This window comes from Novosphingobium cyanobacteriorum, from assembly GCF_029436685.1.
Classification (GTDB): domain Bacteria; phylum Pseudomonadota; class Alphaproteobacteria; order Sphingomonadales; family Sphingomonadaceae; genus Novosphingobium; species Novosphingobium cyanobacteriorum.
Window position 1 is genome coordinate 226,488 of record NZ_JAROCY010000002.1, and the last position, 100,104, is coordinate 326,591.

The following is a 100,104-nucleotide window of genomic DNA, read 5'->3' on the forward strand; positions in this document are numbered from 1 at the left end:
CGTCAGGAATCGCCTGCTGATTACGGACCGGGCAATGTCGCCGGTCAGGCCCGCGCGCCGCATCAATTCGGCCCCGCCAATCACCCGGCTGTATCCTTCGCCGAACAGCGACCAATAGGCGCTTGCGCCGCCGGGGGGCAGGCGCAGTGTGGTGGCCCAGCACTGGAACGAAGGATAGCCCGTCACCCACGGCAGGGTCTGGTCCTGCGATTTGGGCCTGCGCAGTCGCGCAGGCGTGGAAAGCGCCGATGACGGTATCCGTCCCCCCACGGCGGTGGCGGGGTAATCCGGATCGGCGATGGTCAGGTCGCCCTCGCCGGTCAGCGTCAGCGTCAGCACCCCCGCCGCCTGGTCCATCTTCCAGCTGGCCTGCTCGGCATCCACCCATGGCTCCTCGCCATGCCAGTAATCCTTGATCGCGCGCTGGGCCTGGTCCGCCGGCACGGACGAGAGCCAGGTGGCCAGCTGGATGGCGTCGTCGCCCCGCAGGATGCGCCGTGCAGTCACCCGCGTGGGTTCGGCAAGCCCGGCCCGCGCGTCGATATCCAGCACGTTGATGCCCTGCGGCCACGGCGGCACCGGCATCGCCAGCTTTTCGAGCTTGCCCCCCTGTGCCGTCAACGGCAGGCCAAAGCGCCACGGCGTTGGGGGCAATTGCGCCAGTGACCGGTCACCCAATCGCGTTCCATCCAGCAGCACCAACCTGCCGTTCACGCTGGCGCGGGCGACCACGTGATCGAACAGGCCCGGGTTGGGCAGGCGTTGATCCATGCCGTCACCACCGCGCGAATTGACCAGCAGCGGATCGGCGGTGATGCCCAACTCGCGCAGCAGGGCGATCAGCAGCACGGTCTTGCCCTTGCAGTCGCCGAACCGGCGCTGCCAGGTCTCGTCCGCGTCCGCAGGCGTCATGTTGCCGCCATCCATCCCGACGTAGACATAGCGGATGCGGTCTTCCACCAGTTGCAGCGCTGCTTCGGTGCGCTTGATCGGGTCGGTCGTCGATGCGGCAATCTTGGCGGCCTCGGCGCGCACCGGTGAATCCGGCTTGAGCTGTGCGGCTTTATCGTAAAGCGGCCGCACCCGGCGCGAAAGCTCGGCCCAGTCGGCGAAGTCACTGAATTCGATCAGGCGGGAAAGGCTGAACCGGCCCGGTGAGCCCATGGCCGCTTCGGGCGGCGCGCCCGGGTCGGTCATTTCAAAGCTCACGGTCTGCAGCTTGCCCACTTTGGCTGCCGCCGGGCGCATCACATCGGGCGTGGCCTGCCAGCGCAGTTTCGCGCCTTCGGGCCAGAGCAGGCGGGTGCGGAATGCGCCTGGCATCCCGCCCTGCGGCAACAGGGCGATGCCCGAACGGTGCTCGCGCAGGGTCGGGTCAAACGATGTCGCCGTCGCCGCCCATTCCAGCTCGTCGCCAACCTGCAGGTCGGGCACCTGGTAGAACGCGGTCAACCTGCCATCAAGCATGGCCAGTTCCAGCCCGCTTTCCCGGCGCACCACGGTGAACTTGGCGGTTCGTGTCAGGTCGATGGTCTTGCCCTGGCGGATCACGCGCAGCCAGTGCAGCGTCATGCCGCCCGCGCCGGGTGTCCATGACAGCGTCAGGTTGCCAAACTGCAGCGCTTCGGGTTTCAGCAACCGCACCCGGATGGCGGTGTAGGTTTCCAGTGAATTCGGTCCGGCAAGCGCCTGGTTGTCGCTATAGATGAAGCGTACTGATGCGTTCTCGGGGGCAGGGGTGCCGGTGTCTGCCGGTGGTGGGCGGGTCCAGTCGGGCGCAGGGGCAATCGGCACTTCAGCGATCTGTGCGGGCCCTGCTGCCGCTCCCGTTCCCGCACCTGGTGCGCCGTCGGCTTTCTGCGGGCTGTCTGCTCTGGCTTCGCCCTGTACTGGCGCAATCACGCTAAGGCCGATCGCCAGCGCAGCCCAGGAAGCCCACCCGTTCCGTTTGATCAATCGCGCCCCCCGTTTACGGCAATTGCGGCCGCGCTGCACATGGACGGGAGCCTAAGCGGCTGATCTGCCTTCGCCAAGCCGTTGCCGCACCCTTTCTCCAAACCGGGTGCAATTGGCGCGGCCGATCGCGCGCAGGATCAGATGCCGCCCGCCACCGGCTCGCGGCCCAGCGCGGCCAGGCCCTCGGACAGGGTCGTGGCGCATTCGGCCAGTTCGCTCTCGCTGGTGGATCGGATCACGAAGTTTGCGCCCACGCGTCCCTCGCGGAAGAACGGGTAGCTGCCGATCTGCACGCCGGCATAGGCCTTCTCGGTCTCGCGCAGCAGGTCGGCGATCTCGCTTTCGCCAACCCAGCAGCCGATCGTGGTGGATACCAGCGGCAGTCCGCCTTCCAGTGTTCCGGTCAGCGCATCGAGCATCTGCGCGGTGATGTGCGGCACCCCCGCCATCAGAAACACGTTCTCCACGTGGATGCCCGGTGCCCCGGAAATGCGGTTCTCGATCAGGCTGGCGCCATCGGGCACGCGCGCCATGCGCAGGCGCGCTTCGTTCACCCCGCCTCGCGTCGCGTAATAGTTCTCCAGGATCGCGCGTGCCGCCGGGTGGATCACCACGTCCACGCCCAGTGCCGCCGCCACCGCATCCACCGTGATGTCGTCATGCGTCGGGCCGATCCCGCCGGTGGTGAACAGGTAATCGTTGCGGGCGCGCAGCGTGTTCACCGCCTCCACGATCGCTTCCATCACGTCGGGCACCACCCGCACTTCGCGCAGGCGGATGCCCTGCACGCCCAGCCAGGTCGCCACCTGGGCGATGTTCTTGTCCTGCGTCCGGCCGGACAGGATTTCATCACCCACCACGATCAGCGCGGCAGTCCAGATGCGGGATTCGTCGGTCATGCCGGCAGCGATAGCGCAAAGCCGGGCATGCGCAAGCGCCTGCATGGGCGCTTGCGCATGCTTTGCCAGGCTGGGCCTATTCCGCCGCCTCGCGCTGTTCCACCCCGGGCGCGCGGTCGAACTTCAGCACGCCGTCCTCCACCGGGTCGCTGGCCATCCACGCCTTGTCGGCCAGGTAATCCTGGTTCAGCCGCCAGCGCATGTCGGTCGCGCTCTTTGGCAATTCGCTCATCGCGCGCTGGATGTAACCGCTGGAAAAGTCATAGATGTTGTCTTCCACCAGCTTGTGGTCCGCCGCCAGGACAGGCACCGCCACGTCCGCGCTCCGGGCCTGCATGGTGTTCAGCACCCTGCACACATATTCGGCGTCCATATCCGCGCGCAGGGTCCACGATGCGTTCAGGTACCCGAACACCACCGAAAGGTTGGGCACGTTCGAGAACATGCAGCCCTTGTAATAGAAGTGCTCGGCAAAGTTCACCGGCATCCCGTCAAGGCTCACCGCGATCTTGCCCGCCATCGCCATTTTCAGGCCGGTGGCGGTCACGATCACGTCGGCATCCAGATGCTGGCCCGATTGCAGCTGCACGCCCGTGGCGTCGATCCGCGCAATGCGGTCGGTCACCACGCTGGCCTTGCCCGCCTTGATCGCCTCGAACAGGTCGTCGTCGGGCACCAGGCACAGCCGCTGGTCCCACGGGTCATAGGGCGGGGTAAAGGCCTTGGCGTCGTACTTGTCGCCCAGGATCTTCTTCAGCCGCTTGGTCAGGTATGTCTTCACGCCTTCCGGCTTGTTGCGCGCGCGCTTGAACAGCAGGTTCTGCAGCCACACGTTCTTGAACCGGGTTACGGCATAGGCCGTGCGCTCGGGCAGGATCTTGCGCAGCAGGTTGGCAAGGCCGTCCTTGGCCGGGCGGGTGATGTACCAGGTGGGCGTGCGTTGCAGCATGGTCACGTGCGAGGCCCGGGCGGTCATGCTCGGCACCAGCGTCACCGCGGTCGCGCCCGATCCGATCACCACCACGCGCTTGCCGGTATAGTCATAGTCCTCCGGCCAGAACTGCGGATGGACCAGGTCGCCCGTGAAGTCCTCCTTGCCCTCGATCGGCGCTTCATAGGGGCTGTCATAGTCGTAATAGCCCGATCCCAGATAGAGCCAGCGCGCCGTGGTCACGCTGCGCCTGCCGCTGTCGTCGGCGGTGGTCAGGCGCCACATCCCCGTGGCGCTGTCCCAGTCCGCGCCCAGCACCTTGGTGCCAAAGCGGATGTGCGGGCGGATGCCGCGCTGGTCGGCAATGCGGTTCAGGTATTCCAGAATCGAGTCGCCGTCCGCGATCGCCTTTTCATGCACCCATGGTTCGAAGCTGAAGCCCAGCGTGTGCATGTCACTGTCCGAACGCACCCCCGGGTATCGGAACAGGTCCCATGTCCCGCCGATCCGCTCGCGGCGCTCGATGATCGTGTAGCTGCGGCCCGGACAGTGCATCGCCATGTGCGCCGCCATGCCGATGCCGCTGATCCCGGCTCCCACGATGGCCACGTCGACGTCGGGCACGCTGCTCGCCTTCGCCTCGATGCGCGATTCGGCTCCCATCGGCTCTCTCCCATGCTTCTTGCTGACATCCATGTTAACTGATCGGTTGAAATTTGCCAGCCCGATTGCGCGGACCGCGTCTTGCCCGCTAACACCCCGTGTCATGACCATCGTCGCCGCCCGCCGCTATGCCAATGGCAAGGTCCATGATCTCCCCATCGTGCTCGATGGCACACCGCATTCCGGGCCGGGAGGTCTGTTCTCGGGCAACGCGTTCGACTGGATCGGCCTGTGTGAACCCTCGGCGGCAGAGATGGACCTGATCCGCCGGCAATACGGGCTCCACCCGCTTGCGGTGGAGGACGCGCTCAATCCGCGCCAGCTGCCCAAGGTGGATGTCTATGGCAAGCAGCTCTTCGTCGTCGCCCGCACCGCCGCGCTGGGGCAGGGGGAAGAGATCGTCTATGGCCAGACCGCGTTCTTCCTCGGCAAGGACTTCATCATCTCGGTCCGCTTCGGCTCCAACCGCGCGCACACCGATCTGCGGCGCGATCTGGAAGCCGATGCCGAGCGCCTGTCCGAAGGGCCGGACTACGTGCTCCACGCCGTGCTCGATTTCATCGTCGATGGCTACCTGCCCATTGCCGACGCGCTGGAAGATGTTGCCCAGGCGATCGAGGAATCCGCGATCGATGCCTTTCCCGAACCGGACACCATCCGCCGCATCTTCCGCCTGCGCCGCCAGCTGCGCCGCTATGAACGGGTGATCGGGCCGATGGAGGAGATGGTCGAACGGCTGGCGCAGGCGGACCTGCCCACCATCGATCCCTCAGCCCGCATCTGGTTCCGCGATGTGCTCGATCATGTGCGCCGTGCCATGGCGCGCATGCGCGGCCTTAAGGAAACGCTGGCCGCCATCGTCGAAACCGCCAGCCTGCTGGAACAGCACCGCCAGGGCGAGATGACCCGCCAGCTTGCCGCCTGGGCCGCCATCCTTGCCGTGCCCACCGCCATCGCCGGCATCTATGGCATGAACTTCGATTACATCCCCGAGCTCAAGTGGCACTATGGCTACTTCTTCGTATGGATGCTGATCCTCGGCGTCTGCGGTGGCCTTTTCCTGCGCTTTCGCCGAATCGGCTGGTTGTGAAAAAGCGTTAACGCCATCTTCCCGGCTGCATGCGAAGCGCTCGTATTTCCTTCGTACAGTGGAATTAACGCCCTGCTGGCAATGGGTTACCTATGGATCGCCCGGGCTCGCCCGGTAAAAACAGAGGTTTAACCCATGGCTGTGCTCGCCAATGTCAGGATCAAGACGCTTTCCATCGCCGCCAATCTTCTCTTGGCGGCAGTAGCGGTCGGCGGATCCCTGACAGCCTACATCGGCGCCACCAACGTGGTGTCCAAGCTCGACATGGTGGCCAACAACACCGTGCCTTCGCTCGCCGATCTCTCCAATCTCGGCACCAGTGCGCTCGAAGCCCGGGTGCTGATGGCCAAGCAGATCCTTGCCACCGACCCGACCGAGGCGATGACCATCGACGACGAGCTTGCCGCCAAGGAGCAGGCGGTCGACAAGATGATCGCCGACTATCGCCCGCTGGTCTACAACGCGGAAGAGCAGAAGCTGCTCGATGCGATCGACGGTGCGTGGAAGGACTGGAAGGCCGGGGCCGAACCGATCCGCGCGCTCACCCTGCAGACCGAAACCGCCGCGGCGACCCAGGCCTTCAATACGGATCTCAACCCCAAGGGCGTGGCTCTGGCCGAATCGATCACCGCCATCCGCGATTTCAACGAAAAGCTGGGCAAGGAAGCGGGCAATGCCGGCCTCGCCAGCGGCAAGGCCGAACAGAAGACCGCGCTGATCATTGCCGGCCTGTCCGGGATCATCGCGCTGCTCGTCATCGCATTCACGTTCACCCGCGTCGCCCGCCCGCTCGCCGGCATGACCGCCGCGATGGAAGACATGGCCGCCGGAAACCTCGATCGCACCGTGCCCTATCTCGATAATGGCGACGAGATCGGCGGCATCGGCCGCGCGCTCCAGGCGATCAAGGAAGCCATCGCCCGCCGCTCGCGTGACGAGGCCGAAGCACGGCTGGAAGTGCAGCAGCGCATGGTCGGCGGTCTCGCCACCGGCCTGGCAGACCTCCGCGATGGCAAGCTCGACTGCCGCATCGAACATGCCTTCCCGCCCGAATACGAAGGCCTGCGCCATGATTTCAACCAGACGGTCGAGGCGCTTGCCGGCGTGATCGCCGAAGTGGTGCAGGGCGCGCAGAACGTGCGTACCGCGGCCAGCGAAATCGCCAGCGCGGCGTCCGACCTTTCCGGCCGCACCGAAAGCCAGGCCGCCGCGCTCGAGGAATCCGCCGCCGCCGTGCGCCAGCTCACCGAATCCGTGCGCGATACCGCCCGCACCGCTGGCGAAGCGCGCCTCGTTGCCGGCGATGCCAGCAAGGATGCGGGGCAGAGCGGCGAGATGATGATTCGCGCCGTTTCCGCGATCGAGGAGATCGCCCGGTCCAGCGCCCGCATGGGTGAAATCGTCTCGCTGATCGAAGGCATCGCCTTCCAGACCAACCTGCTCGCGCTCAACGCCGGGGTAGAGGCCGCCCGTGCCGGCGAATCCGGCAAGGGCTTCGCCGTCGTCGCCAATGAAGTGCGCGCGCTGGCGCAGCGCAGCGCCGATGCCGCGGCCGAAATCACCGGCATCATCAAGACCAGCGAACAGGAAGTGGCCGATGGCGTGCAGTTGATCGGCCAGACCCAGTCCGCGCTCCAGGGCATCGTGCAGCACACCGCCCGCCTGTCCGACATGATCGGCGCCATCGCCGCATCCACCGGCGAACAGTCCAGCGCGATCAACCAGGTCAACACCGTGGTGGGCGAAATGGACCGCATCACCCAGCAGAACGCCGCACTGGTGGAGGAATCGACCGCAGCTTCACAGCATCTGTCCGCCGCCGCGGTCAACCTGCTGCAGATGGTCCAGCGCTTCGATCTCGGCCGGGGCCAAGCCAGCAGCCAGGGCCAGCCGCCACGGCGCCTCGCCGCTTAAGGTCTCTTCCCGGAGCAGAAAGGGGCGTGCCACCCGGCGTGCCCCTTTCTCGCGTCTTGGGCCTCGATCGCGATAGCCAACCCCGGCTCTCATGCGTTACGCCCCAAACCAGCATTCGGGGGCAAGCGAAACCAATGGCCGGCGGTTCCACCAAAACGATTCTCATCGCGCTCGGCGCCAACGTCGGCATCGCCGCGGCCAAGTTCGTTGCCGCCGCCTTCACCGGCTCGTCGGCCATGCTCACCGAAGGCGTCCACAGTCTCGTCGATTCCACCAACCAGCTGCTGCTGCTCTATGGCCGCGCCCGCTCGAAAAAGCCGGCCGATGCCGCCCACCCCTTCGGCTATGGGCGTGAACTCTATTTCTGGTCCTTCATCGTTGCGATCCTCGTCTTCGCGCTGGGCGCGGGCGTCTCGGTCTATGAAGGCGTGCTGCACATGCTTGAGCCAGAGCCCGCCACCAGCCCGCTGATCGCCTTCACCGTGCTCGGCATCGCCTTTGCGCTCGAAGGCTGGTCCACGATCGCCGCGCTCAAGGATTTCAACGCTGCCCGCCGCGGCACCATCTGGCAGGAAATTCGCGGAACAAAGGATGCGGCCACGCTCGTCATCCTGCTGGAAAACTCGGGCGCGCTTGTGGGCCTCGTCGTCGCGGCACTCGGCCTCGCGCTCAGCCTGCTCACCGGCAACCCGCTGTGGGATGGGCTTGCCTCGGTGGTCATCGGCCTCGTCCTCGGCGTCCTCGCGGTCGTCCTGCTCTATGAAGCGAAAGGCCTGCTGATCGGTGAAAGCGCCGATCCCGCGCTGGTCACCGCCATCCAGGAATGCGCCGCCGCCCACACCGGCATCGTCCGCGTCCACGAAGTGCTCACCCTGCACAGCGCGCCGACGATGGTCACCGCCATCATCAGCGCCGATTTCGAAGACAGCATGTCCGCGCGCGACGTGGAACGCATCGTCCTCGCCATCGAACGCGACGTGGCAACCCGCTATCCCATCCTCTCCCGCGTCTACGTCCGCCCGCGTGACAGCAGCGCGAAGTAGCGCAGGGCGCTATTGCGCGGGCGGCCGGTTGGCTGGCCCGTTCAGGTTGAACACCCGCGCCACCAGCGATTCCAGCGCCTGGAACACGCCCTCCACGCCGAACCCGGCCACGAAGCACAGGGCCGATGTGCTCAGGAACACCCCCTGCAAAAGGCCGTCCGGCGCGCCGGGGCTGGCCGTGTCGTGCGAAACGAACAGGCCGATCACCGCCCCGGTCAGCGCACCCAGCACCAGCTGGATCAGCGCCATCCGCAGATGGCGGGGGCTCAGCAGGTAATCGCGCATCGCGGCGGCAAGGTTGCGCATCACCGCCGCGCCCGCGCCCAGCACGCCATAAAGGATCGGCAGGATGTTGTTGGCCATCACCGTCAGCAGCACGGTCGCCCATTGCACGTTGACCTTGCCGGGGTCGGATTGGGGCGGCGTGTTGCGCGGCCTTGGTCCGCTCTGTGTCGCGGCAATGTCGTTTTTCGGATTGCCCAGCCGCGCCAGGTTCTGCACCAGCCCATTCTGCAGCCACCAGTCCAGGTTCAGCCGCGCCACTGCCAGTTGGCGTGCATTGTCCGTCCATTTGGTCTGGAACGCCTGCATCTCGATCGATGGCGGTGCCGGTTCGGCCCCTTGCGCCTCTGTTGCGGTCCTCTGCTGGATGATCTCCTTGGCCCGCTGCTCTTCCATCCCCTTGCCGATGTCTGCCCGCTCCGCAGTCAGCGTGTCGATCCGCGTCAGCAGTGCCGCCCCCGTCGCTGCGCTCCATGAAAGGAACGTGGTGAAGGCCAGCACCGAAATCAGGAAGATCAGCAGCCAGTTGGTGAACAGGCGAAGCTGGCGGGCCGGGCGCACGAACGCCGGAAAGGCAAGGCCCGCCAGCTTGTCGCGTGAAAGGCGGTTGCGCAGGAACTGCTCCCACATCTGCCCATCCTCAACCTGCTCGTCCAGCAGCTGCGCCGTGCGGTTGAACATGCGCCGCAGGCCTGCGGGCACGATGCCGGGCAGCCATCCGGTCTCATCCCGCTCGGCATCGATGCGGTTCGATGTGCGCTGGTCCCCGGCATACAGCAGGCTGAAGGCAATCGTCGCGCTTGTCGCCGGCGCTGCCGCCAGGTTCAGCGCATCACGCACTCGGTACAGTTCGGCCGCCTGTTCCGCCAACGGGCGCTTCGGTCGGTCCTGCGGGGGATAATGGATCTCGCTGATACGCTGGATCCAGTCCTCATGGTCCTTGCCCTCAGGTGCGGCAAACACCGCCGCGTCGATCCGCTCGGGCAGCTTCTTTTCCTTGGTGGCCGATACGTTGTCCAGCAGCAGGTAGACCTCGGCCAGCTGATGGAAGAAGAACGAATCCCGGATCAGGTCGGCATCGCCCGGTTGCGATGAAGATACATCGGCGGCCCTCTGCGAAGCCGCCGGGTCGGGTGTCTGTGTCGTCTGCCCCTCAACCGTCTGCGTTCGGTCGGCGGAGGTATCCGCCTCAGCCGCCGTGGTGTCTGCGCCGGTTTCAACTTCACCCGCCATGGCCAACCTCCCGAATCCCGATTTCCCCGCAGTTACGTTACGTCATCCGTGCCATTTCCCAAGCGCAATTGTGGTCAAAACGGGCTGCCTTTCGGCTGCTTTGCAATTCGCTGCATCGGGTCCATGCTGTTCGCTCCATCCGTCCAAGGGAGTGCCCCCGAATGCGCGTCATGGTTTTCGTCAAGGCCACCGAACCCAGCGAGGCTGAAGTCATGCCCACGCAGGATGCGTTCGACGCGATGGGCCGCTTCAATGATGAACTCGAAGCCGCCGGGGTCTTCGTCATGGCCGATGGCCTGCGCCCCAGCCGCGATGGCGTGCGCGTTGGCTTCGATGGCGATGCCCGCACGGTTGAACCCGGCCCCTTCACCCCTGCGCATGAACTCGTCGCCGGCTTCTGGATCTGGGAAGTCGCCTCGATGGCCGAAGCGATCGAATGGGCCAAACGCTGCCCCAACCCCATGCCCGTCCCCAGCAAACTCGAAATCCGCCCGTTCTACGGACCGTTGGATATCGGGTGAGAGACAAGGGCGTGATCGAGACAGGACAGCCACCTTTTGCAGTGGTCACGCGCGTGCCAATTCGGCACGCGAAGGCCGATAGATAACAGACGCGTCTGTTATCTATAAATCGCTTTCCTACATGTCGCGAATATGCACAATGACGGGCAGATCGCGCTCTTTCTCATCCGTCAATCTCACAGCAAGTCATTGATATTACGTTGTGGTGGCGTCGCACCGCAGCCACCCTGCCCGGGCGCAGCCACGCCGCTCGCCTTCGGTTCGGGCAGTTCCGCATTTTACGCATTATACAGTGTCAACTGTGTCAACCTCGTGCGGGCCAGATCGGTTAACTCGCGATCACGCCGAACAGGTCGTGGGCGTCGGCTTCCTCGATCTCCACGTCCACGAAGTCACCCGGCTTAAGGCTTTCGGGTACGTTGCGCAGATATACCGCGCCGTCGATCTCGGGCGCGTCGGCCTGGCTGCGGCCGGTGGCGCCCACGTCGCCGTCCTCGTCGGGTTCGCCCACCTCGTCGATGATCACGCGGATCGTACGGCCGACCTTGGCCGCCAGTTTCGCCGCGCTGATCGCCTCGGTCTTTTCCATGATCCGGGCATAGCGCTCTTCCTTCACCGCCTCGGGCACCGGGTCGAGCAAGTCGTTTGCCGCCGCGCCCGCCACCGGCTCGAAGCGGAACGCGCCGACGCGGTCCAGCTGCGCCTCGTCCAGCCAGTCGAGCAGGTACTGGAAATCGGCCTCGGTCTCTCCCGGAAAGCCGACCACGAAGCTGGACCGGATGGCGAGGTCGGGGCAGATCTCCCGCCAGGCGCGGATGCGCTCCAGCACCTTGGCCTCGTTCGCCGGGCGCTTCATCGCACGCAGCACGTTGGGGCTGGCGTGCTGGAACGGGATGTCGAGATAGGGCGTCACCAGCCCCTCAGCCATCAGCGGGATCACGGCGTCAACATGGGGGTAGGGGTAGACATAGTGCAGCCGCACCCACGGCGTGTGCCCGTCCGGCGTCTTCAGCTGGCCCAGCTCGCGCGCCAGGTCGGTCATGTGGGTGCGCACCTCGCGCCCCTTCCAGGTCCGCGTCTCGTGGCGCACGTCGACGCCATAGGCCGATGTGTCCTGGCTGATCACCAGCAGCTCGCGCGTGCCTGCCGCCACCAGCTTTTCCGCCTCGCGCAGCACCGCATCGATCCGTCGGCTGGCCAGCTTGCCACGCAGCGAAGGGATGATGCAGAACGCGCAGGCGTGGTTGCAGCCTTCGGAAATCTTCAGGTAGCTGTAGTGCCGCGGGGTCAGCTTCACGTCGCCCGGCTCGGCCTGCGGGATCAGGTCGATGTAGGGGCCCATGCTCGGCGGCGCGGCTTCGTGCACCGCTTCCACCACCGCCTCATACTGGTGCGCGCCGGTCACCGCCAGCACCTGGGGGAAGCGGGCGCGGATCGCCTCGGCCTCGTTGCCCATGCACCCGGTCACGATCACGCGGCCGTTCTCGGCCATCGCCTCGCCGATCGCGGCCAGGCTCTCCTCCTTCGCGCTGTCAAGGAAGCCGCAGGTGTTGACCAGCACCACGTCCGCCCCGGCATAGTCCGCGCTCATGGCATAGCCATCGGCGCGCAGCCGGGTGAGAATGCGCTCGCTGTCGACCAGCGCCTTGGGGCAGCCCAGGCTGACCATGCCCACCTTGGGCGCTTCGGGAAGGGTGATCGGGGTATCGGTAGTTGCCATCTTGGCCGCGCCCCTACACGGATTCGGCGGAACAGTCACCCACGTGCGCCCTTGCCGCCATTTGCCATTCCGTGGCCGCAGGGGTAAGGCCGCGGCGGGGCACCACGGAAAGGTGATCGATGGGTCCTGTGAACTGGCTTGCAGTGGTGATGGCGGCGCTGGCCGCGCTGGTGGCGTCGGGCGTATGGTACGGCCCGCTGTTCGGCCGCGCGCGGCTTGCGGAAGTGGGGCCGGGCGGCCTGGGTGTGCGCAACGCGCCGGGGCGGACGATCCTGCTGTCGGTGGCGCTGCTGCTGATCACCGCATCGATGATGGGCCACATGTTCGCCCGCGTGGGGCAGGCGACGCTGGCGGTGAAGCCTTGGCTCTACTTCATGATGTCGGGCGGGCTTGCCATCGCCTTCGTCATCCCCTCGCTGTGGATCAGCTACACCCATCAGCGCATCTCCACCCGGCTGGCGCTGATCGACGCGGGATACTGGCTCTTTGCCTATCTCGCGATGGGCCTCACCTTCTGGTTCTTCAAAGCCTGACCGGCAGGTAGGGCGCGGGGTCGCGGGGCACGTTGCCCTTGCGCAGCTCGAAGTGCAGCAGCGGCCGACGCGCCTCGCCGCTCTGGCCGATGCGGGCGATGACCTGACGGGCCTTGACCAGTTGTCCCTCTGCCACCCCAACCTTGCCGAGATAGGCATAGGCGGTGACCCAGCCGCCACCATGATCGATCAGGATCAGCTGGCCGAAGCGTTCGGGTTCGTTGCCGGCATAGATCACGCGCCCGGCGGCGGCGGCCTGCACCGTCATGCCGGCGTGGGCGGCAAGATCGATGCCGTTGGCAGGCAGGCCGCGCACGGTGGCGCCGAAGCGGGTTACCACTGCGCCCGATGTCGGCCAGCCAAGGCTGGGTGCGCCGGGTTCACGGCGACGGCTGACGGGCGCTTCGGGCAGGGGGCGGGGCGGCGGGGCCGGTCGCACGATGGGAGCGGGACGGGGCGCGGCCCTGGCCTTTGTCGCTCCGGCGGGATCGGGGCGCTTGATCATCTGTCCGGCACGGACCGCGTAGGGCGCAGGAATGCCGTTGGCGGCGGCGAGGTCTTCAAGCCGCACCCCCATGCGCCGGGCGATGGCGGCAAGGGTATCGCCATCGGCCACCACATATTGCCACGCAATGATGGGCCCCGGCGGAGCGGCGAGCGCCGGGACCGGGGCGGCCATCAACAGGCCAACCGGCAGCAGAAGCGCCGCCAGCCGCCGCATCAGCCGAGCGGGACCAGCCGGGTCAGCCCGCCCATGTAGGGGTGCAGGACTTCCGGCACATCGACCGTGCCGTTTTCCTGCTGGTAGTTTTCCAGCACCGCCACCAGCGTGCGGCCCACGGCGAGGCCCGAGCCGTTGAGGGTGTGGACGAATTCAGTGCCTTTCCCGCCTTCGGGCCGATAGCGCGCGTTCATGCGCCGCGCCTGGAAATCGCCGCAGTTGGAGCAGGACGAGATCTCGCGGTAAGCCTGCTGGCCGGGCAGCCAGACCTCGAGGTCATAGGTCTTGCGCGCGGTGAAGCCCATGTCGCCAGCGCAAAGCAGCACCTTGCGATAGGGCAGGCCCAGCGCCTGCAGGATCGATTCGGCGGCGGCCGTCATGCGCTCGTGCTCGGCTTCGGAATCCTCTGGCCGCGCGATCGAGACCAGTTCCACCTTTTCAAACTGGTGCTGGCGGATGAAGCCGCGCGTATCGCGCCCGGCTGCGCCCGCTTCGCTGCGGAAGCAGGGGGTCAGCGCGGTCATGCGCAGGGGCAGGGCCGATTCGGACAGGATCTGGCCCTGCACCGCGTTGGTCAGGCTGACTTCGGCAGTGGGGATCATCCAGCGCCCGTCGGTGGTCCTGAACAGGTCTTCGGCAAACTTGGGCAGCTGGCCGGTGCCGAACACCGCCTCGTCCTTCACCAGCAGCGGCGGGATGCATTCCATGTAGCCGTTCTCGCCGGTCTGGCGATCGAGCATGAACTGCGCCAGCGCGCGGTGCAGGCGGGCCATGCCGCCTTTCAGGAAGGTGAAGCGCGCGCCGGAGATCAGCGCGCCGGTTTCGAAATCGAGGCCGAGCGCGGGGCCGAGATCGGCGTGCTCGCTGGGCGTGAAGGCGAAATTGCGCGGGGTGCCCCAGCGGCTGACTTCGACGTTCTGGCTCTCGTCCTCGCCATCAGGCACTTCGGCGTCGGGGGCATTGGGCCAGGCGGCGAGCGCGGCGTTGGCCTCTGCGGTCAGGCGCCGCTCTTCCTCTTCCAGCGCGGGAAGTTCGGTCTTGAGCGCGGCGACTTCAGCCTTGAGCGCCTCGGCGGTGTCCTTGTCGCCCTTGCCCATGGCGGCGCCAATGGCCTTGGACGCTTCGTTGCGGCGGGCCTGCACTTCCTGCATCCGCGTCGCTACGTCGCGCCGCGCGGTGTCGAGTGCAAGGATGGCGGCGGATTGCGGCGCCACGCCACGGCGGACAAGGGCGGCATCGAAGGCTTCCGGGTTCTCGCGGATCAGGCGGATATCGTGCATGGCTGCGCGCTATGCCGCCTGAACCGCACCGGGGCAAGCGTCAGGCGTGCGCTGCAGCCTTCGGCGCCATCGTGGTGCGGATGCCCAGCACCGAATAGAGCGGGCACAGGCCGACCACGCCGGTGACCAGCGGCACCACGCCGATCAGCCCCCAGGTCTGGTGATAGAGCAGCGCCAGCGCAAAGAGGATGGCCGCAGCCAGCACACGCACCACGGCATCACCGCCGCCGATATTCCGCTTGAACATTGGGATCGTCCTTTTCCGTCCTAACCCTGCTGACCAAGCACTGCGCGCAGTGCGCGGCATTGACCGGAATCAAAGGGGAGGGTGGACAGGGCAATCGGGCGAAGGCGGGGTGGCCCGGCTTATGGCGGTCAGAACAGGCCGTCGTCTTCGTCGTCGTCGTCCGTGGCGACGGCCACAGGGCTGGCGGTGGCGATGCCGGAGATCCCGGCGGGGAGCAGGCGGTTATGAAGTTCGCGCTCTTCGGCCATGGTATAGCTGCGGGCGATCTGGTCGAACACCGGCTGGAGCGCGGATGGCTCTGCCGGGCTGCCGCTGGCGGCGGCCTGCGCCAGGCCGGCGGCAAGGGTCATGATCTGCGGGCCCTGTCCCGATGCCTCATCAAGCGCGATCGAGGCGGTGGACAACGTGTGGTGCATTTCGCCCGCGCGCGTGTTGACGGTTTCCATCGCCGCATCGGTGCGGTTGCCGCATTCGCGGATCAGATCGATGAAATGGCCGAGCTGGCTTCCCGAAGCGCTTTGTGCGGCGGTGGATTGTTCCTTCATGCGCAGGCTGGGATCGACAAGTCCCTGCTTTGCCCCGAGAATCGCCTCGATCACGCCATCCAGCTTGTTGGAATGGGTGCGGATCTCGTTGGCGATGACCATGACCGGACGCCCGACGCGCTCCGCCGTGCGGCAACTGAGCCCGATGTTGATCGCCATGTGCTGCACGTCGAGCCGCAGGTCGGTGATCGCTTCGGCCTGGGCGGAAACCTCGTCAACGGTGCGCAGGATCAGGTCCAGCGTGGCCAGACCTTCGCTGTCGGTGCGATCAAGCTGGGCGATCATGCCGTGGGCTTCTGCCGCACCGCTTTCAAGACGGGACAGGAAGGCCTGGCCTTCGTCATTGCTGCCTTCGTTGCGCGTGCGCAGGCCGACCAACTGTTCTGCGTTGTCCTGCAAGCGGGCGAGGGCGATGATCACGGCATCGAGATCGCGCGCATATTCCCGCCCGGCTTCGTCCGCCAGGCCGGCGAGGAGGGCGTGGACAGGGGCCGCAGATGCCCCGAGGCCTTCGGCAAGGACAAGCCCGGCGGCAACATGTTCAAGCCGCTGGCGCACACGGTCACCCACCTGAATCGCTCCGATGGCGGCGAAGAGTTCGGTCTGGATCGACTGGGCGAGTGTGGAGACGGACTTGGCCAACCGGGCGAGCCCGGCATGGTGCGCGCGAAGTGCTTCGGCTTCCTCCACCAGCATGTTCGGCACTTGTGGCAGGACCTTGCGGCATTCGTTGAGCAGCAGCTGGTCACTTTCCCGCATCTGGCGCAGACCGGCATCGAGCATGGCGAGCTTTGCATCGAGCCCACGAACCTGATCATCGCCTTCGTGCAGCTTGGCCCGCATGCCGTCGGCAAAGTCCATGAAGTGGGGCAGGCCGGCGGCCGTGATCTTCACGTTCATGCCATAGACGTCGAGCACCTGGATACAGCGCATGACGTTCGAGGCGGCCTCGCGCAGCGCCTTGGTGGCCTGTTCGATGGTGGCAATCTCGGCAGAGCGCTGGTCGACATGATCGCGCACCGCGAGCAGCGCCGTGGCGGCGCGGGTCAGGTCGCTGACCGCCGATGCGCCGACGCCCCCTTCGAACACGCCCGCCGCTTCACCCAGCGCAGCGACGATGCCACCGATCGCGTCGACTGAGCTGGCAAGGGCGGTGCTGGCCTTGTCAAACTGCGTATCGATGGAGGACAGGACCGCGCCAAGCTCACCACGCAGGTCCGACAGGCCGGAAGCGGGGCCGAGGCCGCCGGGCGGGGCGGGGAGCGGGAGCGCAGCCATGGTCAGCGGGCCGTCGAGCGCAGGACTTCGCCGGCGATCGCGCCGAGCGGGATCACGCGGTCTGCCGCACCGCGGGCGATGGCTTCCTTGGGCATACCGAAGACCACCGAGGTCACCTCGTCCTGGGCAAAGGTGCGGGCGCCGGCCTCCTTCATCTCGAGAAGGCCCTTGGCGCCATCGTCGCCCATCCCGGTCATGATCACGCCGACCGCGTTCGATCCGGCGCAGCGCGCGGCGGAGCGGAACAGCACGTCGACCGAGGGGCGGTGGCGCGAAACCAGCGGGCCATCGCGGACCGAGACGAGATAGCGCGCGCCCTGCCGTTCAAGCAGGGTGTGCTTGCCGCCCGGTGCGATCAGCACGTGGCCGCGCATCACGGTGTCGCCGTCCTCGGCCTCCTTCACCGTGACTTCGCACAGCGAATCAAGCCGGGTGGCGAAGGCGCGGGTGAACCGTTCGGGCATGTGCTGCACCACCACGATGCCGGGCGAATTGGCGGGCAGCGCCTCAAGCACCTCGCGCAGGGCTTCGGTGCCGCCGGTAGAGGCGCCGATGCACACGACCATCTCGGTGGTGCGGCTCATGGCGCGGCCGCTGGGCGGCGGCAGCACGGCGTCTGCGGTCAGCTTCTGCTGCGGGGCGATGCTGCGGGGCGCGGCCTTGCGCGGCTGCACCCGCGCCCGGGCGGCGCCTTTCACCACTTCGCGGATGGTTTCACGCGCTTCCTTCAGGTGATCGGCCACGCCGAGGCGGGGCTTGAGGATCACGTCGACGGCGCCGGCCTCCAGCGCTTCCATCAGGGTCTGCGAGCCTTCCTCGGTGAGCGAGGAGCACATGACGACAGGGACCGGGCACTGGGCCATCAGCTTGCGCAGGAAGGTGATGCCGTCCATGCGCGGCATCTCGACATCAAGCGTGATGACATCGGGCACCTGGGTCTGGATGATGCGCGCGGCGGCAAAGGGATCGGCCGCGGTGCCTATGACCTCGATCGTCGGGTCTTCCTCCAGCACTTCCTTCATCGTCTGGCGCACGCTGGCGCTGTCATCGACGACGAGGACACGGGTGCGGGGGTGGCGATGCTGCATCTATAGCTTCCTGAACACGGTGCCGGCCACCTGGGTCAGGCTGTGGCGGAAGCCTGTGATCGATTCGGAATGGCCGAGGAACAGGTAGCCCCCCGGCATGAGCCGGTCGCAGAGGCGGCCGACCACTTGTTCCTGCGTTGCCTTGTCAAAATAGATCAACACGTTGCGGCACATGATGATGTGCATCTGCTCATCCAGTGCATAGCCGCTGTCCATCAGGTTCAGCCGTCCGAAGGCGACCTTGCGCCGCAGTTCTGGCGCGATGCGGACGTCGTGGCGCTTCGGGTCGCGCGCTTCGAGGACATACCTGCGGCGCAGCGCGGGCGGCACGGGATCAACCATCTCGCGCGGGTAGATGCCCTTGACCGCCGTGGCGAGCACCTCGGTATCGAGATCGGTGGCGAGGATGCGGTAATCGAACCCGCGATTGCGTGCGGCGAAATCATCGAGCAGCATGGCGAGGGTATAGGGCTCGGCCCCCGTGGAGCAGGCGGCGCTCCAGCAGCGGATCATGCGGCAATGATCGCTGGCGTATTCGGGCAGCACGGTATCGACCAGGTAGTCGAAATGCGCCGGTTCCCGGAAGAAGTCGGTCTTGTTGGTGGTGACCGCGTTGATCAGGTGCTCGATCTCGGCCGGATCAACCGAATGGCCCAGCACCATGTCGCAGTATTCGCGCACGCTGGACAGGCCGGCCGCGCGCGAGCGACGGCGCAGGCGGCCTTCCAGCATGGTCTGCTTGCTGGCCTTGATGTTGATCCCGGTTTCCGCCTGGATCAGCGCGGCCAGCGCCTTGAACTGGCCGGGCAGAATGCGGTCCTGCTCGTCCGGAAGGGCGAAGGCGGTGTGGCTGAGATCGTTCATGGTTTCACCCGGCGCTTCATGCCGCGCGGCCAAAGTCACCGTCTTCGGTGTCGGCGCCGCCGTTGGTCAGGTCCAGCGCGAAGCCGCTGAGCCGTTCCTGCTGGTGCGCGAGCGAATTGGGGCGCACCGTGGTGCGTGCGGGTTCCCTGCGCTTGGCCGGGCGCGGCGGCGCAGCACGCTGTGGCACTGCGGCGCGTGCTTCGTCGATCTGGAAGAACGCCAGCGAGCTTTGCAGCTCGTCAGCGCGCGAGGCGAGCGATTCCGACGTGGAGGAAATCTGTTCGGAAGCGTTGGCGTTCTGCTGCGTCACCTTGTCGAGCTGCTGGATCGCCTCATTGATCTGCGAGGCGCCGATATCCTGTTCACGGCAGGCGGCGCTGATTTCGGAAACGAGCTCTGCGGTGCGGCGGATATCGGGCACCAGCTTGCCCAGCATCTCGCCGGCATCGGTGGCGGCATGGACCGTGTCGGCGGAAACGGAAGCGATCTCCGCCGCGGCGGTCTGGCTGCGTTCGGCCAGCTTGCGCACTTCGGACGCGACGACGGCGAAGCCCTTGCCGTGTTCACCGGCACGGGCGGCCTCGACTGCGGCGTTGAGCGCGAGCAGGTCGGTCTGGCGGGCGATTTCCTGGACGATGCCGATCTTGTCGGCAATGGTGCGCATGGCGCTCACGGCCTTTTCGACCGCCTGGCCCGACGCCTCGGCGTCCTTGGACGACTGGCGGGCGATCTTCTCGGTCTGGGCGGCGTTGTCGGCGTTCTGTTTGATGTTGGCGGCCATCTGCTCCATCGAGGCGGAGGCTTCCTCGGCCGAGGCGGCCTGTTCGGTGGCGCCCTGCGACAGCTGCTGCGAGCTGCTGGCCAGCGTGTTGCTGCCGTCGGCAACTTCGGATGCGGCGACACCGACATTGCCGGCGAAAGCGCGCAGGTTGTCCACAAGGGTGTTGATCGAATCGCGCATCAGGCGGTGATCGCCCTTGCAGTCGATCTCCACGCGTTCGCGCAGGTCACCCCCGCTCAGCTTGCCCAGGATGCGATTGCCTTCCTCGATGGGCAGGAGCGTGGCGTCGAGCATGCCGTTTATGCCGCTGATCAGGCGCTCGAAATCGCCGACGAAGCGGCGCGCATCGCCGCGTTCGCCCAGCTTGCCATCGGTTGCCGCGACGATGAGCGCCTGGATCTCGGACACGATCGCGCGCAGGTTGGTGCGCAGCGTCTCGATGGTATCGTTGATGAAGGCCTTCTTGCCGGGGAATCGTTCGAGCGGGGCGTCGAAGTTGCCCTCGCCAAATTCCTTGACGCAGGCCATCGCCTTTTTCTTCACGGCGATGTGCCCGGCGACCATGTCGTTGATGCCGCGCGCCACGCAGGCGAAATCGCCCTGGAACTTGCGATCATCGATCATCACGTCGATCTCGCCGCGGTCATGCTCGGCAGACATGTGGTTCATCTCGGCGATCAGGCCGACGAGGTTCTGGCGCAGCGTTTCGATGGTATCGTTGATGAAGGCCTTCTTGCCCGGGAACTGTTCCAGCAGGGCCTTGAAGTTGCCTTCAGCCAATTCCTTGACGCAGGCCATCGCCTTCTTCTTCACGACAATGTGCGAGCCGACGAGATCGTTGATGTTGCGGGCCATGAGCGCAAGATCGCCACGGAAGCTTTCGGGCGGTACGACCACGTCGATCTCGCCGCGATCGTGTTCGGCGGTCATCGTGCGGATGGCCTGGCCCAGATCGGTCACCGGCTGCAGCGAACGGTCAAGCAGGCGATTGATGGCTTCCACCATCTCGCGCGTCTGCGGGTTTCCATCGGCGTGGAGCCGGTCGGCAAGGTTGCCGGCGGCGTGCGCGGATTCGACCCGGGCGATTTCCTGCAGCACGAGGCGAGAGGAAACTCCGGCAAAGGGATTGAGCGACATGTGGTTCCCGTCCTTCCTTCGATCGCCGGAGAGCTGGAGTGAGACCCGTCAGCTGCGGCGTGTTTTCCCGTTCAGGCGTTGACGAGCCGATCCTGCCCGCCAGCCATGACTGCATCTTCCGTGGTGAATATCCGCGCCGCATCGACGATCACGACAAAGCCGCTCTCGCGCCGCACGACGCCGGTGATGTATTGCGAATTCCAGCGCACCCCGATGTCGGGCGCCGCCTCGATCGTGGCCGTGTCATAGCTGCTGACGCTGAGGACCCGATCGATCACCACGCCAAGGGTGAGAACCCGGTCAGCCAGCGGCACATCGAGAATGAGGATGCGGGTGGCCAGCGTGGGTTCCGCCTGGGGGAGCCCGATGCGCTTGCGGAAATCGACCGTGGGCACGCCCTGCCCGCGCACATCGGTCAACCCGACAAAGTGCGCGGGACCATTGGGCACATAGGCCGGCGGCGCATAATCCAGAATCTCGCGGACCATCGCCACCGGGACGGCGAACACTTCGCTGCCCAGTCCGAATTCGACGACCTGGAGTTCGCCCGCGCCGGTCATGCCGCACGTCCGAAGTCGGCATCGTCGGCATCGGCGCCGCCGTCGGTGAGGTTCAGGGCGAAGCCGGCAAGGCGTTCCTTCTGGTCTGCCACGGAATTGCGCCGGGGGGCCCTGGCTGCCGGCTTTGCAGAGGGTTTCGGCGCAGCGGCGCGTGCTGGGGCAGGCGTGCGGCGGACGGGCGCGCTGGCGTGGCGTTCCTGGCCGATGCGGAAGAAGGAGATCGAGTGCTGCAGGTCTTCTGCCTGCGAGGCCAGTTCCTCGGAGGTGGATGAGATCTGGTCCGACGCAGCGGCGTTCATCTGGGTCACCTTGTCGAGCTGCTGGATCGCCTCGTTGATCTGCGATGCGCCGATGTCCTGTTCGCGGCAGGCAGCGCTGATTTCCGTGACCAGTTCGGCGGTGCGGCGGATGTCTGGGACCAGGCGGGCAAGCATTTCACCCGCGTCGGTCGCCACCTTGACCGTCTCGGACGAGACCGAGACAATCTCTGCCGCAGCGGTCTGGCTGCGTTCGGCCAGCTTGCGCACTTCCGAAGCGACGACGGCGAAGCCCTTGCCGTGTTCGCCAGCGCGAGCGGCCTCGACTGCCGCGTTCAGGGCCAGCAGGTCGGTCTGGCGGGCGATTTCCTGCACGATGCCGATCTTTTCGGCGATGGTGCGCATGGCGTTGACGGCTTTCTCGACCGCCTGGCCGGACGCCTCGGCATCGCGCGAGGACTGGCGGGCGATCTTCTCGGTCTGGGCGGCGTTGTCTGCGTTCTGTTTGATGTTCGCAGCCATCTGCTCCATCGAGGCGGAGGCTTCCTCGGCAGAGGCGGCCTGTTCGGTGGCACCCTGCGAGACCTGTTCGGAGCTGGCGGCAAGCTGACGACTGCCGGTGGACACGTTTTCTGCAGCAACAGACGTGCTGCCCACCACGGTGCGGAGGCGCTCGAGCATGGCGACCAGCGCCAGGCCGAGCTGGTCATCGGCGGAGAGGGCCTGATGCTGGACGGTAAGGTCCCCTTCCGCAATGCGGTCAGCCACGGCAGCAGTCAGCCGCAGGTTTTCCACCAGGCGGTTGATCGCGTCACGCATCTGCTGGTGATCGCCGTGGCAGTCGATGGTCACCAGTTCCTGCAGGTTGCCGCCGCTGACCACGTCGAGCACGCGGTTCCCTTCCTCGATGGGCAGGATGATGGCATCGAGCATGCCGTTGATGCCCGCGATCAGCCTGGCGAAATCGCCCACGAAGCGGTTCGCCTCGCCCCGTTCGTTAAGCCGGCCAGCAGTGGCGGCAACGATCAGGCGCTGGATCTCCGCGGTGATCTCGCGCAGGTTCATGCGCAGCGTTTCCACGGTATCGTTGATGAATGCCTTCTTGCCGGGGAACTGCTCCAGCGCGGCGTCGAAGTTGCCTTCGCCGAATTCGCGGATGCAGGCCATGGCCTTCTTCTTCACGGCGATGTGCCCGGCGACCATTTCGTTGATGCCGCGCGCCACGGCGGCGAAATCGCCCAGGAACTTGCCGTCGTCGATCATCACGTCGATCTCGCCGCGATCGTGCTCGGCAGACATGTGGTTCATCTCGGTGATCAGGCCGATCAGGTTCTGGCGCAGCGTCTCGACGGTCTGGTTGATGAAGGCCTTCTTGCCGGGGAACTGTTCCAGCGGAGCCTTGAAGTTGCCTTCAGCCAATTCCTTGACGCAGGCCATCGCCTTCTTCTTCACGTCGATATGCCCGGCGACCATGGAATTGATGCCACGTGCGACCAAGCCGAAGTCACCCTGGAACTTGCCGTCGTCGATCATCACGTCGATGTCGCCCCGGTCATGCTCGGCAGACATGTGGTTCATCTCGGCAATCAGGCCAGATAGGTTGCCGCGCAGGCCTTCGATGATTTCGTTGATGAAGGCCTTCTTGCCCGGAAGCTGCGGCATCGGCGCCTTGAAGTTGCCCAGCCCGAATTCGCGCACGCAGGCCATGGCCTGCTTCTTCACGCTGATGTGCGCATCGACGAGGTCATTGATGTCGCGCGCCATCGCGCCGAACTGGCCGGGCAGGCGGTTTGCATCGATCTTCACGTCAATGTCGCCCGCAGCGTGTTCGGCAATGACATGGCCAATCTGCGAGGAAAGCTGTTCGACCGGGGCAGCCATGCCATCAAGCAGGCGGTTGAAGGCTGCCAGCACGGCCTGGGTCCGGGCGTTGGCGGCTGGCGCTTCCAGACGCTGCGACAGGTCGCCCCGAGCCAACGCGCCTTCGACCCGCGCGATTTCCGCCAGGATCAGATCTGACGAGATTGGCGAGAAGATTGTCATGGGAGGCAGGCCTTTCTCTCTGTGGGAGCAGTGGAGGGCGTGGAACGGAGCAGGCGCATCAGGCGGCTTCTGCAAGGGTTGAAAAGATCGTCGGCAAGTTGGGGATAACGATCACATGCTGCGGGTTGCGCACCAGTTCGCGCACGAATTCGCGCCGCCAGCGCATGCCCAGCACCGGGGGCTCGCAGCTGTCTGCACGATCGAGGATCGCCACTTCGTGCACCTTGTCGGCGCGCAGGCCGATCTGCAGCGGTTCGCCGTCCAGTTCGGTCTCGATCACCACGATGCGGTGGTCGGTCTGGACGGCGGCGTCGCTGTCGGTGGGCATGCCGAAGGCGACGCGCAGGTCTGCGATCGGGATGATCTTGCCACGGAAGTTGACCACGCTGGCCACCAGGGGCGGCGCGCCTGGCACCCATGTTTCGGGCAGGAGATCAAGGATCTCGCGGATGTTCACCGCTTCGATGGCGAGCCGTTCGTCACCGATGTCGAAGGTCAGCACTTCAAGCTGGCCGTTTTCGTCCCATGGGGTTGTGCTGGCGTGCTGCATGCTGTCACCCGGCGGCGCGAAGCCGCTCCTCCTGCTGCTGGCCCAGCGCGACGAGCTGGACGACATCGAGAATCAGCGCCACGCCGCCATCGCCAAGGATGGTCGCGCCCGAGAAGCTGGGCACCGCGCGATGCAGGCTGGACATCGACTTGATCACCGTCTGGTGGCTGCCGATGATCTGATCGACCACCAGGCCTACGCGTTCGCCGCCCGTGGCGATGACCACGATCTTCTGGAAGGGATCGGGCCGGGTTCCGGTGGCGAAGACCTCGCGCAGGCGCAGGAACGGCACCAGCCGTTCGCGCAGCTGGATCATGCTGCGCCCCCGCGAACGGATATCGTCTTCCAGGCTGAGTTCGAGGCATTCCTCGACAGCGGCGAGCGGGATCACGTAGTTGCCGTTGCCCACGCGCACCAGCAGGCCTTCGATGATGGCAAGGGTCAGCGGGATGCGCAGGGTGATGACCGAGCCCTTGCCGGGCTCGCTCGCCATGTCGATATGGCCGCGCAGGCCCTCGATGGTGCGCTTGACCACGTCCATGCCCACGCCCCGGCCAGACAGGTTGGTGACCTGCGCTGCGGTGGAGAAGCCGGGCTGGAAGATCGCCTGCAGCAGTTCGCTGTCGCTCACCACCTGGCCCGGCTGGATCAGCCCGTTCGCCTCGGCCTTGGCGCGGATCCGCTCGCGGTTGAGGCCGCGGCCGTCGTCGTGGATGGTGATCAGCACTTCGCCGCCGGCCTGCTGCGCTGAAAGGCGGATGGTGCCGGTGGCGGGCTTGCCCGCGGCAATGCGCTCTTCCTCGGTCTCCAGCCCATGGTCGCAGGCGTTGCGGATCAGATGGACGATGGGATCGGCCAGCCGTTCCGACACGGTCTTGTCGATCTCGGTGCTCTCGCCATCGGTGACGAGATCGATGGACTTGCCGGTTTCGCGCGCCAGATCGTGGACCAGCCGGCGGAACCGGCCGAACAGGGTGGCGATGGGCACCATGCGCAGGACCATCATGGTGTCGCGCAGTTCGTTCGCCAGTCGCTCGACCTCTTCGGAGATCGAGCGCAGGGCCAGTTCGCCGGCCGGGCCGGAAACGCCATTGTTGGTCAACTGGGCAAGGCGGCTCTGCACGATGACCAGTTCGCCAACGCGGTCCATCAGCAGGTCTAGCCGCTCGGCCGGCACCCGCACGCTTTCGCTTGGCGGGCGGGCGGCGCGCTGGCCGGACGAATCCGTTCCGGCTTCGACGGCAGGCGCTTCATCGATGTCGCCCGCGTCCGCTGCCGTCGCCGCTGGCGCATCACCGGCCGGATCGGACGCGGCGGAGATCTCCTCGATCTCCAGCGTCATGTCATCCATCACGAAAAGGAAAACATCCTCGATATCCTCGCGGCTGATCGCGCCCTGCAGTTCAACCTCCCATCCGATCAGGCACTGGGCGGGGTCGAGCGACTTCAGGGGCGGAAGCGCATCGGTCAACGCGGTGACGCTGGCACTGCCAAGATCGCGCAGTTCGTCCAGCAGGATCAGCGGGTTGGTGCCATTGGCCATGGCTTCCGGGGGCAGGCGGAATCTCACGCGCCAATGGTGCGTGGCCTGTCCCGCAGGCTGTTCTGGCGCAGGCCCATTCTCTGCCAGTGCAATGGCGGCGTGCAGTTCCTGCAGGATCGCGGCACTTGCTGCGTCAAGACCCTCACCATCGCCGTGGAGCAGCGCGCGCATGTGGTCCATGGCGGAAAGGGTGACGGCGACAAGCTGCGCGGTCGCGGGGGCCAGGCCCTTGCGCACGCGATCGAAGGCCGTCTCGCAATGGTGGGTGAAGCCGGCCAGCGCATCGAAGCCGAACATCGCGCCCGAGCCCTTGAGCGTGTGCATGCCGCGGAACACGGCATCGACAAGCGGACGACTTTCAAGATCGTGGCTGAGATCGAGCAGCGCCTGCTCGGTGGTGTCGAGCAGTTCGCCCGCCTCCACGCGGAAGGCCTCGGCCGGATCCTGCGCGCTCACCGGCCAAGCACCTTGCGCGTGACCTTGAGCAGGTTGTCGGCCACGAACGGCTTGACCAGCCATCCGGTCGCCCCGGCCGCCTTGGCCTCCTGCTTCATGCCTTCATCGGATTCGGTGGTCAGGAAGATGATCGGCGTGCCGGCCTGGATCGGCAGCTTGCGGATCTCGCGGATCATCTCCAGCCCGTTCATGTTGGGCATGTTGAGATCGGTGATGATCATGTCGTACTTGGCGGTGCGCGCCTTGGCGAGACCTTCGGCGCCATCGGCGGCTTCGGCCACGATATGGCCCGCACCGGACAGCGCGATGCGGATGGCCATGCGCACGCTCATCGAATCATCGACGGTCAGGATGCTGGTCACCGGCCGACCTCCGCAACTGAGACGAGATCGTGCAGGCCAGCGCGCTCTGCGAGCGAAGCCAGCACGGGCGGAACGGGCGCAACGATCCGGACGGAACGGCCTTCGATTTCCGCCTGTTTGTGGGCCGATGCCAGGACCTGTACGAACGTCAGATCGGCGTCTTCCAATGCCGAAGCGTCAATCTCGACTTCGCTACCCGCATCGAATGCCTCGATGATCGCATCGCGGATGCTTTCGATGGTGCCAATACTGGCCAATTTGCCGACAACGACAGTCATGCCCATGTTCCCGATCGGGTTGCAGTTGTCCCGAATGGTACGGCACTTGTGTGACTTATCGCTTCGCCAAAACTAGCGGTTTCTACGGTTCAGATTGGAATAGGAAAAATAGTCATCATAGTGCCTGAGTTCAGACGATCTTTATGCAGGGAATGCAAAGTCACCGTAGGGTCAAGTGGAGGAAATTAACCAGGTTTCGGCCCGATCTTTACGGGCATCGAGTTTCGGCAGAAGACAGACAGATGAAATTGTTGCGTCTCGTCAGATTCTTACGGGCCGCTAGGCGGGCTGTCTTGTGACATGGCCAATTTGGAACAATAAATGCCTCTCGGGGCGCCGCACAGCAAACTCCGCCATTCTACCTGCCGCGGAGACGGGGCGCACTTGGTTAAGGAAAGATACGGTTTGAAAAGGCCGCAGCCCGATCCGCCAGATCGCTGCGTCGACGATGGCCGTATTCCACAAACACAAAGGCCCGCAGTTTCCCGCGGGCCTTGGTGGTGGGCGCGACAGGGATTGAACCTGTGACCCCACCCGTGTGAAGGGTGTGCTCTACCGCTGAGCTACGCGCCCGTCCATCAGGACGTCTGCCCGGCAGCACCGGGGCAGGGGCGCGCCTCTACGATGGCGCGGCGCGATTGACAAGTGGGGTCGGCAAGATATTTGCGTGGCCCATGACCGAACAAACCCCCGCACCCGAAACCGCCCCCACCACCTCGGGCGCGGATGTTCCGCCCGATCGCCTGGCGATCAACCCGCGCAGCCCCTTCTTCGATGCCGACAAGCTGCGTCGCGGCATCGGCATCCGCTTCAAAGGCACGGTGCGCACCAACGTGGAAGAATACTGCATCTCCGAAGGGTGGGTGCGCGTGCAGGCCGGAAAAACCATGGACCGCAAGGGCAACCCGCTGACGCTGAAGCTGAGCGGGCCGGTGGAAGCGTGGTACGAGGACCTGGGCGAAGGGGCGCCGGTCGCGTCCTTGTAAGGCAAGCAAAGCCCATCAGGGCTTTGTTTGGCGGTACCGTGCCGCAACCCTTGGGGGCTGATCCTGCGCTGATTCAGCGTGGCATCAGCCTGCCGCGTTCGCGGGCGACCAGTGCGGTCAGCCAGTCCTTGAAGGCGCGCACGCGGGCCAGGTTGTGCGTGTCCTTGTGCGTGACCAGCCAGAAACTGCGCACGATGCGCTTTTCCGGCAGCACGGGCACCAGCCACTTGTCCGCATCGCCGATGAAGCAGGGCAGCACGCCGATTCCCGCCCCCGCGCCGACGAGGCGGTGCTGGGCGATGATCGAGTTGGACCGGACGGTGGCGGTGAGGCCCGGCTCCCATTCATCGAGATAGCGCAGTTCGGGCGCATAGAGCAGATCGGGCACATAGCCGACCAGCCTGTGCCCCTGTGCAAGGTCTGCCGGAGCGGCAGGGTTGCCGTGGCGGGCGAGGTAGCCGCGCGTGGCGTAGAGCCGCAGGGCATAGTCGGAAAGCTTGCCCGCGATCACCGGACCGGCGCGGGGGCGTGACAGCATCACGGCAAGGTCCGCCTCGCGCTTCGACGGGCTGAGATAGCCCGACGAGGCCACCAGATCGACCACCAGACGGGGCTGCAGGTCGGAGAACGAGGGCAGGGCGGGCGCGACGATGGCGTTGCCGAGGCCCTCGGTCAGGCTCACGCGCAACTGCCCGGCAAGGCCGCTGCCGGCGGCGTGTTCGGCAATGCGGCTGGCGGCCTGCTCCATCGCCTCGACTTCGGCCAGCATCGCCTCGCCCGCCTCGGTCAGCACCTGTCCTTCACGCGTCTGTTCGAACAAGGTGGCGCCGACGCGCGCCTCCAGCCGGCGCAGGCGACGGCCGATGGTGGTGGCGTCCATGCCCATCGTGGCGGCGGCGCGCGCCATCTGCCCCGCGCGGGCGACGGCGAGAAAGGCCTGATAGTCGTTCCAGTCTGGCACCTGCATAATTGCAGGTGGCCATCGCATTTTCACCTGTTGCTTGCAATCGTTCAGGAGCGCAGGGAGCGGCATCGGTTTTTCACGAGAGGAAACATCCATGCGCCTCATCGACCATTTCATCGCCGGCGGCACCGGTGGCCTTGCCACCGATCGCAAGGGCGACGTTTTCGATCCCAACAATGGCGGCGTGCAGGCGCAGGTCGTGCTCGGCGATGCCGAGACGCTGGAGCGCGCCGTGCAGGCGGCGCTGAAGGCGCAGCCGGCCTGGGCCGCCACCAATCCGCAGCGCCGCGCCCGCGTCATGTTCCGCTTCAAGGAACTGGTAGAGGCGAACATGGAAGAGCTGGCGCGCATGCTGAGCGCCGAGCACGGCAAGGTGATTGCCGACGCCAAGGGCGACGTGCAGCGCGGTCTGGAAGTGGTCGAGTTCGCCTGCGGCCTGCCGCACGTGATCAAGGGTGAATACACGCAGGGCGCGGGCCCGGGGATCGACGTCTATTCGATGCGCCAGCCGATCGGCATCGGGGCGGGCATCACCCCGTTCAACTTCCCCGGCATGATCCCCCTGTGGATGAGCGCCATCGCCATTGCCACGGGCAACGCCTTCATCATCAAGCCTTCGGAACGCGATCCCTCGGTGCCGGTGCGGCTGGCCGAACTGTTCATCGAAGCCGGCCTGCCCGAAGGCATCTGCCAGGTTGTGCATGGTGACAAGGTGATGGTCGATGCGATCCTCGATCACCCGGCGATCGGGGCGATCAGCTTCGTCGGATCGTCCGACATCGCGCATTATGTCTACAACCGTGGCGTGGCCGCCGGAAAGCGCGTGCAGGCCATGGGCGGCGCGAAGAACCACGGCATCGTGATGCCCGACGCGGACCTCGACCAGGTGGTGAACGACCTGTGCGGCGCGGCCTTCGGTTCGGCGGGCGAACGTTGCATGGCGCTGCCGGTGGTGGTGCCGGTGGGCGAGGATACGGCCGAGAAGCTGCGCGCCAAGCTGATCCCCGCGATCAACGCGCTGCGCGTGGGCGTGTCCACCGATCCCGAGGCGCACTATGGCCCGGTGGTAACCCAGGCGCACAAGGAGAAGGTCGAAGGCTGGATCGGCAAGTGCGTGGAAGAAGGCGGCGAACTGGTGATCGATGGCCGCGGCTTCACGCTGCAGGGCCACGAGAACGGCTATTTCGTCGGCCCGACGCTGATCGACCATGTCACACCGGACATGGACAGCTATCACAACGAGATCTTCGGCCCGGTGCTGCAGATCGTGCGCGCCAAGTCCTTTGAAGAGGCGGTCGAGCTGCCGAGCAAGCACCAGTATGGCAACGGCGTGGCGATCTTCACCCGCAATGGCCATGCCGCGCGCGAATTTGCGGCGCGCGTGAACGTGGGCATGGTGGGCATCAACGTGCCGATCCCGGTTCCGGTGGCCTATCACACCTTCGGGGGGTGGAAGCGGTCCGCATTTGGTGACACCAACCAGCACGGCATGGAAGGCGTTAAGTTCTGGACCAAGGTGAAGACCGTGACCCAGCGCTGGCCCGACGGTTCGCCGGATGGCGGCAATGCCTTTGTCATCCCGACGATGGGGTGATGGGAGAACGGGCCGGGCGCTCAGGCTGCCCGGCCTTTTTCCCGTTTGGGTCGATAGGGACGAGGACATGAACGATCAGTTCGCACTAACCGAGGATCAGCTTGCCATCCAGGAGATGGCGCAGCGTTTCACCGCCGATGCGATCACGCCGTTTGCCGCGCAGTGGGACGAGGATCACGCCTTTCCCCGCGATACGGTGAAGGCCGCGGCCGAGCTGGGCTTTGGCGCGATCTATGTCAGCGAGGAATCGGGCGGCATCGGGCTAGGCCGGCTGGAAGCGGCGCTGATCATGGAAGCCATGGCCTATGGCTGCCCCACCACCAGCGCGTTCATTTCCATCCACAACATGGCCGCGTGGATGATCGACTGCTTCGGCGGCGATGATGTGAAGGGGCGCTACCTGCCCGATCTGGTGACCATGGACCGCATGGCCAGCTATTGCCTGACCGAGCCGGGCAGCGGGTCTGACGCGGCGGCGCTGAAGACCACGGCGCGCCGTGACGGCGATGATTACGTCGTGAACGGCACCAAGCAGTTCATCTCGGGCGGCGGGGTGAATGACGTTTACGTGGTGATGGTGCGCACCGGCGAAGACGGGCCGAAGGGCATCAGCTGCCTGGTGGTGGACAAGGACACCCCCGGCGTCAGCTTTGGCGCGCCGGAAAGGAAGCTTGGCTGGAACGCCAGCCCGACCGCGCAGGTGATCTTCGAAGACGCGCGCGTGCCGGTGGCCAACCGCGTGGGCGAGGAAGGCGACGGCTTCAGGTTCGCGATGGCCGGGCTGGACGGCGGGCGGCTCAACATCGGCGCCTGCTCGCTGGGCGGGGCGCAGCGTTGCCTGGACGAGGCGGTGCAGTATGTGAAGGATCGCAAGCAGTTCAACCGCGCGATTGCCGAGTTCCAGAACACCCAGTTCACGCTGGCCGACATGGCGACCGAGCTGGAGGCGGCGCGCCTGCTGCTCTACGCTGCTGCCGCCAAGGTCAGCGCTGGCGCGCCGGACAAGACCCGCTTTTCGGCGATGGCCAAGCGGCTCGCCACCGACACCGGATCGAGCGTGGTCGACCGGGCGCTCCAGATGTTCGGCGGCTATGGCTATCTGCGTGACTATCCGATCGAGCGGTTCTGGCGCGACCTGCGCGTGCATCGCATCCTGGAAGGCACCAACGAGATCATGCGCATGATCGTGGGAAGGGACCTGCTGAAGTGACTGAAGAGGTGATCTTGCGCACGTGGGGGCAGGTGGGGGTGATCTCGCTCAACCGGCCCAAGGCGATCCACGCCCTGACCCTGCCGATGGTGCAGGCGATGACAGAGGCGCTGCTGAGGTGGCGCGGGGACGATGCCGTGCAGGCGGTGCTGATCGACCATTCCGAGGGGCGCGGCTTCTGCGCAGGCGGCGACATCGCCTTCCTGCGGAATTCGGCGCTGAACGATGGCGGGGTTTCCGGTCGCCAGTTCTTCCACGACGAATACCAGCTGAACCACCTGATCATGACCTATGGCAAGCCTGTGGTCGCTTTCATGGATGGCATCACCATGGGCGGCGGCGTGGGCCTTGCCGGGCCTTCCACCTATCGCGTGGCGACAGAGAACACCCGGCTGGCCATGCCCGAAACCGGCATCGGCCTGTTTCCTGACGTGGGCGGCGGCTGGTTCCTTTCACGGCTGAAGGGGCGGCTGGGGCAATACCTCGCGCTCACGGGCGCGCGGCTCGACGGCGCGGAATGCGTCTGGGCCGGGCTCGCCACGCATTACCTGCCGTGCGAGGCGCTGGCCGAGGCCAAGGCACGCATCGCCGGCGACCCTGCATCGATCCCCACCATCCTGCGCGAACTCTCAGCCGTGCCGCCCGAGCCGAAGATCGCCGCCCATGCGGACGACATCGCCCGGCTCTTTGCGTCCGACCGCTATGAGGACATCCTCGACGCGCTGGCGGCCGACACGTCGGACTTCGCCAAGACCACGCTCACCACGCTCGGCACCAAGAGCCCGCAGACCTGCAAGGTGGCGCTGCGTCAGCTCGCCACCAGCCTGACCCTGCCGGACTTTGCCGCCAACATGGCGATGGAATACCGCATCGGCAGCCGGGTGCTCGTCCTTCCGGACTTTGCCGAGGGCGTGCGCGCCGTGATAGTTGACAAGGACAACGCGCCGAAGTGGGACCCGGCCACGCCGCAGGGCGTGACCGACGCGCTTCTCGACCAGATCTTCGCGCCGCTGGGCGCTGCCGATGAATGGAAACCGCTATGAGCCCCGAACACACTTACGAGACCATCCTCGTCGAACAGAAGGGTGCCGTCACCCTCATCACGATCAATCGCCCGCAGGCGCTGAACGCCCTGAATTCGCAGGTTCTGGCCGACCTGATCGACGCCTTCGCCGCGTTCGAAGCCGACGAAACGCAGGGCTGCGCCGTGCTGACCGGCGCGGGCGAGAAGGCCTTTGCCGCGGGCGCCGACATCAAGGAAATGGCGGACAAGCCGGCGTCCGACTTCTTCAATGAGGACTTTTTCTCGAAGTGGACCAGCCACGTGGTGAAGACCACGCGCAAGCCGTGGATCGCGGCGGTCAACGGCTTTGCGCTGGGCGGCGGGTGCGAACTGGCGATGATGGCGGACTTCATCATTGCGTCGGAAAACGCCAAGTTCGGCCAGCCCGAGATCAAGCTGGGCGTTGCCCCCGGCATGGGTGGTTCGCAGCGGCTGACCCGCGCGGTGGGCAAGGCCAAGGCGATGGATATGTGCCTGACCGGCCGCATGATGGACGCCGCCGAGGCGGAGCGTTCGGGCCTCGTTACCCGGGTGGTGCCGCTGGCCGATCTGCTCACCGACGCGTTGAAGACCGCCGAGACCATTGCCGCGATGCCGCCGATGGCCGCCAAGGTGAACAAGGAAATGGTCAACGCCGCCTACGAAACCACGCTGGACCAGGGCCTGCTTTTCGAACGCCGGGCATTCCAGATCCTGACCGCCAGCGATGACAAGGCCGAAGGCATGAAGGCCTTCATCGAAAAGCGCCCCGGCGTGTGGAAGGGTAAGTAAGGCTTCTTAGTCCCCCTCCCGCTTGCTGGAGGGGTTAGGGGTGGGTTGTTTCCGCCCAGCACATCGGGAGAAGGCCTACCCCCGGCCCCTCCCGCAAGCGGGAGGGGCGTTTGTTATGAAGATCGCATTTATCGGCCTTGGCAACATGGGCGGCGGCATGGCCGCGAACCTGGTGAAGGCCGGGCACGAGGTTCAAGCCTTCGACCTTTCGGCAGACGCGCTGGCCAGGGCGGGCGAGAATGGCTGCAAGACCTTCACCACCGTGCCCGAAGCGGTGGCGGGGGCCGATGCAGTCGTCACCATGCTGCCCAACGGCGCCATCGTGAAGAGAGTCTACACCGCCGACGTGATCGGCAAGGCGCCGAAGGGCGCGCTGTTCCTCGATTGCTCGACCATCGATGTCGCCACCGCGCGCGAGGTTGCCGCGCTGGCTGTGGCGGCGGGCCATGACATGGTCGATGCGCCGGTTTCGGGCGGCATCGCCGCGGCCAACGGCGGTACGCTCACGTTCATGGTCGGCGGTTCCGCCGCGACGTTCGAACGCGCCAAGGCGGTGCTGGAGCCGATGGCCAAGGCTGTGATCCACGCGGGCGAGATCGGCGCGGGGCAGGTTGCCAAGATGTGCAACAACATGCTGCTGGCGATCCACATGATCGGCACGTGCGAGGCGCTGGCGCTGGCCGAAAAGGCGGGGCTCGATCCGCAGAAGTTCTATGAGATCTCGTCGAAGTCGACCGGCTACTGCTGGTCCCTCAACGACTATACCCCGGCTCCGGGCGTGGGCGCCACCAGCCCGGCAGACAACGGCTATGCCGGCGGCTTCGCTGCGGCGCTGATGCTCAAGGACCTGAAGCTCGCCATGGAAGGCGCAGCCTCTGCAGGCGCGAACGTGCCGATGGGCGAGCACGCCAAGGCGATCTATGAAGCCTTTGTCGAGGCTGGCGGCGGCGGCAAGGATTTCGGCGCGATCTACGAGACACTGTGATTGGTGCGCCCTGGGCATCTGCCCAAGGATTGCGGCACCGGCCCGCTCCCCCGGCCCGGCCACCCAAATCCCACTCCGTAGGGATGCCCGGTCCGGGGGAGTGGGCCGGTGCCGCGGTCGGTCAGCGCATCCGGCTGGCGATGATGCGGCCGATGGGGTCGTTGCGGAAGGCACCGCCATTGGGTTCCTTCGTCACCCGCGCTGATTCATAGGCGATGTCCATGCGCGCCGCCTTGCGCGGCGTGCCCGCCTTCACCTCGGGCACGATGCCGTCAAGGAAGTCCGCGCCGATGCGCGATGGCGCAGGCTTTGCCGCCAGCTTCACTGCCGGCGGCGTTGCGGGCTTCTGGGCCGATGCCGGCACGCTCAGCCGCTCGTTGCGTTCGGCCGGGCGGTTGTAGATGAAGCCGTTGACCGGCCAGTGCGTGGTGCCAAGGCCGCCCAGCGGCGCATACCACACGCGCACTTCGCTCCAGTCGTTGGCGGGGGAAACATCCACCGCCCGCACGTCGTTCTCGATCTGCCCGCGCCGCCCGTCGATGGGTGACCAGTTGGCGTGGCGCAGCAGCACGGTGCGCGAATCGATCACCCGGCTCACTGCCGCCACATGCCCCAGTTCCATCCGGCCATAGGGGCGGAAGCTCATCACAGCGCCCACGCGCGGGCGGCTGCCACGGGCATAGCGGCCCTCGGCCTTGTCCCACCAGGTCAGCGCGTCACCATAAAGCTGGATGCCGCTCACCTGCCGGGCATAGGGCACGCATTGCAGGTAGGGCAGGCCGTCGTCGCCGGCCGAAATCCCCTGCGAGAGGTCCGCTGCGTCCAGAACTGTCGGCCGCGCCCAGCCGCCCGACGGGGCCAGCAGCCCCGTGGCGCACAGGCCCAGCCCGATAAGATTGAGGGTCCACCTCCGCATGCAGCGGACATGCCCGATGGATGGTTAAGGAGCGGGAATGCACCATAGTTAATAGCGCGTAATGGATTTGCCGGAGTTTGGGATTGGCAGCAAAGCTTGCGTTTCGGCCCGCAAAGCGCCACGGCTTCCGCCATGTCCGCCAATCTTCCGCAAGTGATCATCATCGGCCGCCCCAACGTGGGCAAATCCACCCTGTTCAACCGGCTGGTGGGAAAGAAGCTGGCGCTGGTGGACGATCAGCCCGGCGTCACGCGTGATCGCCGCTTTGGCGATGCCAGCCTGCTGGGGCTGGACTTCACCATCGTTGATACCGCCGGCTGGGAAGATCTTGATCCCGATACGCTGCCAGGCCGCATGCGCCAGCAGACCGAGGCATCGCTGATCGGCGCGGACGTGGCGCTGTTCGTGATCGATGCGCGCGCCGGGGTGACCCCGCTGGACGAGGAAATCGCCCGCTACCTGCGCCAGAGCCGCGTACCGATCGTGCTGATGGCCAACAAGGCCGAAGGGCGGCAGGGCGATCCCGGCATCTACGACGCCTTCGCGCTCGGCTTCGGCGAACCGGTCGCCTTCTCGGCCGAACACGGGCAGGGCTTGGCCGACCTGTTCGAGGCGCTGCGCCCGCACATCGAATCCGCGCAGGGCGAGGACGAGGACGAAGCCGAGCCCGCAGGTGACGAGGAAGAGTTCGATCCCGAATCGATCCTCAAGCTCGCCATCGTCGGCCGCCCCAACGCGGGCAAGTCCACCCTGATCAACAAGCTGCTGGGCGAAAACCGTCTGCTCACCGGGCCGGAGGCAGGCATCACCCGCGATTCCATCGCCATCGACTGGCAGTGGTTCGATCCGACCCGCGAAGGCTATCGTCCCGTGCGCCTGATCGACACGGCGGGCATGCGCAAGAAAGCGCAGGTGGTCGACAAGCTTGAGAAGCTCTCTGTCGCCGACGCCCGCCATGCCATCGATTTCGCAGAAGTCGTGGTGCTGGTGCTGGATGCCACGCGCGGGCTGGAGCACCAGGATCTCAAGATCGCGTCGATGGTGCTTGAGGAAGGCCGCGCCCTGATGATCGCGATCAACAAGTGGGATGTGGCCGAGGATCCCTCAGGCCTGTTTCAGGGCGTGCGCCGCGCGCTCGACGATGGACTGGCGCAGGTGCGCGGCGTGCCGCTGATCGCCATCTCGGGCCGCACCGGCAAGGGGCTGGACGATCTGCTGAAGGCCGCGTTCGAACTGCGTGAGGCGTGGAGCAAGCGCGTGCCCACCTCGGGCCTCAACCGCTGGTTCGATGATGCGCTGGCCGCCAACCCGCCGCCGGCGCCGGGCGGCAAGCGGATCAAGCTGCGCTACATCACCCAGGCGCGCAGCCGCCCGCCCACGTTCGTGCTGTTCGGCACGCGGCTTGAACTGCTGCCGGAAAGCTACCGCCGGTACCTGATCAACGGCATCCGTCGCGAACTGGGTTTCGATGCGGTGCCGATCCGCCTGAACCTGCGCAGCGCGAAGAACCCCTTCGCCAAGGATTGATCGAGGTACTTCCGGCCATGCCCGACAGCGCCATTCCCATCGCCCCCACCGCGCTGCCGCACTCGCTGGGCGCGGCATTGTGGCGCGGGGTGCGGGGGCAGTGCCCGCGCTGCGGCGGCACCCACCTGTTCGCGCGCTTTCTCAAGCCGGTGGAGCGCTGCCGGATGTGCGGCCAGAACTGGACACTGCACAGTGCCGACGATTTCCCGCCCTATGTCTCCATCCTGCTGACCGGCCACATCATGGCCCCGGTCATCATCGCGCTTGGCCTGCATGAAGCGCTGCCGATGTGGGCGATGATGCTGGTCGTGGCGGCAATGGCGCTGGTGCTGCTGATCGCGCTGCTGCAACCGGCCAAGGGCGCCATCATCGGCCTGCAATGGTGGCTGGGCCTCCACGGCTTTGCCGGCCATGCCGGGAAGAAGGAAGCGGGCGTTTCCTAAAGGAAGTTGTTCGGCCAGATCATCGTGCGCCACATGTGCGACGCAGGGCTGTCGTCAAAGCCCAGGCCCTCTTCCGGCTCGCGGAAATTGCGGGCGATCACGTCCTCGAACACCGCCGGGTCCACCTCGGGGAAATCATCGAAGAAATAGGTGTCGTACAGCGTCACCTGCCGCGCGGTCATGTACCACTTGTGCCCCCTGGCGTACTCCGCATCGCGCAGCAGGTAATCCGGCACCTGGTAATCCGGGCCGAAGAACTTGTGGTAGCTGTCGGGATAGGCATAGCCCACGCTTTCGTCCGCCACATAGCGCAGCGCCTGGTGGTACTTGATCGCGAAGGCCACTTCCTCGCTGACATAGGGCGCCACCAGCTGCGCACTCCAGTATCCGTGGTCGCAGCGCACCAGGCACCCGTTGGAAAGATCGTGCAGCAGGCAGGCCATGACCACCGCCTCCGGCAGGCCATCGTCCAGCGCGCGCTTGCCGCTCACCAGCAGGTGCCGCACGGTCAGATCGCCAAAGCGGCAGCGGAAGAAATCGAGCAGGCGCGGGCGTTCCGGCATCCGGGGCAGGGCGGGATTGTCGCCCATCATGAACACGGTTTTCGGGTTCAGCCGCGCCAGCAGTTCGTGCTCGTTGTCGACGAAGTCCGTCCCCTTCCACCCCACGGGTGAAGGATAGATCAGCCGCTCGCGCCCTTCCTGGGGAAAGGGGCGTTCATCGGTGCTCCGGCCAATCGTCTCGGTCATGCTCACCTTCTACCCCCCGCCGCTGCGCGAGGCCAGTCTCAAGCGCGGCGCGATTGTTACGGAGATGGGCAGGGACGTTAAACACCGTCGCGAAGCTGTCCCCTGCGTCGCGTAAGGCTCCGCCATCCGGCAGCCTGACCTAGGCCATTGGAGGGACCAGCCATGTTCACCCCGCAGATCTTCAAGTTTGACCTGACCACCAATCCCATCCGCATGTTCCTGGTGAAGGACGGCGAACAGGAAGAGCATATCCTGCTGAAGAACCAGACGCTGGGCTATGACGCCACCACGGGTGAAGTGGTGCTGACCACCACGTTCGCCAGCTATGTCAAGGAACGCGCCTTCCTGCCGACGGCAAGCACCAGCGACGATCCATCGTTCTACAACTTCGATCACGTCACTTTCACCACGCTGGACGGCAAGGTCATCAACGACCCCACCAGCGAAGGCAACGATGACGGCCCGGATGACCAGGACGGTGACGGCTCGCCCGATGACAGCATCTATGGCACCGGCGGCAAGGACGTGCTGAACGGCAGCGGCGGCGACGATCACCTGTCCGGCCTCGCCAGCGGTGACATTCTCCACGGAGGATCGGGCAGCGACAACCTGTTCGGTGGCGCGGGTGGCGACGTGCTGGACGGCGGCGCGGACGATGACGTGCTGGTCGGCGACGATGGTGACGATGTCCTCGATGGCGGCACCGGCGACGATATCCTTGATGGCGGCAACGGCGGAGACAAGCTGTTCGGCGGCGATGGCAACGACGATCTCAACGGCCTTGCCGGGGCGGACAAGCTCGATGGCGGCGCGGGCGACGACGTGCTCTATGGCGCGGCCGGATCGGACAAGATCAACGGCGGCGATGGTGCCGACGAACTGCATGGCGGGATTGACGGCGATGGCCTGTCCGGCGGCGCGGGCAATGACGACCTGTCCGGCGATGCCGGCAACGACACGCTCAAGGGCGAGGCCGGTGACGACAGCCTCGCCGGCGGTGACGGCAGCGACAAGCTCGCTGGTGGGGATGGCGTCGACACGCTGGACGGCGGCGCCGGTGGCGACAAGCTTGACGGCGGCGTCGGGAATGACACCCTGCTGGGCGGTGCAGGCAACGACGAGGTGAAGGGCGGCAAGGGCGATGACCTGCTGCTCGCCGGCCTCGATGGCGGCGACGACAAGCTCGGCGGGGGCGACGGCATCGACACGGTGGATTACTCCGCTGCTGCCGCGGGCCTGCGCATCGATCTCAAGGTCGGGCTTGCCTATGCCATCTCCGGCAATTCGGGCACGGGCGTGGACAAGATCGCCAATGTCGAGACCGTGATCGGCTCGGCCTTTGCCGACGAGATCTTCGGCGGTCCCAAGGCGCAGACCCTGATCGGCGGTGGCGGCAACGACGTGATCCGCGGCGGCGCGGGTGGCGATACGCTGACCGGCGGCGCCGGGGCTGATACGTTCCGCTACTTCAGCGAAAAGGCCTCGCAACCGGGCAAGGCCGATCACATCACCGACTTCACCATTGGCGAGGACAAGATCGACCTGTCGGGCATCGATCCCAGCAAGGCGCCGGGTGACAACGCCTTCACCTGGAGCGACAGCGCGCCTGCCGCCGGGGCCGGGCAAGGCGTGGTGTGGTTCGATGCCGCATCACACACCCTCTTCGCTAGCATCGATGCGGATGCCGATGCGGAATACGCTGTGGTGCTTGATGGCGTGAACGCGCTCGGCGCGGCTGATCTGGTCCTTTGACCGGGCGATGATCGGGAAGGGCTCCGGCGCAGATCACGCCGGAGCCCTATCTTTTCAGAACACCTCGAACAGCCCGGCCGCGCCCATGCCGCCGCCGACGCACATCGTCACCACCACATGCTTCGCCCCACGGCGCTTGCCTTCGATCAGGGCATGGGCGGTGCAGCGCGCGCCGGTCATGCCATAGGGGTGGCCGATCGAGATCGAGCCGCCGTTCACGTTGAGCAGGTCATTGGGGATACCCAGCCTGTCCCGGCAATAGAGCACCTGCACGGCAAAGGCCTCGTTCAGCTCCCACAGGCCGATGTCATCCATCTTCAGGCCAAAGCGCTGCAGCAGCTTGGGAATGGCGAAAACCGGGCCGATGCCCATCTCGTCGGGCTCGGTGCCGGCCACCGCCATGCCCACATAGCGGCCCAGCGGGGCCAGGCCCCGCTTGGCGGCAAGGCCCGCCTCCATCACCACCACCGCTGCCGATCCGTCGGAAAGCTGGCTGGCGTTGCCGGCGGTCACGATGCCACCTTCGATCACCGGCTTCAATGCCTGGAGGTTCTCGATGGTGGTCGAAGGGCGGTTGCCCTCGTCCTTGGCCAGGTGAACCTCCTGGAATGAAATCTCGCCGGTTTCCTTGTTCTGCACGCCCATCGTGGCGTCGCAGGGCACGATCTCGTCATCGAACTTGCCCGCGGCCTGCGCGGCGGCGGTGCGCTGCTGCGATTGCAGGGCATATTCGTCGCAGGCTTCGCGGCCGATGCCATAGCGCTGGCCGACGATCTCGGCCGTCTGCAGCATCGGCATGTAGATCGCCTGGTGCATCGCCATCAGGCTCTTGTCGGGCATCACCCGCATTTCTTTGGTCTGGACCAGGCTGATCGATTCCTGTCCCCCTGCGGCCACCACGTCCATGCGGTCGATGCTCACCTGCTTGGATGCGGTGGCGATGGTCATCAGGCCGGATGAACACTGCCGGTCCATGCTCATGCCCGATGTCGTCACCGGCAGGCCCGCGCGCAGCGCCACCTGCCGTGCGATGTTGCCCGCCTGTGCCCCCTGCTGCAACGCCGCGCCCCACAGCACGTCGTCCACTTCGCCAGGATCGATCCCGGCGCGCTCCACCGCCGTCTTCAACGACAGGGCGCCCAGCGTGGCGCCGGGCGTGGCATTGAATGCGCCCTTGTAGGCCCGCCCGATCGGGGTCCGGGCAACCGAAACGATTACGGCATCACGCATCTGCTCTCTCCTCGCCGGGTATTCCCCTGCGTCTGCTGCTTCAGTTGAAGGTCTCGCCCGCCTCGGCCTTGCGGCGCAGCAGCGGGGCCACGGGCAGCCCGTGCCGCTCCAGGCCTTCCACCACGGTGTTCAGCCCGATATGGTCGGCCCAGAACATCGGCCCGCCGGTCCATGCCGGCCAGCCATAGCCGTTCAGCCACACCGTATCGATATCACCCGCGCGCTGGGCGATCCCTTCGTCCAGGATCAGCGCGCCTTCGTTGATCATCGGATAGAGCAGCCGTTCGCGCAGCTCGTCCTTGGTGAAGCTGCGCTGCGGCTTGCCTTCCTGTGCCGCCCATTTGGCGATCAGCGCCTTGGTTTCCTCTGCCGGGGTCCGCTGGCGGTTCTCGTCATAATCGTAGAAGCCCTTCCTGGTCTTCTGCCCCCAGCGGCCCACCGCGCACAGATCGTCGCGCAGCGTCTCGATCCGTGCCGGATCGCGGTGCCAGCCGATGTCCACCCCGGCCAGGTCCGCCATCTGGAACGGCCCCATGGGAAAGCCGAACTCCAGCAGTGCCTCGTCCACTTCCCAGTAGTTCGCACCTTCCATGATCAGCGCGTTGGCCTGCACTTGGCGCGGGTTGAGCATGCGGTTTCCGATGAAGCCGAAGCACACGCCCGAAACCACCGGAACCTTGCCGATCTTGCCTGCCAGCGCCATCACCGTGGCCAGTTCGCTGGCCCCGGTGGCCTTGCCGCGCACCACTTCCAGCAGCTTCATCACGTTGGCCGGGCTGAAAAAGTGCGTGCCCAGCACCGCCTGCGGCCGCCCGGTCACGCTGGCGATCTCGTCCACGTCGAGATAGCTGGTGTTGCTGGCCAGGATCGCGCCCTGCTTCACGATGCCGTCCAGCCGGCGGAACACGTCCTTTTTCACGTCCATGCTCTCGTACACGGCCTCGATCACCATGTCGCAATCGGCCAGCGCGTTGAACTCCAGCGTCGGGTTCAGCCGCGCCATCGCCGCCTCGGCCAGCGCAGCATCCATCTTCCCGCGCTTGACCGTGTTCTCGTAATTCTTCGCGATCGTCGCCACGCCCCGGTCCAGCGCTTCCTGCGTCATCTCCACGATCGTCACCGGAATCCCTGCGGTCAGGAAGTTCATGGTGATGCCGCCGCCCATCGTGCCCGCGCCGATCGTGCCCACCTTGTTGATGGGGATCAGCGGGGCGTCTGCCGGAATGTCGTCGATCTTCGCGGCCAGCGCGCGCGCGGCGTCGATATGTTCCTTTGCGCCGGGAATGGGGTCGGACATCTCTCTCTCCTCTTGGTTCGTTATCGGCCGCGGCTCTCGGCCAGCGCGCCATAGACAAGCGTTTTCAGCAGGGGGCGGATCGGGAAGTTCAGCGATGGGAATGCCTGCGTCATGAACACCATGTGCAGGCCCTCCACCGGGTCCACCAGGAACTGGGTGGAAAAGATCCCGCTCCAGAAGAACTCGCCCCGGCTGCCCGGCACCAGCGTCTTCGCGGGATCGAGCGTGACGGCAAAGCCAAGGCCAAAGCCTGTGCCCGCATTCTCCGCATCGCCGAACAGCCCGCTCGATGCCTGCGTCAGGTCCGCCCCTCCGGGCAGGTGGTTGCTGGTCATCAGCCGCAGCGTCGCCGGGCTCACCAGCCGTACCCCGTCCACGCCGCCACCGCCCGCCAGCATGCGGCAGAAGCGGTGATAGTCCTCGATTGTGGACAGCAGCCCGCCGCCGCCACTCTCGAAGCGCGGGGCGCGCAGACTGCCCGATTTCGTCGCGTCGTCGAACAGTTTCAGCGTTCCGTCGGGCTGGAACATCCACGCATCGGCCAGCCGATCGGCCTTTTCGGGCGGGCACCAGAACCCGGTATCGACCATGCCCAGCGGCTCCCAGATCCGCGTGCGCAGCACGTCGGACAGCGGCATGCCGGCCAGGCGCGAAACCACCACGCCCAGCACGTCCACCCCCACCGAATAGTTGAACACCGACCCTGGTGAAAATTCCAGCGGCAGCTCCGCCAGCCCCGCGATGAAGGCGTCGTTCCCGTCCAGCGAAGGGTGCCCGTCCAGCCGCGCCTTGCGGTATGCGGCGTCAATCACGGTGCGGCCCTGTATGCCATATGTCAGGCCCGACATGTGGGTCAGCAGGTCCACCATCCGCATCGGCGCGCCCGCCGGCACCGTCTCGAACGGCGCATCCCCGCCGCCGCCGCCGGCATAGACGCCCAGGTTCGCGAACTCCGGGATCACTTTCGTCACCGGGTCCGACAGCGCGATCCGGCCTTCCTCCACCAGCATCATGAACGCCAGCGAGACCATCGGCTTGGTCATCGATGCGATGCGGCAGATCGTGTCGGTGGCAAAGGGCATGCCCCCCTCGCGCGCCTTGCCCGCTGCGCCCGTCCACACGGCTTGCCCGTCACGCGCCACCATCATGGCAAAGCCGGGTATGTGCCCGCTGGCCACATGCTCGCGCTCCAGCACGGCGGTGAGGCGGTCCAGCCGGTCAGCAACGAAGCCCAGGCTCAGGGGGTCGGAAAGGTGCAGAGTCATCCTCTCGCGCTCACCCGAACACTGCCACGGACTGCAGCCCCCGCATCATTTCAATGCCATCGGCGTTCCACAGGCGCAGCGTCTCGCTGCTGAAGCCGCCCGCCATCTGGTTCGATGACGTTTCCAGCAGCCACCAGCCATCCCGTGTCCCGGGTGCTTCGCCCAGGACGGTAAAAGCCCAGTTGATCGAACTGATCGGGCCCAGCCGTTCCATCGCCCGCATCGCGCCGGGCGGCAGCATGTCGCCCACGGCGACCAGTTCTGCCATCGGGTCCAGCCCGTCGCGTTCGCGCAGGCGCACCCAGCGGCGGATCGTGGCGGGCCGGCTCTCCTCGCGCGGGCCCGCATGCCGCACCTCGAAGCGCGCGGTGAACGCTGGCGTATGCGCGCCAAAGGCCACTTCGGCACATTCGTCCGGCGGGGTCAGCTCTTCGAAAGCGTCCGCCGGCACGATGCCATTGTCCGCCCGTCCTTCGCCAAACAGCCATATGGTGCGGTGGACCAGCTCTCCACCACAGGTCAGATCGGTCTCAACCTGGGTCACGCTGCGCCCGCGACGCAGCAGCCGGGCCTGCGCCTGCAGTGATTCGCCAACCGGGGCCACGAACGTCACCTGCGCCCCGCGCAACGGCGGCAGTCCGGGCAGCAGCGCGCGCGCCGCGCTATAGGCAAGGAAAGAGGACGCCCCGCCATACATCGTGCGCCCCTGCATCCACCCGCTGGCGCCAGCAAGTGCAAGGCCCCCGTCCGCGGGCTGGAGCGATTGCGCCAACGCAGCCAGGCTCCTCGCCTCCGCAGATGCCGTGTCGCCAGATGCTTCTGCCGAGTTCATTGCCTCTCCCACACAACACCCCGGATCGCCGGGCGCGAATCCTCACCGTTTCTTCGGACTGACCGTTTGGTGAAGCGCTCTGCGGCGGAGCGCAAGGCTCATTTCCCAAGCACTTGCTTGCCGTAGCGGCAACCTGTCAAACCATCACCGGGCCATATTGCATGTGCGTTGGAAGCAGGGGCTTCGCGCATGACCGGGCAGGCTGGGGACGGGCATTGGCGGCCAGTTCTCGAACCAATTCGGCCAATATGACGATTCCTGCCTAACCTCAATTTTAGTCCAAAACAGATTAATCATTGCCAAGGTGCCGCAACGTAACAGAATTGTCGGCGAAATGGCGGGGTTTTCTTGCCTGTTCTGGTTCTCGGAATGACCGCGGAAGCGCGTCGCAAAACGGGATTCGCACCTGCAAAAAGGGTGTTTCGCAATGGCGATATCAGGTTGTCTCCATTTCCGATCTATACTACGTAATAACCGTACGCCGTGCCTTGGAGATTAACCAATGAACTTCATCAAATCGCTCGCCGCCGGCGCTGCGGTACTTGCGCTGGGTCTTGCGACCACAGCCCAGGCTGCCCAGACCCGTTCCTCGCTTACCCTGCCGGTCAAGAAGGCCGCTGCGATCAAGGCTTCGGCCAAGGCTTCGCGCCTGTCGCGTTCGTCCGCCGCGCTTGAAGGTGAAACCAGCAGCCTCAGCCCGGCCGCGATCGCCGGTCTTGTCCTGGTCGGTGTCGGCACCACGGTTGTGATCGCCACCAGCGGTGATGACTCGCCGGGCAGCTGATCGGCTGACGCCAGCTATTATCGCCACGTCGAAGGCCCGCCATCCCCCGATGGCGGGCCTTTCCGTTTGGGGTTCGGATAGTCGCGGTTGTCGGCACGCAGGTGCTGGAAGAGGCGACGGTTCAGGGCGGCCAGCCCCCTCTCAACCGCGCTCAGTCGCTCTCAGTCGTTCTCAACCCCCTCTCAGTCGTTCTCAACTTACGGCTTCCAACGCTCCGGCCGTCATCGCCGGCGCCGCCGAGAGCGCCCGTCTGCACGCCCGCGCACGGTGACGCGCGGCGAAGTGGAACTGGCGCAAAATGCGCATCTTTCCTCAGCCCGGCACTGCGGTGGCGGTGATCCTGGCGCCTCAGCCTGGCGGGAGGCGGCCCTGGCCAGGAAAGGCCTTGCCCGGCCAGGGCTCAAGAGGGAGATCTGATTACTGATAGTAATCACTCGGGCTAAACTGCCATCTTTTTTGATATGCCGAACACTGCGAAATCCCTCTCAGCAAAAGAAAACTGGGGAGTGGACAATGCAGCATTTTCGCGTCGCCCTGATGGCGTCGGCCATCGGCACACTTTGCATGATCGCACCGGCCCATGCCCAGACGACGGCGGCCGAAACATCGGCCAGCACGGACAGCACGGGCATTGCCGATATCGTCGTCACCGCCGAGCGGCGCGAGCAGAGCACGCAGCGTTCGGCCCTGTCGATCCAGGTTGTCGGCGGTGAAGCGCTGGAGAAGGCCGGTGTCTCGGCCGCGGGTGACCTGACCAAGCTGACGACCGGCGTCGAGATCGGCGTAGCGGGGGCCAATTCGCAGATCTACGTCCGCGGCGTGGGCAGCTTTGCCTATATCCCGCTGCAATCGCCCGGCGTCGCCTTCAATGTCGATGGCGTCTATGTCGGCCGCCCGGACAGCGTTGCCGGCAATTTCTATGACATCGCGCGCATCGAGGTGCTGAAGGGGCCGCAGGGCACGCTCTATGGCCGCAATGCCAATGGCGGCTCTATCAACCTTGTCACCAACGATCCGCGCATCGGCGAAAGGAGCATGGATCTCAACCTCGAAGGCGGAAATTATTCGCTGGCCCATGCCTCGGGCGCGATCAACCTGCCGATAGGCGAGCATTCCGCGCTGCGCGCCGCGTTCAACGTGGTGCAGCGCGATGGCTATCTTTCGGACGGAACCTTTGACGACAAGCAGCAGGCCGCGCGCATCCGCTTCAAGACCGAGCCCAACGAAAACCTGACCATCGTGCTCAATGCAGACTATGCCCACACCGGCGGTCGGGGCGGGAACGCCACCTGGCGGCCCCGGCGCCCCGGTGCCGATCCGTATGAATCCATCACCGAACCCGCAGCCCAGGCCTACAAGCACAGCTTTCCGGGATCGGGGCTGGCACCGTTCACCAACACGGATCGCAACGACGGATACCAGGACAACCAGTATTACAACCTAAGCGCGCAGGTTGACCTGCGGCTGGGCTTTGCCACGCTGACGCTGCTGCCGGCCTATCGGCATTCCGATATCGACTACCTGACCTACGACCTTGGCGCGCGCTACCGGATGGACAAGTCGTCGAGCCAGACCTCGCTCGAGGCGCGCCTTGGCAACAAGACGGGCAACCTGACGTGGGTGATCGGCGGCTACTACTTCCATGAAACGCAGGACGGCTTCTACGACATCACCCCCGGCGACGTACCGGTGCCGTTCTTCGGCGGCGCGGTGCTGCTGAACCAGCGGATCGCGTTCAAGCCCAAGACCGATGCCTATGCCGCGTTCGGCCAGGCAACCCTTGGCCTTGCGCCGGGGTTCAGGCTGATCGCCGGTGCGCGCTACACCCATGAAAAGGCAAGCGTTTCCGGCACGATCAGCAACCTGACGCCGGCAGCACTGCTGTCCGCCTACTCTCCCACCGGCAGCTTCGACGGGACCACCTTCAAGGCCGGCTTCGAATACGATCTGGCCCCGCAGAGCATGCTTTATGCAACCTACAGCACCGGCTTCAAGGCGGGCGGCCTGAATCAGACGCCGACACCGGCGATTGCGACGTTCCGTCCGGAAAAGCTCAACTCCGCCGAGGTGGGCATCAAGAACCGCTTCCTCGACAACAAGCTGCAGATCAACGTTTCGGCCTATCACTGGAAGTACAAGAACCTGCAGGACGCGCGGGCCGCGTTCGACGCTTTCGGGGTGAACTTCATCACGTTCAATTCGGGCGACGCGACGATCTATGGCGCCACGCTCGACATCATCGCCAAGCCGTGGACCGGCGGAACCTTCAACTTCTCGGGCGAATATGCCCATTCGAAGTATGACCGGTTCCTTGTGAGCACGCCGACGCCGCTGTTCCTTGCCGGAAGCACCGGCTGCCCCACCACGTCGACCGGACCGGGCGGGCTTACCACCGCCGATTGCAGCGGCTTCCAGGTTGCCCGTGTGCCGAAGTGGACCTTTACCGCAGGCTACGATCACGAATTCCTGCTGGCCGATGGTGGCTCGGTCAACGCCGGGGCATCGGTGAAGTACAGCAGTGCGCGCTGGATCGGCATCGATTTCGTCGCGGCCCAGCGGGATGACGCCTACGCGGTGGTGGACGCGAACATTTCCTACACCACGCCCGACAGCAGGCTGACGGTGGGTCTGTTCGGGCGCAACCTGACAAAGTCGGTCTACTACACCGGCGGCGTCGCGACCACGTTCATCCCGGGCCTGTTCGCCGCCAACATCGGCGCGCCCCGGACCTATGGCGCGCGCCTCAGCGCGCACTTCTGATCGTTCTCAAGCCGAGGAATACCCCGAAATGCGTCTCATTTCCTTCCGGGCCAAGGGCGACGACCGGTTCGGTTGCCAGCGCGATGACGGCATCGTCGACCTGACCGGGCGGATGGGCGGTGCCCGCACGCTGCGGGAACTGCTGGCGGCCGATGGCGTGGCGGAGGCGCGCGCCTTCGCCGCCGGTGCCGCCGCCGACTTCGCGATCGGCGATTGCGAGCTTTTGCCCGTGATCCCGGATCCCGCCAAGATCATCTGCCTGGGCCTCAACTATCGCGGCCATGCCGAAGAGGTGGGCAAGCCGCTGCCGGCCAAGCCCGTGGTGTTCCACCGCCATGCGCAGACGCTGGTCGCCCATGGTGCGCCGATCCTGAAGCCGATCGTTTCCGACAAGTTCGATTACGAAGGCGAACTGGCGGTGGTGCTGGGCAAGCGCGGCGGACACATCCCGGCCGAGCGCGCGCTGGAGCATGTCGCCGGCTATTGCTGCTTCAATGAAGCGAGCGTGCGTGACTGGCAGAAGCACAGCCACCTTTATGGCATGGGCAAGAATTTCCGGGCGACCGGCGCCATCGGCCCATGGCTGGTGACGGCAGACGAAATTCCGGATCCGCAAGCGCTTGAATTGACCACCAGGCTCAATGGGGAAGAGGTCCAGCGCGTCGGGATCAGTGACTTGATTTTTTCGATACCCGAGCTGATCGCCTATGTTTCGCAGGCCATCGACTGGCTGCCGGGCGACATCCTGGTGACGGGCACGCCGTCCGGCGTCGGGCTGTTTCGTGATCCCCCGGTCTTCCTCAAGCAGGGTGACCGCGTCGACGTCGAGATCTCGCAGATCGGCGTCCTTTCCAATCCCGTTGTGAACGAAGCGGCCTGATCGGGCGCGCTGGCAGAGCCAGTCGATTCAGTCCGTCACTTCAGGCTGCCAAACCAGGAGGCATATCATGGCCCTACTTCCACCTTCGCGCCTCGAACACTTCGGCATCAACGTCGTCGATCTCGACGCGATGGAGCGGTTCTATGTCGATACCTTCGGCTTCACCGTCAGCGATCGCGGCACCCGGTTCAACGGCAACCGCATCGTCTTCCTGACCAAGTCTCCATCGGACCATCACCAGTTCGTGCTGACCGAAGGGCGCCGCGACGCCGCCGGCGAGAACCCGATCAACCAGATTTCGTTCAATGTCGGATCGCTCGACAACCTGCGGCTCTGCTTCGAGCGGCTTTCGGCAGAGGGGCATGACGATTTCATGCAGATCAACCATGGCAACGCCTGGTCGATCTATACCCATGATCCTGAAGGCAATCCGATCGAGCTGTTTGCGGATTCCGATTGGCACACGCCGCAGCCGTGCCGGGGCGACCTTGACCTGACCAAGCCGGTGCAGGTGATCCTGCAGGAAACTGAGGACCTGTGCAGCAGCCGCGCGGGCTCTTCCACGCGCAATGAGTGGATCGCGCGGATGCAGCAGGCGATCCCTGCCGGAGGGGATGCCTGACCGTGGCGAGGAGCGTCATCATCTCGTGCGCGGTCACCGGCGCGATCCACACGCCGACCATGTCACCGCACCTTCCGGTCACGCCCGAGGCCATCATCGAACAGGCGGTTGCAGCCGCAGACGCCGGTGCGGCGATCCTGCACCTGCACGCGCGCCATCCCGACGATGGCCGTCCATCGGCCGATCCTGCGCATTTCGAGATGATCGTACCGGCCATCCGCGAACGGACCGACGCGGTGATCAACATCACCAGCGGCGGCAGCACGAGCATGACGCTGGAGCAGCGGCTGGCGTTTCCGATGCAGTTCGGCCCGGAAATGGCCTCGCTCAACATGGGGTCGATGAACTTTTCGATCCATCCCGCCGCGCGCAAGATCAAGCAGTGGGTGCATCCGTGGGAGCAGCCCTATGTCGAAGGGACGGAGGACATCATCTTCCGCAACACCTTCCGCGACATCCGGCGCATCCTGATCGAGCTGGGCGAAGGGCGGGGCACGCGGTTCGAGTTCGAATGCTATGACCTGGGGCACCTCTACAATCTGGCCCACTTTCTTGACGAAGGGCTGATCAAGCCGCCGTTCTTTGTCCAGTCGATCTTCGGCATCCTGGGCGGGATGGGGCCGGACCCTGAAAACATGGCGGTCATCCGCAACACCGCCGACCGCCTGTTCGGGCGCGAGAGCTACGAATGGTCCATCCTTGGCGCGGGACGCCACCAGATGCCGCTGCTGACTATCGGCGCGGCGATGGGGGCGAACGTGCGGGTAGGGCTGGAGGACAATCTCTACCTCGGCCGCGGCGAACTGGCGAAGAGCAACGCCGATCAGGTCGCCAAGATGGCGCGCATCCTGGGCGAACTCTCGCTCGAGATCGCCACGCCTGCCGAGGCGCGGCAGCGGCTGGCCCTGAAGGGGGCACCATCCATCACGGAGTCACGCTAAATGGCCATTACTGCTTCGAAGGTTAAACCGAATGTCGCCCCGATCCGTCGCATCGTGACCGGGCATGATGACGCCGGGCGCGCGGTGATCCTGAGCGACGAGGCCTGCCCGCACGTCCATTCGATCAAGGACCGCACCGATTTCGGCTGGACCGAGCTTTGGACCACTGCGGTGCCGGCGGACAATTCCGGCCCTGAAGATACCGTGCCCAATCCGCCGGCGCTCCAGCCTGCGCCGGGCACGCTGACCTTCCGTGTCGTGGAATTTCCGCCCGACCGCCACCACAAGGACCCCACGGTCGACGATCGCTCGATGTTCCATCGCACCCGCTCGGTCGATTTCGCGATCGTGCTTTCGGGGGAAATCTGGGGCGTGGTGGACGAAGGCGAGGTGCTGATGAAGCCGGGCGACACGATGATCCAGCGCGGCACCAACCATGACTGGCAGAACCGGTCCGACGAACCCGCGCGCGTGGCCTTTGTCCTTATCGACGCCCAGCCGCTCGGGTAGCTTCCCGTCCAGACCGGAGAGAGGCCAGACAGGAGAGGGACAGTCGATGGATAACGTTCTGCGTAACACCTGGTACGTCGCGGCATGGGCCAGCGAGCTTGCGCAAGGCCAGCTGCTTGACCGCACGCTGCTGGGCGAACGGCTGGTTCTGTACCGTTCTCAGGATGGCGCGCCCGTGGCGCTGGCCAACCGCTGTCCGCACCGCTTTGTCCCGCTTTCGATGGGCAAGCTGTGCGATGGCGGCGCGGCGATCGAATGCGCCTATCACGGCCTGCGGTTCGACAGCCGGGGCCAGTGCGTGCAGAACCCGCAGGGTGAGGTTCCCAAGGGCGCGGGCGTGCGCTCGTTCCCCGCCACCGAACGGTTCAGCGCGATCTGGATCTGGTTCGGCGATCCGGCACTGGCCGATCCGGCGCTGGTCCCCGAGATCGCCTTCCTCGAGCCCGAGACCTGGGCGGTTGGCACCGGCGTGACCGAGGTCGCCTGCCACTACGAGCTCGAGAGCGACAACATCATGGACCTCAGCCACATCGAGTTCCTGCACCCGATGTTCTCGAGCGAGGCGGTGCGGGCTGGGGCGATCGAGTGCCGGCAGGATGGCGAGACGGTGTGGTCGCGCCGGATGATCTACAATGACGATCCGCCGGAGTTCATCCGCCAGGCCTTCAACATCCCGGCGGGCAAGCGGGTCGACCGCTGGCTCGATGCGCGGTGGAATGCGCCCGCCGTCATCGCGCTGTGGACCGGCGGCGTGGAAAGCGGCCGCCCGCGCGAGGACGGCATCGACTGGTGCTCGGCCCACCTGTTCACGCCGATCAGCGAAAACCGCACGATGTACTTCTGGGCGCTGGCCTTTCCGCGCAGCATGGAGAACGCCGAGGAGATGGCGCTTCAGGGGCGTGAAGCCCTGCGCTACCCGTTCGAGCACGAAGACGCGCCCATCATCGAGGCCGCCCACGCCAACATGGGCGGGGAAGACTTCTGGGCGCTGCGCCCGCTGATCCTTCCCGGCGATGGCGGTGCGGTGCGCGCCCGCAGGCTGCTCAAGTCCATGATCGCCCGCGAACAGGCCGGTGCCAGCGCCCGACAAACCCAGACCCCCTGATCCCTGGCCCAAGGAGCCTGCCCGAAATGAATTGCTTTGAAGTGAACTGCTTTGACGTTTGCATCGTGGGGTTTGGCCCGACCGGAGCCACGCTGGCCAACCTGCTGGCGCGATCGGGGCACAGCGTGGTGATCGTCGACCGGCTTGCCGGCGTGTACGACAAGCCCCGCGCCATCCATGTCGATCACGAAGTCATGCGGATCTTCCAGCAGATCGGCGTCGTGGAGCAGGTGCTGCCCCACGTCAGGCCCTATCCGGCATCGGAATACCTGGGCGTGGACGGAGAAGTGATCAAGCGGCTCGACACCGCGCCGCCGCCCTATCCGCACGGCTATGCCCCCAACCTTTCGCTGCTGCAGCCGCCGGTTGAGGAAATCCTGCGCAACCGGGCCGAAGCCGCTGCATCGACCACGCTGCGCCTGGGGCATGAAGTGGTCGCCATCGAGCAGGATGCCGATGGCGCGGTGGTCCGCACGGAAACGGAGGCCGGCCCCGAGGCCCTGCGCGCGCGCTTCGTTGTCGGGTGCGATGGCGCCAACAGCACCGTGCGCAGGCTGATGGGCATCAGGCTCGACGATCTCGGTTTTGACGAGCCGTGGCTGGTGGTGGACATTCTGGTCGATGACGAAGCCGCCATGGCCCGCCTGCCGGCAGTCAACGTGCAATATTGCGAGCCTGCGCGCCCCAGCACCCATGTCGTCGGCGTGGGGAACCACCGCCGCTGGGAGATCATGCTGCTGCCGGATGAAGACCCGGCCGAAGCTGCCAGCGAAGAAGGCGTGTGGCGGCACCTCGCCCGCTGGATCGATCCGTCGGAGGCGCGCCTGTGGCGCAGCGCGACCTATCGCTTCCATGCGCTGGTCGCCCACGAATGGCGCAAGGGGCACGTTCTCCTGGCCGGTGACAGCGCGCACCAGCAGCCCCCCTTCCTGGGGCAGGGCATGTGCCAGGGCGTTCGCGATGCGGCCAACCTCGCATGGAAGCTCGATCTGGTGCTGAAAGGTGCGGCCAGCGAGGCGCTGCTCGACAGCTATGGCGCCGAGCGCGCCGAGCATGTGCGGAAGCTGACCACGATCATCAAGGGGCTGGGCAAGTTCATCTGCGAGCGCGACGTTGGCGCGGCGCGCAAACGCGATGCGCTGCTCATCGCCGAAATGGGTGGCGCGGTGAAAACCGCCTATCGCGAGGACATGATGCCACGGCTCGACCGGGGCGCGGTGGCCGCTTCGGACAGCACGGTGGTGGGATCGCTCTTTCCCCAGCCGCGCCTGGCCGATGGCCGCCTGATGGACGAGGCGACCGGCACGGGCTTCCGCCTGATCGCCAGCCCTGCGGTTAGCGATGCCGCGCTGCATCGCCTCGACCGTCCCGTCGGCATGGCGGTCGTCAGGATCGGCAAGGGAACCGGGGGCGATGGTGGAGGGGTGCTGGACCTTGCCGAAGCGGACACCCTGATAGCCGACTGGTTCGCGCGGACGGGCGCGGTCGCCGCGATCGTGCGGCCCGATCACTATGTCTACGGCCTTGTCCGAAACGAAGCCGAACTGCCAGCACTGGTTCAGGGTCTGGCCGCGAAACTGTCGCTGCTGCAAACAGAAAGGCATCCGGCCTGAACAGGTGCCGGATGTGGGAGACGGATTATGAAAACGCTCATCCAGAACGCCTGGATCGTCACCAACGAGGACGATCTGGGAGACATTCGTGATGGGTCGATCCTGATCGAGGATGGCCGGATTACGGCTCTCGGCAAGGATCTTGAAGTCCCCGAAGGGGCCGAGATCATCGATGCGGACGGAATGATCGCAATTCCCGGCTTCGTCGATGCCCACAAGCACTTGTGGCAGGCGGCCCTGCGCGGCGTGTGCGGCGATCTCACGCTGCTCGGCTACTTTGCGCTGGTGCGCCAGAATTACATCGCCGCCTACCGGCCCCGCGACGTTGCAATCGGCAGCTATGCCTCGGCAATCGAGCTGATCGATGCGGGCACGACCAGTGTGCTCGACCATGCCCACTGCGTCGTTTCCCCCGATCACGCTGATGCAGCGCTGGATGGCGTGCGCGAGGCCGGCATTCGCGGCGTGTGGGCCTATGGATACTGTCCGGTCTATGAAAGCGAGGCTTTCACCCGCCATGAGGACCGGCTCAGCGATGCCCGCCGCATCCTGAAGTCCCAGTTCGGCAGCAACGACGGCCTGCTGCGCATGGGCGTTTCGACGACAGAGCAGGGCCTGCTGCCCGAAGAGCTGACCGAGCTGGAGATCCGCAGCGCGCTGGACCTTGACCTGAAGTGGACCGGCCATACCCACTGCGGCAACGGCAGGGCACCGATCACGCGCGGCATCTACAAGCTGCTGCGCAAGGGCCTGATCAACGATCTGGCGATCCTGTCGCATTGCAACGAATTCGGCTTCAACGACTTCGTGATGATGCAGGAGGTGGGCGCCCACTTCTCCAGCTCGCCCGATACCGAGCTGTACATGGGCATTCCGCGGCCGGTGAACTATATCGAGGCAGTTGCGGCAGGAGTGCCCGTCTCGCTGGGCACGGATACGGTCTCGTGCATGTCTGCCGACATGTTCGCGACCATGCGCCTCGCGATGGTGACCGCGCGCCAGCAGATCAACGCACCGCGCGCCGCAACCTATGACGCCGTTATCGACCAGACCCTGCCCGTGCGCGACGTCTTCCGCTGGGCCACGATCAACGGCGCCCGGGCGATGGGCATCGATCACCTCGTCGGCAGCCTGCGCCCCGGCAAGCGCGCCGATATCACGCTGATCAACGCGCGCGATCTCAACCTTGCGCCGGTCTATGATCCGATATCGGCGATCGTGCTGAACGGGCGGCCGAGCAACGTCGATACGGTGATGATCGACGGCGTGGTGCGCAAGCGGCACGGGAAGCTGGTCGGCATCGACATGGACCGGCTGGTGACCGAGATTGCGGCATCGCATGCCCACCTCAACAGCAAACGCCCTGCCGGCACCATCGACCGGGACCTGTCGCACGAAGTGGAACGCTGGAGCGAGCGCCTGTCAGCCGACACGTGAACAGCCGGGATCGGCTGCGTCGGTTGACCGGCAATTGCCGCTCCGCCACTACGGTCGCAGGAAACGTGATTTGAGGCGCAAGCGGCCGTGAAGCTGCATCACCTGAGGGATTTCATCACGATTGCCCGCGCCGGGGGCATCCGCGCGGCCGCGCGCGAACTGGGGCTTACCCAGCCAGCCCTGACCAAGAGTTTGCGCAGTCTTGAACAGGAGCTTGGATCGACGCTGTTCGATCGCAGCCGCAGGGGCGTGGCGATCAACAGCTTTGGCGAGGCCTTTCTGGTCCGGGCCGAAGCGGCGCTGCACCAGATCGAGCGGGGCCGGAATGAGGTTCTGCAGCTAAAGGGCAGTGCGGGCGGCAATGTGAGCATCGCAACATCGAGCGTTGTCGCGCTGATGTTTCTTTCGGCCGCCTTGGCCGACTTCCGCAAGTCCTATCCGGATGCCTCGGTCTCGGTGCAGGAGGGGACTTTCTCCAACATGCTGCGCGGGCTGCGCGATGGCGTGCTGGATTTCGCCATAGGACCCAAGCCGGCGGCGGACCTTGCCGAAGACTTCGCCACGGAAAAACTGTTCGACAACAGCCGGCGGGTGATCGGCCGGCGCGGACATCCGCTGGCGAACGCCACCTCGTTGGGCGAACTGCTCGACGCTCCCTGGGTGCTGACCGGAGCGGTTGGCCCGCGCTATCATGAATTCTACGAGATATTCCGGGATTACGGCTTCAAGCCGCCGCCCGCATTGATCCAATGTGAATCGCTGATCGCGCTGATGGCCCTGCTCGATGGGTCCGATGCCATCACGTTCCTGCCGCGCCAATGGGCAGAGGCGGCGATAACGCGCGGGCTTCTGGTCGAATTCCCGGTCAAGGAGACCATCGAAGGGCCTGCGACCTGCCTGATGTATCAGGTCGGCGCACCGCTGACCCCGGTTGCCGAAGCCCTTGCGGACTCCTTCCGGCGGCAGGTTGGGCACTATCTGGCGGGACGCCGGACCTAGAACAGGCTGACAACCGCAGTGTCGATCTAAATTCGCCATCAAAGCGTTTGCCGGGGAATGGCCCGGATCGGTTCGGGAACGGCAAAGGTTACAGGCCAATTTCGGATAGGCCCGGGTGGTCTTGGGGGCGCGGGCCCAAGGCCCAGCGGAACAGGCGCTCGCTTTCGGCGATCGGATGTTCATTGATGCTGGCGTAACGCCGCTCCATCAGGCCCGCTGCGTCGAACTCCCAGTTCTCGTTGCCGTGGGCGCGGAACCAGGTGCCACTGTCATCGTGATATTCGTAAACGAACCGCACGGCGATGCGGTTGCCGGCATGGGCCCAGACCTCCTTGATCAGGCGATAGTCCAGTTCGCGCATCCACTTGCGGCTGAGGAACGCCTCGATTTCCGGGCGGCCCGTGATGAATTCGGCTCTGTTGCGCCAGTGACTGCCGGGCGTGTAGGCGAGCGCGACGCGGGCTGGATCACGGCTGTTCCACGCATCTTCGGCGGCGCGGGCCTTTAGCGCGGCAGATTCGTCGGTGAAGGGCGGCAGGGGTGGGCGGCTCATGATTCAATCCTTTCGATCCGGCCTTTCGAACCGGGCGCGCAGTGCGGCGTTCTCTGCCTCCAGCGCGGCAATCCTTGCTTCCAGCGCGGCAGTGGCGGTGGCTACGTCGCCCGCATCGAGCTTGCGAGGGATGTGCTGCGGGCAGTTGATGTCCCACGCTATAACGGTGAACAGAATGGCCTGCTCGGGCCGGGCGGGATAGCCTGCCGGCATCAGCCGCTCGACCAGGGTGTCGTCAGTCACGACCTGCGCGCGGCCCCACAGCTTGATCCGGCGTCGGTGGGCATAGTCCATCAGAAACAGGAACGCCTTGTCATTCTCCGCAAGGTTGCCCGTGGTCAGGTACTGGCGATTGCCCGTGAAGTCGGCAAACCCGAGCGTATGGTCATCCAGCACCTGGATGAACCCGGGCGGGCCGCCGCGGTGCTGGGCATAGGGTTGCCCTTCCGCCGTGGCGGTTGCGAGGTAAGCCGTGTCGATCCCCGCGATGAATTCGGCCAGATCGGCGGTGATCGCGGTGCGGAATCCGCCGCGCTGTTCGATGCGGGCATAGCTTTCGCGCGACCCACGCGCGGACTGGAACGCCTTGACTGACGGGGTGAAGGCAATGTCGCTGGAAGGTTCCATGGCAACGGTCTTTCGAAGCGGTGAGGCGGACAACGGCGGACGCCGGGTGAGGGGTGGCGCCCGCCGCCCCTCCGATCAGGCAGCCTTGCGGGCGGTGACGATCGGAAAGTCGATCTCGGTCTGGAACACGTTGTTGAAGGTGTTGGTCCAGGTGTTGAGCGCCACGTGCTGGACGATCTCGACGATCTGGGCATCGGTATAGCCGGCGAGCTTTACCGCGGCGAAATCCGCATCGTCGACATGGCCGCGTGAGCGAGCCACGCTTGCCGCGAAGCGTACGGCGGCATCTGCCTTGAGATCGTTCGACGCACCATTGCGGTTGGCGGCAATCTCTGCATCGTCGAGCCTCGCGAGGTTCTTGCCGAGGTACGTGTGGGCCGACAGGCAGTAGTCGCAGCCGTTGATCTCGGCGATCGCAAGGGCAATGCGCTCGCGGGTCTGGGCCGGCAGTGCGCCCTTGGCGAGCGCACCCGACAGCGCGAGATAACCATCCAGAGCCTGCGGGCTGGTGGCGACGAGGCGGAACAGGTTGGGCGCCGAGCCGAGTTGCCTGACCACCGCTTCGAGCAGGGGCTGGGAGGCGGCAGGGGCTTCGGCGATGGAGGCTGGCTGGGTAATGCGGGGCATCGGTCAGGTCCTTGTATTGCCAGAGGCCGGGGATCGGCCGCTGAAGAAGTCCTAGAACCTTCCTGAATTTTGCAGTATCCAGCTTGCTGGCAACCCTTCCTTCCGGAAAATGGAAGTATCAATGGATCGGCTTGAGGCCATGCGGACGCTTGTCGCCGCGATCGACGGCGGCAGTCTCTCGGCCGCTTCGCGCAAGCTGGGCGTGCCGTTGCCGACTGTAAGCCGCCGTGTCTCCGAGCTTGAGGCGCACTTGCGGGTCCAGCTGGTGGTGCGGACCAGCCGCAAGCTGTTGCTGACGGACGCTGGACGTTCCTACGTCGCTTCATGCCGACACATCCTTGACGAACTTGACGATGCCGAACGCCTCGCCGCCGGCGAATACCGCACTCCGCGCGGCCAGCTGGCCATCACGGCGCCCGTCATGTTCGGGCAGATGCATGTGGAACCGGTCGTGCTGGCGTTCCTGCGGGCTTACCCCGAGATCGGCATCCGCCTGACGCTGGCCGACTATTTCATCGATATCGTCGAGAACCGGATCGATGTGGCGGTGCGGATCGGGACGCTATCCGATAGCGGGCTGATGGCAACGCGGCTGGGCTCGGTAGGCTGGATCACCTGCGCCAGCCCGGCGTACCTCGCCGCGCGCGGTGTACCGGACACGCCGGCAGACCTCGCTCGTCACGACTGCATCGGGTTCGAGCGGCTGCATGCGGACAGCAGATGGACCTTCGCCAGCGCGGATGGGCCCCAACAGGTTGCAATCTCCTCCCGCTTCTCGGTCAACACCGCCGGCGGCGCTCTTGACGCGGCAATTGCGGGCGCCGGCATTATCCGGGTCCTGTCTTACCAGGCTGCGTCCGCCATTTCCGAAGGCCTCCTGGTCAAGGTGCTCGAGCCTTTCGAGACGGCACGGCAGCCGGTGCAGATGATCCACAATGCCCAGCCAGTCATGCCGCTGAAGCTGCGTGCCTTCCTGGACTTCGCATCGCCAAGGCTGCGGGCGAGGATGGAGCAGTAAGAGACTGCCGATCAATGCACGGAACCGTTTCCAGGTTCAGGAGCGATAGACCGGCTGACGGCCAAGCAGATGGTTCCGGCCATATTGACCAGGAGCCATGGCCAGCCACCACGCGGCTGGCCTGTTACGAACGCGAACCGATTCCGGCCAGCTTGGCAATGCTGGTTACTGCAATGGGGCTGGACATGATGAGCGGCGGTTCAGCCCGCGGGGGCAAGCGAGAGTTCGGCGTAACGGCGAAGGTGAAAATCGCGCGAGCCGAACCGCGATTCGATGGCGGTGGCGCGCTTGAAGTAATGGCCGACCGCAAGTTCGTCGGTCATGCCCATGCCACCGTGCAGCTGCACCGCATTCTGCCCTACGAAACGCGCGGTTTCGGCGATGGTGGCCTTGGCTGCCGAGGCCGCCATGGCACGTTCGCGGGGCGGGGAATCCAGTTTGAGCGTGACAAGATAGACCGCCGACACGGCTCGTTCGATCGCCATGTACATGTCGACCATGCGGTGCTGCAGCACTTGGAACGAAGCCAGCGCCTGGCCGAACTGGCGCCGCTGCTTGGTGTAGGCGATGGTGTCCTGCAGCATCCGGCGCATGGCTCCGACGGCATCCGCGCAAAGGGCGGCGATCGCTTCGTCGCGCACCTGCTCCAGCAGGGGCAGGGCAGTGCCTTCGCCGCCGAGCAGCGCGTCGCTCTTCAGCCGCAAGCCCTTGATTTCGATATCCGCGGCCCCGCGGTCGTCGATCAGGCGATAGGCATGTTCGACGATTGCAGGATGGCCGCGTTCCACCACGAACAGCGAAATGCCGTCGTGGTCCTGGATGGAGCCGGCGGTGCGGGCGGTGATCAGCAGGTGGGTTGCCCCCGGCGCGCCCTCGACCACGGACTTTGCGCCGTCCAGGACCCAATCATCGCCATCTCGGCGTGCGGTTGTGGCGACATGGTTCAGGCTGTTGCGTGAGGTGGGTTCGCCCGTGGCCAATGCGAACCTGGCCGCTCCCGTCACCAGTTGTTCGAGCAGGTCGGCGGCGCGGCCGTCCAGGCGCTTGAGCAAGCCGCCGCCGATGACGGCAGTTTCGAGATAAGGTTCGGTGACGAGCGCTTCACCCATGGCTTCGGCAATGACCATGGTCTCTACCGCACCACCACCCAAACCACCGAGCGCCTCGGGAATCGCGGCGCCCAGGATGCCGAGATCGACAATCGCCTGCCAGATCGCCGGATGGGATGCCGCGTCTTGAATGAGCGTGCGCCGCTGTTCGAAGCTGTAATTCTCGCGCAGGAACCGCCGGATCGCGTCCTGCAACATGACCTGCTCTTCGCTGAGATTGAAATTCATCGGGCGCTCGTCCTTGCCTAGCTCGGCGCCTTATGGAGTTATATAATCGATTGAGCAAGAGCGATGGCCACTGGACAGGCGGGCCAAGATGCAATTTACTTCGTTCATCACGCAATTAATTCGGGCCAGGTGTTCTGTGATCAGCCTGTGTCCGGACCGTTGCGAGTCCGCCGCCGGCGCGGGTCAAATGGAGGTTGCCAATGAATTTCCAGCATAGCGAAAAGGTCAAGGACCTCCTCACAAGAGTGGCCTCCTTCATGAAGGAGCATGTCTATCCAAACGAGACGAGTTATTACCATTTCGTCCATCACCCGGACAACCTGTGGCAGGAATGGCCGGGGATGGAGGCGTTGAAGGAAAAGGCCCGCGAGGCCGGTCTCTGGAACCTGTTCCTGCCGCACGAATACGGTGCGTTCAGTCCGGGGCTGACGAACCTGGAGTATGCGCCGCTTGCCGAGCTGATGGGGCGCGTGCCGTGGTCGCCGCAGGTCTTCAACTGCTCTGCGCCCGACACCGGAAACATGGAAGTCCTCGCCAAATATGGCAGCCCCGAGCAGCAGGAGCGCTGGCTGAAGCCGCTGCTCGACGGAAAAATCCGCTCAGCCTATGTGATGACCGAACCCCAGGTGGCGTCTTCGGATGCAACCAATCTGGAAACCTCGATCCAGCTTGATGGCGATGGCTATGTGATCAACGGACGCAAATGGTGGATTTCCAATGCCGCGCATCCGGATTGCAAGGTCTACATAGTGATGGGCAAGACCCATTTCGACGCGCCCCGCCATGCCCAGCATTCGCAGATCATCGTGCCAGCCGATACGCCCGGCATAAGCAAGGTCCGGGCGATGCCGGTGTTCAGTTCGATGAACTCCCCGGGCGGCGAATGGGAACTGCGCTTCGACAACGTGCGCGTACCGAAGGAGAACCTGATTCTCGGCGAGGGACGGGGCTTCGAGATCGCGCAGGGCCGGCTGGGACCGGGCCGCATTCACCATGCAATGCGGTCGATCGGCCAGGCGCAGCGCGCGCTTGAGCACATGGCGCGCCGGGCCGAAAACCGCGTCGCATTTGGCAAGAAGCTGTCCGACCAGAGCAGTATCCGCCAGGATGTCGCGCGCAGTTTCTGCGAAGTGGAGATGGCGCGCTTGCTGACGCTGAAGGCTGCGGACAGCATGGACCGGTTTGGCAACAAGATTGCGCGCGACCTCATCGCGGCGATCAAGGTGGTCGCGCCGCAAATGGCCCAGACCGTAGCCGATCGCGCGATCCAGGTGCATGGCGCGAGCGGGGTCAGCGACGATTTTCCCATGGCCTATTACTTCACGCTCAATCGCTATCTGCGCATCGCGGACGGCCCGGACGAAGTCCATATGTCGCAGCTGGGCAAGCTGAAGATCGCCGAATATGTGGCGCAAGGCGACGACTGATCTCAGGCGTTGCGTTCTTGTAGCGATGGGCAAGGTTTCAGAGCTTGCCCATCGCCACCGGGCCAACACGCAAGGTGGGTCAGCCGCCCAGCGAGCGCCAGACAATGTTCTTCTGCACTTCCGTTGCGCCGCCGAAGATGGTTTCGGCACGCTGGAACAGATAGCTGGCCATGGAAACCGGGCCGAAGCGCGGGGTGAGTGGCATCGTTGCAGTCCAGCCCGGGGTTGTCCTGTCCGGGAAAGGCAGGCCCGCCGTTCCAGCAAGATCGACGAACAGCTCGTCAATCTGCTGCGCAGCTTCGGTCGCGACGATCTTGAGCGATGATACTTCTGCGGCGGGGACATCTTGGCCGGCCGTCAACGCGCGCATCACAGCAATGTCGAGCAGGTCGATGGTGATATCGCAATGCGCCATCCTTGCGGCAAAGTTCGGATCATCAGCCAACGTGCCCCAGCCGTCTGCCGGCGTATCGCGGGCCATGCGGTGCAGCAGCTTCATCGCTTCGCGCTTGCGGGCGACGTGGGCGTAGGACAGTCGTTCGCCCTGAAGCAGGAATGTCGCATAATGCCAGCCCTTGCCCTCTTCTCCGATGCGCTGGTCCACGGGGACCCGAACATTCTCGAAGTCGATCCGGTTCAGGTGATGAACGCCGTCGATCGAGATGATCGGGTGTATGGTGATGCCAGGGCTGTTCATTTCGGCGCACAGAAAACTGATGCCTGCCTGCTTCGCCTTTTCCCGTGAAGTGCGGACGAGGCAGAAAATCCAGTCGGCCCATTGGGCGTAGGATGTCCAGATCTTGCTGCCGTTGAGCACATAGTCATCGCCGTCGCGGACCGCTGACATGCTCAGGCTGGCCAGATCAGAGCCGCTTTCGGGTTCGGAATAGCCCTGTGCCCAGAGCGTGCGGGAGGCAAGGATATCAGGCAGCCAGCGGCGCTTCTGGGCGTCGGTCCCGAATGTGTAGATCACCGGCGCAACATAGATGATTGCCATCGGCATGATCGTGGGGATGCCGGCGCGGTCGGCCTCCTCCTCGAACACGTAGCGCCGGGCTGCATCCCAGCCGGGCCCGCCATGATCCCTGGGCCAGTTGGTCGCCAGCCAGCCGCGCGAAGCGAGCGCCTGCTGATTGCGCACATGGTCGTCGCGGTTCAGCAGAATGCCTTCACGGACCTTGGCGATCAGGTCGGCAGGATAGTCCGTTGCGAAAAACTCGCGAACCTCGTTCCGGAAATGCTCCAGCTCGGGCGGAAGCGATAAATCCAATGCCATCTCCTTCGCAAACTTGCACACGACCTTGCCATCCGCGCCGGAGTTGATCAATTGTTTGATTGAAGGCGCGTACGCGCCCGGACTCAGGAGATCCAGATGTCATTCGCGCTACCCAATGCTTCGCAAGACCTGGCCGGGCAGACGGCGTTGGTGACCGGCGCCACTTCGGGGCTGGGCCGCCGATTTGCCCATGTCCTCGCGAATGCGGGGGCGAAAGTGGCGATTGCCGGGCGGAGGCGTGATAAGCTGGACGAGGTGGCGCAGGAGATCCGCGCGACGGGCGGGACCGCGCATGCCGCGGTGATGGATGTCACGGATCTGGCTTCTCTGGCCGCGGCAGTTGTCGAGGTGGAAGCGGAACTGGGGACGATCACGATCCTGGTCAATAATGCAGGGATGCCGGATGCGCAGTTGGCAACCAAGATTCCGCTGGAGCTGATCGATCAGGTTTTCGATCTCAACGTCAAAGGGCCCTTCGTGCTGGCGCGAGAGGTTGCGGCCCGGCTGATGGCAAACGGGTTGCCGGGGCGGATCATCAACATCTCGTCCATGGCTGCATTCCAATATGCCGTGAAGGGCGCATCGATCTATTCGATCACGAAGGCTGCAATTGCGCGCATGACCGAGGTGCTGGCGGTGGAATGGGCAAGCCGCGGCATCAACGTGAACTGCATTGCGCCCGGATCGTTCGAATCGGAGATGATGAGCGGTATGATCAGCCGGATCGGCACCGACTTCATTGATGCGATGCCACGCAAACGGCTCGCCCACCCGGCGCAGCTGGACAGCACGCTGCTATACCTGGCCTCGCCGGCGTCAGACGCGGTGACGGGCGCCATCATCAAAGTTGATGACGGCCAATTGCCGCGGTGATTGGGTGCCCGCCGACCGGCGGGAACCCAATGGAGAGGGACGCTTCCCGACTATGCCTTGCGGCTGGAGAAGCGGGCGATCCGTTCGTGCATGTCGGGCCCGACACCCTTCGTGTTGTGCACTTCATGGGCAAGGGCCATCGTCATCGGCATGGCGTCGGTTTCGGCCATCAGCGCTTTGTACCCGGCAATGCTGAAGGCAGAGTTGGCAAGAATGCTGTTCGCGAAGGCCGCCACTTCATCAGCAAAGCGATCGTCGGCAAAGCAGGCATTGGCCAGGCCCATCGCTGCCGCTTCGGCGCCGGTGTAGGACTTGGCGGTGAACATCATCTCGCGTGCCTTCGCAAATCCGACACGGCGGGGCAGCCGCTGAGACATGCCCCAAACGGGTGTCAGGGCCCATTTCGCATGCGTATCCGCAATGCGGGCCGATTCGGAAACGAGGATGATGTCTCCGGCAAGCGCGAGCTCAAGCGCGCCGGTGTAGCAATGCCCGTGAATTGCGGTGATCACGGCTTGTGGCAGATTTGCCAACCGTTCGATCACGCGGGATTCGAAACCGAAGTCCTGTGCTTCGCCAGTCGCGATATCGCCCAGGTCATGGCCGGCCGAGAAGCATCGCCCCGCCCCGCGGAGCACGACGCAGCCGATCTCTGCGCCGGCACTGGCGATGGCACGAACGTGCCGGTCCAATGCAACGAACATTGCATTGTTGATGCTGTTGAGCTTGTCGGGACGATTGAGCGTCAGAGTGCACAAGGCACCGTCGTCGTGGCGGGTTACGAGGCCTTCGGCCATGATGGTTCCTTAGATTGTCGGCAACGAGCCTGGCTGATCGCGACCCCAATCCTGTACCGCGCGCCGGCGGTCTTCGACTGAGGACGGGCTGACCTGTGCGTTATGGGCTCGTGACCGAGCTTGTTCGAGTGCGGTCGCGTCGCCCAAGGCCAGCGCATAGCCCTCGTCGATCAGCTTGAGATAGGCGCGCAGAAATGACTGGTCGGCGCCCTGCATGTCCTGGCAGATCGCGCAGGCAAGAGGGATCAGGTCTTCGGCGGGGACGACCCGGTTGACCAGGCCCCACGCCAGCGCGGTTCTCGCATCAATGAAATTGCCAGTCAGCGACAATTCCTTGGCCCGGGACAGACCGATGGCGCGTGACAGCTTCTGCGAAAGGCCCCAGCCCGGCATGATGCCAACACGTGCGTGCGTATCGGCAAAGCGGGCATTGTCCGATGCGATCAGGATGTCGCAAGCCAGCGCCAGTTCAAAACCGCCGGTGATGGCTACGCCGTTGACTGCACCGATGACCGGCTTCGAGCAGGCCGTCACGGCCGCAACCGGATCCTCCGGCCTCTCGTTTCCATTGGCTTCGCCCAAGGCAGCGGGATCAGAGCCCAGTTCCTTCAAGTCCAGGCCAGCGGTGAAGGCGCGGGTCCCCGCGCCCGTCAGGACGATCGCGTCGACACCGTCATCGGCATCGAGTGCCTTGATCGCTGCTGACAAATCGCGGCGCAACGCCCGCGACAAGGCGTTCATTGCTTTGGGCCGGTTCATGGTGACGATGGCGCAGCGACCGGCGCGCTCCACCAAGACAAGCGCTTCAGTCATTGTATGATCACCAGTTCGCGCACGGTTCTCACTTCCAGCTGGCTTGGGGCCACCAAGGGAACCATTCCGGCATGCCGTCTGAAACCCGGTCGGTATAGACTGGCTCGCGCTTCTCCAGGAAACTGGTCACGCCTTCCTTTGCGTCGGCACTGCGGCCGCGGAAATAGACACCACGACTATCGATGACATGCGCTTCCATCGGCACCTGCATCGACAGGCCCTGCCACATCATCTTGCGGGCGAGGGCGACTGACACGGGGGCCGACGCAGCGATTTCGGCGGCGAGTGCGCGGGCCGCAGGCATCAGGTCAGCCGCTTCGTGGATCGAGCGGAAGAGCCCTGCGTCATGCCCCTCTTCGGCGGCGAATACCCGACCCGTCGCGCACCATTCCACCGCGCGGCTGATCCCGACGAGACGCGGCAGGAACCAACTGGACGCTGCTTCTGGCACGATGCCGCGGCGGGCGAACACGAAGCCGATCTTGGTCCCCCGTGCCACCATCCGGATGTCCATCGGCAGCGTAAGGGTGATGCCGATGCCGACAGCGGGCCCGTTAATGGCCCCGATCACGGGCTTTAGCGAATCGTAGATGCGCAACGAAGTAAGCCCACCGACATCACGCACACCTTGGTGGCTCCAGTCGATCGACCCGTCCGGCCGCACTGGGCCGTCGGTTGCGCCCTGCGCATAGTCAAAGGTTGCTGCCCCCAGCGACAGATCCGCGCCCGCGCAAAAAGCGCGTCCCTCGCCAGTGACAATGACCGCGCGCACGTCGTCGTCCGCGTCGGTCAGGTCGAACGCGGCGATGAGTTCATGCGACATCTGCTCCGTGAAGCTGTTGAGCTTGTCGGGCCGGTTCAGCGTGATCGTGGCGATGTTGTCTGCGACTTCATACCGGATGGCTTCAAACTGCATTTCGATCTCCGTTCAATGTTGCGGGCGCAGCTTCGGCGTGACTGTGGCAAGCAAAGCGGTCGCAGAGGATGGGGCGGGGCCGGCCGGGTTCATGGCTGAAGCACGATCTTGCCGATGATCTCTCGATTGCCCATGGCGGTGAATGCCTCGCGCCAGCGGGACAGCGGAAGAACGCGGTCAACTCGCGGCGAAAACCTGCCTTGCTCCGCGAGGCCGAGCAGGGACTCCCGGACTGCACGACCGCGCTCGGGGAAGCGGCGCGCATATTCGCCGGCGCGGACTCCGACGAGCGAAAACCCCTTGATCAGTGGAATGTTCGTGGCGACCGTGGGTATGCGCCCGGCGGCAAATCCGATGACCAGAAGCTTGCCTCCGAACGCCACACAGCGCGTGCTCTCGTCAAACACATCGCCACCGACGGGATCGAAAACAAGGTCTGCCAACTGGCCGTTTGTCAGCTCCGCAACCTGGTCACGGAAGCGGCCATCGGCGGGCAGCACGGCACGGGCCCAGCCGGTTGCTTCGAGGGCGGACATTTTTTCCTTGCTGCCAGACGTGAGGATGACGCGGGCGCCCAGTGCCTGGGCGACGTCGGCTGCGGCCATGCCCACGCCGCCGCTTGCGCCGTGAATCAATACCCACTGGTCCTGAAGCAGACCGCCGATCTCCACGAGCGCGGTCCACGCCGTGCCATAGGCGGCTCCAAACGCTGCTGCCGTGGCAAAATCCATACTTGCGGGGATCACCTGGGCTGCGGCGATGTCGAGGCAGGCATATTCAGCCATACCCCCGAAGCGCATCCCGCCAAATACCCGATCGCCGACACGAAATGGTGACCCCTCTGGCGCTTCGGCAACAAGTCCCGCCACCTCCATGCCCGGCACAAAAGGAAGCGCGGGTTTGAACTGATAAGCGCCGCGCGTCATCAGCAGGTCCGGAAAGTTGAGCGAGGTCGCCCTGACTTGCACCAGGAGCTGGTCAGCGGCAGGCCTTGGTGCCGGGACATCCGCCAAACGCACACCCGCAAGATCATCCGCGAGGGCTCTGATCTCAACCGCTTGCATCATCCCGTCCTCGAAAGATCAGGGAAAACGGTTAGCAGGTTTGACTCCTCTGCCAAGACATTTAATTGGGTAATTAGTTTGAAATGAGGGCGTCGCAATGATCATCCGGGGTTCCGAAAACGACCTGATCGCGATCGAGCAACGCGGCCATGTGCGGATCGTGCGCATCCAGAATCCCCCGGATGGCTGCATCGCTGCCAAGGGCGCCCGCCAGTTGCTGACCGTCTTGGCGGATGCGTTTGTCGACCACGATGTCCGCGCCATTGTTCTTGTCGGCGCGCAGCCAGACGTCTTCATCCGGCACGCCGAGGTTCGGGGCATAGGGCGGGCTGCAGCAGCTCTGGCTGAGGGCCGGATTGCCCCAGCCGATTTCGCGAACAACCCCTTCCTTGATCTGGTCGAGCGACTGGATCGGGCTGAGAAGCCGGTGATCGCCGCGATCAACGGAATTTGCATGGGTGGTGGGCTTGAGATAGCGCTTGCCTGCACCGCGCGCATCGCGGGGCGAAATGTCAAGGCCATCGGTCTGCCGGAGATACGGATCGACATCATCCCCGGGGCGGGGGGCATGGTGAGGCTGGCGCGACTGATCGGTATGCACCAGGCTCGACTGCACGTCCTGCGCGGTTCGGTACTCGATGCGGTCGAGGCCCATGCCCAAGGGATTGTAGATGAAGTGGCGGACGACCCATTCGCTGCTGCGCTCGATCTGGCAGATGCGATCGCTCATCGCCATCCCGCTGCCGTAACGGCCATCATGCGCAGTTTTCGCGACGGCCTATCGTCGCGGCAAAGTGGCCCCACCTTCGCGTCGGTAATCGCTGAGCCAGGTGTACTTGATAGACTTGAGCGCTTCATTTCCTGCGAGGAACGCCTCGATCAGGTGCCCTAGCGCCAGGTTCGCCTGGCAGGTTCAGTCCATGCGGACCCCGCCATCGACGTTGATCGTCTGTCCGGTGATGTAGCTTGCGTCATCGCTCAACAGGAAGCCAATCATCGCCGCCTGTTCCTCGACATGACCTTGGCGGCGCATGGGGATTCCCTTGGCCACTGCGCGCTTCACGTCGGCCGGAACCACCTTACCGCTTCGTTCCGCGGTCCGTTGGAACGTACCATCCATCATGTCGGTATCGACTGACCCCGGGCACACGCAATTGACCCTGATGCCGATCGCCACGAGTTCTTGGGCCAATTGTTGGGTAAATCCGATGACGGCGAATTTCGATGCGCAGTAGGCGCCATAATTCGCCATTCCCGTCCTGCCAGCCAGGGACGAGATATTGACGATAGCCCCCTTCGTGCCTGCCTGTCGCATGGCACGTGCAGCGTGCTTTGCAACGTGATACGTGCCATCCAGATTGATAGCGATCGTCCGGTGCCATAGCGCATCGTCCATGTCGATGATCGGTGTGGACCCTGCGCCTCCAGCCGTGCCCGCGTTGTTAACGATCGCGTCGGGCACACCAATTTCTGTGATCGCCCGCTCGAACATCGCTTCCACATCGGCCACGTCCGTAACGTCACAAGCGATAGCAGCTGCGCGACCCCCGGCAGCCGTGATCTCAGCGACTACTGACGCTGCGCCCTGCCAGCCCACTGCCCTCTCCTCTACCGGAAAGCTGGCGGGCGCGCGCCGGGACTCCGATACGACCACCGCGGCTCCAGCCCGGGCAAGGCGCAGCGCCGTTGCCCGGCCGATACCGCGCATACGGCCAGCACCCGTCACCAGTGCAACGCGTCCGGTCATATCCATCATCTGTCCTTCTGCCTTGTCAGCGCGGCTGGGCGGCAGCATCCGCCCCGTCCTGCTGCCAATACTTGTCTCGAATGAGGCGTTTATACAGCTTGCCCGTATCCAGTCGGGGTAGCTGTTGCATAAAGTCGATCTTGCGAGGAGTTTTCACATGGCTCAGGTTGTCGCGCACGAATTGCGTGAGTTCTGCGGCAAGTTCGTCGCCTGCCTCGGCCCAATTGCCAGGCTGCACGACAGCTACAACCTTCTCGCCCATCTCCGGATCGGGTGCGCCAATGACAGCAACGTCCATCACCTTCGGATGCGTGATCAACAGGTTCTCGATTTCCTGCGGATAGATGTTCACCCCACCGGAAATGATCATGAAGCTCTTGCGATCCGTCAAGTAAAGGTAGCCATCCTCATCGACCCAGCCAATGTCGCCCAAAGTGCTCCAGCCCTTTTCGTGCAGTGACTCGCGCGTCTTTGCGGCATCGTTGTGATATTCGAATGAGGGACCACCGGAGAAATAGATGATACCCTCGCTGCGCGGAGGCAGTTCATTGCCATTCTCATCGCAGATATGGACCTTCGTCGAAATAGGGCGGCCAACGGAACCTTTGTGCGCCAGCCATTCCTGTGGCGAGATGAAGGTGCTCCCATTGCCTTCCGAGCCGCTGTAGTATTCATGGATGATGGGGCCAAACCATTCCATCATGGCTTCCTTGACCGGCACCGGGCAGGGTGCGGCAGCGTGAACCACCGATTTCAGCGAGCCAATATCGTAACCTTCGCGAACTGACTGGGGCAGCTTTAGCATCCGGATGAAATGCGTGGGCACGAACTGGACCATGGTGACGCGATAGCGCTGGATGGCTGAAAGTGCTGATTCTGGATCGAATCTTTCCATGATGACCAAGGTCGCACCAATCCGCATCATCGCCATGCCATAGCGAAGCGGCGCCGCATGATAGAGTGGTGCAGGGCATAGATACACGGTATCCTCACCCGCCCCGTAGAGCTTCGTCGCGACCGTAACGACGAGATCTTCAAGCGTAATCGGCTGACCGCGCTTGAGAGTCGGGCGGATGCCTTTCGGCCGGCCGGTGGTGCCGGACGAATACAGCATTTCGATGCCTGCTTCCTCATCGGCGATCGGGGTTGCCGGGAGTGAACTGCATTCCTTCGAATAATCGCGAATGGCACCACGAGCACCATCGACCGAGAAGACGGCCAGCCCTCGGACCTGCTGTGCCACCTGATGCGCCAGGTCTGACACTGCTGCCGATGTGACGAAGGCCCCAGCGCTGCTATCCTCCAGAATGTAGCTGATCTCGGCAATCTGCAGCTTGGTTGACACCGATACGAAGAAGAGGCCGGACCTTTGCGCGGCCCAAACCACCTCGAAAAACTCGGGCCGGTTCTCCATGCAGATGGCAATGGTGTCGCCAGGCTTCAGGCCGAGCGAACGGAACAGGTGGGCACCTTGGTTCGAATGCCTTTCAACCTCTCCGTAAGTTCGCATCACTCCGCTTTCCGCCATGATCATCGCGGGCTTGTCCGGGTTGATTCTGGCGTGGATCGAGGGATGCATCGTGGTTCTCCGCAGCTTCGGCTGTCATGCTTATGGGGCCTCGCGGCGCACGAAACGCCGCAACCTCGCTTATCTGGGGGCCATGCGGATGGCTCCGTCCAGCCTGACGTCTTCGCCATTGAAGTAGGGGTTACGGATCATCTCGAGTGCGAGGCTGGCATATTCGTGAGGAATGCCGAGCCGTTTGGGGAAGGGGACCTGAGCGCCGAGGGCATCAAGGACGGATTGGGGGGCGGCTTCCATGAGCGGCGTGGCGAAGAGGCCGGGCAGGATCGTGTTGACGCGGATGCCTTCCGAGGAGAGATCACGGGCGATTGGCAGGGTCATGCCGACAACCCCGCCCTTGGAGGCGGAGTAAGCCGCCTGGCCGATCTGCCCATCCTCGGCGGCGGCGCTGGCGGTATTGACGATGGCACCACGCTCACCGGTGTCGAGCGGGTCGAGCGTCAGCATGCCAGCGGCTGACTTGGCAAGGCAGCGGAACGTGCCGACAAGGTTGATCTGGATGATCCGGTCGAAGTCCGCGAGCGGGAAGTGTCGCACTTCTCCGGTCTTGCGGTCGCGGCTGGCTGTCTTGATCGCGTTGCCGGTGCCGGCACAGTTGACCAGTATACGCTCTTGACCAATGGCTGCGCGAGCTTTGGCAAAGCCTGCATCCACGCTGGCTTCATCGGTCACATTGACCGCGCAGAACACACCGCCAATTTCGCTGGCCAAGGCTTCGCCCAAGTCAGCGTTCAGGTCGAACAGTGCGACCTTAACGCCCTCGGCCGCCAGTTTGCGCGCAGTGGCCGCTCCAAGCCCGCTTGCCCCGCCCGTCACCACAGCTGCCAATCCTGCCAGTTCCACTTGGATCACTCCTGCTATGTGCCTGCATCGGGCGCGCAACATGGCGCGGCCTACTGAAAAATGGGGTCAGAGTGCCTCGACGATGGTTACGTTGGCGATGCCGCCGCCTTCGCACATCGTCTGTAGGCCATAGCGCTTGCCCCGCGCGCGAAGGGCGTGGACCAGCGTAGTCATGAGCTTGGTGCCCGAAGCGCCCAGCGGATGGCCCAGCGCAATCGCTCCACCGTAGACGTTGAGCCGATCAGGATCGGCGCCGAGCACTTCGAGCCAAGCCAGCGGAACGGGCGCGAAGGCTTCGTTTACTTCGTAAAGGTCGATGTCGTCGATCTTCATGCCGGCCCGCTCAAGCGCGCGCTGGGTGGCGAAGACCGGTTCTTCCAACATGATGACTGGGTCGCCGGCTGTTACGGTCATGGCATGGATACGCGCCAGCGGGGTCAGGCCATGGGTCTTGAGCGCTCGCTCATTGACCACCATCACCCCTGAGGCACCATCGCAGACCTGGCTGGATGTCGCCGCGGTCAGCGTGCCTCCTTCGACCAGCAACTTGACGCCAGCGATCGATTCAGGCGTGGCGTCGAAGCGGATGCCCTCGTCGATGACATGCATCTCGCGCTTCCCCTCGGCGGTGACGATTTCGATGGGGGTGATCTCAGCCGCGAACGCGCCTGCCTTGGTTGCAGCGGCAGCGCGCTGCTGGCTGAGCAAACCGAACGCGTCGAGACGCTCTCGATTGAAGCCGTACTTCTGTGCGATCATTTCGGCGCCGCCGAACTGGCTGAACTCCCTGACACCGAAGCGCTCCTGAACCTTGTGGCTCCAGGGACCGACCTCGCTGCTTTCGGGCACGATCGCCAGACCCATGGGCACGCGGCTCATGCTCTCGACCCCGCAGGCGATGACCACGTCCTGTGCGCCCGACATCACCGCTTGTGCGGCAAAGTGCAGCGCCTGCTGCGATGATCCGCACTGTCGGTCGATTGTGACGGCCGGCACGCTCTGCGGCAGAGAGGAAGACAGCACCGCACTGCGGCCGATATGCAGGGACTGCTCTCCCGCCTGCGTGACGCAGCCAAGGATCACGTCCTCGACAGCCGCACCATCGATTCCTGCGCGTGCCACCAGTGAATCGAGCAGCGCCCCTGCCAGATCGGAAGGGTGCCAGCCGGACAGCCGCCCCCGCCGCCGCCCACCGGCGGTCCGCGTTGCCGCCACAATATATGCTTCCGATAGCGCCACGATCGTACCCCGCCATACCAATGTGCAGACTCGCCTAGATCACATCGTCAATATAATCAATCGAGCAATGAATTATGGATGTGGCAGGTCGTTCTGGGATGGAGTGAGTGAGATCGCGCGCCTGCAAGGCTTGAGAGAGCGCCTTCCGTAGCATCCTACCGTAGCATCCTAATGCTCATTGCAGCGGGCGAGTCTGATTGACAGCTCGTTTCAATTAACTAGTTAGGTTTTGAATTGCGCTTCACATCAGAGCTGCGTCAACGGAACACGGGGAGGCAGGCGGTTGTGACGCGGAAAAGCGCCGTGAACTGGCCTTGGATATCTGCACGCCATGACGACCCCGTTCGTCCAGCCCGTAAGGAGAATACTGAAATGACCACCCAATCCGCAGATATCATCAGGCCAGGGGCCTGTACCGGCCAGATCGTTTTTGTTGCCGGTGGGTCCGGCGGGATCAACCTCGGCATCGCACAGCGTTATGCCGAATTGGGCGCGAGCGTTGCCCTCATAAGTCGCAGCCAGGAACGGGTCGACGCGGCTGCAGCGGAGATCACAAGTCGCGGCGGCATTGCGATGGGTGTGGAAGCCGATGTCCGTGATAGCGCTGCCGTGCTGCAAGCGTTCGAAAAGGTCCATGCGGCCTATGGCGACATCGACGTTGTCATCTCAGGTGCCGCAGGGAACTTTCTTGCGCCGGTCATCGGCCTTTCGACCAATGCATTCCGCACAGTGATCGACATCGATCTGATCGGCACATTCAACGTGTTTCGCAGCTGCTATGACTTCATTGCCAAGCCCGGAGCATCGCTGATCGCCATTACCGCAGGTCAGGCCGTACGACCCACCATGTTTCAGGCCCATGCCTGCGCTGCCAAGGCCGGTGTTAATCTCTTGACCCAGACGCTGGCGATGGAATGGGGGCCTGCAGGCATCCGCGTCAACGGCATCGCCCCCGGGCCCATCGGCGATACCGAAGGCATGGCACGGCTGGCGCCAAACCCGGAAATCACCGAGCGGCTGAAGAGCCGCATCCCGCTTCGGGATTACGGCACCAAGTCCGACATAGCCGATCTCGCCGTCTTCCTGGGATCGGCGAATGCCAAGTATATCTCGGGCGCCATACTCGATTGCGATGGCGGCTCGATTCTGGGCGATGCGTCTGCAGACGCCCTGGCGCCGCCCAAACGGAACTGATCGACGTGAGCGAGGGCGTGAAGGGCGTGGTGCGCCGCAGTGGACGATTCCGCCAATGCCGGGGCCAAGGGTCTTCAGCGTGGCGATATCGTGTCTTGGCTGGCAACGCCAACGAGGTGGCCAATCCCTTCCGTCTCCGCAGAGCCAGCGTCGCAGCTTAAAGCACGCAGGCGTAGGTGGAATGCCAGGCAGGTGTCGCTGGCAGCGATCTGTCCGCCCTTGGCAATGGCAAGCTCGATACGTTGGGCCAGGCCGATCTCGCTGCCATGACATGAACCTGTACAGGGTAACGGCCTGGGCGGCGGGTTGGCTGTTCTGCTACCTACGCGAGGGAAGGCGAGGAGTTCGGAATGGGTGAAATACTCCGGGGCCGCGCGGCCCTTATCACCGGCGCCGGAAGCGGAATGGGGCGAGCCATGGCGCTGACATTCGCGCGTGAAGGTGCAAGGGTTGCGGTGATCGACAAGAATGGTGCCGCTGTCGCTGCGGTTGCCGCTGAAATTCGGGAGGCTGGTGGCGAGGCGCAAGACATCTGCGCCGATCTCAGCGATCGAAGCGCGATCCCCGAGATGGTCGCAGCAGCGGCCGCAGCGTTGGGCGGGCTGGATATCGTGGTCAACAATGCCGGCCTGGCCCAGCCAGTCGCGATTGATGATCCATCCTACTTGCAAGTCTGGGATCGCCTGATCAAGGTTATGCTCGATGCGCCAGCGATGATCGTCCATGCAGCGATTGCCCATTTGCGCAAGTCTGATGCGCCGCGCATTCTCAACATCGCATCCACAGAGGGGTTGGGGGCAACCGCCTTCGGATCACCCTATAGCGCGGCGAAAGCAGGGGTCATCGGGCTGACCCGGTCGCTCGCGGTCGAACTGGGCAAGGAGGGTATAACGGTCAACTGCATCTGCCCGGGACCAATCGATACCGGGATCGTGGCAGATGTCAGCATGGCGGACCGAGAGATATTCGCCCGTCGTCGGACCGCCTTGCGCCGATATGGCCGGCCTGAGGAGATTGCTGAGATCGCGCTCAGTTTTTGTAGCCCCGCGGCATCCTATCTGACAGGGGCGATAGTGCCCGTCGACGGCGGGCTTACGGCGCGCAATGCATGACGGGGCAGACGCCGGCTTTTCGCGATCTGGTCTACTATCCTGGTGGAAGAATGGGCCCGGCAGGGGCCTGGAAAGCCCTCCAATTCGAAAAGGTAGACTACTGGCCTGCGGTGCCCAGTAGGTCTTCGTCGGTTTTCATCGTGGGATGCAGTCGTTCGGACGTTCGTGTGCCGAAGCAAAGTATTGCCTGTGGACCCCGTTGCATTCTGGAAACGCCGGTTGTCCTTCGCCATCGTTCGGCCCGCAGCAATCAGCCAGAGCGTATTGCCGCGAAGTGCCTAAGGCAACATCTCGACCCGGCCATGCGATTCTAAACCAGACCGATCAGTTGGCGGCCCAGACCCGATCTGTATTGGCCTGTTGACCCGTCCAGCAAGGGTGGATGACGCATTGCGTTTGCGCTTCAAGATAATTATACGATTAAGTTGATGCGGGATTGTGGGTGCTGGGCAAAGGCAGCCGATCGCGCTTGGTATCAAGCAGGTTGATGGAGTTTGGGCATGAGCGAGGCTGGTTCGTACTGTGTGGAGGGCGAGATCGGCATCGTCACGATCGACAACCCACCGGTCAATTCATTGGGCCTAAGGACCCGCCGAGCCATCCAGGAGGGCTTCAACAGGTTTGCAGCAGACAGCTCGGTCAAAGCGATTGTCCTTATCTGCGGCGGGCGGACGTTTTTTGCCGGTGCGGATATCTCCGAGTTCGGCCAGCCGCCGGTTGCGCCCGACCTGCATGACATACTTCGTCTGATCGAGAATAGCGCAAAGCCGGTCGTCGCCGCGATTCACGGCACGGCCTTGGGCGGGGGGTACGAGCTTTCGTTGGTCTGCCACTATCGCATCGCAGTGCCGTCCGCGATGGTTGGTTTGCCGGAGGTTTCGCTCGGTCTTCTGCCCGGCGCCGGGGGCACGCAGCGCCTGCCCCGCATTGTCGGCGTTCCCGCAGCGCTTGACATCATCACTGGTGGCAAGCCGATCAAGGCAAAGAAGGCACTGGAACTGGGGATGATCGACTCCCTGGCAGACGAGGGCAAGCTGCGGGAGGATGCGATTTCCTTTGCTCGTCATATCCTCGCCGATGGCAAGCCGATGATGCGGGTGAGCGATCGCAATGAGAAGCTGATCGAGGCCAAAGCTTCGGCGGACATCTTTGAAGAGTACCTAAAGCGCAATGCGCGTGCGTTCCGCGGCTTTAAGGCGCCCGGTCACATCGTGCGGGCGATCCAGGCGGCGGTGGATACCGCGCCTGATTTCGATGCGGGCATGGCGCGTGAGATGGAACTGTTCTTGGAACTGGAAGCGAGCCCGGAATCACTTGCACAACGATATTATTTCTTCGCCGAACGCGAGACGGTGAAAGTGCCGGACATCGGCAAGGATGTTGGCACCCTGCCGGTCAAGTCAGTCGGCGTCATCGGTGCCGGGACAATGGGCGGTGGCATCACCATGAATTTCCTGAATGTTGGGATTCCTGTGGTGTTGGCCGAGATGAGCCAGGAAGCCCTGGATCGGGGCATCGGCATTGTCCGCCGCAATTACGAGAATAGTGCCAAAAAGGGCCGGATGACAGCGGAGCGGGTTGAGCAGCTCATGGCCCTGATCACGCCAGCGATTGGCTTGGAAGCATTGCGCGAAGTCGACCTGGTGATTGAAGCCGTGTTCGAGCAGATGAGCGTCAAGAAAGAGATTTTTTCCAAACTGGACGGAATCTGCAAGCCAGGCACGATCCTGGCATCCAACACCAGCTTCCTGGATCTTGACGAGATTGCGGCTGCGACTGGCCGGCCCGATCACGTCGTGGGCATGCATTTCTTCTCACCGGCCAATGTCATGCGCTTGCTTGAGGTCGTTCGTGGCGAGAAGACCTCGAAGGAGGTTATCAATACGGCGATGAAGCTGGGCAAGAGCATCGGCAAGGTGCCGGTTCTCAGTCGCGTGTGCTGGGGCTTCATTGCCAATCGCATTATGGCAGCCCGGGCCGTCCAGGCCAATGAGCTGATCCTTGAAGGACCGACCCCCCAGGACGTGGACAAGGCGATCTACGACTACGGCTTCGCCATGGGGCCATTTCAGATGAACGACCTTGTCGGCCTGGATGTTATCGGCCGGGACGACGTCGAACGGTCTGTCTCGGGCGATCTGGTCAAGCTTGATCGCCTAGGCCAAAAGAAGAATGGTGGTTATTACGACTATGACGAAAACCGCAAGGCCAGTCCCTCGCCAGTTGCGGCTCAGGTAATCGCCGACTTCGCACAGTACAAGGGTATTGAAAACAAGGGGCCACAGAGCGACGAAGCAATCGTGGCGAGGCTGCTTTACCCGGTTGTCAACGAAGGCGCCAAGCTGCTTGAAGAAGGCATCGCGATCCGGGCCTCGGACATAGATGTCGCTGCGATCCTTGGATATAACTGGCCCGTTTACACGGGCGGTCCGATGTTCTGGGCCGATACCATCGGTCTTCAAAAGGTCGTTGACGGACTGAACGCGCTCGGCATTCCTCCCGCTACCCTGCTGGTTGAAAAGGCGCAGAACGGTGACCGCTTTACGACCCCTTGATTGTCAGTGCCTGGAACCGGTGGGACGGGGATCCTGGTCTCGACGGGTTCCGGATGGCAAGGGGCGTCCCTTGCAAAGAAGCCTCGCTCAAGGCATATCGACTGCGCATTGAATTTTCATTGGAGCATTGATTAGTGGCCGTTCTTCCCGCGCGTGAAGATAAGGAATCTTCAAGAAATCTCTTCTTGCGGGCTGCCGGCGAGCTGATGACCGAACGCGGTTCGCTCGAGGTCTCGCTCAGTGATATAGCGCAGAAGGCGCAGCTTAACTCTGCTCTGGTGAAGTATTATTTTGGGAGCAAAGACGGCTTGTTGCTTGCGCTGACCGAGCATGTCCTGTCGACCGGGATTGCTCAGCTTCAGGGCTTGCTGGAAATGGATATTTCAGTCCTTGAAAAGCTGAAGATCCACATCAACGGCATCACGGCAACCTATCTGCGCTATCCGTTTGTGAACCGGCTTATTCACCTGATGATGGCCAAGCCGGAAACGGGAGCCTATGTGGCGAAGCACGTTTCGCGTCCATTGGCCGAGGCGCATCGCAGGCTGCTGGAAGAGGGCGTGGCCGCCGGCGTGCTTGTGCCCATCAATCCAATGATGTTTCACCTGATAGTCGTGGGTGCCTGCGATCAGCTGTTTTTCGGGCAGCATGTGCTCAAGCATGCCTTCGACGTAGATCGGATCGACGAGGATTTGCGTCGCGAGTACACGCGTACTTTGCTGGACCTCATTCTCAATGGCCTGCTGGTGCACAAATCCTGAGCCGGATTTGACGCCCGAGGTCATTGGGAGTTGGCCGGACCGGCGAATGCACACTGACATCGGTCCTTTAGACAGCGTTCCATCAAAGAAATCTTCGACCCGTTCCAGGTAGATAGCGCTTCTTGTGCCGCTGGCGGTGCAAATCGCACACCAGTTGTAACGGTCGCGGGAGAACTCCAGTGCGTCGACCACAGGGTCGATCAGGGATTTGTTCGGACGCGTCGATGGGTTTCCACAAGGACGATCGAGTCTCTAATGATATTGGCCTTCGGCTGATCGCGATGAGGCCTTGCTGGAGTCTCTCGGCGATGATCACGGGCCCCACGCTGATATCCCGCAGTGAGTAGCATCTGGCTTGCTGGGCGCCTTCGATCTTGCTGCCGAGGGCGGGGGCGATGATGGGGAACAATCCCAACGCTGATCTCCTGGCGTGATCCGATGGCACAGGTCCGGTTTCGAAGGCCGTCAGCCAGCACCTGCTGGTTCTGCGGAGCGGGATACTGTCAGTCGTTGGAGTCCTGTCGGCAGTCGATCTGGAAGGTGAGCGGCATCAGGAAGGCGATGGGTCACTCAGTTCCTCGCATTGGATTTCTCTTCCTGACGCGCGTTGACTTGATCATCAGATCGCAGCGAGTGAGCCAAGCAGGGCGAGGCATTTTCGCGACCACCGCGATGCATCCGTCAGAAGTGATTAATCGATTATGGAAACGACGCAAAGCGCTTGCGTGGTGTACACTGTTCATGTTTAGGAAGGTGAGTCGGATCGACCCGGCAACTGGATTCATCCGCGCGACTGGCGCGGTCCGCGCATCCCGAAAGGCTAGCAATGCTCGATATCTCAGCCCGAACCGCTTATAATCAGGATCACGACCTGTTCCGCGACACGGTCAGGCAAGTGTTCGACACTGCATTGGTGCCGCACCTCGACCGGTTTGAGGAAGAAGGCCTCGTCGATCGTGCGTTCTGGCGAGCGTGCGGTGAGGCGGGTATGTTGTGCCCTACGGTACCTGAAGAATTTGGCGGACTTGGCCTCGATTTCGGGTTCAACTGCGTCGTGGCCGAGGAACTGGCCTACGTTGGATCGTCGGCTGGCATAACGTTGCAGAGCGACATCACGGTCGGATATTTCGAGAACTATGGCAGCGACGCGCAAAAGCGCCACTATCTACCGCGCATGGTAAGCGGCGAATGCATCACAGCGATTGCCATGACCGAGCCGGGCACGGGATCGGATCTGCAAGCGATCAAGACGACCGCGCGGAAGGACGGCAATGAATACGTAATCAACGGGTCAAAAACCTACATCACCAACGGACAACTGGCCGATACCGTGATTGTCGTCGCCAAGACCGATCCGACTCTGGGCGGGAAGGGCATCTCGCTGATTCTGGTGGACGCAGCGACCGTCGGGTTCAAGCGTGGCCGCAATCTCGACAAGGTCGGGCAGCATAGCGCCGACACGTCTGAACTGTTCTTTGAAGACGTTCGCGTTCCGGCGACCAACCTACTCGGCGAAGAAGGTAGGGGCTTCGCCTATCTGATGAGCAAGCTTCCCCAAGAGCGTCTTTCGATTGCGGTGTCGGCGCAGGCTTCGGCTCAACGCGCTTTTGACGAGGCAGTGAAGTTCACGAAGGAACGCAAGGCCTTTGGCCAAACGGTATTTGAGTTTCAGAATACAAAGTTTACGCTCGCCGACTTGAAGAGCCAGCTCCAGGTTGGCTGGGCTCATCTCGACTGGGCCATTCGGCGACATGTCGCGGGCGAATTGACGACGGCAGAAGCTTCTGCGGCCAAACAGTGGCATACTGAAATGCAAGGTCGGGTATGTGACGCTGCCCTGCAACTCCATGGCGGCGCAGGATATATGAACGAATATCCGATTGCGCGCTTGTGGCGCGACGCGCGCGTAACGCGGATCTTCGGCGGAACCAACGAGATCATGAAGGAAGTAGTCAGCCGCTCCATCTGAGACCGGAATGGCGCTACCTGCCCCGGCTCGATACTGCGGCGGGTGGCCAAGATTGTACTGGTCGAACAGGGTGAATGGCTTGGCCCAGGGCCTCGTAGGATTGACGATGAAGCACGACGAACTGCCACTGGTTGACGAAACTTATCAGGCCAAGGACGGAAAGCCGCTTTGTGGTCTGCGCGTTATCGATTTGATGCCCGATGCGATGGCGGGGATCGCCCGCCATTTTGCTGAGCTCGGCGCTGACGTGGTCCGGATCGAGCCGGCAGCAGGCGGGCCCGATCGCCGAGCTGGGCGAATCGTGGCGGGCGTCAGCGTCGATTTCGTCGCGGCCAACCTCGGTAAACGCTCGGCCACGCCCGATCAAATCGCGCGGCTGGCCCGGGATGCCGACATCGTCGTGACTCCTCGCGGCGGAGTCGATCACGGGGCCCTGCGCGCCGAAAATCCGGCATTGGTGATTCTGACTGTGTCCGACTTTGGGGACACCGGCCAATTCGCGAACTGGATCGGAAGCGATGCGGTTTTTCATGCTCTGTCCGGCGAACTGTCACGATCGGGCGCGCCAAATCGCCAGCCACTGTTGCCGCCCGGCGAACTGGCGATAGCGGTAGCGGTGGTGCAGGCCGTATATGTGGCACTTCTCGCATACTGGAACAGGCTGCGCACCGGTTATGGCGATTGTCTGGACTTTTCGATTCTGGATGGCGCCACACAGGCTCTCGACCCAGGCTATGGCATTGGCGGGAGCGCGGCTGGCGGGGTGCTCGCGAGCAAGCTGCCGCGCGGCCGGCCCGACGTCAGCTTCATGTACCCCATCTATCCTTGCACTGATGGCTTCATCCGGCTCTGCGTCCTGGCGCCACGGCAATGGCAGAATATGTTTGAATGGATGGGCAGGCCGGAAGCCTTCGCCAGCCCGGAGTTCAACAAGATGCAGGTGCGCTTCGCGTCACCCACCTTGATGTCGGCAATGGCTGCTCATTTTGCGGGACGCAGCCTTTCTCAGGCGCTTGCTGAGGCGGCAGAGTATGGCGTGCCCGCCGCCGCCGTGCTGAGCCTTTCGGATGCGCTGAAATCAGAGCAAATTGTCGCTCGCAGATCGTTCCTGCCGGTACGCTTGGCCGATGGTGTGTCCGCGCTGTTCCCAGATGGGGTGATGGAAATCGACCGCAGGCGCATGGGTATCGCCGGCCCGCCGCCTGCCTTGCCGCAATCGGATATTGCATGGCGTGATCGTCCACAGATGGTGCAAGCGCCTGCCTTGGGCGACCGGCTGTTTTCGGGTCTGAAAGTCCTTGATTTCGGGGTAATTGTAGTTGGCGCGGAAACGGGGCGGTTACTCGCCGACCAGGGGGCCGATGTCATCAAGGTTGAAAGTTCTTCCTTTCCGGACGGCAGTCGCCAGAGCCGCTCAACCGGTCCGATCAGCCCCACTTTCGCCACTGGCCATCGGAATCGTCGCAGCATCGGGATCAACCTGCGCGATCCGCGCGGCAAGGATGTAATCTATCAGCTCATTCGCGAAACTGACGTTGTTCTGTCGAACTTCAAGGGGGGCACGCTCCAGTCACTTGGGCTCGATTATGCAACCCTGCGGGCAATCAATCCTGCGATCATTGTCGTCGACAGTTCTGCATTCGGCCCAACCGGTCCTTGGGCGCAGCGCATGGGATATGGCCCGCTCGTCCGTGCCTCGGCCGGTCTGACCATGCAGTGGCGCTACCCCGGTGAGCCAGAGAGCTTTGCCGACGCAATGACGGTCTATCCCGATCATGTTGCTGCGCGGATCGGCGCGATTGGCGTGATTTCGCTGTTGATCCGGCGTTTGAAGACGGGGGGCGGTGGCGAAGTCAGCGTCAGCCAGGCCGAGGTCATGTTGGGTCAGATGGCACCCATGGTCGCAACTGAGGCGCTGGAGCACGCCGGCCACCGTGTTTCGTCGAAACCTGGTCGGTCCGCAGTCTACGCAGCGGCGGGCGATGACGAATGGTGCGTCGTGTCGATCCGCGATGCCGCAGACGAGGCCAGGGTGGCTGCCGTAACAGGTGGACAGGATCTGGCCGTCTGGATTGGCGAGCGATCGCCACGGGAATGCATGGAGGTGCTGCAGGCTGCATGCGTTCCGGCGGCGGCTATGTTGCGAGTTTCTGAGCTGCCGGCGTTCGACTATTACACCCAACGCGGCTTCTTCCGGCAGTCCCGCCATCCGCACATTTCCGAGGTGCTGACAATGGAAGCTGATCCGGTGCGGGCGGAGCGCCTGCCATCGCCGCCTGACCTCCCTGCACCGCTTTTTGCCGAGCACACCAGTGCCGTGCTGCGTGAGCGCTTGAACCTGCCAGAATCGGAGATCGAGACTTTACTCGCATCCGGCGCAATTGAGGAAGTCAAGCCGCCCACGCCGGTTCAGGCTTAAGTATCGGTAGGAGCCTGCATCCATCGCCCGTCACCCATCGGCAGCATCGGATTCCAGCAGATGGGCCCGGATCTGTTCAAGCGAAGTCTGTGACAGACCCAGCCGCTCGCGCATGAATGCTGCGGTAGATCCGTATTTCTCCTCGACTTCTCTGAGCGCGGCCTCGAGATAGCGCTGATCCGAACGCTTCAGTACTTCCAGCGCAGCAGGCGTCAGGCGTTCGATCCAGCCGCCCGACACGCCCGCGCCTGCTACTGCGGTCTTTGCCAGCCGCGCCCAGTCCAGCAACCTTTCGGTTTCCTCATAATCGGCCATGATGTCGCTTTGATCGATGCCGAGGGCGTCTAGGAGAAGGGCCACCGCAATGCCCGTGCGATCCTTGCCAGCCGAGCAGTGGATCAATATCGGCGTCTCTCCATCGGCAATAGCAGCATAGATATCGGTCAACTGAGTGGAATGCTGTTCGGGGATTCTTCGATAGAGGTTAATCATGGTTGCGAAATGGTCTTCAATGGAGCAGTCGTGCCGACACAGTTCCGCCATCAGCACTTCCTGGTCGGGCACTTGAACATCCCAGGTCATAACACGGGTGCGGGCCAAAAGTGCCTCGTGCGTCGGGCTTGAGCTGCGCTCTGAAGCACGGCGGAGGTCTGCAATGGTGCGGATGCCCAGCGTGAAGATGGCGTCCACATCCTGGTTCGTCAATTCGTCGAGCTTGGCGGAACGCCAGAGCCGTCCGCGCTTAAGTCGCCGTCCGTCCGTTGTCCGAAAGCCGCCGATTTCGCGAAAGTTCTGCCCGCCCGCCAGCATGATGCGACTATTGGACCCGAGATACCGGTTACGCTGGGTGCCGCCCCCCTCGTTCTTTACCATCCAAGTATCCATGTGCTCTTTTTCTCAATGAGGGGACAGCATGCGAAGAAGCAGCGCTATCCGATGGCTTTGCTGACGAAACGCCTGATTTTCTCTCCATAGGGAGGGCGAAAGGTCTTCATGGGGCCAAGATCATTGCCAAGTTGGGTATAGACTGATTTGCGATGGCTGAACTCGCGAAAGCCATCCACTCCGTGATAGACACCCATGCCTGACGGTCCGATGCCACCGAAGGGAAGATTCTCCTGAGCACAATGCATAATGACGTCGTTGACGGTAACCCCACCCGACGTCGTTTCCTTGAGCAGGCGTTCACGTTCATCTCGGTCCGCGCCGAAATAGTAAAGCGCTAGAGGCCGGTCACCACCATTGATCTGGGCGATCACTGCGTCGAGGTTATCATAGCCGATCACTGGCAGTAACGGGCCAAAGATTTCGTCCTGCATCACTGCCATGTCTGGTGTCGCGCCAAGGATGAGTGTTGGCGGGATACGTCGATGGGGCTGCTGGGCGAAGTCTTCATGCGCGGGATTGATCTCGACGATAATGGCGCCTTTGGCCCGCGCATCTTCAACATAGCCACGGATACGGTCGAAGTGCCGATCGCTGATGATGGCGGTGTAGTCCGGATTGTCCTTCAGCGATGGAAACATTGCCGTCGTGGCGGCAGTGACGACAGAGACGAACTGGTCGATCTGGCCGGCCGGGACGAAAACATGGTCAGGTGCCAGGCAGATTTGCCCGGCATTCAGCGTCTTGCCAGCCATAACTCGAGCTGCGGCAGTCTCTAGGTTGACACCTTTGCCGATCACCACCGGACTTTTACCGCCCAGTTCGAGGGTTAGCGGAACAAGATTGTCCGCTGCCGCGCGCATTACATGCTTGGCGATTGATCCTGCACCGGTGAAGACGAGATGATCGAAAGGCAGTGCGGCAAATGCAGCCCCCACTTCTGCCCCACCCGACACAACCGCGATCTCATCGGGGGAAAAGCGTGACGCGATCAGTTCCTGCAACAAGTCGGAGGTTCGCGGCGTAAACTCGGACGGCTTGATGATCGCGCGGTTGCCAGCCGCCAAGACGCCGGCAAGGGGCGAGAAGACGAGCCCAACCGGAAAATTCCACGGCGCGATGATGCCGATGATTCCTTTTGGCTGCTGACGGATTTCGCATCGCGCGCCGAACAGGCCGAGCAGTCTTGGTTCGACAGTCCGACGTTCGGTCCGCATCCATTTGCGCAGATGTTTGCGCGCGTCTCGCAGCGCACCGATCGGGCTCATGACGTCGGTTATACCAGTCGCATGGACGGAGCGGTTGCCGAAATCGGCCGAGATCGTTGTTTCGATCCGGTCACGGTTCTCTTGCAGCAGGGCGATGCACCGGTCCAGCCGGTCTTCTCGCAGTGCAGCCGAAGGGGTGCCATCCCGCAACTGTGCGACACGCTGCAGGGCAAGCAGGCTCTTCAAACTCTGGGCCGTAGCTTGGTCTGCTGGCAACTGATCCATGGTAGGGTCCTCTTCCATCCTGCCCGCCCAACTATGAAAATGAGCCTTGGCTTTCCCGCGTTCACAATTGGTGATCTTGCCGGACGCGCATTTCGCCTCGGGGGGGGGGGGCTGATCACGGCAGCCAGACCGGTCAGGCGTCGCGATAATTCGGTGGCCGCTTGGCGAAGAATGCATCAACCGCCTCGGCGGCATCGTCCGTTTGCGAAATCAGGATCTGTTGTCGATCTTCCATGGCCATGGCGGCACCCATGCTGGGCGCATCAATCGCCCAGTTCAGGCCATCCTTGGTCAGGCGCAGGCCAAGTGGATTGGTGCTGAGCATTTCTTGAGCCAGCGAAAGACCAGCATTGAGCAACTCGGCTTCCTCGACCACGGCGCTGACCAAGCCAATCGCAAGGGCACGATCTGCGTGTATGAAGCGCCCGGTCAGCAGCAGTTCAGAGGCAATAGATGAACCGACCAGCCGGGGTAGCAAATAGCTGGAACCCATGTCACAGCCGCTAAGGCCGATGCGGATATAAGCTGCATTCATCTTGAGGCTGGGCGCTGCAAGGCGCACGTCGCTTGACAGCAGCAAGGAAAAGCCGCCGCCACACGCCGCACCTTGTCCCAAGGCAATGATGGGTTGAGGGCACGAGCGCATGAGTTGCATGATCCGGGCGATGCTCCGCTGGATCGCCAGGCCGCGATGCACCTTGCCCCCGGTGCCGGTGAAGGTCCAGTCGCTCAGTTCTGCGCCGGCGCAAAACGCCCTGCCCGCCGCGCGAAGAATCACGACGCGAACGTCGGTGCGCTGGTGCAGCGCCTCGAACAATCGCGTCAGCTCAAGGATCATGGTTTCGGTCAGCGTGTTCAGGGCGGCGGGACGATTGAGCGTCACGATAAGGATCGCTTCGTGCCATTCGAGTTGGATGGTTTCGAGTGATCCGAAGCCTGTTTGCTCAGTGCTCATAGCCTGCTCCATCGCACCTTCCTGTGCCATTTCGGCCTTGTGGCCCAGGAAGTAATTAATCATAGAAATATGGCGACCATACTCCCTGCCTGAATTCAGCGTTGCCCCCAGAACCTCTGTCATGTCAACTCCCTTGGCCGCGTTGACATCGCGGGTTTGGCGCGTATTAACCGATTATTGAATATGGCTGGCCCGCTCTAGCCGCCGCTTTGGGTGGATGGGGCGGCATTTGCCATGCATGCCGCGTGTGAGGGGAGCGGCAGGATTGTCGTGACGATCTGACCGGGTGACAACGGAGGATAAAGCAGCATGAATGATCGCATTCGTGTATCGGTCGCAGACCATGTCGCCGAAGTTCGCCTTGTACGCAGCGACAAGATGAACGCACTGGATGGTGCAATGTTCGACTCGTTGCTGGCTGCAGGCACCCAGTTGCGGGCGCGAGCCGACGTGCGAGCCATCGTGCTTTCGGGGGAGGGGCGTGCATTCTGCGCCGGACTCGATCTCAGCCAATTCGAAGCCATGGCCCAAAGAGGCGCTGACCTTTCGTTCATCGAACGAAAGCATGGATTTGCCAACATGGCCCAGCAGGTGGTTCTGCAATGGCGGCAAATGCCGGTTCCGGTCATCGCGGCAATCCACGGTGTTGCCTTTGGTGGCGGCTTGCAGCTTGCCTTGGGTGCAGACATTCGCGTTGTCCATCCGGCCGCCCGATTGTCAATCATGGAGGTCAGATGGGGCTTGGTGCCCGACATGGGTGGAATTTTGCTCCTGCGTGATTTGATCCGGCCTGACGTGGCGGCTGATCTGATTTATTCAGGACGCCAGTTCGATGGCCAAGAAGCGCTCGCTTTGGGACTTGCTACGCGGGTCAGTGAAGATCCGGGCTCTGCAGCGGTTGATCTGGCAAAATCCATCGCAGGCAACAGCCCCGACGCGATCCGTGCGGCCAAGCGATTGCTCTTAATCGATGATCCTGCGCTGACCCAGCGCATTCTGTCTGCTGAGGCGGACGAGCAACGCGCTCTGGTTTCACGGCCCAATCAGATTGAGGCTGTGCGGGCGGCGCAGGAGGGAAGGGTGGCGCAATTTGTCGATCCCGCGGCTGGCGACTTCGCATGAACAATAGAAAAAGGCCTTTGTGACATGGACTACAGCCGTATCATCTATGAGCGCGCGGATGATGTTGCGATCATTCGCCTGAACGCGCCCCAGGTCCTGAACGCGGTCGACATGCGCATGATTGAAGAGATCGATCATGCCGTCGGTGATGCGGAGCGAACCGCGCGAGCCCTGATGCTGGCCGGTGAGGGGCGAGCCTTCTGCGCTGGTGCTAACCTCAGCGGAGATTTGGGGGCGGTGGGGGAAGACGGCCTGCCCGATGCGGGGGCTGTTTTGGAAACCGCGATCAATCCCCTGATGCTAAAGCTGAGCAGCCTGGCAATCCCGCTAATCACCGCAGTGCGTGGTGCAGCAGCGGGGGTGGGATGTTCGTTCGCGTTGGTCGGGGATTTGGTCGTAGCAAGCGAGAGCGCTTACTTTCTTCAGGCTTTCGCGCGGATTGGACTGGTACCCGACGGCGGCTCGACCTGGCTATTGATGCGCGGCCTCAGCCGCACCCGGGCGTTGGAGTTGATGTTGCTGGGAGAGCGGTTGCCTGCCGCCAAGGCGCTGGAATGGGGACTGATCAATCGTCTGACAGCGGAGGACGATCTTGAGAATACGGCCCTGGCGCTTGCCACGGCATTGGCCCGGGGGCCGACCCGGTCCTTGGGCATGATCCGGGAAGCGGCATGGGCTGCCGCCGACGCCACCTTCACTGAGGCCATGGCGACTGAACGGAGGCTTCAGCGCGAGGCTGGCCTTACCCGTGATCATCAGGAGGGCGCTGCGGCGTTCATGGAAAAGCGCGCCGCCCGGTTTACTGGCGCATGAAGCGCATTGAGTGAGTACGATCATGAGTGGTTTCTCTTTCGATCTGTCGGACCGCACCGTGTTGGTGACAGGGGCGTCTTCGGGTTTGGGGGCGCGTTTCAGCAAGATACTCGCCACGAGCGGGGCAAGGGTCGTGCTCGCCGCACGTCGCACGACCCTGATCGATCAGTTGGCCGAGCGGATTCGCGCTGACGGCGGTCGGGCAGTCGCGGTTGCCATGGACGTGGCCGACGAGGAGTCGACAAAAGCTGCCTACGACGCCGCCGAGGCTGCATTCGGCACGGTCGACACCGTAATTGGCAATGCGGGTGTCAACATCGAGGCGCTGGCGGTGGATATTGAAGCAGACATGCTGGATGCGATCCATTCAGTCAACGTGCGTGGCCTTTTCCTGACCCTGCGCGAGGGTGCTCGTCGCCTGATCGCTGCCGGATCGAAAGACATGCAGAACGGCCGGATGGTAATCATCTCTTCCATCACCGCTCAGTCGATCTCGCCCGGCACCGCACCCTACAGCGCATCCAAGGCGGCGGCGCTGCAGTTGGGTCGTGTACTGTCACGCGATTGGGCCAATAAGGGTATCAATATCAATATGATCCTGCCAGGCTACATCCTGACTGACATCAACTCCGACTGGTTCGCAACGCCCGGTGGCGAGAAGCAGCGTCTCGGTTGGCCGCGTCGTCGACTTATGGACGAGGATGCCCTGGATGGCCTCCTGCTATACCTTTGTTCCGACGCGAGCCGCTTTGTAACTGGCGCAGCGTTCACCGTTGACGATGGGCAATCGCTATAGATCCGGAAACTGGCTGCGTCTCGTAACGATCGAAGACTGTTGTGCGTGTCTCATTATTCAATTAATGATAACGGAATGAAACTGAATGGTGCGATAAGGCATCGGCGCGGCGAGGGCATTGTGGCAAGATTTTTCGATGATTTTTCGATGACGATCGATGGCAAGGCGGCGGCGTCACCAACAACCCTTGATGTTTTGAACCCTGCGACCGAGGAGGTTGTGGCCAGTGTGCCCGATTGCACACGCGAGCAACTTGATGCCAGCGTCGCTGCGGCGCGCAAGGCGTTTCCGGGTTGGCGGGACACGCCCATTTCGGAGAGGCGTCGCGCACTCGTCAAGTTTGCCGAGGTTATCGCGGCTCACGCCGACGACTTCGCCCGACTCTTCACGCTGGAGCAGGGGCGTCCACTGGCCGGTGCGCGGATGGAGATTGATTTTGGCGCCTATTGGGCAGCCGAAATGGCCAAGATGGAAATCCCGGTGACGGTGACGGAAGATTCCCAGACCAGGTATTCCGAAACGCATCACACGCCGTTGGGCGTTGTCGCCGGGATAGTGCCGTGGAACTTTCCGTTCAATCTCGCCTTGTGGAAGATCGCGCCCGCGCTGCTTACGGGCAATACCCTAGTTCTCAAGCCATCGCCCTTCACCCCACTGACGATGCTGAAGTTGGCCGAGCTGATGCGCGAGCATCTTCCGGCGGGCGTGTTCAATGTCGTCTCGGGCGGCGATCGTTTGGGCCCGTGGCTGACTGCTCATCCAGATGTCGACAAGATCAGCTTTACCGGCTCAACCGCCACCGGCAAGAAGGTGATGGAAGCTGCATCCGCTGGCCTCAAACGCGTCACCTTGGAATTGGGCGGCAATGATGCAGCGATCGTTCTGCCTGACGTCAATGTCGACGAGATCGCTGATCAGCTGTTCTTCGCGGCATTCGGAAATAGCGGCCAGATCTGCATCGCTACCAAAAGAATGTATATTCACGAGGACGTCTACGACAGGGTGGCGGAGGCGTTGGCGATGCGCGCGCGGCATGCGGTGGTCGGCAACGGGCTGGATCAAGGATCGAATTTTGGTCCGATCCAGAATCGACCACAGTTCGAGCGCGTCAAGGACCTGATCGCCGACGCCAAGAAGAACGGCCTGAATTTCATCGCCGGCGGAGATCTGGTCGAGGGCAAGGGCTATTTCATTCCGATTTCCATCGTGGACAACCCGCCGGAGAGCAGCCGCGTAGTGCAGGAAGAGGCTTTTGGACCTGTCCTGCCCTTGCTCAAGTTCAAGGATGTTGACGAGGTTATCGCCAGGGTGAACGCCAGCGAGTATGGATTGGCTGGTTCGGTCTGGACGAAAGACATCGAACTGGCCAAGCAGATTGCTCGCCGGATCGAGACAGGAACCGTGTGGATCAACCATACGATGTACATCATGCCCTGGACGCCGTTTGCTGGTCGCAAGCAGTCCGGGCTCGGCGTGGAGAACGGGGTCGAGGGGCTCCTCGAGTTCACTGCGCCGCAGACGATCACGGTGGCAAGGCAGCCGCAGCCCGCTTAGTGCAGCTCGCGACGTCACATAGCCGATGGTGCGGGAAGTTGATCGCCCTATCGCGCCGATCCAGCATAAGCTCGGTTGCGAGGTGATCGAGCTTATGTCGGTGGCGAGCACTCATTTCCAGCAAATCCATTGACTTCCCAACTGGCGTCGGAAGGGATGATCGGCGCACTCGAATTTCGGCTGTGTCGCGCGATAAGAATGCGAAGGCACGGAAATTGGTCTGCAAACTTGTTGCGGAGTCAATGTTTCAGGAAATCGCGCGTTTCGCCTTGGTTCTTGAAGGCGAAATTGGTCCGATCGCGTGCTATGCGCCAGCAGCACACCGCGCCCTGTTTAGTGGATGTTGATGCGCTTGCCGGTGACGCGGAGCTATGTCGGGCCAAGCCAGATCCATCGCAACATCATCGCCTCGCGGGTGTCGGGAGACTGCGAGTTTTCAGGCAGAGACAAGGCGTTGACATATCAGGCCGATACGCATGGGAATGCTTTGATCCTGGCTCGACCCATCAAAAGGTTGAAGCTTGACGAAGTGCGTGGCCAGTTGACTTGAGGAGGGCCGTGGCGACCCATGCAACCGCCCTAAGCCTCCAGCGCCTGTCCCCCGTCAAGGCTGATGACCTGACCGACCATGTAGCGGCTGCAGGCGATCGCAACCGCAAGCGCGGCCATATCGTCCGCATCGCCAATCCGCCCGGCTGGAACGTTCGCGACGAATGCCTCAATCGCAGAAGGATCGGTTAGGAGCGGCTCCGTCAACCCAGAGAGGAAAGGGCCCGGTGCGATTGCATTAACATGGACGTGCATTGGCGCAAAATCGCGTCCCATCGAGCGGGTGATGTGCTGGAGCGCGGCCTTGCTTGGTCCATATGCGGCAATGGTGCCCACATGGGGCACGATCCCGGCGGATGAACTGATGTTGATGATCTGCGATGGGCGTACGGCGCTGGCACTGGCGCACAGCAGAGGCATCAGCAACTGAGACATGAAGAATGGAGCCGCAGTGTTAACCTCGAACACGCGGTGCCATTGCTCGGGCGTATAGTCCGAGAATGCTGCATATTCCGTGGTGCCCGCATTGTTTACCAGGATCGACAGGTCCGGAGCCAGCCGCAGGACGTCGTCTGCGAGGGATTCGCGCCCCGTGACGCTGCCAAGTTCTGCAGTGACGGGGATGCAATCACCGAACTGTCGCAGTTCGGACGCTGCCATCTCGACCTTTTCAGTTGTCCTCGCTGTAACGATGACTCTCGCGCCTGCCATCAGTAGTCCCCGCGCGATCATGCAGCCAATTCCGCTGCCTCCCCCGGTAACCAGTGCACTGCGCCCGGTAAGACTGAACAGATCGGTCAAAGCCATTTCCTCACCGTTTCACGGCAACACCAGTGATGGAACGCAGAACTCGCCAGGTTGCGATGGTCAAATCCGGGCCAGGGCCAAGGCCAGGATCAGGTCTAATCCCGCCCGCATCCCCTATCCAGACAGCGGCTATCAGCGCCTACTCTTCGAGAGCTTCAAACACGGCCCGCTGCTCTGGGGCCAGGGTACCGGCGAACTCGTGGACTCCAAAGCCGCTGATGCCATCACAATCGAAGGTTGAAATCGCATTGTCGTCGAATCGGCCGGGGCCCGATCCTGGTAAGTATTTGATTAGATGGATGAGCGTCGTCCCGGCAACTTCTAGGGGCTGTTTTCCGCCGATCCGGATACGGGTCCGCTCAAACGCCTCTAGGCCGCCTGCTGGCAGGAAGTCTACCTCGACATCAGTCGTCGAATAGCAGCCGGTTCTATCAGCGACCACACCTACGCCATGTGTCACGCCATTGAGAACCATGCCAGTTGCATTGAAAAACAGATCCGCGTCATCACTGACAGAAGCGGTCCAGAAGCCGTGCCCTGCAGCAGACATACCGGACTCATCCCTGATACCCCACGTGTGGTCGCGCACGAACAGCCCCTGGATTCCATACTGCTCGCCCCCGATAGTCAACGAGCCGTGACATTTGCCACCTTGCTCGTAATGCACTTGAGTATGCTCAAATGCTGGCTTGTTGCCGTTGGTTGAATTTGCCGTGCCACTCTGGACAAGTTTGTCGAAGGCCTCCGCAAAATTGACCGGCGGCAGATCACTGGTGAAACTGAGGTCGACCTTGACATCGGTCTCGCCGCCCTCCTGCCATGCAATGAATCCGAGCGGACCAAATCCTTCGACGCCACTAAAACTGCCCTTTAGGCTTAGCTCCTTATAAGGAGTGACGGGCACAAGTTCGAGACCGTCAACGATGAAGCGCCCTTCCGGAATGGACTGGGTAACCTTGCGCGAAACGACTTTGCCCTGGGCGCATGCGGCGATGCGTGAGACCAGTTGTCCGGTTGCCGGCCAGCGCTTGCAGTGGATGAGGAAACCGGTTCGCTTTGCCTTGTCCCAAGCCACGACAAAGAAATTCTCCTGCCAGCGCTCGGGCACAGGAGATGGTGTCTGGTGGGGAAATTCGTCCTGATCCGTCAATGCTGTCATCAACGCCTCGTTATGCAATTTGATCGGTTCGAATGCGAACCGCCATGGGCGGGTATTCTGGCTACCCCGTACCCACGGGCAGCAAAAAGAAATACAAGCCAATCCCAGCCTAGCCGATGCCAGCTCACGAATCAGTGAGGGGATCAGGGCGGGCCCGCCCTGATCCCCCGATTGCGTCAGAACCTTACGGTGAATTCGGTCCCATAGGTGCGCGGCGGCTGGAATGAGCCAAGCGCCCCACCAAAGCCAAGCGCCCCTGCCAACAAAGTTCTGTTCGTGAGATTCTTGCCAAAGAAGTTCAATGAGTAGCGACGATCGGCAAAATCGAAAGTCGCAAACGCATTCAGCATCACGTATCCGTCTTGGATCGTGTACGGCTTGTTGAACTCGCGAATATTATACTTGCTCGAATAGATAAACTCTCCGCGCAGCTTCAATCCCGTGTCTGAAGTTAGCCGTATCTTCTGCTCCAGTCCAACTGTCGTGGAGAACTTGGGGGCGTTGTTGAGTGCGACGCCGCGAAGAGACACGCCCGCTGCAACACCGAGAAGTGGATCTTGGTTGAGGAACTCATCGTACTTTGCATCAAGGTACGTGGCAGAGACATCGATCTTGGTCGTTGGTGAAACAGAAACGAGCGCCTGCATCTCCGCGCCGAATACGTGCGCGCGTGGTGCATTGACATAAGGAATGCCGGCAACGCTTGCCTGTTCAAGCTGAAGATTCTTGTATTTGTAATAGAATACTGCCGCATTCAACGTACCGAGGTTCCTGGGCAGGGCTGATTTGACCCCTCCCTCGACTGCATCGATCGTTTCGTTAACGTACAGGTTATCACATTTGGAGGACGAGAATCCGCCAGGCTTGTAACCGCGCGAATACTGACCATAGACCATTACATCGCTGGAAACGTCATATTGCGCGCCAACCCTGCCGGTTACCGCCGTATCCCTGTAGTTCTGCTCATTGGCGCCAGAACAGGAGAGGGCGGCCCCGGATTGAACCTGAAGATTCTGACGCAGCTTTTCGCGCAATACGCGAGCGCCGCCGTAAATCCGGACCTGGTCGGAAACATGGTAGGTCAGATCGGTAAAGGCCGAGTAGCTCGTCTTGCGCGCGCTCTGCAGGAGGCTGTTGTCAGGAAGCCCCAAGCTCGCCAAACCAGTCTTGGAATCCTGAGCGATCTTCTCGGTATAGAAATAGAGGCCGATTATCCAGTCAAGCGCATCCGTCTTTCCAGACAGATTCAGCTCCTGACTGATTGCTCTATTTGTCTGTTTGCGATCCAGCGGCACAGAAATCGCACTACCGATACCATCAAACACACCGGCGGCGCTGTAATCGGTCACACCAGTCGTCGAAACGAGGTTTGCTGACCCCAGATCCCACTGATTGCGCAGCGACACGACCGAAAGCTTCTTGGTGCTGTCATAGATCACATTCGACGCGACCTTGCGCGGATCATACTCACTGAGGGGTGCGGGTAGCACAGGAAAGTTGGGGTCATAGCTATCATAGACCGGGCCACCGAAATTCTCGACCGAGTGGGATGCCCGCAATTGGACGTTCCAGCCTTCGGTGAGATCGGCATCGATTGCGATGCGGCCCCCATAGGATTCCAGACCTTCCAACTTCTGACCCGTAATCGTATTACGCGTCCAGCCCTCGCGATCCTGATACTGACCGCTTACACGGATGCGAACCTTGTCCGAAAGAGCGCCGCTAATGTATCCTTGAGCCTGCTTGCGGTCGTAGTTTCCGTAAAGGAGGCCAACCTCGCCTTCCAGGGTGCTTGTCGGCATGGCAGAAATGAAGTTGATCACGCCGCCGGTGGAGTTGCGGCCATATAGAGTGCTCTGGGGGCCGCGCAGCACTTCAACACGGCCGATGTCGCTCTGAATCATTGTAAGTGCTTGGGTTTGCGCCAGATACACGCCGTCCACATGCACTGCTACGGAACCCTCACCAGTGCCTGAAACAATGGTGGTGCCGATACCGCGAATCGCGATGTTGCCCGAGCCTGAAAACTCTGCGAATTTGATGCCAGGCAAAGACGTGGTAAGGTCCGAGAGCGATTGAATGTCTCGCTCGGACAGTGCCTCGGCCTGAATCGCAGTTATGGAAATGGGAACGTCTTGGATGTTCTGTGACCGCTTCTGCGCCGTCACTATGATTTCGTCTGAGGTTCCCGCGCTATTGGTTGCCGTTTGAGCGCTTGCTTGCGTTGCCAGCATCACGGACATAGATATCACACTTGAACAGAGAATTTTCATAACATTCCTCCCCTAAGATTTTTGAATTTGACGGATTAAAGTCTAAATATAGGCCAATTTTGACCAAATCACTCGTCAGGTATATTGATTGGTGATCTTCTAGGGTTAGGTTCAGTGTGCCCCTGAACTGTTGATGCCCCTTTGAAAGGCGGTATAGTCGCCGGATGGTGAGAGGCCGGCGGTCCGACACACCTTTGACACATCCGACGCGCTGGGCATGAAATCGCCCTTTTGTGGTCGATTCGTGATGTCGAGCACGGTGAAGCCCGTGGAGCCGACGCTGACAATGTGGTGCGATGACAGCAACCAGTCCTCGGTCTCAAAGGTGGTGCCTTCGATCGATGGGCCGCTGACTTCGATCTCACTACCGTCGCGCAGCAATAGTTGCGTGCGCAGCCGTGAGACCGTCAGCCCATCCCAATCGAGTTCGGTGAGGACACGAATGTCATCGATGTCGGTGGTAACGCCATGTCGCGCGACAAAGCCGGCCTTGGCGACCATGCCATTGGCAAGGTGCATGATGTAAGTGGCCCAGGACAGTTCTGGGCCGATGGTCCCCGTAACCATGCGATGTTGATGGGCAAGCTTGTAGTCACGCCGCCCCCACGAGCGGTCACGGTGCGCCAAGGCATCGATCTCATGGGTTTCGCCACCGATAACGATGTGCCCCCTGATCCTGCCTGCAACTTCGAGGTGGCCACCCGTGTTCATGCTCCGCGAGACTTCGGCCGCACCGGCCTCATCTGCTTCATGCTTCATCCAGCTGCGCGGTTCGTAGAATGGTTCGCTGAAGGTTAGGTCAGCTGAGCAACCGTCCTCTGTCCAGCCAAATGACATGACGCCATTGCCCAAAGCTCGCGCCCAATGGTTGCCTACGCGCTGGGAATTTGCATCGCGCGCACAATTGGCCGCCACATCCTCGTGCGAATGTCGGAAACGCAAGCCTCCTTCGGCAAAAGCGAATGCCAGAACCTGGCCTGTGCCCCTATTGGGGAATTGGCCGATGCGCTGATAACCCCCAACACGCGCCTTGGAATCGAAAAACCAATAGCAATCGCTTTCCTGCCAGTTGTCGAAGGCATCGGGTTGATGAGGGCAATCCCAAGAATGTTCGTAGCTCATCCTCTCGCTCCACTCCGGCGGATCCAGCCCGCTAAGCCAATGCGCCCCAAATCTGCATGCAGTCTATTGCAGATGATTAAATGATTAATTGAGATACTGCAAGTGGTGGCAGGTCGTGAGGGAGGGATCGTTCATGCTGGGCGCAATTGCGCGCAGATGTTTGATTCCCGGCGCCACCATGCTCCGACCAGGTGGAGCATCTCTTGTTCAGTCTTTAATTCCGAAGGAGCGCTGGATGGCGGGTTGTTCCTGTTGGTCCGCCATCCAGTTTCGTTCCCATTCTTATTCTGCGGCTATGCGCAAGTCGGCAAGGCAGTCTCGATCAAACTGTGCCCCGCGAACGCCCAACATTGCACCCGGCGTCGCGCCTGTAATCTCGCCGTTGTGAAGGATCGGCTCGCCATTGACGATCACCCACTCGATGCCTTGTGCAGGGCAAACCCGACGCCAATCGCCTTCCGGAAGGATGTTGGCGGTAACGTATTGTTCGCGATCGTAACCGATCGTTGCAAAGTCATAGATGTAAAGATCCGCCGCATAGCCTTCCAACAAGGCGCCGCGATTGGCAAAGCTGTAAAGGCGGGCGGGGAGGTAGCTAAGGCTATAGTGCAAGTCTTCGAGCGAGATACGCTTTTCATCTCGAGCCAGCCACATGATGTTGTCGGTGGCGTATTGTCCGCCGCAGTGGAACTTGACGTGGGCACCGCCGTCTGACGTTCCCGAAACCACCCGCTTGTGCTGCAGTATCTCGCAAGCCTTGTCAGGATCTTCACTGGTGGCGAGCGTTGTACGAAAATCTGCGTAGCAGCCGGACTCAGCGATAATGGCGAAGAAGACCTCGATCGCGTGCTTGCCTTCAGCCGCCGCAATCTCGCCCAAGAGCTTACCATTATACTTCGAATATCCGACGGCGCCCTGCGCATCTACCAGCTTGAACGTCTCAATCGGGCCGCCCGCGCCAGACCACATGGCCGGATCATATTCCTCGACAGCACGCGCGACAAACGCCGGATCAGCCGCGATTGCTGCTTTCCCTTCCGCTGTCCGTGCCAGGTTGAACTCAAGAAACGAGGGGCTGGTACCTTGCCAAACGTCATATTCGATGGCGCGCAACTGATTCCACGAACGGTTCACAAACGCCTGCCCATAGACGTTCAGGCCCTTTGTCTCCATTTCGTCGAGCCAGTCGAGCAGGCTGCGATGATAGTCCGGCATGCCGTCGAGCGCGGTAATGATGTTGAGCAGGACCGGACGTCCCGAGATCCGTGCCATTTCCTCAACGGCAAACCGGTTTGATACCCTGCCCGGCGGCAATTCGCACAGGCACTGGATTACGCCTTCGCCACGCTCCCGAAGCACTTCGGCGAGATAATAGGCATCCTCAATCCGCATGCTGTCCGACGGCATGGGCGATCCGTCGATGTCCTTGTGGCTGTTCTGGTCATTCAGAAACGAGAAGCCAAAACCGATGGCGCCAGCGTCCATAGCCTCGTTGAGCAGCCGGCGCATCTCAAGCCTCTCTTCGTGAGTGGCTCCGCGCGACTTGGCTGCTTCGATCCCCATGACATAGATCATCAGTGAATTCAGGGGCATGTAGGCCGCGATGTTGACACCCTTGGCCAGACTGCGCAGTGTTGCCATCCATTCGGGGAAACTTTCCCAAGTCCAAGGCAGGGCCTGCTTCATGGCCGCCAGTGGTACCTGCTCGGTATTTTCCATCATGAGCATATACCGCTCACGATCCTCAGGCCGACACGGCATGAAGCCGAATCCGCAATTCCCGACGACGAAGGTGGTATTGCCGTGCCAACTTGAGTCCGCACAATAGGGGTCCCAGAATATCTGAGCATCATAATGGGTGTGCGGATCGATCACGCCAGGCGCAACGATGCGTCCGGTGGCGTCAATGGTCCGCGCGCCGCGCTTTGCGTCAATCTTGCCCCCGATCTCAGCAATCTTGCCGTCGCGAACTGCAACATCGCCGACGTAGCGCGGAAAACGCGTGCCATCGATGATGGTCCCGCCCGTGATGATTAGGTCGAATTCAGCCATGTCACTCTCCGGTAAGATGCGATCTGTCGCGCGCCGACCGCCTGCACCTATTACGCATAATTGCGATCCGAGAGTCAATGATTAAACTATGCGTACAACTAAATTTTGATGGCGTGAGGCTTCCGACGATCGCAGCCAAGTGACCAAAGAGGCGGGGCCGCCTGTCGCTCGAGTAAGCCTTGTCGCCTTCGGCACAGACATGCGGGCCGGTGCTTTCGCCGTGGGGAAGGTCCTCAGCGTCCGCTTTTCCGCCAGGTGCCGAACGCTTCTTCCAATCGTTCCCGCCCGCTGTCGAAGTAAGCGTTTTCCAGTTCGCTCTGGTCGTCGGAGAAGCGGGAAGTTATCAACATGGTGTAATTTGCCATGCGCCACGCGCTGAACAGTGCGCAGAATTCCCAGTTGCGCAGGCAACCGCGTTCTTGGGCATAAACATGCTTGATATCGTCGTGACTAGGGACACCCTCGGTGACCGCGCGGCCCATATGGTAGAAGTCGATCTGGCTAAGCACATAGGCAATATCGCTCTCGCCATACCCCAACTGCGCAACTTCCCAATCGAGCACAGCGGCGATTTCCGATCCGCGAAACATGTAGTTCACGAAGCCCGGGTCCGCATGGACTAACTCCAATGGGCGACCGACGGGGGCATTGGCCAGGAGCAAATTGGCCACTTCGTCAAGTCGCTGGCGATAAGAGACGTACTGCGACAGCCGGTCAGGCTTGAGCTGGGCCTGATCCAGGGCAATATCGATCTCTTTTTTACCCCATAGGATTTCGCCTTCCAGCGGATTCCTGCCCCCGCCGCGTGTATGGAGTGTCGGGATGTGCAAGCTGTTCAATGGGAGATTGTGCAGGCGGGCAAGCGTTCGGACGATGTTGAACACCAGCTTGCTGCGCTCGTCGGGCGCCAAGTCCATGATCGGCCCTTCCTCGAACGGCAGCACATGGGGGGGCGTTGCCTCGATCCGCGCCATGATCATTCCCGCGGTGCCGTAGATTCGCCCGTCGCGGTCGAGCCACATGGTTTCCGGGACCGGGTAGCCCAATTTGAACAGGGCCGACATAACCTCATACTGGGCAGCCATGTCATATTGACTGAAGAAGGTCGCTCCTGTGTCATAGCGGAAAACAAGGCGGTGCAGGTCTCGCTTGCCGTTTAGTTCGACCGTTATGTCGAACAGCTGCGTCCCGCTGGAGGCACCGGCCTTGCGCGGGGTGCGATCCATTTCGATTTCGAAAACCTTGCCATGAAAGTCGGGCTGAGCTTCGATGAATGCGACAAGCTGCTCTGGCTCAACGTCCCGTCCGGCCGTCCGGGTCATCATGCCTTGCGTGGCTTCGGAAAAATCCTTCGAAGAAACTGACATCTTCCTCTCCTTTAGATTTGACCGCGATCGGCACGTCGCGACGGCGGCAGGCATGGCTTGGAGAGATGGCAAGCCGAGAGGGTTCGCGCAATAATTAAATGATTGAGCAACACCCATTTTGCATGCAGGGTTCGAGCATGATCAAGCATGCGGGTCCAGATTCGCCCCAGTGGAAGGGAAGGTGCCCTTGGCATTGCCTGGTGACTGACGCGCAAGCGAGGCGCACAGGTGGTGATCGGTGTTCAGCAATCGCGCCGACGGGCTTTGATGCTTGCGCGGCGACAACTACGATGGCCGGTTGAGCGGCGACTATGATGGCCGGTAGGATCGGTTGTCTGGTCTGATCGTAGGGAGGGGCGCAGCCCCGACCGGAGAGCGGACCAGACAACCGGTGG

At 63.3% G+C, this 100,104-nt stretch carries 84 protein-coding genes, 1 tRNA gene and 1 pseudogene (1 of these 86 cut by a window edge); 38 read left to right on the forward strand and 48 right to left on the reverse strand.

From position 1 onward, the window contains the following. The 3 genes from POM99_RS02875 to POM99_RS02885 all read right to left on the reverse strand — a co-directional run. A protein-coding gene (locus POM99_RS02875; RefSeq protein ID WP_277275292.1) for a DUF3857 domain-containing transglutaminase family protein crosses the window boundary here: on the reverse strand, window positions 1-1,902 show its 5' portion. The gene continues 288 nt to the left of window position 1, outside the view; only the first 1,902 of its 2,190 coding nucleotides appear in the window; its start codon is at window positions 1,900-1,902; its stop codon lies beyond the left edge, outside the window. 191 nt (window positions 1,903-2,093) lie between these two features. Continuing rightward, on the reverse strand, window positions 2,094-2,855 hold the full coding sequence (locus tag POM99_RS02880) for a competence/damage-inducible protein A (protein WP_277275293.1): 762 nt from the start codon (window positions 2,853-2,855) through the stop codon (window positions 2,094-2,096). A gap of 76 nt (window positions 2,856-2,931) precedes the next feature. After that, entirely contained in the window at window positions 2,932-4,449 is a 1,518-nt protein-coding gene (locus POM99_RS02885) for a flavin-containing monooxygenase (RefSeq protein ID WP_277275294.1), read from the reverse strand. Window positions 4,450-4,552: 103 nt separating this feature from the next. Here POM99_RS02885 and POM99_RS02890 point away from each other — a divergent pair, with 103 nt between their 5' ends. From POM99_RS02890 to POM99_RS02900, 3 genes are all read left to right on the forward strand, one after another. Beyond that, window positions 4,553-5,539, forward strand: a complete 987-nt coding sequence (locus tag POM99_RS02890; protein WP_277275295.1) for a magnesium and cobalt transport protein CorA — start codon at window positions 4,553-4,555, stop codon at window positions 5,537-5,539. Window positions 5,540-5,674: 135 nt separating this feature from the next. Then, entirely contained in the window at window positions 5,675-7,453 is a 1,779-nt protein-coding gene (locus tag POM99_RS02895; protein WP_277275296.1) for a methyl-accepting chemotaxis protein, read from the forward strand. A gap of 134 nt (window positions 7,454-7,587) precedes the next feature. Beyond that, entirely contained in the window at window positions 7,588-8,496 is a 909-nt protein-coding gene (locus POM99_RS02900; protein ID WP_277275297.1) for a cation diffusion facilitator family transporter, read from the forward strand. A gap of 9 nt (window positions 8,497-8,505) precedes the next feature. Here the strand turns inward: POM99_RS02900 and POM99_RS02905 are convergent, their stop codons facing one another. Then, complete coding sequence (locus POM99_RS02905) at window positions 8,506-10,011, reverse strand: hypothetical protein (protein WP_277275298.1); 1,506 nt, start codon at window positions 10,009-10,011, stop codon at window positions 8,506-8,508. Between the two features lie 161 nt (window positions 10,012-10,172). Between POM99_RS02905 and POM99_RS02910 the strand changes: the two genes are divergently transcribed. Beyond that, the gene (locus POM99_RS02910) at window positions 10,173-10,532 is read left to right on the forward strand and encodes a YciI family protein (protein ID WP_277275299.1); all 360 of its coding nucleotides are present in this window, start codon (window positions 10,173-10,175) and stop codon (window positions 10,530-10,532) included. Window positions 10,533-10,860: 328 nt separating this feature from the next. Here the strand turns inward: POM99_RS02910 and rimO are convergent, their stop codons facing one another. Then, window positions 10,861-12,252, reverse strand: a complete 1,392-nt coding sequence (gene rimO / locus POM99_RS02915; protein ID WP_277275300.1) for a 30S ribosomal protein S12 methylthiotransferase RimO — start codon at window positions 12,250-12,252, stop codon at window positions 10,861-10,863. A gap of 119 nt (window positions 12,253-12,371) precedes the next feature. On the opposite strand from rimO, the gene POM99_RS02920 reads away from it, so the two are divergent. Then, window positions 12,372-12,785 (forward strand): DUF1761 domain-containing protein, encoded by a 414-nt coding sequence (locus POM99_RS02920; RefSeq protein WP_277275301.1) that lies wholly within the window; start codon window positions 12,372-12,374, stop codon window positions 12,783-12,785. Here POM99_RS02920 and POM99_RS02925 read toward each other — a convergent pair. From POM99_RS02925 to POM99_RS02995, 14 genes are all read right to left on the reverse strand, one after another. Then, a complete protein-coding gene (locus POM99_RS02925; protein ID WP_277275302.1) occupies window positions 12,775-13,464 on the reverse strand; it encodes a M23 family metallopeptidase in 690 nt (229 codons plus the stop codon). The two genes, POM99_RS02920 and POM99_RS02925, sit on opposite strands and share 11 nt — an antisense overlap. Before the next feature lie 41 nt (window positions 13,465-13,505). Continuing rightward, the gene (gene serS, locus POM99_RS02930) at window positions 13,506-14,786 is read right to left on the reverse strand and encodes a serine--tRNA ligase (protein WP_277275303.1); all 1,281 of its coding nucleotides are present in this window, start codon (window positions 14,784-14,786) and stop codon (window positions 13,506-13,508) included. Between the two features lie 40 nt (window positions 14,787-14,826). Then, complete coding sequence (locus POM99_RS02935) at window positions 14,827-15,033, reverse strand: YgaP family membrane protein (RefSeq protein ID WP_277275304.1); 207 nt, start codon at window positions 15,031-15,033, stop codon at window positions 14,827-14,829. A 128-nt stretch (window positions 15,034-15,161) separates the two neighbouring features. Beyond that, window positions 15,162-16,856, reverse strand: coding sequence for a hypothetical protein (locus tag POM99_RS02940; RefSeq protein ID WP_277275305.1), 1,695 nt, complete (start codon window positions 16,854-16,856; stop codon window positions 15,162-15,164). Window positions 16,857-16,858: 2 nt separating this feature from the next. Continuing rightward, window positions 16,859-17,944, reverse strand: coding sequence for a protein-glutamate methylesterase/protein-glutamine glutaminase (locus POM99_RS02945; protein WP_277275306.1), 1,086 nt, complete (start codon window positions 17,942-17,944; stop codon window positions 16,859-16,861). Further along, the gene (locus POM99_RS02950) at window positions 17,945-18,808 is read right to left on the reverse strand and encodes a CheR family methyltransferase (RefSeq protein ID WP_438822982.1); all 864 of its coding nucleotides are present in this window, start codon (window positions 18,806-18,808) and stop codon (window positions 17,945-17,947) included. It abuts the gene before it with no gap. A 16-nt stretch (window positions 18,809-18,824) separates the two neighbouring features. Next, window positions 18,825-20,726 (reverse strand): methyl-accepting chemotaxis protein, encoded by a 1,902-nt coding sequence (locus POM99_RS02955; RefSeq protein WP_277275308.1) that lies wholly within the window; start codon window positions 20,724-20,726, stop codon window positions 18,825-18,827. A gap of 71 nt (window positions 20,727-20,797) precedes the next feature. Further along, complete coding sequence (locus POM99_RS02960) at window positions 20,798-21,286, reverse strand: chemotaxis protein CheW (RefSeq protein WP_277275309.1); 489 nt, start codon at window positions 21,284-21,286, stop codon at window positions 20,798-20,800. Beyond that, complete coding sequence (locus POM99_RS02965) at window positions 21,283-23,586, reverse strand: methyl-accepting chemotaxis protein (RefSeq protein ID WP_438822983.1); 2,304 nt, start codon at window positions 23,584-23,586, stop codon at window positions 21,283-21,285. The genes POM99_RS02960 and POM99_RS02965 overlap by 4 nt, the downstream gene beginning before the upstream one ends. 58 nt (window positions 23,587-23,644) lie before the next feature. Then, window positions 23,645-24,136: a chemotaxis protein CheW gene (locus POM99_RS02975; RefSeq protein ID WP_277275310.1), complete on the reverse strand. Its 492-nt coding sequence runs from the start codon at window positions 24,134-24,136 to the stop codon at window positions 23,645-23,647. A gap of 4 nt (window positions 24,137-24,140) precedes the next feature. Further along, entirely contained in the window at window positions 24,141-26,135 is a 1,995-nt protein-coding gene (locus POM99_RS02980; protein WP_277275311.1) for a chemotaxis protein CheA, read from the reverse strand. Beyond that, the gene (locus POM99_RS02985; RefSeq protein ID WP_277275312.1) at window positions 26,132-26,497 is read right to left on the reverse strand and encodes a response regulator; all 366 of its coding nucleotides are present in this window, start codon (window positions 26,495-26,497) and stop codon (window positions 26,132-26,134) included. The genes POM99_RS02980 and POM99_RS02985 overlap by 4 nt, the downstream gene beginning before the upstream one ends. After that, window positions 26,494-26,775 (reverse strand): STAS domain-containing protein, encoded by a 282-nt coding sequence (locus tag POM99_RS02990; protein ID WP_277275313.1) that lies wholly within the window; start codon window positions 26,773-26,775, stop codon window positions 26,494-26,496. The genes POM99_RS02985 and POM99_RS02990 overlap by 4 nt, the downstream gene beginning before the upstream one ends. A gap of 498 nt (window positions 26,776-27,273) precedes the next feature. Further along, window positions 27,274-27,348 (reverse strand) — tRNA-Val (locus tag POM99_RS02995). 101 nt (window positions 27,349-27,449) lie between these two features. On the opposite strand from POM99_RS02995, the gene POM99_RS03000 reads away from it, so the two are divergent. Beyond that, window positions 27,450-27,761 carry a DUF3297 family protein gene (locus POM99_RS03000; RefSeq protein ID WP_277275314.1) on the forward strand — a complete coding sequence of 104 codons (312 nt, stop codon included), beginning with the start codon at window positions 27,450-27,452 and terminating at the stop codon, window positions 27,759-27,761. Between the two features lie 73 nt (window positions 27,762-27,834). Here POM99_RS03000 and POM99_RS03005 read toward each other — a convergent pair whose 3' ends face one another. Beyond that, complete coding sequence (locus tag POM99_RS03005; RefSeq protein WP_277275315.1) at window positions 27,835-28,728, reverse strand: LysR family transcriptional regulator; 894 nt, start codon at window positions 28,726-28,728, stop codon at window positions 27,835-27,837. A gap of 91 nt (window positions 28,729-28,819) precedes the next feature. On the opposite strand from POM99_RS03005, the gene POM99_RS03010 reads away from it, so the two are divergent. The 5 genes from POM99_RS03010 to mmsB all read left to right on the forward strand — a co-directional run bounded on the left by POM99_RS03010 (window position 28,820) and on the right by mmsB (window position 34,348). Further along, window positions 28,820-30,319 carry a CoA-acylating methylmalonate-semialdehyde dehydrogenase gene (locus tag POM99_RS03010; RefSeq protein ID WP_277275316.1) on the forward strand — a complete coding sequence of 500 codons (1,500 nt, stop codon included), beginning with the start codon at window positions 28,820-28,822 and terminating at the stop codon, window positions 30,317-30,319. Window positions 30,320-30,386: 67 nt separating this feature from the next. Continuing rightward, window positions 30,387-31,529, forward strand: a complete 1,143-nt coding sequence (locus tag POM99_RS03015) for an acyl-CoA dehydrogenase family protein (protein ID WP_277275317.1) — start codon at window positions 30,387-30,389, stop codon at window positions 31,527-31,529. Next, a complete protein-coding gene (locus tag POM99_RS03020) occupies window positions 31,526-32,572 on the forward strand; it encodes an enoyl-CoA hydratase/isomerase family protein (RefSeq protein WP_277275318.1) in 1,047 nt (348 codons plus the stop codon). The genes POM99_RS03015 and POM99_RS03020 overlap by 4 nt, the downstream gene beginning before the upstream one ends. Further along, window positions 32,569-33,363, forward strand: coding sequence for an enoyl-CoA hydratase-related protein (locus tag POM99_RS03025; protein ID WP_277275319.1), 795 nt, complete (start codon window positions 32,569-32,571; stop codon window positions 33,361-33,363). The genes POM99_RS03020 and POM99_RS03025 overlap by 4 nt, the downstream gene beginning before the upstream one ends. 115 nt (window positions 33,364-33,478) lie before the next feature. Then, complete coding sequence (gene mmsB / locus POM99_RS03030; RefSeq protein WP_277275320.1) at window positions 33,479-34,348, forward strand: 3-hydroxyisobutyrate dehydrogenase; 870 nt, start codon at window positions 33,479-33,481, stop codon at window positions 34,346-34,348. 121 nt (window positions 34,349-34,469) lie between these two features. Here mmsB and POM99_RS03035 read toward each other — a convergent pair whose 3' ends face one another. Then, window positions 34,470-35,264, reverse strand: coding sequence for a CHAP domain-containing protein (locus POM99_RS03035; RefSeq protein ID WP_277275321.1), 795 nt, complete (start codon window positions 35,262-35,264; stop codon window positions 34,470-34,472). 132 nt (window positions 35,265-35,396) lie between these two features. On the opposite strand from POM99_RS03035, the gene der reads away from it, so the two are divergent. After that, a complete protein-coding gene (gene der / locus POM99_RS03040) occupies window positions 35,397-36,791 on the forward strand; it encodes a ribosome biogenesis GTPase Der (RefSeq protein ID WP_277275322.1) in 1,395 nt (464 codons plus the stop codon). A gap of 17 nt (window positions 36,792-36,808) precedes the next feature. Beyond that, window positions 36,809-37,234 (forward strand): DUF983 domain-containing protein, encoded by a 426-nt coding sequence (locus POM99_RS03045; RefSeq protein WP_277275323.1) that lies wholly within the window; start codon window positions 36,809-36,811, stop codon window positions 37,232-37,234. Here the strand turns inward: POM99_RS03045 and POM99_RS03050 are convergent. Next, entirely contained in the window at window positions 37,231-37,983 is a 753-nt protein-coding gene (locus POM99_RS03050; RefSeq protein ID WP_277275324.1) for a hypothetical protein, read from the reverse strand. The two genes, POM99_RS03045 and POM99_RS03050, sit on opposite strands and share 4 nt — an antisense overlap. Window positions 37,984-38,145: 162 nt before the next feature. On the opposite strand from POM99_RS03050, the gene POM99_RS03055 reads away from it, so the two are divergent. After that, window positions 38,146-39,735 (forward strand): calcium-binding protein, encoded by a 1,590-nt coding sequence (locus POM99_RS03055; RefSeq protein WP_277275325.1) that lies wholly within the window; start codon window positions 38,146-38,148, stop codon window positions 39,733-39,735. A gap of 54 nt (window positions 39,736-39,789) precedes the next feature. Here the strand turns inward: POM99_RS03055 and POM99_RS03060 are convergent, their stop codons facing one another. From POM99_RS03060 to POM99_RS03075, 4 genes and pseudogenes are all read right to left on the reverse strand, one after another. Continuing rightward, a complete protein-coding gene (locus POM99_RS03060) occupies window positions 39,790-40,965 on the reverse strand; it encodes an acetyl-CoA C-acyltransferase (RefSeq protein WP_277275326.1) in 1,176 nt (391 codons plus the stop codon). 40 nt (window positions 40,966-41,005) lie between these two features. After that, window positions 41,006-42,211, reverse strand: a pseudogene (locus POM99_RS03065) (3-hydroxyacyl-CoA dehydrogenase); the annotation flags it as partial. Between the two features lie 71 nt (window positions 42,212-42,282). After that, window positions 42,283-43,527 (reverse strand): serine hydrolase domain-containing protein, encoded by a 1,245-nt coding sequence (locus POM99_RS03070; protein ID WP_277275327.1) that lies wholly within the window; start codon window positions 43,525-43,527, stop codon window positions 42,283-42,285. Between the two features lie 10 nt (window positions 43,528-43,537). Continuing rightward, a complete protein-coding gene (locus POM99_RS03075) occupies window positions 43,538-44,359 on the reverse strand; it encodes a thioesterase family protein (RefSeq protein WP_277275328.1) in 822 nt (273 codons plus the stop codon). 502 nt (window positions 44,360-44,861) lie between these two features. Here POM99_RS03075 and POM99_RS03080 point away from each other — a divergent pair. The 10 genes from POM99_RS03080 (at window position 44,862) to POM99_RS03125 (ending at window position 56,010) form a co-directional block, all read left to right on the forward strand. Then, a complete protein-coding gene (locus tag POM99_RS03080; protein ID WP_277275329.1) occupies window positions 44,862-45,143 on the forward strand; it encodes a hypothetical protein in 282 nt (93 codons plus the stop codon). Window positions 45,144-45,656: 513 nt separating this feature from the next. Further along, complete coding sequence (locus POM99_RS03085) at window positions 45,657-47,903, forward strand: TonB-dependent receptor (protein WP_277275330.1); 2,247 nt, start codon at window positions 45,657-45,659, stop codon at window positions 47,901-47,903. A gap of 28 nt (window positions 47,904-47,931) precedes the next feature. Next, on the forward strand, window positions 47,932-48,783 hold the full coding sequence (locus POM99_RS03090) for a fumarylacetoacetate hydrolase family protein (protein ID WP_277275331.1): 852 nt from the start codon (window positions 47,932-47,934) through the stop codon (window positions 48,781-48,783). 67 nt (window positions 48,784-48,850) lie between these two features. Further along, window positions 48,851-49,405 (forward strand): VOC family protein, encoded by a 555-nt coding sequence (locus POM99_RS03095; RefSeq protein WP_277275332.1) that lies wholly within the window; start codon window positions 48,851-48,853, stop codon window positions 49,403-49,405. A gap of 2 nt (window positions 49,406-49,407) precedes the next feature. Further along, on the forward strand, window positions 49,408-50,346 hold the full coding sequence (gene kce, locus POM99_RS03100; protein WP_277275333.1) for a 3,5-dioxohexanoate:acetyl-CoA acetone transferase: 939 nt from the start codon (window positions 49,408-49,410) through the stop codon (window positions 50,344-50,346). Beyond that, complete coding sequence (locus POM99_RS03105) at window positions 50,347-50,856, forward strand: cupin domain-containing protein (RefSeq protein WP_277275334.1); 510 nt, start codon at window positions 50,347-50,349, stop codon at window positions 50,854-50,856. A 46-nt stretch (window positions 50,857-50,902) separates the two neighbouring features. Next, complete coding sequence (locus POM99_RS03110) at window positions 50,903-51,961, forward strand: Rieske 2Fe-2S domain-containing protein (protein WP_277275335.1); 1,059 nt, start codon at window positions 50,903-50,905, stop codon at window positions 51,959-51,961. Window positions 51,962-51,987: 26 nt separating this feature from the next. Then, the gene (gene mhpA, locus POM99_RS03115; RefSeq protein WP_277275336.1) at window positions 51,988-53,574 is read left to right on the forward strand and encodes a bifunctional 3-(3-hydroxy-phenyl)propionate/3-hydroxycinnamic acid hydroxylase MhpA; all 1,587 of its coding nucleotides are present in this window, start codon (window positions 51,988-51,990) and stop codon (window positions 53,572-53,574) included. A gap of 27 nt (window positions 53,575-53,601) precedes the next feature. Further along, the gene (locus tag POM99_RS03120) at window positions 53,602-55,011 is read left to right on the forward strand and encodes an amidohydrolase family protein (RefSeq protein WP_277275337.1); all 1,410 of its coding nucleotides are present in this window, start codon (window positions 53,602-53,604) and stop codon (window positions 55,009-55,011) included. A gap of 87 nt (window positions 55,012-55,098) precedes the next feature. Continuing rightward, complete coding sequence (locus POM99_RS03125; protein WP_277275338.1) at window positions 55,099-56,010, forward strand: LysR substrate-binding domain-containing protein; 912 nt, start codon at window positions 55,099-55,101, stop codon at window positions 56,008-56,010. 88 nt (window positions 56,011-56,098) lie between these two features. On the opposite strand, the gene POM99_RS03130 is transcribed toward POM99_RS03125, so the two are convergent. From POM99_RS03130 to POM99_RS03140, 3 genes are all read right to left on the reverse strand, one after another. Next, the gene (locus POM99_RS03130) at window positions 56,099-56,563 is read right to left on the reverse strand and encodes a nuclear transport factor 2 family protein (protein WP_277275339.1); all 465 of its coding nucleotides are present in this window, start codon (window positions 56,561-56,563) and stop codon (window positions 56,099-56,101) included. Between the two features lie 3 nt (window positions 56,564-56,566). Then, window positions 56,567-57,190: a pyridoxamine 5'-phosphate oxidase family protein gene (locus tag POM99_RS03135; protein WP_277275340.1), complete on the reverse strand. Its 624-nt coding sequence runs from the start codon at window positions 57,188-57,190 to the stop codon at window positions 56,567-56,569. 75 nt (window positions 57,191-57,265) lie between these two features. Next, window positions 57,266-57,817, reverse strand: a complete 552-nt coding sequence (locus tag POM99_RS03140) for a carboxymuconolactone decarboxylase family protein (protein ID WP_277275341.1) — start codon at window positions 57,815-57,817, stop codon at window positions 57,266-57,268. A 121-nt stretch (window positions 57,818-57,938) separates the two neighbouring features. Between POM99_RS03140 and POM99_RS03145 the strand changes: the two genes are divergently transcribed. After that, window positions 57,939-58,835, forward strand: a complete 897-nt coding sequence (locus tag POM99_RS03145) for a LysR family transcriptional regulator (RefSeq protein ID WP_277275342.1) — start codon at window positions 57,939-57,941, stop codon at window positions 58,833-58,835. Window positions 58,836-59,035: 200 nt separating this feature from the next. On the opposite strand, the gene POM99_RS03150 is transcribed toward POM99_RS03145, so the two are convergent. Then, window positions 59,036-60,172: an acyl-CoA dehydrogenase family protein gene (locus POM99_RS03150; protein ID WP_277275343.1), complete on the reverse strand. Its 1,137-nt coding sequence runs from the start codon at window positions 60,170-60,172 to the stop codon at window positions 59,036-59,038. Between the two features lie 200 nt (window positions 60,173-60,372). Here POM99_RS03150 and POM99_RS03155 point away from each other — a divergent pair, with 200 nt between their 5' ends. Next, the gene (locus POM99_RS03155) at window positions 60,373-61,599 is read left to right on the forward strand and encodes an acyl-CoA dehydrogenase family protein (protein WP_277275344.1); all 1,227 of its coding nucleotides are present in this window, start codon (window positions 60,373-60,375) and stop codon (window positions 61,597-61,599) included. A gap of 79 nt (window positions 61,600-61,678) precedes the next feature. On the opposite strand, the gene POM99_RS03160 is transcribed toward POM99_RS03155, so the two are convergent. Continuing rightward, window positions 61,679-62,869 (reverse strand): acyl-CoA dehydrogenase family protein, encoded by a 1,191-nt coding sequence (locus POM99_RS03160; RefSeq protein WP_277275345.1) that lies wholly within the window; start codon window positions 62,867-62,869, stop codon window positions 61,679-61,681. A 102-nt stretch (window positions 62,870-62,971) separates the two neighbouring features. Here POM99_RS03160 and POM99_RS03165 point away from each other — a divergent pair, with 102 nt between their 5' ends. Beyond that, a complete protein-coding gene (locus POM99_RS03165) occupies window positions 62,972-63,748 on the forward strand; it encodes an SDR family NAD(P)-dependent oxidoreductase (RefSeq protein WP_279644373.1) in 777 nt (258 codons plus the stop codon). A gap of 50 nt (window positions 63,749-63,798) precedes the next feature. On the opposite strand, the gene POM99_RS03170 is transcribed toward POM99_RS03165, so the two are convergent. The 4 genes from POM99_RS03170 to POM99_RS03185 form a co-directional block, all read right to left on the reverse strand. Further along, window positions 63,799-64,545, reverse strand: coding sequence for an enoyl-CoA hydratase/isomerase family protein (locus tag POM99_RS03170; RefSeq protein WP_277275347.1), 747 nt, complete (start codon window positions 64,543-64,545; stop codon window positions 63,799-63,801). 9 nt (window positions 64,546-64,554) lie between these two features. Further along, on the reverse strand, window positions 64,555-65,358 hold the full coding sequence (locus tag POM99_RS03175) for an enoyl-CoA hydratase (protein WP_277275348.1): 804 nt from the start codon (window positions 65,356-65,358) through the stop codon (window positions 64,555-64,557). A gap of 28 nt (window positions 65,359-65,386) precedes the next feature. Further along, window positions 65,387-66,274 carry a crotonase/enoyl-CoA hydratase family protein gene (locus POM99_RS03180; protein ID WP_277275349.1) on the reverse strand — a complete coding sequence of 296 codons (888 nt, stop codon included), beginning with the start codon at window positions 66,272-66,274 and terminating at the stop codon, window positions 65,387-65,389. Window positions 66,275-66,363: 89 nt separating this feature from the next. Continuing rightward, window positions 66,364-67,338: an NADPH:quinone oxidoreductase family protein gene (locus tag POM99_RS03185; RefSeq protein ID WP_277275350.1), complete on the reverse strand. Its 975-nt coding sequence runs from the start codon at window positions 67,336-67,338 to the stop codon at window positions 66,364-66,366. A 97-nt stretch (window positions 67,339-67,435) separates the two neighbouring features. On the opposite strand from POM99_RS03185, the gene POM99_RS03190 reads away from it, so the two are divergent. Next, window positions 67,436-68,230: an enoyl-CoA hydratase/isomerase family protein gene (locus tag POM99_RS03190; protein WP_277275351.1), complete on the forward strand. Its 795-nt coding sequence runs from the start codon at window positions 67,436-67,438 to the stop codon at window positions 68,228-68,230. Window positions 68,231-68,251: 21 nt separating this feature from the next. Here POM99_RS03190 and POM99_RS03195 read toward each other — a convergent pair whose 3' ends face one another. The 4 genes from POM99_RS03195 to POM99_RS03210 all read right to left on the reverse strand — a co-directional run bounded on the left by POM99_RS03195 (window position 68,252) and on the right by POM99_RS03210 (window position 72,728). After that, window positions 68,252-69,133, reverse strand: coding sequence for an SDR family oxidoreductase (locus tag POM99_RS03195; RefSeq protein WP_277275352.1), 882 nt, complete (start codon window positions 69,131-69,133; stop codon window positions 68,252-68,254). After that, window positions 69,111-70,664, reverse strand: a complete 1,554-nt coding sequence (locus POM99_RS03200; RefSeq protein ID WP_277275353.1) for an acyl-CoA synthetase — start codon at window positions 70,662-70,664, stop codon at window positions 69,111-69,113. Before POM99_RS03200 ends, POM99_RS03195 begins: the two co-directional genes overlap by 23 nt. Before the next feature lie 69 nt (window positions 70,665-70,733). Beyond that, window positions 70,734-71,513, reverse strand: a complete 780-nt coding sequence (locus POM99_RS03205; RefSeq protein ID WP_277275354.1) for an SDR family NAD(P)-dependent oxidoreductase — start codon at window positions 71,511-71,513, stop codon at window positions 70,734-70,736. Window positions 71,514-71,579: 66 nt separating this feature from the next. Then, window positions 71,580-72,728 (reverse strand): acetyl-CoA C-acetyltransferase, encoded by a 1,149-nt coding sequence (locus POM99_RS03210; RefSeq protein ID WP_438822984.1) that lies wholly within the window; start codon window positions 72,726-72,728, stop codon window positions 71,580-71,582. 396 nt (window positions 72,729-73,124) lie between these two features. On the opposite strand from POM99_RS03210, the gene POM99_RS03215 reads away from it, so the two are divergent. The 6 genes from POM99_RS03215 to POM99_RS03240 all read left to right on the forward strand — a co-directional run bounded on the left by POM99_RS03215 (window position 73,125) and on the right by POM99_RS03240 (window position 82,762). Further along, a complete protein-coding gene (locus POM99_RS03215; protein ID WP_277275382.1) occupies window positions 73,125-73,946 on the forward strand; it encodes an SDR family oxidoreductase in 822 nt (273 codons plus the stop codon). A 416-nt stretch (window positions 73,947-74,362) separates the two neighbouring features. Further along, window positions 74,363-75,058 carry an SDR family NAD(P)-dependent oxidoreductase gene (locus tag POM99_RS03220; protein ID WP_277275383.1) on the forward strand — a complete coding sequence of 232 codons (696 nt, stop codon included), beginning with the start codon at window positions 74,363-74,365 and terminating at the stop codon, window positions 75,056-75,058. A gap of 500 nt (window positions 75,059-75,558) precedes the next feature. After that, window positions 75,559-77,613, forward strand: coding sequence for a 3-hydroxyacyl-CoA dehydrogenase NAD-binding domain-containing protein (locus tag POM99_RS03225; protein ID WP_277275356.1), 2,055 nt, complete (start codon window positions 75,559-75,561; stop codon window positions 77,611-77,613). 134 nt (window positions 77,614-77,747) lie between these two features. Further along, window positions 77,748-78,374 (forward strand): TetR family transcriptional regulator, encoded by a 627-nt coding sequence (locus tag POM99_RS03230; protein WP_277275357.1) that lies wholly within the window; start codon window positions 77,748-77,750, stop codon window positions 78,372-78,374. Window positions 78,375-79,200: 826 nt separating this feature from the next. Further along, window positions 79,201-80,343 carry an acyl-CoA dehydrogenase family protein gene (locus POM99_RS03235; RefSeq protein WP_277275358.1) on the forward strand — a complete coding sequence of 381 codons (1,143 nt, stop codon included), beginning with the start codon at window positions 79,201-79,203 and terminating at the stop codon, window positions 80,341-80,343. 106 nt (window positions 80,344-80,449) lie between these two features. Continuing rightward, entirely contained in the window at window positions 80,450-82,762 is a 2,313-nt protein-coding gene (locus POM99_RS03240) for a CaiB/BaiF CoA-transferase family protein (protein ID WP_277275359.1), read from the forward strand. A gap of 30 nt (window positions 82,763-82,792) precedes the next feature. Here POM99_RS03240 and POM99_RS03245 read toward each other — a convergent pair whose 3' ends face one another. The 3 genes from POM99_RS03245 to POM99_RS03255 form a co-directional block, all read right to left on the reverse strand. Continuing rightward, window positions 82,793-83,635: a tyrosine-protein phosphatase gene (locus POM99_RS03245; protein ID WP_277275360.1), complete on the reverse strand. Its 843-nt coding sequence runs from the start codon at window positions 83,633-83,635 to the stop codon at window positions 82,793-82,795. Window positions 83,636-83,691: 56 nt separating this feature from the next. Continuing rightward, window positions 83,692-85,140, reverse strand: coding sequence for a coniferyl aldehyde dehydrogenase (locus POM99_RS03250; RefSeq protein WP_277275361.1), 1,449 nt, complete (start codon window positions 85,138-85,140; stop codon window positions 83,692-83,694). Window positions 85,141-85,273: 133 nt separating this feature from the next. Continuing rightward, the gene (locus POM99_RS03255) at window positions 85,274-86,218 is read right to left on the reverse strand and encodes an enoyl-CoA hydratase/isomerase family protein (protein WP_277275362.1); all 945 of its coding nucleotides are present in this window, start codon (window positions 86,216-86,218) and stop codon (window positions 85,274-85,276) included. A gap of 186 nt (window positions 86,219-86,404) precedes the next feature. On the opposite strand from POM99_RS03255, the gene POM99_RS03260 reads away from it, so the two are divergent. The 4 genes from POM99_RS03260 to POM99_RS03275 all read left to right on the forward strand — a co-directional run bounded on the left by POM99_RS03260 (window position 86,405) and on the right by POM99_RS03275 (window position 90,380). After that, window positions 86,405-87,217, forward strand: coding sequence for a crotonase/enoyl-CoA hydratase family protein (locus POM99_RS03260; RefSeq protein ID WP_277275363.1), 813 nt, complete (start codon window positions 86,405-86,407; stop codon window positions 87,215-87,217). A gap of 24 nt (window positions 87,218-87,241) precedes the next feature. Then, on the forward strand, window positions 87,242-88,030 hold the full coding sequence (locus tag POM99_RS03265) for an enoyl-CoA hydratase-related protein (protein WP_277275364.1): 789 nt from the start codon (window positions 87,242-87,244) through the stop codon (window positions 88,028-88,030). 10 nt (window positions 88,031-88,040) lie between these two features. Beyond that, the gene (locus tag POM99_RS03270) at window positions 88,041-88,826 is read left to right on the forward strand and encodes an SDR family NAD(P)-dependent oxidoreductase (RefSeq protein ID WP_277275365.1); all 786 of its coding nucleotides are present in this window, start codon (window positions 88,041-88,043) and stop codon (window positions 88,824-88,826) included. Between the two features lie 75 nt (window positions 88,827-88,901). After that, complete coding sequence (locus POM99_RS03275; protein WP_277275366.1) at window positions 88,902-90,380, forward strand: aldehyde dehydrogenase family protein; 1,479 nt, start codon at window positions 88,902-88,904, stop codon at window positions 90,378-90,380. Between the two features lie 579 nt (window positions 90,381-90,959). Here POM99_RS03275 and POM99_RS03280 read toward each other — a convergent pair. The 6 genes from POM99_RS03280 to POM99_RS03305 all read right to left on the reverse strand — a co-directional run bounded on the left by POM99_RS03280 (window position 90,960) and on the right by POM99_RS03305 (window position 99,709). Further along, a complete protein-coding gene (locus POM99_RS03280; RefSeq protein ID WP_277275367.1) occupies window positions 90,960-91,730 on the reverse strand; it encodes an SDR family NAD(P)-dependent oxidoreductase in 771 nt (256 codons plus the stop codon). A 145-nt stretch (window positions 91,731-91,875) separates the two neighbouring features. Further along, on the reverse strand, window positions 91,876-92,895 hold the full coding sequence (locus POM99_RS03285) for a DUF7064 domain-containing protein (RefSeq protein WP_277275368.1): 1,020 nt from the start codon (window positions 92,893-92,895) through the stop codon (window positions 91,876-91,878). A 176-nt stretch (window positions 92,896-93,071) separates the two neighbouring features. Then, window positions 93,072-95,168 carry a TonB-dependent receptor gene (locus tag POM99_RS03290; RefSeq protein WP_277275369.1) on the reverse strand — a complete coding sequence of 699 codons (2,097 nt, stop codon included), beginning with the start codon at window positions 95,166-95,168 and terminating at the stop codon, window positions 93,072-93,074. Between the two features lie 111 nt (window positions 95,169-95,279). Further along, window positions 95,280-96,290, reverse strand: coding sequence for a DUF7064 domain-containing protein (locus POM99_RS03295; protein ID WP_277275370.1), 1,011 nt, complete (start codon window positions 96,288-96,290; stop codon window positions 95,280-95,282). Between the two features lie 282 nt (window positions 96,291-96,572). Beyond that, window positions 96,573-98,342: an N-acyl-D-amino-acid deacylase family protein gene (locus POM99_RS03300; RefSeq protein ID WP_277275371.1), complete on the reverse strand. Its 1,770-nt coding sequence runs from the start codon at window positions 98,340-98,342 to the stop codon at window positions 96,573-96,575. A gap of 233 nt (window positions 98,343-98,575) precedes the next feature. Next, window positions 98,576-99,709, reverse strand: a complete 1,134-nt coding sequence (locus POM99_RS03305) for a phosphotransferase family protein (protein WP_277275372.1) — start codon at window positions 99,707-99,709, stop codon at window positions 98,576-98,578. Between the last annotated feature and the right edge of the window lie 395 nt (window positions 99,710-100,104).

Excerpts from the sequence above, each read along its gene's own strand:
- POM99_RS03010 (WP_277275316.1), top strand. The coding sequence starts at position 28,820 with ATGCGCCTCATCGACCATTTCATCGCCGGCGGCACCGGTGGCCTTGCC.
- POM99_RS03095 (WP_277275332.1), top strand. The coding sequence starts at position 48,851 with ATGGCCCTACTTCCACCTTCGCGCCTCGAACACTTCGGCATCAACGTC.
- POM99_RS03290 (WP_277275369.1), bottom strand. The coding sequence starts at position 95,168 with ATGAAAATTCTCTGTTCAAGTGTGATATCTATGTCCGTGATGCTGGCA.
- rimO (WP_277275300.1), bottom strand. The coding sequence starts at position 12,252 with ATGGCAACTACCGATACCCCGATCACCCTTCCCGAAGCGCCCAAGGTG.
- POM99_RS03085 (WP_277275330.1), top strand. The coding sequence starts at position 45,657 with ATGCAGCATTTTCGCGTCGCCCTGATGGCGTCGGCCATCGGCACACTT.
- POM99_RS03105 (WP_277275334.1), top strand. The coding sequence starts at position 50,347 with ATGGCCATTACTGCTTCGAAGGTTAAACCGAATGTCGCCCCGATCCGT.
- POM99_RS03035 (WP_277275321.1), bottom strand. The coding sequence starts at position 35,264 with ATGCGGAGGTGGACCCTCAATCTTATCGGGCTGGGCCTGTGCGCCACG.
- mmsB (WP_277275320.1), top strand. The coding sequence starts at position 33,479 with ATGAAGATCGCATTTATCGGCCTTGGCAACATGGGCGGCGGCATGGCC.
- POM99_RS02885 (WP_277275294.1), bottom strand. The coding sequence starts at position 4,449 with ATGGGAGCCGAATCGCGCATCGAGGCGAAGGCGAGCAGCGTGCCCGAC.
- POM99_RS03250 (WP_277275361.1), bottom strand. The coding sequence starts at position 85,140 with ATGGATCAGTTGCCAGCAGACCAAGCTACGGCCCAGAGTTTGAAGAGC.
- POM99_RS03050 (WP_277275324.1), bottom strand. The coding sequence starts at position 37,983 with ATGACCGAGACGATTGGCCGGAGCACCGATGAACGCCCCTTTCCCCAG.
- POM99_RS02895 (WP_277275296.1), top strand. The coding sequence starts at position 5,675 with ATGGCTGTGCTCGCCAATGTCAGGATCAAGACGCTTTCCATCGCCGCC.
- POM99_RS02890 (WP_277275295.1), top strand. The coding sequence starts at position 4,553 with ATGACCATCGTCGCCGCCCGCCGCTATGCCAATGGCAAGGTCCATGAT.
- POM99_RS03215 (WP_277275382.1), top strand. The coding sequence starts at position 73,125 with ATGACCACCCAATCCGCAGATATCATCAGGCCAGGGGCCTGTACCGGC.
- POM99_RS02935 (WP_277275304.1), bottom strand. The coding sequence starts at position 15,033 with ATGTTCAAGCGGAATATCGGCGGCGGTGATGCCGTGGTGCGTGTGCTG.
- POM99_RS03090 (WP_277275331.1), top strand. The coding sequence starts at position 47,932 with ATGCGTCTCATTTCCTTCCGGGCCAAGGGCGACGACCGGTTCGGTTGC.
- POM99_RS03165 (WP_279644373.1), top strand. The coding sequence starts at position 62,972 with ATGTCATTCGCGCTACCCAATGCTTCGCAAGACCTGGCCGGGCAGACG.
- POM99_RS02925 (WP_277275302.1), bottom strand. The coding sequence starts at position 13,464 with ATGGCCGCCCCGGTCCCGGCGCTCGCCGCTCCGCCGGGGCCCATCATT.
- POM99_RS03255 (WP_277275362.1), bottom strand. The coding sequence starts at position 86,218 with ATGACAGAGGTTCTGGGGGCAACGCTGAATTCAGGCAGGGAGTATGGT.
- POM99_RS03000 (WP_277275314.1), top strand. The coding sequence starts at position 27,450 with ATGACCGAACAAACCCCCGCACCCGAAACCGCCCCCACCACCTCGGGC.
- POM99_RS02955 (WP_277275308.1), bottom strand. The coding sequence starts at position 20,726 with ATGTCGCTCAATCCCTTTGCCGGAGTTTCCTCTCGCCTCGTGCTGCAG.
- POM99_RS03070 (WP_277275327.1), bottom strand. The coding sequence starts at position 43,527 with ATGACTCTGCACCTTTCCGACCCCCTGAGCCTGGGCTTCGTTGCTGAC.
- POM99_RS03300 (WP_277275371.1), bottom strand. The coding sequence starts at position 98,342 with ATGGCTGAATTCGACCTAATCATCACGGGCGGGACCATCATCGATGGC.
- POM99_RS03045 (WP_277275323.1), top strand. The coding sequence starts at position 36,809 with ATGCCCGACAGCGCCATTCCCATCGCCCCCACCGCGCTGCCGCACTCG.
- POM99_RS02990 (WP_277275313.1), bottom strand. The coding sequence starts at position 26,775 with ATGACTGTCGTTGTCGGCAAATTGGCCAGTATTGGCACCATCGAAAGC.
- POM99_RS03260 (WP_277275363.1), top strand. The coding sequence starts at position 86,405 with ATGAATGATCGCATTCGTGTATCGGTCGCAGACCATGTCGCCGAAGTT.
- POM99_RS03180 (WP_277275349.1), bottom strand. The coding sequence starts at position 66,274 with ATGCAGTTTGAAGCCATCCGGTATGAAGTCGCAGACAACATCGCCACG.
- POM99_RS02905 (WP_277275298.1), bottom strand. The coding sequence starts at position 10,011 with ATGGCGGGTGAAGTTGAAACCGGCGCAGACACCACGGCGGCTGAGGCG.
- POM99_RS03170 (WP_277275347.1), bottom strand. The coding sequence starts at position 64,545 with ATGGCCGAAGGCCTCGTAACCCGCCACGACGACGGTGCCTTGTGCACT.
- POM99_RS02910 (WP_277275299.1), top strand. The coding sequence starts at position 10,173 with ATGCGCGTCATGGTTTTCGTCAAGGCCACCGAACCCAGCGAGGCTGAA.
- POM99_RS03305 (WP_277275372.1), bottom strand. The coding sequence starts at position 99,709 with ATGTCAGTTTCTTCGAAGGATTTTTCCGAAGCCACGCAAGGCATGATG.
- POM99_RS03265 (WP_277275364.1), top strand. The coding sequence starts at position 87,242 with ATGGACTACAGCCGTATCATCTATGAGCGCGCGGATGATGTTGCGATC.
- POM99_RS03140 (WP_277275341.1), bottom strand. The coding sequence starts at position 57,817 with ATGCCCCGCATTACCCAGCCAGCCTCCATCGCCGAAGCCCCTGCCGCC.
- POM99_RS03295 (WP_277275370.1), bottom strand. The coding sequence starts at position 96,290 with ATGAGCTACGAACATTCTTGGGATTGCCCTCATCAACCCGATGCCTTC.
- POM99_RS03175 (WP_277275348.1), bottom strand. The coding sequence starts at position 65,358 with ATGACTGAAGCGCTTGTCTTGGTGGAGCGCGCCGGTCGCTGCGCCATC.
- POM99_RS03120 (WP_277275337.1), top strand. The coding sequence starts at position 53,602 with ATGAAAACGCTCATCCAGAACGCCTGGATCGTCACCAACGAGGACGAT.
- POM99_RS03130 (WP_277275339.1), bottom strand. The coding sequence starts at position 56,563 with ATGAGCCGCCCACCCCTGCCGCCCTTCACCGACGAATCTGCCGCGCTA.
- POM99_RS03135 (WP_277275340.1), bottom strand. The coding sequence starts at position 57,190 with ATGGAACCTTCCAGCGACATTGCCTTCACCCCGTCAGTCAAGGCGTTC.
- POM99_RS02975 (WP_277275310.1), bottom strand. The coding sequence starts at position 24,136 with ATGCAGCACGCCAGCACAACCCCATGGGACGAAAACGGCCAGCTTGAA.
- POM99_RS02900 (WP_277275297.1), top strand. The coding sequence starts at position 7,588 with ATGGCCGGCGGTTCCACCAAAACGATTCTCATCGCGCTCGGCGCCAAC.
- POM99_RS03150 (WP_277275343.1), bottom strand. The coding sequence starts at position 60,172 with ATGAATTTCAATCTCAGCGAAGAGCAGGTCATGTTGCAGGACGCGATC.
- POM99_RS02965 (WP_438822983.1), bottom strand. The coding sequence starts at position 23,586 with ATGACAATCTTCTCGCCAATCTCGTCAGATCTGATCCTGGCGGAAATC.
- POM99_RS03190 (WP_277275351.1), top strand. The coding sequence starts at position 67,436 with ATGATCATCCGGGGTTCCGAAAACGACCTGATCGCGATCGAGCAACGC.
- POM99_RS03225 (WP_277275356.1), top strand. The coding sequence starts at position 75,559 with ATGAGCGAGGCTGGTTCGTACTGTGTGGAGGGCGAGATCGGCATCGTC.
- POM99_RS03110 (WP_277275335.1), top strand. The coding sequence starts at position 50,903 with ATGGATAACGTTCTGCGTAACACCTGGTACGTCGCGGCATGGGCCAGC.
- POM99_RS03235 (WP_277275358.1), top strand. The coding sequence starts at position 79,201 with ATGCTCGATATCTCAGCCCGAACCGCTTATAATCAGGATCACGACCTG.
- POM99_RS02960 (WP_277275309.1), bottom strand. The coding sequence starts at position 21,286 with ATGACCGGCGCGGGCGAACTCCAGGTCGTCGAATTCGGACTGGGCAGC.
- POM99_RS03025 (WP_277275319.1), top strand. The coding sequence starts at position 32,569 with ATGAGCCCCGAACACACTTACGAGACCATCCTCGTCGAACAGAAGGGT.
- POM99_RS03195 (WP_277275352.1), bottom strand. The coding sequence starts at position 69,133 with ATGCTGCCGCCCAGCCGCGCTGACAAGGCAGAAGGACAGATGATGGAT.
- POM99_RS03245 (WP_277275360.1), bottom strand. The coding sequence starts at position 83,635 with ATGGTAAAGAACGAGGGGGGCGGCACCCAGCGTAACCGGTATCTCGGG.
- der (WP_277275322.1), top strand. The coding sequence starts at position 35,397 with ATGTCCGCCAATCTTCCGCAAGTGATCATCATCGGCCGCCCCAACGTG.
- POM99_RS03080 (WP_277275329.1), top strand. The coding sequence starts at position 44,862 with ATGAACTTCATCAAATCGCTCGCCGCCGGCGCTGCGGTACTTGCGCTG.
- POM99_RS03285 (WP_277275368.1), bottom strand. The coding sequence starts at position 92,895 with ATGACAGCATTGACGGATCAGGACGAATTTCCCCACCAGACACCATCT.
- serS (WP_277275303.1), bottom strand. The coding sequence starts at position 14,786 with ATGCACGATATCCGCCTGATCCGCGAGAACCCGGAAGCCTTCGATGCC.
- POM99_RS03005 (WP_277275315.1), bottom strand. The coding sequence starts at position 28,728 with ATGCAGGTGCCAGACTGGAACGACTATCAGGCCTTTCTCGCCGTCGCC.
- POM99_RS03185 (WP_277275350.1), bottom strand. The coding sequence starts at position 67,338 with ATGCAAGCGGTTGAGATCAGAGCCCTCGCGGATGATCTTGCGGGTGTG.
- POM99_RS03275 (WP_277275366.1), top strand. The coding sequence starts at position 88,902 with ATGAAACTGAATGGTGCGATAAGGCATCGGCGCGGCGAGGGCATTGTG.
- POM99_RS03220 (WP_277275383.1), top strand. The coding sequence starts at position 74,363 with ATGGCGCTGACATTCGCGCGTGAAGGTGCAAGGGTTGCGGTGATCGAC.
- mhpA (WP_277275336.1), top strand. The coding sequence starts at position 51,988 with ATGAATTGCTTTGAAGTGAACTGCTTTGACGTTTGCATCGTGGGGTTT.
- POM99_RS02880 (WP_277275293.1), bottom strand. The coding sequence starts at position 2,855 with ATGACCGACGAATCCCGCATCTGGACTGCCGCGCTGATCGTGGTGGGT.
- POM99_RS03060 (WP_277275326.1), bottom strand. The coding sequence starts at position 40,965 with ATGCGTGATGCCGTAATCGTTTCGGTTGCCCGGACCCCGATCGGGCGG.
- POM99_RS03145 (WP_277275342.1), top strand. The coding sequence starts at position 57,939 with ATGGATCGGCTTGAGGCCATGCGGACGCTTGTCGCCGCGATCGACGGC.
- POM99_RS03015 (WP_277275317.1), top strand. The coding sequence starts at position 30,387 with ATGAACGATCAGTTCGCACTAACCGAGGATCAGCTTGCCATCCAGGAG.
- POM99_RS02945 (WP_277275306.1), bottom strand. The coding sequence starts at position 17,944 with ATGCAGCATCGCCACCCCCGCACCCGTGTCCTCGTCGTCGATGACAGC.
- POM99_RS02940 (WP_277275305.1), bottom strand. The coding sequence starts at position 16,856 with ATGGCTGCGCTCCCGCTCCCCGCCCCGCCCGGCGGCCTCGGCCCCGCT.
- POM99_RS02950 (WP_438822982.1), bottom strand. The coding sequence starts at position 18,808 with ATGAACGATCTCAGCCACACCGCCTTCGCCCTTCCGGACGAGCAGGAC.
- POM99_RS03200 (WP_277275353.1), bottom strand. The coding sequence starts at position 70,664 with ATGCATCCCTCGATCCACGCCAGAATCAACCCGGACAAGCCCGCGATG.
- POM99_RS03155 (WP_277275344.1), top strand. The coding sequence starts at position 60,373 with ATGAATTTCCAGCATAGCGAAAAGGTCAAGGACCTCCTCACAAGAGTG.
- POM99_RS02920 (WP_277275301.1), top strand. The coding sequence starts at position 12,372 with ATGGGTCCTGTGAACTGGCTTGCAGTGGTGATGGCGGCGCTGGCCGCG.
- POM99_RS03075 (WP_277275328.1), bottom strand. The coding sequence starts at position 44,359 with ATGAACTCGGCAGAAGCATCTGGCGACACGGCATCTGCGGAGGCGAGG.
- POM99_RS03055 (WP_277275325.1), top strand. The coding sequence starts at position 38,146 with ATGTTCACCCCGCAGATCTTCAAGTTTGACCTGACCACCAATCCCATC.
- POM99_RS03240 (WP_277275359.1), top strand. The coding sequence starts at position 80,450 with ATGAAGCACGACGAACTGCCACTGGTTGACGAAACTTATCAGGCCAAG.